Below are 115,343 nucleotides of genomic sequence, written 5' to 3'. Positions count from 1 at the left end.
TCTTTTAGTCGTCGTTGTTTTTACGGTTTTTTCTTTTGAATTTCTTCTTGTCACTTGTGCCGAAACCTGAGTTGTAAGAGCTAGCAAAAACAATGCTGGTAATATGTATGCTTTAATAAATGTTTTCATAATTTCTAAGATTTAAAATTATTGAACTTAAGGTTTTATTGTCTTTATATTAGACTCTATTTTGTTCTGATAGTTTAAAGGTATTTGCAATTAAAGACTTAAAAAAGTGAAATAGACGACGGGAATGATTTTACCTATAGACACCTTGATTTTATAGATTTGTTTTTCTTGTGTATTCTTTATTAGAACTTTTAAGACATAAAAAAAAGGCATACTTTTTAAAAAGTATACCTTCTTCTGCTATCAATCAATCTAGGGTATTATTTTAATAATGCTAGCAAACCTGTTAATTCATTTAGGTTTAGGCTAGAATTGTTGTCTGTATCTAATACATTAAAATTATCTGCAACAGTACCAATAGCTTCTGTTGAGCTAATTGCTTCGTCTTTATTAGTATCTAGTAAAGCAAAAAGACTCGTAATTTGTTGCACTGTAGAATTTGAACTTAACGAACTTAATAACGTTGCTGCATCTGCAACCGTTGATGTATTCACATTTTTAACACTATTACAGCTAAACATGGTAATAATTACGGTTAATGATAGTACTATTTTTTTCATATTTTAAGGATATCTATTTTTTGTTGAAGCAAAAGTAGTTTTAAATATTTCTACTATAAACGCAAATAGACCAATCACCTGTTTTTACCTTTAGAAAGACCAAATCTATAGACGAAATACAATAACCTTAATTATTTAAAGAATTGTTATTAATAAATTCAAGAAATTTAGGTTTATAATGCTCTGAGACAGTAATCCGTTGCTCGTTGATTATAATTTGACTACGCTCAATGACATCTATATTATTTAGGGCCACAATAAACGACCGATGTACACGCATGAATTGTGTCTCTGGTAGCTCTTCTTCTAAAGATTTTAAGCTCATAAGCGTTAAAATAGGTTTTGGGTTGTCCTTTAGCCAAATTTTGATATAATCTTTTAGACCTTCAAAATATAGCACATCAGCCAGCTTAATACGTAGTTGTTTGTATTCCGATTTTACAAACAAGAATTCTTTTTCTTCCGAAAGGATACTTTGTTTCTTTCCTTTTACCAATTCAAACCAAGTGTTTGCTTTATTGGCAGCTGCTAAAAACTCAGCATAATCAAAAGGCTTCAGTAAATAGTCTAAAGCTTCAACTTTAAAACCTTCTAAAGCATACTGATCAAAGGCTGTTGTAAAAATAACACGTGTTTCTTTAGGTAGCATTTTAGAGAACTCAATACCTGTAAGATCTGGCATTTGGATGTCTAAAAACAATAAGTCTACAGGATTGGTTTTAATATATTCCATAGCCTCAATAGCACTACTACATTTCTTTTTAAAGTCTAAGAATGGAGTTTTCTCAACATAACTTTCTACTAAATTAAGCGCCATAGGCTCATCGTCTACAATAACACAAGATATTTTTAGATTGCTCATAGTCTCTAGTTGGTTTCAATTTCTAATTCTGCTTTAAAACGCTGTTTTGTGACTTGCGTTTTAAAACTGTATTTATTTGGATACAATAGCTCTAATCGTTTTTCAATATTATGAAGTCCGATGCCTGAACCACTTTTGTCTTCTGTCTTTTTTGGAAGATTATCGTTTTCTATGACAAATAAAACTTTATTGTTATCACAACTCATATTAATATCAATAATGCTTTCTTTACTTGCCGAAACACCGTGTTTAAATGCATTTTCAATTAACGAAATAAATAGTAGTGGTGCAACTTTAACGCCTGTTTCTTGATTTGGGAAATTATAATTTACAATAGTTTTTTCAGACACGCGCAACTTCATTAAATCGATATACTTTTTCATAAAATCGATTTCCTTTGATAATGGTATTGCTTCTACATTTGTTTCATACAACATGTAACGCATCAATTTACTTAAACTGTGAATTGACGTTTTGGCTTGCTCTGGCGAAATATCTACTAATGCATAGATATTATTGAGCGAGTTGAAAAAGAAATGCGGTTGTAATTGGTAATGCAGATGTTGCAGTTCTGACTTTAACTTAATGTTAGCAGCTTCCTTTCGCTCTGCTTCTGTTTTTACCCATCGTTTTGTTGTTTTTAAAGCAATTGAAAATAACAGTGGTGCCATATAAGATAAGACTTGTATGTAAATTGCTATTTTAAATGGAGGTCTTGTTCTATCCGTGTTTTCAATACGTTTTTTTAAGATATCTTGAAAAAAATTGTCTTCAATATATTCTTTTAAAAACAAGAAAAAGATGATCATTGCTGTATTAACACCAATAAATAGGAACATTTTTTTAGTAAACAAAAAGCGATCTACTATTACAAAATAATTGAAGTAGAAGATAATTGCTGAAAAGAATAAGGGAATCCAAAAATGCGCTTTAACTCTATCTAACTCTTGTTCTTGACCATAAGACAGCAAGTACGGCAAGCAAAATAGTGTTAGCCACACTAGCAAATGTAAAAAGATTGTTATGTTTTTATTTTTATGCATTTTGTTTATTCTTTTATCCTATTCTACTCTACATTTCTCACCAAACGAATATAATTATAATAACGTTCTCCACCTTCACTTGCTGGTCCGTTTTCGTGCTTTGTATCAAATCTAACAGCTCCAGCACCATGAAAATCTAAGCCTTCATTGTTCACGGCTCTCCCAAACGCCACATACCATGCGTAGTAATAGGGTTTACCTTTTTGAAATCTAGCCGATGTACTTGTCCAATAATACGGATAATCCTTATCACCATTTTCATTAGTGATTTCAGAAGTCTTAAAAATAGAATCAATAGCAGGTCCGTCTTGTTTTGCATCTTCAGCATCTGGAGCAAAATCATAATTAACAATACCTTGAAGCTCTTTTACGTTAGGCAAACGCCAATCTGAATAACCAGCCAAAGTTGCATGTTCTGCATAGTACAGTGCATTTTTCCAGTCTAAACCTTGTTCACTATCGTTTTTAGACCACATTAAACCTGATGCTTTATCCGTTATGGTTTCGTCACCATTATCTTGAAAATCATTAACTCCATAAACCTGACCGCGAACTGCACGCACATGTTTTAACATCGGATTGCCCATTGGTCTTTCTCCTACTCCAGCAGGAGGAGGTCGTTGTCCTTCTTCGTCACCTTCTGGTCTTTCTTGTCCTTGTGAATTTTGACTACCTGGAGGTGGTCCTTTTCTGTCTTTTAGGTCTTTAGGTTCTTCTCCAGCATAGGCTTTAATATGTCCTGTGGCATGATTTACACCAAAAGCAGCTGCGTATTGACCTTCTTCTGTATGACCAAGGTATTTATTGCTTGTCCAATACTGTTCACTTTTATCCACATGGGTATTATTTACAAGTGAAAAATAAGTGGTATCGATATAAGGCCAACCTTTGTTAAAATCACTAATAGAATATAATTCTTTAGCTGTTGGCATTCTCCAATCGTCGTAACCACCAAGCTCTAAGTTTTCACAATAGGCTTTAGCGTCTTTCCTATCAAAACCTTCTGCTGTAGGGATTTCTTGCCACATTAAGCCTGTATTTAAATCTGTAGTGATGCCATCTTCATTTTTTTGAAACGCCATTTTTTTACCTTTTAAATAGTTGGCATCTTGACCATACAATGAATCGCTTGGTTTTAAATTTGAAACCACATTTCCATCTTCATCGTATAAATTTACTTGACCTGTTGCTATTTGTACGTAATTGTTTTGCTTATTGCTAACTGCTTTAGCGTTCTTGTTTTCTTTTTTACATGCTTGCAATGTAAAGACAAGCAGTATTGCTACTGATGCTATTAAAATCGAATTATTTTTAAATGTTTTCATAATTACTGTTTTTATATTCAGATAACCTTAAATGTTCTTATTACTCGTAACGTAAAGCTGTAATTGGATCTAAAGCCGATGCTTTTCTTGCTGGATACCACCCAAAAAAGATACCGGTTACTGCACATACCGCAAAAGAAATAACGATAGAATATAGTGCAACACTTGTAGGCCAATTTAAGAATTTCTCAATAAAAACGGTGGCTCCTAATCCTAAGATGACTCCAAGTACACCTCCTGTTATACTTATTAAAATAGCTTCAATTAAAAATTGCATTAAAATATCAGCTCCTTTGGCACCAACTGCCATACGCAAACCAATCTCTTTAGTACGTTCTTTTACCGAAACATACATAATGTTCATAATACCAATACCTCCAATCAATAATGAAATACTTGCTACAGCCACTAATAGAATCGTTAACATTTCACTGGTTGAACTAAACGTTGAAATTAATTCTTCCATAGATCGCACATGAAAATCATCGTCTTCGGTATCCATTAGTTTATGTTGCTCACGTAAAATTTGGGACACTTCTAAAACAGCATTTGGAGCTTCTTCTTCACTAACTGCAGATGCCATAATCTGATTTAAATGTGTAATAGCTAAAATACGTTTCTGCACTGTGGTGTATGGAGCGATAACAACATCGTCTTGATCTTGTCCAAAGGTGTTTTCTCCTTTTTCTTCTAATACTCCAATCACTTTGAATGGAATATTGTTGAAACGAATCATTTGTCCGACCGGTTCTTCACCATCAGGAAATACATTATCTACAACGGTTTGACCAATTAAAGCCACTTTTGCGGCCGTTTGGACTTCGGCATCGGTAAACATACTTCCGCTTTGTAAATCGACCACTTTAATATTTAAGTACTCCGGATTTACGCCGTAGATAGAAGACGGCCAGTTGTTAGATCCGTTGATAACTTGACCTTTACCTTCTACTACTGGTGTACTATAACTTAATAATGTTGCTTGTTTTTTAATGGCTTTATAATCACTTAATGTAAGTGACTCCATAACACTAGCTTCTTGTCTTACGCCTCCTCGCGTATCTGCTCCTGCTTTAACAGTAATCATATTAGAACCCATTGCTGAAATGGTAGTACGAATACTTTCTTTAGACCCTTCGCCTATAGCCAACATAGCGATAACCGATGCCACACCAATGATGATACCTAACATGGTTAACAACGTTCTTGTTTTATTAAGAACGATGGCTTTAGTTGCGATTTTAAATAAATTTAATAGTCTCATCTGTTTATATTTATTAATTTTTTAAGGTCAAATGGAATGCCACAATTACATGTAAGTACCTATTGGAATTTTGATATGGCATTTCATAATTAATCATCTTGTTTAGGTAATTTGGCTAATTCGTTTGCTGCAGATTGCACATTATGATTGTTATAATCTTGCATTACTTCTCCATCTTTTAATACAATAGTTCTGCTGCTAAATGTTGCAATATCAGGTTCGTGCGTTACAAACGTGATGGTAATACCTTGCTTGTTTAATTCTTGAAATAAGGACATAATCTCGTACGAGGTACGTGTATCTAAGTTTCCTGTGGCTTCATCTGCTAATATCATCACTGGATTATTCACTAAAGATCTCGCAATGGCTACACGCTGTTGTTGTCCACCAGAAAGCTGTGACGGTGTATGATGCAAACGTTCACCTAAACCTACTTTTTCTAAGGCTTCAATAGCACGTTTTCTACGTTCTTCTGTAGATACTTTACTATTGTATAACAAGGGTAATTCTACATTTTCAATAGCGGATGTTCTTGCTAACAAATTATAGGATTGAAAAATGAACCCAATCTTTTCGTTTCTGATGGTTGCTAATTCATTTCTGCTGAGGTCTTTTACACGTACACCATCAATTTCATAAGTTCCAGAAGTGGGTTGGTCTAAGCACCCTAAGATGTTGAGCATGGTACTTTTACCCGATCCACTCGATCCCATGATGGTCACAAATTCTCCTTCTTTAATATCAAACGAAATACCTCTTAGCGCATGTACCGTTTCGGTGCCCATGGTAAACTCTCGTTTTAAATCTTCAATTTTTATGATTGCTTTGCTCATGATTCTTTATTTTTTCTTACCTCCTGGACGTTGTGGCATAAAAGGACTTTCGCTTTTAGCTGCCGTACTCGCTTCTGATTTTGCTACCTCTTTTAAACTGTAAACGAGTTGATCACCTTTAGATATTCCGCTAACGATCTGTACATTTACACCATCACTAGCTCCAAGAGTTACAGTTTTCGGTGTTATGGCTCCATTGCTTTCTAATACCCAAAGTGTCGTTTCTTCTTTAGATTGTTGACTAGTACTGCCCTCTAACTGGTGTTGTTGATTATATGCAGCTAGTATTTCTCTTTCAGGTTTAAAATTGATGGCTTTGGCTTCTGCCGTTAATACATCACTTAATTCTAAAGTGTAAATAGAGATGGTTGCTGTTAATCCTGGTTTTAGTTTTAAGTCTGGATTATGTGCCTTAATGACAACGGTATATGTTACAACATTTGAAGTAACCGTTGGATCTAAACGCACTTGTGTTACTTCACCTTCAAAGGTCTCTCCTAGGTAGGCATCTACTGTAAATTCTACACGTTGTCCTTCTATTACTTGCCCGATATCAGCTTCATCCACATCTGCTTCCACTTGCATTTCTTTTAAGTCTTGTGCAATGGTAAATAAGGTTGGTGTGCTTAAACTTGCTGCTACGGTTTGCCCTTCGTCAATGGCTCTAGACAATACCACACCATCTATAGGCGAGTAAATATTAGCATATTCTAAATTTGTTCTGGCCTGTTGCAAATCAGAATAACGCTGTGTTACTGTTCCTTTCGCGGTTTGATAATTATAGTTGGCATCATCAAAATCGGATTTACTAATCACCTGATTGTCAAACAATGTTTTTTGTCTGTCGTAAATCGTTTTCATGTAGTTTCTTTGGCTTATGGCATTATCATAAGCTGCTTGTGCTTGAGTTTTAGCGGCATTAAGATTGGTTTTATCCAATTCTGCAATGAGCTGTCCTTCGGTAACCACACTGTTATAGTCTACATATATTTTTTCTACAACACCAGATACTTGTGTCCCAACTTCCACTTGTGTAATTGGTTCAATGGTTCCGGTTGCAGTAACCATTGTGGTGACGTCTGCTTTTTTTGCCACTATTGTTTTAGCTTCGATAACCATAGCATCGTCACCCTTTAAGAAAGTGTAGCTTGCAAAGGCAATTACTAGAACTGCAATACTGGTTATGATTATAGTTTTCTTATTTTTTTTCATGATGATTTTTATTAAAGTTTAATAGTGTTTCCTTGATAAAATTGTAATAATTGATGATATAGAATGCTTAAATATTTAGCTTGTAAATAGTTTTGTTGCGCATTGGTAAATGTGTTTTGACTTATCACTAAATCAGTAGTGCTTAAACCTCCTAATTCGTATTTCTTTTGTGCTAGTTTATAGGATTGTTCTGCCGCTGTTTGAGATGCTTCTGCTGCGATAAGCTGTTCTTGTGCAGACACTGCATTTTGATAAGCGGTTTCTACTTTTTTATACACTTCTTTTTCTGTCAGTTGCTGATTGATTTGTGCTTTTTCAATATTAATCTGTGCCGATTGTACTGCTGCTTTTGTTTGGTTTCTGTTAAAAATTGGAATGTTTAAAGACAGTCCGACACGTTGATTAAAATTCACATTAAACTGATCTGAGAAGTTATTATCATTGACACTTGTGTATCCAGATCCCAAACTACTCACTAGCGATAAACTTGGTAAGTACGCTCCTTTAGCAATGTCTAAATCTTTTTCACTGACCTCTACTCCTATCTTACTCGCATTAACTTCAGGTAGAATACCTAATGCCTTATTGTATATCGCTATTTTATCGAGTTCTAGTGTAATATAGTCTACATCGTTACTTAATGTTTCAATTTCTATATCTTGAGTAGGGTTTAACTCTAGTAATTGTTTTAACGCTATAATGTATTGTTGATAGGTATTTTTAGCTGTAATAATCGCATATTTATTGGTGGCTGCTTGACTCTGCGCTTCTGTGTAATCGCTTAAAGCAATTGTCCCAGCATCTAATCTTGCTTTAGCTCGCTCTACTTCTTTTTCTGAAGCACTTAAATTGTTTTCTGCTATTGTAATGCCTTCTTTAGCGTATAAAATTTGCAAATAGTTTTCTAGAATACTTACTATGATATTATTTTTAGTTTCTTCTTCTAAAAAGACACTTTGATTCAGTAATAATTCGTTTTGAGCAATTTGATTATTAATCTGATTCCCTTGAAACAAGGTTACAGAACTATTAAGACTCACATTAGTACTGTAAATTTGATCCGTAACATAATCGCTTGTAATTGGATCAATAGAATTCCCATTAGAAAATGTTTCAGAGGCTGTACCGTAGAGGTTTGGTAATCTAGATGATTTTGCCTTACTGAATTCTACAGCCGCTTGATCGTAATTTAAGGCTGCATCTTTTATGGTGATATTGTTTTCTAACGCATACTGAAGACAGTCTTCTAAAGTCCAAAGTTTAGATGTTTCAGCATTGCTCTCTTGTGATAAGATCACTTGAGTAGTTAGTAGCGTTATGATTATAAAAAAACGTTTCATTTTTGAGTGTATTTAATTTTACACTACAAAGATGAAACGCTATCCTATCTTAATATAACGCAATAGACGTTTGCCCTAATTCACTATATGAATTGTGGTATTCTATCGATGAGAAATTATTGATACTTTCGTTTTTGAAACCATAAATCGGATAATGAAATATTAAGACTAATGGTATTCACATATTCTTCAATAAGAATGCTATCTGTGGTTCCTTTTTTACTGAGCATATATGATACATTTAATTTAGAACGTTTACCCACTGGCAAACCTAAACCAAAAGTTGCAGCATAAGTATCTATATTGGTATCATCTACTTTTAGATAACCAGAGTTATAATTTAAGCCCATTCTATAATCTATACGTTTCCAGTATTTTTTACTCGAAGGATTAATAGTATAAGAGGCACCTAAACCATAAATATCTTGATCGGTATAACTTCCAATAGCATCAGATTGGTTTGTGGTAGACCAAAAGCTTTTATTATAATCTGCTGTTAAGAGTAGATTTTTAATCTTTGTGCTGTAGCCAAAACCCAGTTTTAAGGGTAAATAAAAATTATCGATTCTTTCGTCTTCGGTTTCTTCAAGTATAGAATACGCACCATTTGAATATTTACCAATTACAACGTCTTTTGTGCCCTTTAAAACGGTAGGAAAATCTACTGTAAATCCAAAGTTATGCTTCTCTAGTAATTTGTACTGTAAACCCAAACCAAGTTGTGCTCCACTATAGTAATTTTCTTCAGTAACATCGAGGTAACTGTTTGTAGTAAGTATAGATTCACTCTCCTTAATAGTTCCGAATAAATGTGATGCTTTTACACCAACATTTAGGTTGTTATTAATTTTTCTGCCATAGTCTAATCTCAGTTCATTTAATCCACCAGAACCTTGAATATTAGTTGTGAATTGCTCATTACTACCTTCAATATTACTTTGTAACCCTACCAATTCATAGCCAACGCTAGTTGCAGGCTTTAGGGTTAGTACAATACCATATTTTCCATCTATATTAAACCCAAAAGACACATTAGTAAAGTTATATACTGATTTGTTTTCACTTAAATCACCTCCAGATAAATTAGCAAACTCACCAGTACCTCCAAAGTCTAGAATAAATTCATCTGAATTTAATGTCGCAAACGACGCTGGATTGTACAGATTTATACCATAATTTCCATCTAAAGCAATCCCTGTTTTTCCAAGTCCACTATTTCTACCTGTTCCAGAATTGCTTTCTACTCCTAGACCAAAAAGTGAATACGGAGATCCTGTTAAATTATTAGATTGCGAATGTCCAAATAGCCCTAATAACGTGGCGGAAACCATAATGTATTTCAATTTATTCATATATAGCATAGGTTATTATTAGTTTGGTTTTATAATTAGAGCGCTCACTGTCGTTAAAAATTATTTTATTTATTGTTGAATTATAATCACTTGAAATTAAAATAAGGGCATCTTCAGTATCCGTAGTCTCATTTAATTTTTGATCTACAAAATCAATAACAGGAATGGTATATATTTTATCATTAAATTCTGCATCTTCACTGGTCAATAAGCCTGTAACAACATCTGTAGTATTAGTAATCTGACTCGCTAAATCATTATTTTGATCTATAGTGTAGAGTAATAATTCTTCGCTTAATGGCTGAATATCAGAATGTGAAGCCGTATTTGGCTCTATATAAAGTATGGCGTCTAAAATGGTGCCTTCAGTACTTATATCATAGATGTTTTTTAGTGTAGGAAATTCAATTTTTGTCACGTAGCCAATACCTGCTTGGTTATAACTAATGCCATCACTTGCGGAAGAACTTAAATTATACTCTTGATCTGTAATGACCTCTAATGGCAAACCAGTGACATCAGATTTTATATTATTGTAATAGCTACTTATGGATATATCATAAGTGTATTCTTCACTTTCTAATTCATCTGGAATGGTATAAAAAAATCGAAGATATGTGTCTTCACTAGCTGTAGAAAAGCCAATAATAGATCCATTATCATCAGTACCTGGCTGAATGGTTAATCCTTTTAATTTTTGATATAAAGACTCTTCATCTGTAATATTATTGTCTCTAATGTCATTAAATAATTCTTCTCCAAATGTGTAAGGTAGCTTTACAAAAAGGGAATCTTTATTAGGTGAAGGCACATAAGAATGACTCATCAATGGTGTTGTTTCATAAGCTGTCTCTGTGGTATTATAGAAATACGTATCATCAGTACTCATTTTGTTGGTTAACTTATGGATGTTAAGCGTTGCAACTTGTGTGGTGTCATTGTAATAATAAGTGTCATAGCCAAGAACTAAACCTACACTATCCAAAACAGCCTCGTTATCTAAATCATAATAATATGTATTTAGCTGCATATAAGCTGAAGAATTCACAATGCCCATATCATCATCTGCGTACTTTCCTATTAACAACCTACTGCTGTCTGATGTAGTTATAGAATCAAACTTCATGGTAGAAAATTGAACTGAAAAAGTATCTATTGATAAGACTCTAATATTAGTACTGGTGAAGTCTTCACCAGCGATAAGACTCTCTTCTGTAGTGTCTGTAGAACAAGAAATGGAAACCATTAAAATAACAATTGCCGAAAATAATTTTAGATAGGATTTAAACATTTGATTTATAGAATTTCCACAAATCAACTACCCATTTAACCTAATAAAAAGTAAAATATACCTAGACCTGCTATTTATCTACAAATAGGACAATTTATGCTATAAGAATGGTATGTAGTTTTTATAGACTAAAACACCGTGTTGGTCTACAAAAAAAGTATGTAGGTCTATTTCATAATTATAGTAAAAGTTTGAGGTAGTATGTTCGTACTCGATGAGTAAAAAAACAATACAATATTTAGCCTTTAGCCTAGCCTCTTTTGTGTCTTATGGACAAAAGATGTTTTCTACAACAGATGTAAAAGATTTGGTGGCACTAGAATATGAGATATATCCTGGAATAAGTGATGTTCAATTTAATAATAAAGCCGTAAACATAGATTTCACCTCTATATTGGACCAATCAGCTATTGGTTTTGGTGTCAATTACACCAATAGAAGTCTAGATTTTGATGACTATGAGACCTATTATAATTTCAGTGGATTTGAAGAATTACACCATCTAGAAGTTTTTGCAACCTATAAAAAAGCATTAATAAACAATTGGAACTTAGATTTAACCTTCGCTCCATATTTGTCTTCCACATTAAACGATAATATAACAAGTGAAGATTTTATATTAAGCTATTCGGTAAATTTTATAAAAAGTTGGGATAAAGAAGGTCTAAAGTCGCATATAAAATTAGGTGCTGGTTATGGTTCATTATTTGGGAAACCTAGCTTTTACCCTTTGATCTCGTACTCTAGTAACGTTAATGAAAAATTGAGATACGAAATAGGTTTTCCGCTTTCTGGAGCCTTCTATAAAATTAATACACAAAGCACTATCGATTTTACTGCACAGCCAGAATCTATTTATGCGCATAATACATCTGCACTTGATCTATATAGTGATAACCTATTGTATGATTCAAAATTAGAGTTTAAAGCACTAAAAGTATCGCTTGGTTATAAGTTTCAATTTGATAGTAATTGGTCATCCTATTTTAACGTCGGTTATTTAATGGCAAGCGAATTGAGTTTAGAACACAACGACCATACCATTTATGATTTTGATTCTAATGGATCTCTATCACTAAATATCGGAATTAGTTTAAACATAAATAATAAGTAAAATGAGAAAAATGAATAACAAATCAACCTTAAAACTGCTGTGTTTTAGTGCCATTCTTTTGGTGTTTTATAATTGTAATAATGACGACGACGATGATGACATCTTAGGTAACTGGGTAAAGAAATCTAGTTTTAATGAAGAAGCTCGTAGTGGATCCTCAGCTTTTACTATTGGTAATATTGGATATATGGGAACTGGTTATGATGGTGACGATTATTACAAAGATTTTTGGAGCTATAACATGGATACCAACTCTTGGCAACAATTATCAGATTTACCAGGAGTTGCAAGAAGTTCTGCCGTGACTTTTGTTATAAATAACGAAGGTTATATGGGTACAGGTTACAATGGAGATACTAACGACGAACTATCTGATTTTTACAAGTACAATGCGTCTACCAATAGTTGGACACAAATTGCAGATTTTGGTGGTTCAGCAAGATACGGAACCGTTGGTTTTGGTTCTGATGCAGCTGGTTACGTAGGTACAGGTTATGATGGTAGTGATAAAAAAGATTTCTGGAAATACGATCCAACTTCTGATTCTTGGAGTGAAATTTATGGCTTTGGAGGTGACAAAAGAAAAGATGGCGTCACATTTACAATTGGTTCTGATGTTTATTTAGGAACAGGTATCAGTAACGGTGTTTATGAAGAAGATTTTTGGGTATTTAACTTAGACACTGAAACTTGGACAGAACTAGAAGATATTGACACAGATGATGATGATTACGTAAAAAGATCTAATGCAGTCGCATTTACAATAAACGGCAAAGGCTACATTGTTTGTGGTGATTATGGCGGAAGTACAAATACCGTATATGAATACACTCCTTTGAGTGAAGAATGGGTAGAACGTACAGAATTTGAACTTTATGCTAGAAGAGATGCTATTGCTTTTGGTAATGGAGAGCGTGCTTTTGTAGCCTTAGGAAGAAATGGAACATTGTACTTGGATGACAATATGGAATTCTTCCCTACACAAGCTCAAGATGATGACGACAATTAAAATATTAAGATTTGTTTAGATTGATTGATTATTGATTGATGGGTTATTAATTTGAATAGACACCTAGTTAATAACCAACCCTAGAGTCAGGATATTATAGATATCCTTTATAATTCCTGGCTCTTTTTTAAAACAAAACATGATGAAAAAAAAAGATACTTACCTCTCAGTTTTTTTTATAATTGCTATGCTCACCATTCTATTTTTTTATGTTCAAAACATAAAAACGGAAGAGATTGAATTAGCTACAACGGAATATGCATTGCAGATTAAAGAAAAGGATAGTTTTTGGATTTACGAAATCTATACGAATGATGAATTATTTATTCGTCAAGAATATATTCCTGCAGTAAAAGGAAAACAGGTTTTCAAAACCAAAACAGATGCCGAAAAAATAGGAAAACTTGTGGTTAGCAAACTTTCACAAAACTTAGTCCCTGTAATTAGCCAAAAGGATCTTAATAGTCATCATATATATTTTGAAAAAATCTAATTTGCACCATTAAAAATTGAAATTTGATAAAGCAAATCTCTTATAAAGAACTCACAGTACATATTATAGTATGGATATGTATTAGTATATTTCCGTTACTTACTGCTTACATTGATTTAGGTAAAATCCCTACAGACTTATACTTTAGGCAGGCAATGCGTCCTATTCTATTTTATGCCAATTACCTTGTTTTTGTTCCATACTTTTTATTGAGACGAAAATTATTTTTATACATCGTAATTTCTATTGCTTTTTTAGTGCTCTATAATTATGTCAGTGAAGAGTTAGTTGCAAACACTGTAGTTAATGAATTTAGGAGAATACATAGACCTTTGAATATGCCAGCAGGTCCTTTTGGAATACGACATGCTATTCCTATTGTGTTTTCTTTAACTGTATTTCTATTAGGTGGTATATTTAGTTTAGTCGTTGACTTTTACAAAAGAGATCGAGAGTCTAAAATAATGGAAAATGAGCAAAAAGAAATTAAACTACAATTTTTAAGAAATCAACTCAATCCTCACTTTTTATTCAATTCCTTAAATAGTATTTATTCTTTGGTAAGAAGCAAATCTAATGATGCTCCAGAAGCTGTAATTACATTATCAGAATTGATGCGATACATGCTTTACGAAGCTGGCACAGAACAAGTACCTTTAGAAAAGGAAATCAATTACATAAAAAACTACATCGCTTTACAACGTTTAAGACTAAAAAATTCTGAGGCTGTTAAACTTAACATAAAAGGTGAAACAAGAAACTTAAAAATATATCCTTTATTACTAATTTCCTTTATTGAAAATGCGTTTAAGTACGGAACAGACTATCAAGGAAATACCCACATTGATATAAAAATTGAAGTTCTAGACCACAAATTGATTCTTAAAGTAGAAAATATCATTGGCTTATATAGACGAGACGAAAAAAATTCGGGAGTAGGTTTACCTAATATCAAAAACCAATTGATTCATTTATATAATAAGAATCATGATTTAATTATAGAAGAAGATAAATCTAACTATAAAGTTAATTTAACCATAAATTTAAAGGATAATGAAGTGCATAATAATTGATGATGAGCCTTTAGCAATTGACATTATAGAATCTTATTGCCAAGCCTTAACCAAAGTTGAAGTCATAAAGACATTTACAAACGCTATTGAAGCTTTAGATTTTATAAATAACAACCCAATAGATTTGGTGTTTTCAGACATTGAAATGCCAAATATTTCGGGAATTGAACTGATAAAATCATTAGAAGGAAAACAACCACATTTTATCTTTACAACGGCTTATCCAGAATATGCTTTAGAAGGTTTTGATTTAAATGCCATAGATTATTTAGTGAAGCCTATTCCTTTTCCACGCTTCTTAAAAGCTGTTAATCGTGTGAAAGAAATGATAAGATTAAGCTCTATTAATACATCCTTTAATGTTTCGTCTGCGGCAGGTGAATCCTCTCCTCATGAAGATGAGTTCATTTTTGTAAAATCTGAATATGAAAATTTAAAAATAGATATCAAAAAAATAAAGCACATTCAGGGATTAAAAGACTATTTAAAGATACATTCAGAAGACTCTAAACCCATTCTAACATTAATGAGCTTTAAAGAAATGCAGGCAAAATTACCAGAAAATACATTTGTGAGAGTGCATCGTTCTTTTGTCGTTAATGTTAATAAAATATCTTCCATTCAAAAAAATAGAATTATTATTAAAGACGAAAGAATACCCATAGGAGAAAGCTACAAATCCATGGTATATAGCAGATTAAACATATAGACTCACTCTTATTCTATTACCTATTTCTTAATTTCTTTCATCATTTCAACTTTTAGCTATTGAAATGTTAATCTCATTATGTACATATTGTTTTCTAGTTTGGAAATAGCATATTGTAAAGATATTTCACCTAATTATTATTCTAGTAAGATGGAGTAAATTAGTAAAAAGCGCATTTAAATTTTCTCAACTATTATAAAGCAACTCAGTTTAAAATTAGGCAAGAGAATCCTAATAAAAATGCCACTTTATTTGCTATACTTTTTTGTATAATGAGTATCTTTGTTAGACTAGATATTTCTATATAAATCATAGCTTTCCATCTCTTAAAATGAAAAACTACAAACCCAAAAATAGACTAACTCCAAAAGCTTACATCGATGGTATATTAGATGGTGATAGAGTGATTCTTTCTAGAGCTATTACTATTATTGAAAGCAATTTAGAGAGTGATAAAATATTAGCTAAAGAAATCGTTCAAGAAATATTGCCCAATTCAGGTAATTCCATTCGTATTGGTATTACAGGAGTTCCTGGAGTCGGCAAAAGTACGTTTATAGAAGTCTTTGGGTTGCATTTAGTAAAAAAAGGGCATAAAGTCGCCATTTTATCCATAGACCCAACAAGTCAGCGCTCAAGAGGAAGTATTTTAGGTGATAAAACGAGAATGGAAGAGTTAGCTGTTTTACAAGAAGCATACATTAGACCTTCGGCCTCTGGAGATACTTTAGGAGGTGTTTCTAATAAAACAGGTGAAACCATGTTGCTTTGTGAAGCTGCAGGTTACGATGTTATTTTAATTGAAACTGTTGGTGTCGGGCAATCTGAAACTGCTGTACATGGAATGACAGATTTCTTTTTATTATTAATGCTTGCTGGTGCTGGAGATGAATTACAAGGTATTAAAAAAGGCATCATGGAAATGGCAGATATGGTTGTCATTAATAAAGCTGATGGTGATAATATTACCATGAGTAAATTAGCCAAAAGACAATACCAAAATGCCTTGCATATTTTTCCTGCAGCTGAGTCTGGTTGGAGTCCTGTGGTAAGCACAGCTTCAGCTATAAAGAATATTGGTATAGCTAAGGTTTGGGACGAGATTTTGAAATTTAAAACATTAGTAGATAACAATGGTTATTTCATAAAAAACAGAAAACATCAACAAATAAAATGGATGTATAATAATATCAATGAAGAATTAAAACAGCTATTTTATAATTCAAAGGATATTAAAAAGGAACTTTCTATTTTAGAAAAGGATGTTATTGCTTCTGAAATATCACCCGTTAAAGCAGCACAGCAAATTATAGAAAAGTTCAAAAAATCGTTTTAACCAAACACCGTTCAAAATGAAATTTGAAAATTATTTTGACCAACAGTTTGAATTACGATATTTTGAAATGAATAAATTAGGTTTAGCTACACCTACAATTATGCTAGGCTTATTAGAAGAAACAGCTGCCGACCATTGCTACTCAATTGACCATAGTCTATTTGATCTTTTAAAAATGAATGTTGGTTGGGTTTTAGTTTCTGGCGTTTTGCAAATGGACCGCTATCCTAGTTATAAAGAGAAAATTACCATTAGAACGTGGCTATCAAACTACTCCTCTATTAAAGGCTACAGAGAAAATATTATTTTTGATGAAAACCAAAATATAATAGGTAGAGCTAAAGGCTTATGGGTATTCTTCGATATAGAAAAAAGAAGACCAATTCCTATTTTTAATACCATTAAAGAACAATGGTCCTTTTTCAATACTGCTTCAATCAATCATGATATTAAGAAAAAGATTAATGCGATAGATTCTGCTGATTATATTAAACAATTTAGAGTTAACCGATTTGATACAGACATGAATAAACATGTCAATAATATTAGATATTTACAATGGGTTATAGAATCTATACCAGAAGATATTGTAGATCATTATTATTTACAAACCATAGACGGTCGTTTTATTTCTGAAGCCCAATATGGAGATACCGTTTTGTCATTAACAAAAGAATTATCATCTACACATACTTTTGGGCATACCATAAAAGTTGAAAACAGCAATAAGATATGCGCAACAGCACACACACATTGGAAAAAATATTAAACAGTATTAGTTAAAATATAAAAAAGCCCAAACATTATAATGCTCAGGCTTTTTCTGCTATTAATCAGAACTTATTCTTGTTCTAAATATTTTTCCATAATAGTAATGGCTGCTTCTGAAATTACAGTTCCAGGACCAAAAATAGCGACTACTTTTCTTTCTAATAAGTAATCATAATCTTGTGCCGGAATAACTCCACCTGCAAAAACCATAATATCTGGTCGGCCTAATTTCTCTAATTCACCAATTAACTGAGGAATTAACGTTTTGTGTCCAGCCGCTAAACTTGATGCACCAACAAAGTGTACATCATTTTCTATAGCTTGTTTGGCTACTTCTTCTGGTGTTTGAAACAAACCTCCCATATCAACATCAAAACCTAAATCAGCAAAACTAGACGCTACAACTTTTGCGCCTCTATCATGCCCATCCTGACCCATTTTTGCAACCATAACTCTTGGACGACGTCCTTCAATTTCTGCAAATTTATCAGTCATTTTTAACGCTTTTGCAAACGTACTATCGTTATCAACTTCTTTTCCGTACACTCCACTTATTAATTTAGTATCCGCTTTATGTCTTCCAAAATGAACTTCTAAAGCATCTGAAATTTCACCTAATGTAGCAAAATTTTCAGCCGCTTCAACAGCTAATTCCAATAAATTACCTTCACCTCCACCAGCACAATTTTCTAAGGCTTTTAAATTAGCAGCAACCAATTCTGAATTACGCTCAGCCTTCATTTTATTTAAACGCGCTATTTGAGAATCTCTAACAACGGTATTATCAACTTCTAAAATTTCAATATTTGATTTTTCAGTTGTTTTAAACTTGTTCACGCCAACAAGAATATCTTGACCAGAATCTAAACGTGCTTGTTTACGAGCAGAAGCCTCTTCAATACGTAATTTAGGAACTCCTGTTTCAATAGCTTTTGCCATACCACCAAGTTCTTCAACTTCTTCAATTAACTTCCAAGCTTTCTTAGCGATTTCTTGTGTTAAATATTCCACATAATAAGAACCAGCCCAAGGATCAACAGATTTTGTCATCTGTGTTTCATCTTGGATAAAGATTTGTGTATTACGAGCAATACGCGCAGAGAAATCTGTTGGTAAAGCAATAGCTTCATCCAACGCATTCGTATGTAAAGATTGTGTACCACCTAAAGTGGCTGCCATAGCTTCTATACAAGTTCTGGCAACATTATTAAAAGGATCTTGCTCACTTAAACTCCAACCAGAGGTTTGACTATGCGTACGCAATGCCATAGATTTTGGATTTGTTGGGTTAAATGATTTTATGATTTTTGCCCAAAGCATACGCGCAGCACGCATTTTAGCAATTTCCATAAAGTGATTCATTCCTACTGCCCAGAAAAACGATAAACGCGGTGCGAATTCATCAATTTTTAAACCAGATTTTAATCCGGTTCTAATGTATTCCATACCATCGGCTAACGTGTATGCTAATTCAATATCAGCCGTTGCACCAGCTTCTTGCATGTGGTAACCGCTAATAGAAATGGAATTAAACTTCGGCATATTTTTAGTGGTATAATCAAAAATATCACCAATAATTTTCATAGAAGGTAATGGTGGATAAATGTACGTATTACGCACCATAAATTCTTTTAGAATATCATTCTGAATAGTTCCAGAAAGTTGATCTAAAGCCACACCTTGTTTTTTTGCAGCAGCAATATAAAAGGCCATAATTGGTAATACCGCTCCATTCATAGTCATAGAAACCGACATTTTATCTAATGGAATTTGATCGAACAAAATTTCCATATCTAAAATAGAATCTATCGCTACACCTGCTTTACCAACATCTCCCGTTACACGTGGATGATCGGAATCATAACCTCTATGCGTAGCCAAATCGAATGCTACTGACAGCCCTTTTTGTCCTGCTGCTAAATTTCTTCTGTAAAAAGCATTTGATTCTTCTGCTGTTGAAAAACCTGCATATTGTCTAATAGTCCATGGACGCATCGCATACATGGCGCTGTAAGGTCCTCTTAAAAAGGGAGGAACACCTGCAGAGAAACTTAAATGTTCTGCAGTTGCAATATCGTCTTTTGTAAAATGTTTTTTAACAGGAATTCCCTCAGGAGTATTCCAAACATCTTTATTCTCTTTAATTGCAGCAGTATGTTTTACAGCTGAATTTAATTTTATATCTGAAAAATCTGGTTGCATAGTTCTTAAGATTTTAAGTTGTTTTGGACTTTTTTCTGAATAGCTGAAAGTGTCACAAGAACATCTGATCTCATATTTACAACACCGTCTAAACCAGCTTCAGTTAATTCATCCATATTTTTTGGAGCACCTGCCAACAATAATACTTTATCAGTATTGAGAGCTCTAAATGTTTTTATAAAGTCCACAGCTGTTTCATCGTAATCTTCATCAGAACTACAAATGACAACCACATGAGAATCTGATTTCGCACTTTCTTTAGCGGCTAATTCTGCACTTTTAAAGCTTTCTTCTTGGTGAACATCAAAACCACTGACGCCAATAAAGTCATAAGCAAAAGCTGCTCTAGCTTTACGCATCGTTAAATTTCCGTAACTTACTAATTGTACTATTGGACGCACATTAGTATCTGCTACTAATTCTTCAGTAAATCGTCGCATTGCTTCAATTTCTAAAGATGCTCTTCTTGGTGTTAATACTTTTGAATTAGAAGCACCACCTACAGAAAGTAGACTAGCATCAACAGTTTCCATTAAGTTAGGATACTTATTAATACCTACCATTGGAGTTCTACGTTGACTTATTAATTTTAGTTTTTGCAAACGAATTTCAGCAATTTGTTGTTGAATTGTTTCGTTTTCAAATGCTTTATAAAATCCTCCTGCCGCTTCAATAGCTTTGAACAACTCTAAAGCTTTTTCTGCAATCTTAGAACTAACTTCTTCAATATAATAAGAACCATCCACCGGATTAGACACTTTACCAAAATAAGATTCTTCTCTTAAAATGGTTGTAATGTTACCTGCAATTCGGCTTGAAAAATCTGAAGCACTTTTAAATTCTTTATCGTAAGGATCAATTAAAACACCGTCAACATTACCTAATATGGCAGACATAGCTTCTGTGGTACAACGCAACAAATTGGTTTCTGCATCTGTAATTGATTTACTCCAAATAGAGGTTTTAGCTGTAATGGTATTAGAAAATTCTGAGACTCCATATTTAGCAGCAACTTCAGCTAATAAATTATTAAATGCTCTAAACTTTCCTATTTCAACAAAATACTCTAATCCAATAGCTAGAAGAAAGTTTAAGTTGTTAAATATATCTTGAACGGCAACACCTTTTGCCTTTAGTTTTTCAGTTAAAAACACTAATGAATTTAATGTGTAAGCAATTTCTTGTACTTGATTAGCACCTGAATCTAGATACTCAGTCCCTGAAATGGTGAGAGCTTTAAAATTAGGAAAATCAGCAGTTAACGATACTAATTCTGCAGCAATCTCAATTTGACTGTCATCAAAAGAACCTGTTGTAACATAGTTAGAAATAATACCTGTATTAATATAGCCTTTAAGATCTTTTCCTTTAGCAAAGGCTACCAAATCTTTAGTAAATGCTGTGGCATTATTATAGACATCAAAAGAAACTGTAATTTGGTTTAAATCGATACCTTTTAAAAGCTCTGCAACTGGCACTGTATCTATTAATTGAAAAATGATACCATTAATACCTTCTTCAATCGCTTTTTTTGCAAGATCATTTCCAGTTTCTCCACAACACACAGAAACCTTACGGTAATTCACTAAACCTTGAGAATTTTCACCTGTATTCTTAAGCTGTGTAATTTTACTTTCACTATTGTAACAAGGCTGTATATTGATACCGCTGAGGTTTTTCCAAACTAATTTTTTATCAAAGTCAGCGCCTTTTAAATCGGCTGTCACTCTTTCCATCCACTGCTCAGTTGAAACTGGTGGAAATTCTGAAAAAAGTGGTTTGTTTTTATTATTCATAATAATTACTATTATTCAAATTTATTTTATCATTAAACTACTTCCAAATCTTTCAAAAATAGCTTTATCTAATTCTTCTCTACTATCAGGATGTGCAATATCTCTTAACGATTGTGCGCGTTCTTTTAAGCTTCTACCAAACAATTCAGCAATACCATATTCAGTCGCTACATATCTGGCATGTGCTCTAGTAGTAACTACACCTGCTCCTGGTTTTAGCGAAGGTACAATTTTAGACACTCCTTTCAAAGTTGTAGATGTAATGGCAATGATAGGCTTACCTCCTTTTGATAAAGCTGCACCACGCATAAAGTCCATTTGACCACCAACACCAGAAAACATTCTTGTACCTATAGAATCTGCACAAACCTGACCTGTAAAATCAATTTCTATAGCAGAATTGATAGCAGTTACTTTAGGATTTTGACGAATAATAGACGTGTCATTGACATAAGCAATATCATTCATTTCAATTTCTGGATTATCATCCATAAAATCATACAAACGACGTGTTCCCATAGCAAAACCAGAAATAATTTTATAAGGATTTACTTTTTTCTGAGAACCATTAACAATTCCTTTTTCTACTAAATCTACAATACCTTCAGAGAACATTTCTGTATGCACTCCTAAGTTTTTATGATTTGTTAGATATGTTAAAACGGCATTAGGAATACCTCCAATACCCATTTGAAGCGTTGCTCCATCTTCTATAATCCCAGCGATATTTTTACCAATGGCTTGTTCTTGTGCAGAAGGTGCTACAAATTTCATTTCATGAATATCTTCATCTACTAAAACACAAGCATGAAATTTATTTAAATGCACCAATGCATCGCCAAAAGTACGTGGCATCTTAGGATTGATCTGAGCTATAATTTTTTTACCTCTTTCAATACCAGAAATTACAATATCTACAGAAACACCTAAGGAACAGAAACCGTGCTTATCTGGTGGTGATACATTAACTAAAACCACATCTAAATCCATATACCCTTCACGGAACAAACTAGGAATATCACTTAAGAAAATAGGAATATAATCCACAGTATTACCTACCATTTTTCTAACATTTCCTCCTATAAAGAAAGCTTTGGTATGAAAGCTCTCCCGTAGATCGGGATTTGTATAACCACTTTCACCTTCGGTGTGTAAATGAACTATTTCAACATTTCTTAATTCTGGAGCTCTTGCCACCATAGCTCTCACTAATGTTTGTGGTGTAGCAGAACCACCTTGAATTAATACGCGATCTCCTGATTCTATTAGTTTAACAGCATCATTGGCTGTCATTATATTTGGTATTTTCATAATGTAAAATTTAGTGTTTTATATCTTTCAACTAATGGTTAAAATGTTATCCTAAGAAACTTAAAATAATACCTGCAGCAATTGCAGAACCAATAACACCAGAAACATTAGGTGCCATGGCATGCATTAATAAAAAGTTAGATGGGTCTGATTTTAAACCTTCGTGGTGTACTACTCTTGCGCTATCTGGAACTGCTGAAACTCCTGCGGCTCCAATTAATGGATTTATTTTATTATCGCCTTTTAAGAATAGATTCATAAATTTAGCAAATAACAATCCTCCACAAGTTGCAATCACAAATGAGATGGCACCAAGACCAAATATTAACATAGAATCTTTAGTGATAAAGATATCGGCTTGAGTTGATGCACCAACAGTAACACCTAATAAAATAGTTACTATGTCAATTAATTTAGTTCTTGCTGTATCTGCTAAACGTTCTGTTCTTCCAGATTCTTTTAATAAGTTTCCAAAGAATAACATCCCTAATAATGGTAACGCACTTGGCGAAATAAATAAGGTTAAGATTAAAGCCACTACAGGGAAAATCATTTTTTCTTTCTGAGTTACCGCTCTTGGTGGTTTCATTTTAATCTTTCTGTCTTTCTTAGATATTAATAAACGCATTAATGGTGGTTGAATAACAGGTACTAATGCCATATAAGAATATGCTGCAATAGCAATTGGTCCAATTAAGTTTTTAACGGTGGTACCATCTTCAAGTATGTTGATACCATTTGCTAATTTAGAGGATAAGAATATGGCTGTTGGCCCATCTGCTCCACCTATAATACCAATAGCTCCAGCTTCTGGTAAGTTAAATCCTAAATACAGAGCTCCCAAAAATGTAGCGAACACTCCAATTTGTGCTGCACCTCCTAAAAGCATTAATTTTGGATTTGCTATTAGCGATGAAAAATCGGTCATAGCTCCAATACCTAAGAAAATAAGCGGTGGATAAACCCCTTTTACAACTCCAAAATAGAGATAGTTTAATACCGATCCTGTTTCATAAATACCCGTTTGATTTCCAGCTACAAAAGGAATATTTCCTAAAATAACACCTGTACCAATTGGGATTAGTAATAAAGGTTCGTAATCGTATTTAATACCTAGATATATAAAAACGATACCTATGATTATCATAATAACATTTCCAGAAGAGGAATTTGCAAATCCTGTGTAACTGTAAAACGTTTTTATGCCATCAACGGCTTTATCGATAATACTCTCTTCTTCTGCAACATCAACTTGTGCTGTTGATACAGAAGAATTAGTAGTGGCTATATTTGCGCCTAAACCAAGTACTGGTCTAATAAAAACAAGCAATGAGATGGCACTAAATATTATAATTAGTTTCTTCATTTTAAAATTTTAAATAATGATTAATTTTCTTTATTGAATCACATCAATTTGGATATTATTATTCTAGTTCTATCAATAAAGCATCTTGCAACACTTGTTGTCCTACTGCAACTTGAATAGATGCAACAACTCCAGATTTTTCTGCGATGATATTATTTTCCATTTTCATCGCTTCAAGAACTAATAATAAATCGTTTTCCTTTATAGTATCTCCAACCTTTACGTTAAGAGATAATATGGTACCTGGTATAGGTGCTACAATTTTAGTTTTTGTAGATTTAGGTGTGACTTGTAAAGGTGCAGCTGGTTGTTTTGAAGCCGAACGAACTAACGTCGGTGTTTTCGTTTTTTTAATGTCTTTTTGCATTATAACTTCATAGGAAGTTCCATTGACCTCTAAATTGATCACATTGTCATCATGTGATTTTATATTAACGGTATACCCGTTTTCGTTGACTTTGAATTTATAACTTTTCATGTCTCTTTATTTATTGTTTTTTATGGTCACATGCTGTTCGCTATTAATCATTTCCTTGCGTGATGACATTTTGAACAAGCCTGTTTTCATATTTTATAATCTATTTTGAATTCCGTATATCTTAGAACTCCAAGGTGAATATGTTTTTTTGACCTGCTTAATGGTTAAAATGCCACTTTCTATATCATGCTGTTCACTTAAGTACATATGAACCGAAGCACCAATTACAGCAGAAATTTCTCCTGTAAAACCACTATCTGTTTTCACCTTAATTTCGCTTATTTTTTTGTCTTTACCTTTTGTAATAATTTTATAGACATAAAGCATAATTGGTAATCCGTAGTTAAAGAAAAGCGCAAGTATCACCAAAGCACTAAAAACAATTAATAATCCGGTGATAAGTATAACGTATCCTTCACTAATAGGATCTGTATATAATAGTATCTGTGTCATTATAATGGAATGTTTGAGTGTTTTTTTGGTGGATTTACATCCTTTTTATTTTGAAGCAATTCTAATGCTCTAATGATTCTGAAACGTGTATTTCTCGGTTCAATTACATCATCAATAAATCCATATTTTGCTGCTTGGTAAGGATTCGCAAAACGCTCTGTATATTCATCTTCTTTTTTATCGATGTATTCTTGTTTTTCATCAGCATCTTCAATTTTTCTAATATTAGATCCTTCTAAAACTTCAACAGCTCCCTTCGCTCCCATTACTGCTATTTCTGCCGTTGGCCATGCATAGTTTAAATCTCCTCTTAATTGTTTACAGCTCATTACATCATGCGCTCCACCATAAGATTTACGTAGTGTAATTGTTACTTTAGGCACTGTAGCTTCGCCATAAGCAAATAATAATTTAGCACCATGTAAAATGATTCCACCGTATTCTTGACCAGTTCCTGGTAAGAAACCTGGGACATCAACAAGTGTTACAATTGGAATATTGAAGGCATCACAAAAACGAACAAATCTTGCCGCTTTTCTAGAAGCATCAATATCTAAAACACCTGCATAAAACTTAGGCTGATTAGCTACAATACCAATAGGTCGTCCATTGAATCTGGCAAAACCTACGCAAATATTTCTAGCATAGTTTCTATGTACTTCTGTAAACTCACCATTATCTGCAAGAATTGAAATAACATCAACAATATCATAAGGTTGATTTGGATTTTCTGGAATAATCTCATTTAATGCATCCTCTAATCTGTCGATAGGATCATTACATGGAAGTATTGGTGCTTCTTCTAAATTATTAGAAGGCATATAACTTAATATCTTACGAATCAACAATAAGTTTTCTTCATCATTTTCAGCTAAAAAGTGAGATACACCAGAACGTGTTGAGTGTATTTTAGCACCACCTAGTTGTTCTGCTGTTACAATTTCACCTGTTACAGATTTCACAACCTTAGGACCAGTAACAAACATGTAACTTGTTTCTTCGGTCATTATCGTAAAGTCTGTTAATGCTGGTGAATATACTGCACCACCTGCACAAGGTCCTAAAATGGAAGAGATTTGAGGAATAACACCTGAAGCCATAATGTTACGTTGAAAAATCTCTGCATAACCTGCTAAAGATCTTACACCTTCTTGAATACGTGCTCCACCTGAATCATTTAATCCTATTAACGGAACACCAATCTTCATTGCCATATCCATTACCTTACAAATTTTTAAGGCGTAAGTCTCAGATAATGAGCCTCCAAAAACCGTAAAATCTTGTGCAAATAAATAGACGACTCTTCCGTCAATTGTTCCGTGACCTGTAACAACACCATCTGATAGGTATATTTGTTTGTCTAATCCAAACGATTTTGTTCTATGCGTTACGAACATGTCAAATTCTTCAAAACTATCGTCGTCTAAAAGAATATCGATACGCTCACGAGCTGTTAATTTACCTTTAGCATGTTGAGAATCTATACGTTTTTCTCCTCCTCCCAACTTCGCTTTTGCTCTTTTTTCTATGAGCTCATTAATTTTATCTTGATTTGCCATAATTTTCTTTACTTATCTATTATATGATATCAATTTATTTTGGTTTTGAACAGAGTTCTGTAAGTACACCTAAGGTTGATTTTGGATGTAAGAATCCAATTTCTAAACCTTCAGCTCCTTTTCTTGATGTTTTATCAATTAAAGTAACACCTCGTTCTTCTGCTGTTTTTAAAGCTTCTGTAGTGTTATCTACTGCAAATGCTATATGATGTATGCCTTGTCCTTTTTTTGCGATAAATTTTCCTATTGGTCCATCTGGCGAGGTACTTTCTAATAATTCAATTTTTGTGTTACCTACCAAAAAAAAGGCTGTCTTCACTTTTTGATCGACAACCTCCTCTATAGAATAGCATTTCATCCCTAATACCTGTTCATAGTATTTAATGGCTTCATCTAAATTTTCTACTGCAATTCCTAAATGCTCTATGTGTGATATATTCATAATTAAGTTGATTAATTTTCTACAAATTTAGTTTAGGACTGTTTTTTATTTTATGATAGAAATCATATTCTGAGAGACTATATTTACTCACTTTCTCTATATCGCTAGGTGTAAAGCTTGCTGTTTACCGAAATCAGTAGCGTACAAGAGATTCGAGATTTAATAAGCATATTGACAACCGAAAGACGATTTATGAACTCTTCATTTTTGAGGTATATAAATTATGAATATATCAAAATATACACCTCTATTTTGATAATTACAAAATCAAAACAGATTCATTTTATCGTAGTAACATTATTTTATCTCAAAAAATCATTGGCAAGTAAAATATACCTTAATACACTGAAAGTATTTATGAATTATGCTACAGAAACTAGGACTGTAAATCCAAAGGGTATTAAAGAATGATTTATTTTAGAGGTATTATAATTTGTTTTTAAACATAGACCCTAGAAAAAAGAAAAGCCTTATGATTAAATCATAAAGCCTCACTAAAATTGCTATTAATTAGGGTATTTGGGTTTAGCAATCAATATTTTCAGTCATTAATGTTTCTATGTCGTTTTGATTGAGTTTAGGATTAGCTCCTTCCCTACTCGCCACAATAGCTCCAACAGCACATGCAAAATCGATAGCGGTTTGTGGAGCTTCTCCTTTAAGTAACTTATCCGTTAAAGCGGCTAAAAAAGAATCACCAGAGCCTACAGTATCTACAACATTAACTTTATACCCTTTATTATAATAAAAGGTGTCATTATAAAACAGCATAGCTCCTTTTGAACCTAATGTTACACAAATTGATTTTGTATTAGTCTGCTGAGCTATAAATTTAATACCATCTTTTATAGATTCTGTTTCAAAATTCATAGCCTTAACTATATCCATAATTTCATCATCATTAAACTTAATAAAATCCGCAGACTCCATTAAGTGATTTAAAACTTCCTTGGTGTAATATGGAGCTCTAAGATTAACGTCAAAAATCTTATAAGGAGCAATTTCTAAAAGGGAATAAAGCGTCTGTTTAGTATTATGATCTCTTGCACTCAAACTTCCATATATAAAAACATCTGAAGCTAAAGTAACAGCCTTAGCGTTTTTTGTCAATTGAATACGATCCCAAGCTCTTGGGTAATTTATAGTGTAAGATGCTGAACCTTCTTCATTTAATATAACGGCGACTTCACCTGTTTTTAATTCAGAATCCATTTGAATATTATCAACAGCAACTCCATTTTCTTTTATGAAAGTAAAAATACCTTCTCCATCTGAATCTTCACCTATTCTAGTGATAATAGATACATTATTCTCTAATGATTGCAACCGTAAAGCTACATTTAAAGGTGCTCCTCCAATCTTTTTTCGGTTAGGAAATACATCCCATAATACTTCTCCAAAGCAAACTATGTTTTTCATTTAAATTTCATTTAAAACATTACTATTGATATCCTTTACCGATTTTTCAATGCCATTGTGGACAATATTTTGATATGCATTGGTGTACGCATCAACAAACATTTTATCGTTTTTAAGTTTTCCAAAAATAGATTCTATTTCTAAGAACGCTTCTGGATTCTTTCTTGATGCAATGGCTTTTTCGTTTAAAACCGTTTCCATAGCATCTTTAATAATAAGTTGGGTTCCAAATTCGTTAACACCAACGCTATAAATTGCAAAAGCAGCGATTATAAAAGCCGCATGATCTATGGATCCTTTATTTACCAATTGCGTATAAATGGTAGGTAAAATAAATATTGGAATTTTAGCAGAACTCTGAGAACAGATTCTATCAATTTGGTCTTTAATATAAGTATTACCAAACCTTTGTATTAATGAAAATTTATAGTTTTTTAAATTGACACCTTCTAAATCTCCTAAGGTTGGTGTGACTTCATTACCCATATAAATCCTTAAAAACGAACTAATATCGCCATTGCTTGCAGCTTCATCTATAGTAGAATAACCATATAATGCGCCAAGAATACCTAGTACAGAATGTCCTGCATTTAGTAAACTTAATTTCATTTTTTCATACGGAACGACATCTTCTACAAACTGTACACCAACAGTTTCCCAAGCTGGTCTTCCTGCAATGAAATCATCTTCAATAACCCATTGTTTAAAAGGTTCACAAACTACAGGCCAAGCATCATCTATACCAGATGTTTCTTTTAATATTTCGATATCTAATGGTGATGTTGATGGTGTAATTCTATCTACCATAGCATTTGGAAAAGACACGTTTGCGTCTATCCATGTTATCAATTCTGGCTCAGCAACTTGCACATAGCTTAAAAGCATCTTTTTAGCAAAATGACCATTGCCTTGAATATTATCGCAAGATTGAATAGTACAACCTTTTAAACCACGTACTTTTCTAAGTTTTAAAGCTTGCGTTAAATAACCGAAAATTGTTTTTGGTTCATGCGGATTTTCTAAATCGTGTTGAATTAATGGATTCTTAAAATTAAAAGTTCCAGTAGCTTCATCATAATTATAACCACCTTCTGTAATGGTTAAGGATATAATTTTAACTTCTGAACTTGCCATTTTTTCAATCACCTTTAAAGGATTCTCAGGCGCATAGAGACACTCGACAATAGAACCTATTACACGTTTTGTTAGTGTACCATCTAATTCTTTAACCATTAAAGTATATAAGCCATCTTGTTCTTTTAAAGTATTATATATTTTAGTGTCAAAATCTAATAAAGCCACTCCACAAATTCCCCAATCTGTAACCGAAGAATCGTGTAACAATTGGTCTGTATAAAGTGCTTCATGAGCTCTGTGAAATCCACCGATACCAATATGTACAATACCCGTTTTGAGTTGGCTTCTATCGTAAGTTGGACAAGAAATTATTTTAGAAATTTCTCCTAAACTCTTTTGATTAAGTTTGATGTTATGTTCCATGATATTTAGGTGTTTTTTATTTTTCCACGCTGAAGTGCCCAATAGGCTGTTACAAAATATATTACGGTACAGATAAATGCATATTTATAAAACACCTCTCGATTTTGTGTATACATATCCGCATCTTCACTGCCAAATAAAACAATACAGGCTAAGACTACTGTAATGAGTAGAACAAGTAAAGAAATGCCTCTTAATATTTTAGTAAATAATGTTGTGTCTTTTATGATAATTTGCTCTCCTTCTGCTTTTTGCTCTTGAAATTTTGAGATGTTGATGTTGCGCAATCTTTCTTTTTCTTCAGCTTCCGGATACTTGCTTTTAGCACCATAGCGTCCTGCTAAAAATGTATAAACGACGATTGTGAATATCCAAGTGGGTATAAACAGATAAAAGAAAGACATGACGTTTAATGCGTTCAACCCAAACCCAAATACAAGACCTAGTGCCCATGAAACAATTGCAGGAGTACTAACAGTTAATTGGCGATAGTGTAACCAATAACGTGTGTAACCAATTCGAGGAAATATTTGATGCTCTGTAAACACAATGGCTCCAACCGGTACAACTAATAAACCAGCATAAGTAAGTAAAGGTAGTATTTGAGAAAATACAAACGGAAAACAGGCCACAATCATAGTGACTAAACCAACTGCTATGGTCGTTTTTTTACGCGAATGATTTTTAAATATCGCTTGTGCCGCCAAACCAGCTCTATAAAGATTAGCAACTGCGGTCGTCCAGCCTGCAACAATTACAATAACAAAGCCTGACCATCCTAAGGCGTAATATGCGACATCACCAGGATCTAGTTCTACTATAGATTTTCCGATGATAACAGCCGCTCCTGCACCCATAATTCCTGCAGAAATCCAAGCGACATAATGACCAAACATCATGCCTGTACTCGTTGTTAGTCCGTATATTTTCTTTTTTGAGAAACGGAATAATGCCATATCTATAAGTCCAAAATGTGTGATGGTATTAGCAGCCCACGCAAAACCAATAACTTCTGTTAAACCGATACCTGCTTCTCCATCACTGTTTACTCCTGTCCAGATAGATTGGTCACCTAAGCTTATAAAATCTGCCCATCCATTTGGTAATGGTTTTCCCATTACTTCTAAAGATAAGGCCGGTAACAACACAAAAGCACCACAAGTAAACATCACAAATAACCACGGCGCACAAATACCAGCAAATTCTGAAACGGCTTTAAAACCATAAATAGCTATAGATACGACAACTGTTCCAACAATTAATACGATGAGTACAAACCACGAATTGGTGGGATACCAGTTTAATTGTGGTGGAATATTAAACGCAAACCTAACAGCTGTAGCAGATACCGTAATCATGGCAGCAGATATTACTGTGAAGATAATGACATTAGCCCAATTGTAAAGTTTGGTCATTGAATCTCCTGCAATCTTATTGAGATAAGTGTATAAGCTTAATCGCGTATCTACAGCAATAGGAGATGTAATGAACGTCCAACTTAAAACAGCCAAGATATTACCAATTAATAACCCTAATAGAATATCTTTAGTTGTAGCTCCTAGTGCAACAAAAGTAGCACCAATAACAAACTCAGTTGCCGCAACATGCTCAGCGGCATAAATACCTGCAAAATGCGTCCAATTATGTAATTTATGTTTCGCAATTGGTAATTGTTCGTCCTCTAAGTTTTCGAATTGCTGAAAGTCATTGGTTGCGTCCATAATTTATAAATTGAAATTAGCCTTGTTTAAATATTTTATTCTGACGTACATACCAATGTGTTTGTCGTTAGGTTATGTTCTGAATTAAGATTTACGCAATTGTAATTCTATGGTTTTAACAATTTTAATACTGATTCATTTACAAACGTCATATTTACGTTTATTATTCAAATGTATAAAATAATATTTGAATATCTCCTAATCAACGGAATAAAAATATAATATATTATCTTGATACTATGGTATATTGATATCTGAATACCTTGTCTACAAGGATTTTATTAAATCGATATTTAATGTAATAATGACGTTTATTCGTTTAAATTATTTACTTTTATCACATAATTTGATATTATGGAGCCTAATAAAATTCTTAATTTATCTGTGGATTGTGTGGTTTTTGGATACGACACCAATACCAAATCTTTAAATGTGCTTCTTATAAAACGGTATTTAGAATCTGAAACCACCAAAGACGTCTTAGTTAATGATTATGTACTTACGGGATACCACGTTTATGAAGATGAAACGTTAGATGAATCAGCAACACGCGTATTAAAAGAATTAACAGGATTAACCAATCAGTATAAAAAACAATTTAAGGCCTTTGGAAATCCAGATCGTTTATCAAATAAAAAAGATCTTATTTGGGTTCAAAATCAAGAGTTTAACCTTAGAACGATTACTATAGCGTATTACTTCTTGTTAAAAACAGAAGATGTTGATGTTGATAATAATAAGTATGAAGCCAAATGGTTTCCAGTTAGAGAATTACCAGAATTAGGATTCGATCACCAACAGATTATTGAAGAAGCTCACGAAGATTTAAAAACAAAATGCTTAGTAGAGCCTATTATATTTGAGTTACTTCCAGATAAATTCACGATTAATGACGTACAAGATCTCTATGAATCCATTTTAGGAATAGAGATTGATAACCGTAATTTCAGAAGAAAACTGATTAATAAAAAGTACATCATTCCTTTAGACGAGAAACAAGTTGGTGTGTCTAAAAAACCAGCACAATTATATATGTTTAGTAAAGACATTTATAAAAAAATGTATCATAAAAATTACTTGATTAATATTTAATTCGAAAAACACAGCTTAAAGTTTAGTTTAAAAAAATAACACAATTTTAAGTTTTAGTATTTAAAAACCTTTTAGTTTTGCCCACTTAATTATCAAGAATCTCAATAAGAGATAGCAACCTGCAGTAACGAGCAAGGTGCTAAATAAGATAAGCCAAATACTTTGGAAAAAACGTTACAGCCATTCCCACGTATTTGCTTGTTGTCTACTTTTTGTGATTCTGACAAAAAACAGATTCATGTCGTCAATAAAACCGATTACCCCAAGTTTTAAAGCCTTACTTCCATTTTTTGTATTCATCATTACGTTTTTAAGTGTTGGAATTATTCAAAATGACTTTTACGCCTTACCTGCTCCTATTGCTGTTATTGCAGGAATTCTGGTGGCATTTCTCATGTTTAAACAGTCCATAAATTCTAAAATCAGTACTCTTTTAGAAGGTTGTGGAGATCCTAAAATACTCACCATGTGTTTAATTTATTTACTGGCTGGTGCATTTGCGGCCGTCACAAAAGCCACGGGAAGTGTAGATACGATTGTTCATTTAGGATTAGACCTCATTGATAGCCAATACATTTATTTTGGTGTCTTTATCATCGCTGCTTTTTTATCCGTTTCAACGGGAACCTCAGTTGGTGCTATTGTAGCTTTGGCACCTATAGTGATTGGATTTGCGGACACTGGTAATTTCTCTTTGGGGATTTTATGCGGAGCCTTATTAGGTGGTTCTATGTTTGGTGACAATTTATCGGTAATATCGGATACGACTATCGCAGCTACCCAATCTTTAGACTGTAAAATGAGTGATAAATTTAAAGCCAACATTAAGATTGCCTTACCTGCAGCGCTTGTAACTATTGGAATTCTTATATATCAAGGCTTAAGTCTGCAAACGGATAGTACAGAAACCGTCGCCTATTCGTATTCTGTATTAAAGATTGCTCCCTATATTATAGTGATTGTTTTATCTATAATAGGTATTAACGTTTTTACAACTTTGATGTTAGGTGTTATTTCAGCGGGAATTCTAGGAGTGTTTTATGGTGATTTTTCTATCATTGAATTCACAAGAATCAGCTATACAGGATTTACCAACATGACAGAAATTTTCCTGCTATCTTTATTAACAGGTGGTTTAGCAGCTTTGGTAGCTTTCAATGGAGGTATCGAATTTATTTTAGACAAAATTAAAACACTGATTAGAAATCAGAAAACTGCGCAATTCGGCATTGCAGCTTTAGTTTCTACCATTAATACGGCTATTGCAAACAATACGGTTTCTATTATTATTTCAGGATCCATTGCTAAATCTATTAATGATGAATATGGCCTAGACAATAAACAAACGGCGTCAATCTTAGATGTGTTTGCCTGTATTACACAAGGACTTTTACCATATGGCGCGCAAGTGTTAATGATATTGAGTTTCGCGAATGGTAATATTACGTATGTGGATTTAGTATCTAATACATGGTATTTAGTGTTACTACTGTTGTCTACTACTCTATTTATTGGATTCAGAAGTCATCAGTCATCCTAATAGTAATGTAAACAAGGAAAAGGCATTAGCATAAACAAAAATCAAACTTCAGATTAGAATTTTATAACACTCATTTAAGGTCTAAACTTAAACCTTTGTTAAAAAAAGAATGAACGTTCATTTTTGCCGTATATTTGCATCAGAATTAAAACACAATGGCAAAACTTCAAAAAAGTATAGATAAACGTAATGCACTCGTTAAGGCAACCATAGAGTTGGTGAACAACAATGGGTTCCATGCCACTCCTATGAGCAAAATTGCTAAAATGGCTAATGTGTCTCCTGCAACGATTTACTTATATTTTGAAAACAAACAAGACTTAGTTAATCAAACGTATATAGATGTTAAGGCGGAATACACCAATTATGCTTTCGCCGATTTTAATCCTAACATGCCAATTGAAGAAGGCTTTGAAATGATATGGAAGCGCATCGCTGATTTTAAACTTAAGGAATGCGAACATGCTATGTTTTTAGCACAGTGCGATAATACTCCAATGATTGACGAAGAAAGCAGACAAGAAGGCATTAAGCACTTGCAACCCCTACTCGACCTTTGGGAACGTGGTAAAAAAGAAGGGGTTATTAAACCGCTTTCAGATTATATATTATATGCTTATGCCATCAACCCTTTGTCATTTTTAATGATGACTCAAAAACGAGGAGCATTTACCTTAAATAAAACACATTTAGAAGAAGCTTATCAATCGGCATGGAGCAGTATAAAAATGTGTAAATAGTATGAAAAAAATAGCAATCATATTAGGTGCATCTGGTTTAACTGGTGGTTTTGTACTTCAAAAATTAATTGAAGACGACCGTTACGATACCATTAAATTGTTTTCACGCTCAAAAATTGAAGGTTTACCAAATAAAGTCAAACAGTTTATTGGCGATCTATTAGAGCTCAACCAATTTAAAGATGACTTTATAGCAGACGAAGTGTATTGTTGCATTGGTACAACAGCGAAAAAGACACCAGACAAAACGCTTTATAAAAAAATAGATTTCGGAATTCCGGTTGCGGCTGCAAAGCTTTCAAAAGAAAATAATATCCCTACATTTTTAGTCGTCTCAGCAATGGGAGCGAATAATAATAGTACGGTGTTTTACAATAAGACGAAAGGAGAAATGGAACACAACATCTTAATGCAGCAGATTAAAAACACATTTGTTCTAAGACCATCTTTAATTGGTGGTGATAGACAAGAATCTAGACGATTAGAAAAAATAGGACTGGTGATTTTTAAAGTAATTCAGCCGTTATTCATCGGTAAATTAAAGAAATATAAAATAGTGAATGCCGAAACCATAGCGGAAGCTATGATATACTTAGCAAATACAAACCATTATGCTGATGTGATTATAACGTCAGATGACATTAACAAATTAGGAAACAACGCTTAAAAAAGAAATTACAGATATGGAATTATTAGATAAATTAAATTGGAGATATGCCGCTAAAGCAATGAATGGAAAAGTGGTACCAGAAGAAAAAATACAACGCATTTTAGAAGCAGCACGTTTAGCACCAACATCAAGTGGTTTACAACCTTTTGAGATTATGGTGATTACAAACCAAGAGGTGAAAGAAAAAATTAAACCTGTAGCATGGAACCAGTCGGTAATTACAGACTGCTCTCACCTACTCGTTTTCGCAGCTTGGGATACGTACACTGCAGATAGAATCAATTATATGTTCGATTTAACTAATGAGATTCGTGGATTTAAAAACGAAGGTTGGGAAAACTATCGCCAAATGCTACTAAGTTCTTATCCACAAAAAGATGCGGAAGAAAACTTTAATCATGCTGCAAGACAAGCCTATATCGCATTTGCTGAAGCCATAACGGCTGCGGCTTTTGAAGGCGTGGATTCTACTCCACTAGAAGGTTTTGATCCGGCTGCAGTAGATGAAATTTTAGGGCTTAGAGAAAAAGGAGTACGTAGTGCGGTATTATTACCTATTGGCTACAGAAAAGAAGATGAAGATTGGTTAGTAAATCTTGTTAAGGTGAGAAAACCTATGGAAGATTTAGTGACTGTAATAGACTAAAAAGTAAAGAATCATGACAAAGACAATTTTATTAAAAAACAGACCTGAAGGAAAACCTTCAATGTCAGATTTCGAATTTAAAACAGAGGAATCTGAAAACACAGTAAACCAAGGAGAATTACTATTAGAAACCAAATACGTTTCTGTAGATCCTTATTTACGAGGACGAATGAGTGATGCCAAATCATATGTACCACCATTCCAACTGAATAAACCAATTCAGTCTGGCGTAATTGCTAAAGTACTCGAATCTAAAAACGACAAGTTTAAGGCTGGAGATTTTGTTTCTGGCATGTTAAACTGGCAAACGATACAAATCTCTAACGGAGAAGGATTAACTAAAGTTGATCCGTCAAAAGCACCACTATCAGCTTATTTAGGGATTTTAGGCATGACAGGTTTAACAGCTTACACAGGATTAACCGAAATTGGAAAACCGAAAGCAAGAGAAACATTAGTAGTTTCTGGAGCAGCTGGAGCAGTTGGATCTGTCGTAGGACAAATTGGAAAAATCCTAGGATTGAAAGTGATTGGTATCGCTGGAACAGATGAAAAAATAGAGCTTTTAAAAAGCAAATTCGGTTTTGACGCTGGTATCAATTATAAAACCACAAAAGACATGAAAGCTGCCATCGCAGAAGCAGCACCAAATGGTGTAGATATCTATTTCGATAATGTTGGAGGTCCAATTTCAGATGCGGTTCTAGTGAATATTAATAGACTCGCACGAATCATTGTTTGTGGAGCTATTTCAGTTTACAATAATACAGAGGCACCAAAAAGCTTGAGCGTACAACCGTTCTTAGTAAAAAACAGTGCCTTAATGCAAGGGTTTATTGTGTCTAACTATACGGACAAATTCCCAGAAGCCATGAAACAATTATCAACATGGTTAGCAGAAGACAAACTAACCTATTCAGAAACGATTGTTAAAGGTTTTGATAACATTCCAAGTGCGTTTATCGATTTATTCGAAGGCAAAAACAAAGGGAAAATGGTAGTTGAATTATAAATAATATAAAAAAGAAAAAAGATGAATAATTTTGAATTTAAAAACCCTACCAAAATAATTTTTGGAAAGGACACGATAGAAAAACTAGAAAACGAAATACCTAAAGATGCCAAAGTATTATTGCTTTATGGAGGCGGAAGTATTAAGAAAAACGGTATTTACGATCAGGTAAAAACAGCCTTATCTAAAGTAGACGTTGTTGAATTTGGTGGAATTCCTGCAAATCCAGAATACGCTAAGTTAATGGAGGCTTTAAAAGTGATTAATGACGAAAACATTACGTACTTATTAGCCGTTGGTGGTGGATCTGTAATTGATGGCACCAAATTTTTATCAGCTGCAGCATTATATGAAGGTGATACACCTTGGGATATTTTAACCCAAAATATTAGAACCGAAAAAGGAATGCCTTTCGGAACCGTTTTAACCCTTCCTGCTACAGGATCTGAAATGAATTCTGGTGCTGTAATTACAAGAGCAGAAACTAAAGAGAAACGTACCATGGGTGGACCTGGTTTATTTCCTGAGTTCTCCATATTAGATCCTCAAGTGATAGCATCGATTCCAGAACGTCAATTAGCCAATGGATTAATGGATTCATTTACCCATGTTTTAGAACAATACATGACATATCCTATTGGTGCGTTGCTACAAGATCGTTTCGCTGAAAGCATTTTACAAACCATCATTGAGGTGGCACCGAAAGTATTGAAAGATCCTACAGATTATAAAGCAGCCTCTAACTTTATGTGGAGTTGTACTATGGCCTTAAACGGATTAATTCAAAAAGGTGTACCAAATGATTGGGCTGTTCATGCGATGGGACATGAGTTAACAGCGTTATTTGGTATCGATCATGCGCGTACTTTAGCCATAATCGCACCAAGCCATTACAAATTTAATTTTGAAGCAAAGAAAGAAAAACTAGCACAGTATGCAGAACGCGTTTGGAATATTACTGAAGGAAGCACAGATGATAAGGCTTATGCAGCTATTGAAAGAACAACAGCTTTTTTCCATGAATTAGGTATCGACACCAAATTATCAGATTATACAGACGATTACGAAGGTACAGCTGAAGAAATAGCAAAACGTTTTACTGATCGTGGTTGGAAAACATTAGGCGAGCACCAGACTTTATCTCCAGATAAGGTAGAGAAAATTGTAAAAATGGCGTACTAATTTTAAACGATATGTCAGTTCGAGTAGCCCGACTTTTCCGTCGGGATATATCGAGAACAGATTTCTCAACCCTCAAACTGACATTAGATTTTATATTAATGAAAACACTACAAACTATAGTAGTTATTCTAACTTTAATTACAGCGTTTAGTTGTAAAGAGCATACCGCTTCTGAAACCGTTTCAGAAGCACAAAAAGAATTAAAAACAGAAAAGAACATGAAGGTATTATTCGTATTAACATCTCACGATAAATTAGGAGATACAGGAAAGAAAACAGGATTTTGGGTGGAAGAATTCGCAAGTCCATATTACACCTTATTAGATAAAGGAGCGACCATTACATTGGCAACACCAAAAGGAGGTGCTGCTCCAATAGATCCAGCTAGTGATGGACCAGATGCAGCTACTGCAGCTACTGAGCGTTTTAATAAGGATACAGAAGCAAAAGATAAAATAGCAAACACTAAAAAATTATCGGATATCAACGCTGATGATTTTGATGCCGTATTTTATCCAGGAGGTCATGGACCATTATGGGATTTAGCAAACGACAACACCTCTATTGCTTTAATCGAAAAGTTCAATAACCAGAAAAAACCAATCGCTTTTGTATGTCATGCTCCTGCAGCTCTAAAAGATGTTAAAAATTCTGATGGCACAAGACTTGTTAAAGGTAAAAAAGTAACCGGATTTTCTAATTTAGAAGAAACACAAGTGGGTTTAACTGAGGTAGTACCAATCCTAGTAGAAGATATGCTTATCGAAAACGGTGCGTTTTATTCTAACGCAGACGCTTGGGCAGCTTATGCTATTCAAGATGGTAATCTTATTACAGGACAGAATCCAGCATCCTCAGAATTAGTAGCAGAAAAGTTATTAGAAGCATTAAAATAGTCAATTCCCCTAAATTGATTAATAGCGAGAAGCCTGTATAACATTATGTTTGCAGGCTTTTTTTATTTGTCTATAAAGACCTTAGAATTCCATTTATAAGTTCTAGTATTAAAGAACACACCATTTCTATACTATATTCATCACCTACGCAACTAAACATTTGTATTTTTGCGCCGCGTTTTAATAGAATGCTCAATTACCAAGAACAACAAAAATGATTATATCTAAACTACATTACATATCTCAAGGAAACACTCCCGAAGCGCATTTAGAAAACATTCAAAAGGCATGTACATCTGGCGCAGAATTAGTACAATTACATCTTACAGATGTTTCGGATGCTAAATATTTAGAGATCGCCAAAGCAGCTCGAGACATCACCTTTCATTTTCAAACACGATTAATCATCAATGGTAATTATAAAATAGCTAAAGACGTAAAAGCAGAAGGTGTACATTTAGAAAAATCAGACATCTGCCCTACTGTAGTCAGACCACATTTATACAGCTGGCAAATTATTGGTGGCACGGCAAACACTTTGCAAGATTGTGAAACATTAATAGCCAAAAATAGCGATTATATTATTTTAGAACCCTTTAGATTATCAGCTAATGATAGTTCAACTAAAGCTTTAGGTTTAAGTGGCTATACGGCTATAAGTAATGCTTTAATAACAGAAAAACCAATTATCGGTTTTGGTGATATCACTACAGATGATGTGACCGATATTTTAGAAACTGGTATTTCTGGGATTGCAGTTTCTGATGCCATCACTGAAAATTTTGACAGCATAAAACTATTCAATCAGTTACTAAAAGCATCTGCAACGGGTGAGATTCGTCACACGTTTGAGTAAATAAACCCTACTTCTTTCCTTCAATTAACTACTAAAATATATAGTCCAATATGTGGATGTATTTAGGCTTATTAGCCGCTCTTTTTTTAGGATTACACAACTTATGTAAAAAACATGCTGTACAAGGGAACGAAGTGTTTCCTGTCCTTTTAGGTACCGTTTCTAGTGGCTTTTTATTTGTTGCTGTATTTTATGGATTGTCTATCTTTTATCCAGATTATGCGTTGGAGCACGGTTATAATTTTCAAAAGATTTCGTGGCAAACTCATGGTTTTATCTTTATAAAATCAGCGATTATGGCGAGTTCTTGGATATTAGCTTACCAAGCCTTAAAGCATTTGCCGATTACTATTGTCACACCTATTCGTTCAGCAGGACCGTTTTTCACCTTTATTGGGGCGATTTTAATTTATCAAGAAAAACCCAGTCCCTTACAGTGGATAGGCTTTTTCCTTATCATTTTCTCAGTCATGCTTTACTCTAAAATAGGAAAGAAAGAAGGCATTAATTTTAAACGCAACAAATGGATCTTCGCTATCATTGGAGCGACGTTTCTAGGTGCTTCCAGTGGTTTATACGATAAATTCTTAATTCAAAACCTTAGCCTTAACCCACAAACCTTACAATTCTGGTTTTGCCTATACACCATATTGATTCTACTTGTTATACTAACGATCACATGGTTTCCTTATGCCGAAAAACGAAAAGCCTTTAAATTCCGCTGGTCCATTATAGCAGTTGGTATTTTATTGCAAGCCGCAGATTACTTCTATTTTAAAGCCTTGCAAGATCCTGATGCCTTAATTATGCTATTATCAGCCATTAAACGAAGTCAAATATTAATAGCCGTAGTCGTTGGTGGTTTAGTCTTTAAAGAGCAGAATAAACGCAAAAAGTTAGTCCCTCTAGCAGGAATTATGATTGGCGTCTTTCTAATTTTATATTCTAATTGAGGAGTTTGAATACAGAACATAGAATATAGAAGAGAGAATAGAGAAGTTAGAAGTAGCACAGTGACAAAGAAGCAAGGACGTCTGTTCGAATGTCCCGAGGTTTTCTTCGGGATGTATCAAGAATCTATAGAAAAACGACCAAAATCAAAATTTCACACTTTTTTCACAATCTCCACGCCGTTTTAAAAAGCATTTCCAATAACTTTAGAAAAAATAAAACATCATGAAACAAACGCTTTTATTTCTACTGCTATTAACACTTCACACCGTACATAGTCAAGAACAACAAGAAGCATATATCATACAAGCCGATAGTACTTGGGGAAAGGAAATCATAAAATTCCCAATAGAATGGGCACCAAAACTCACTTTAGAAGGTTACGAAGAATTAACCTTTGCACCAGAATGGTCTAAAGAAAATCACGACGACTTTTGGTCTATAATTATAACATGGAGGGTGAAAACAAACCAAGAAATTCCATTATACGAGTTAGAATACAACCTACTCCACTACTTCGATCATCTGATGAAACCGAATTATTGGGCACAAGAGTTTCCTTTGCCAAAAGCCGAATTTAAAGCACCAATAACAACCGAAAAAGGAATTGAATATGAAGCACAACTCACGTTCTTTGATGGTTTTCATACTGGTAAAGTCATAACCACTTACATTTTAGGACAGCAAATATTTAATCAAGCCACAGAAGAAACTATTATAATATTTAAAATATCGCCAAAACCATATACCGAAGCTATTTGGGAAAAATTAAACGCCCAGACTATAATTACCCGATTTAAAATGGATTAAGTATCTATCAAGAAAGAAAACAGTGAGCAAAGAATCAAGTCCTAAATTCCGACAACGTCGGAACCAACGATTTTCAGAAATAATGAGCTAAACACAAAGTTAATTTACAATATCAAGTATTGAAAATATAGTTCTAATAAAAACCTTATATCATTAATGCCTTAGCGAATGGCGCTTTAGCGATTTCCTAACAAATCGTTTTGATTTTTTGGTTCGTTTTGCATCAAGGCAAAATGAACATATAAAAAACATTTTATCAAACATTAGTTCTAGTGATTCCTATTTTTTTTATAGAATTACATAAAGCATAGCTATAACTAGCAAAACCATTAAGATTTTGTTCTTCTCAGTTAATACCCACAGTTTGTAATTTCTAAATTTGAATACATCTTAAAAAATAAAAGTTATGAAAAGCGAAGACAAAAAAGCACAATACAATTCAGATATTACAAAAGAAGATAAAAAGATTTTAGGAGACAAATCAGGAAACCTAAGACAAGACAATGGTGACGACGAACTCTTAAAAAATCGTACAACCGAACCCGATTTCGCTGCAAAAGACTTAGATATTCCTGGCAGTAAAAATTCAAAACCATTATCTAATAACAGAAAACCTGATGAAGAAAATCAACACTATAGCTTAGGAAGTGATCATAATGAAAACCTTGAGCTAGATATTGAAAATACAAAATAGTTTTCGAAACCTTAATTGGGTAGTCATCCTAAAAATCATAAACAATCAAAATCCATTGTAATAGCTAAATTCATTAATGCTATTTTGGGTTTTGATTTTTTTTGTTCAAATCATGTGGTTGCTGAAGTAGCAGAGTTAAAAGTTAAGAGTTAAGAGTTAAGAGTTAAGAGAAGTAAGAAAAAAAACAAACAGCAAGTAAATAATCAACTCCTCAATTCCGACAGCGTCGGAACCAACGATTTTCAGAAATAATGAGCTAAGAATAAAGTTAATTTACAATATCAAGTATTGAAAATACAGGTCTATAAAAACCTCAACTTATTAAAGTATTAGCGAATGGTGCTTGCAATTTCATAACAAATCGTTTTGACTTTTTGGTTCGTTTATTCGTATAAATCTATTGTTTATTTTGGAACTCATGATATGCTTTGCAGTTTGTGTCAAGACAAAATGAACACAGAAAAACAACAGATCAAATATCCCGATCTTCTCATCGAATTATTACAAGAACCACGATCAAAACTAAACACAAATCAGAATACAGGTTCTCGATACTAATTTCACTCATTCCAATCGTAAAATTCACTCGAACTGACGAAGCTCTTTAAAACAAACATTAGCTTAAAAGAACAAATAAAAAGGCATTGCAAAACAAAAGCTCTACAATGCCAATACTAATATCAAAACCAACCAAAATTACTCAGAAGCAAAAGGATAATCCGTATACCCCTTTTTACCAGGAGTATAAAACGTATCCTTATCCCATTCCGCTAATTCTAAATGCTTCTCAAAACGCTCCACTAAATCCGGATTCGATACAAAAGGCTTACCATAAGCCACTAAATCTGCATCACCATCAGCTAGCACCTTATTCCCTTTTTCCTGATCAAAATTAGTATTAATCATCAGTGTTCCATTGTACAACGGACGAAAATGCTTAGCAATATCAGTTACAGCAAACGGCACCTCAGAAACATCGGTAAACGGTTCTGACAAATGCACATAAGCCAAATTATAGTCATTCAGTTTTTTAATAATATATTCAAACGTCGGAATGGTCTCTTCATCTACCGTAATACCAAACAGCCCATGTAACGACGGATTAAAACGTACTCCAATTTTTTCTTGTGGAATCACGGTTTTCATAGCGTCTAAAACTTCAAAAAAGAAACGCGCTCTGTTTTCAATAGAGCCACCATACGCATCCGTTCTGGTGTTAGAACAGCCATTAAAAAACTGCTGAAACAAATACCCATTAGACGAATGCAACTCAATACCATCAAAGCCAGCTTCCACAGCATTAGCAGCCGCATTTTTAAAATCGTTAATGGTTCGTTTAATATCTCCAGCCGTCATCGCTTTTGGAGTAACGGTATCTTTAAAACCATTTGGAGTAAAAGACTGGGCATTCGGATTGATAGCAGACGCAGATACTGGCAACGCACCATCATGAAAATCGGGATGTGAAATACGACCAACATGCCATAACTGAATAAAAATAGTACCTCCTTTAGCGTGGACACGTTTGGTCACCGTTTTCCACCCATCCACTTGCGCTTTAGAGTGAATACCAGGAGTATTAATATAGCCCACAGCTTCCTTAGAAACCTGAGAACCTTCGGTAATAATTAAACCTGCCGAAGCACGCTGTTCATAATATAAACCTTGTAAATCGTCTGTAGCGACTTTTTCTTTGTTATCCGCACGACTACGCGTCATAGGTGCCATAACAACACGGTTTTTTAAAGTAATATTTTTATGATAGGGTGTTAATAAGGGTTGTGTATTCATGGTGATTTTTTCGTATTAATTTGAAGTATAAAGTTACGATTTTCAAACACCAATTTAGCGGATAGATAGCAATTAAGATAGATTTAACCTTTCATATAAATGACTTAACAGATCTCAAAGAATAATAGGAATACTATTGAAAGTAAGCCATAAAAAAGAACAATAAAGCAAACACACGCAACCCAACGTCAGTTCGAGTGTTCCAACTTTTTAGTCAAGATGTATATAGAACAGATATATTTCAAACAAAGTACTCCAAGATCAAAGAAAAGAAGTCTAAACCAAAGCAGAATATCAACACCCAAATTCCGACAGCGTCGGAAGCAACGATTTTCAGAAATAATGAGCTAAAAATAAAGTTAATTTATCCTATCAAGTATTGAAAATATTAGTTATATAAAAACCTCAAATTATTAATGTATTGGCGAATGGCGCTTCAGCGATTTCCTAACAAATCGTTTTGACTTTTTGGTTCGTTTTGTGTCAAGACAAAATGAACATATAGAATATTACACATTTTTTAAACCTCAGTTTTAGTATTCATTTTTTTTGCATTAATGTTCAGAAAACAAGACTACATACTAAAATTTAAACCCTACTTATCAATCCATAAACCACATTGTTATCAGTTTCTTCATCTTTAGAATAAGCCTTATACAAATAAGTGTCTTCATCCAATAATTCAATAATCTCAACAGTAATAATATCTCCTTCCTTAATTTTATCTTTGGCTAAAGACATTTTAACAGTTTCTAAAGTATAAATATGGTCATCGAGCCATTCTATATTATAAATTTGTTTACCACCATAACCACCTTTTTCTATTTGTTTTCTTTTGCGTCTTTTAATCTTTGTTTCACTATAAGCAGGACTTTCATATTTAAAAGTACCACGATGAAGGTCTTTACATTTTTCACGTTCAGCTTTCGGTAGCTCATAAGTTTTATACTTAGAGTTCACAAAATAATAAACCGATTGCCAACACTTATTCACCATATTCATTGGGTCGCGCAATACACCATTATTAAAATGCTCTAAACAACCTTGTTGCCAGCCATCGTGCTTATAAGTACTTTTCTCTTGGTTAATTTTAATATTATATTGTTTACCATTTTCATCTACACAATAATCTATAACAACAATTGCTACTCTTTCTACATCATCTACAAAGGTTTGGGAAGGTGCTGTTTGAAAAGCAAACAGACTAAGGATAATTACATATTTTAATAAATTCATTGATAGCTAGCTTTAGAATTTAAAGCTACGATAAAAACAATAAACGCCACAAATCAACAAAAACATTAAATAAATATTAAATAAACCACCTCGTCTTGGCATTTCAATCCATAATCAAGAACTTCGCAAAAAAACAACCCAATGACAATATTTGTAGACATGGACGATGTGTTAGCCGACACTTACGGTAAGCACATAGAATTATATAATAAAGAGCATCAACAAGACTTAAGTATCAACCAAATCACCTCAGGTGAAATATGGAATAACGTTCCAAAGATTCACCAGAAAAGCATAAAAGATCACGCCTTACAGCCAGGGTTTTTCAGAAACCTAAAACCGTTTAAAGATGCCATACAAGTTATGGAAGCCTTGTACAACAAACATGAAGTGTACATTGCAACGGCAGCCACACAGTTTCCTAATTCCTTATTAGAAAAAAGCGAATGGTTAGACGAGCACATGCCCTTTGTAACTTGGCAACATCGTATAATGTGCGGAGATAAGTTTATTTTAAACGGAGATTTATTAATAGACGACAGAACCTACAACTTAGAAAAATTTGAAGGAGATACTTTGCTTTACAATTCGCCTCATAACGTAAATGACACAGGCTACACAAGAGTATCTAACTGGTTAGACATAGCAGAGCGCTTGTTGTAAAAACGGATAATAGATATAAAAGTGCTTATTCGGGTCTCAACCAGAGATCCTTCAGCTCTCCTTCGGCTCTCCTTCGGCTCTCCTTCGGGTATGCTTCGGGTGAGCTATGGTAAATTCCTACAATTAGTAAAAAGATAATAAAGAGCACATCTTAAGTTATGCGCTTACATAGGTAATCCGTTTTGGTTGTATTGGCTACAGCATATCCCATAAGTGCAAATTTTCTAATGACAGTATGGAGCTAAAATAAACGCAATTATTGAGTTCTACAGACTATAACTATCAATTTTGTGTACCTGTAATAGCATCAATTTCAATTGTAAATATGATGGGAATATCGTTATCATTCACCTTACTAGAAAACTGGTTGATAAAGTCTAATCTGCTTTCATTCTTATTTCTCATAAGTTTCTGAACGCCTAAATACATATTGTGGAGTATTGATTTAGCTCCACTGCCTGTGTGTTCTTTAAAAGTGCCATGCACTAAAACCGATTTCCAGTCATTAATGGAGTTAATCGCAGAGACACATAAAGACACGTTATGGTTTTCTCGTAAAGCTTTTATTTTATGCATATTACTTAAATGACACGTAATATTATTTTCGTCTTCATTATAGAAATAGGTAATTGGTGCAATTGATGGTTCATTATGATTTAAATAGCCTAAATCACCAATATAATTAGTATGAAGTATTATGGCTTTTTCTGTAGTATTTAAGTTATTGATCATAATTTCTCTTATTTAGTTTTAAAAGTAATACAGTGTTAAGACCTTTGTACTGACTAAGGTCAACTCTCTTTAATAAGCCATTAACAACACTGTTTTTTTTGCTATAGCTGTAATATTTAAGGCTTTTAAAGCACCTATTCCACAACACATTTGTGCACTATAGAACAGGTGCTTATGCCTTGTTTGCAATCACTTACGTAATTAATACCCTAACAATTACTTGTTAAAATAGTTTTCTACAAAAGCAACTTTCTCATTATTTGTCATCTTATCTGCCGATTCTACTTTAATAGTAATATCCTTAAAATGTAAATCGGTATTTAAGTAATTATGCAGTTCTGTTTTTGCATGTGTTGGTCCAAATAAAAGCACCTTATTATATTTTAAAATAACAGCTGCAATGTCTTTGTAATAATCACCTTGCATTTGCTGCCTTTTGTTATGCATAAGGCTTTCACTTCTATTTAATGCATCTTCTTTTGTATCGAAAGTAAATTTGGATGCGATAACGTAACTATTCTTCTTAGAGGTTAAATCAATCAAATTTGCGGTTGAATGATCCATCCATATCCCTAATTTTTTTTGTGTATTCATTATATGAAATGTGTTTTAATGATTTTGTAATCGTCCGAAAATGGTTTCTAACGAAGCGCTGAGTTTATCTATGGCACCTGATACGGCAAGTTCAACGGTATTATCTTGACATGATACAGCTATAGGTTGTTTGCCTTCAATTCTAGCTTCAAGCAAACATCGCATATCCTTAACGCCTTCCTTATTTCCATTTTCATCCGAAAGATGAACCTCTACTCTTGTAATATGGTCTTCATAATTTGTTAGGGCTTCTGAGATCATGGCTGTAAAATAGTCCTGATTTTTCTCATTTCCACTTATTGATTTATCGGTATTAAATTGAATTTTCATAATGGTATTATTTAAATAATAATGGTTAAATTTTTAACTTCTACTTTGGTTTTCATCAATAGATTTTTTATCGATATTAAATTTCCTATTCTTAATATCGGTTCCACCTGTTGGATTCGTAGGATTTGTTTGAGTTACTTTTGTTTTAAATTTTCTGTTATCGCTCATTGTTCTATTTTACTGATTTTTAATTATTTATAAGGTAACCAATTGATTGCGAATGCACGATAAAACAAGGTTAAGTCTTTGTTAAAAGGTGCTCTAAAAACAATAGAGAGAACTATTAGAAAAACTAAATGATCGCCTAGAAAATAAGACCTCCAAATTCCAAATGAAGATAAAAATGGCTACCTTTAATTCGACAACTAACACACAACAAGATGACTAAGCCTTCCAACACCTATTCACGACGAGATTTCACCAAATTATCAGCGCTAGGTTTGGCAGCACTGCCACTACTCTCTTTTCAAAATGGATTACAAACAACAGGTTCTACGCCAGAAAAAGGACTCAACGTGCATCTGTTCTCAAAACACTTACAGTTTCTTAATTATAACAACATGTCTGATGTTGCAGCCGAATTAGGTTTTAACGGCTTAGACCTTACCGTTAGAAGAAAAGGGCACGTACTACCAGAAAACGTTGAACAAGACTTACCTATTGCTGTAGAAGCTATGAAAAGCCATGGACTTCAACCAAAACTAATGTCTACCAACGTATGGGATGTTAATGATATTAATAATGTTAACGTTTTAAAAACCGCAAGCCAATTAGGCTTTACACACTACCGAACCGATTGGTTAAAATATCCAGAAACCCAATCTATAGTAGAAAGTCAGAAACAGTTTGCCAAACAAGCTGAGCAACTAGAATTACTAAACAAGGACCTCAGACTTATTGGTGGTTATCAAAACCATTCGGGTAAACATGTTGGTGCTCCTGTTTGGGATTTACTACCCATTTTAGAAGCTACAAAAGGTCAATTTTTAGGTTGCCAATACGACATTAGACATGCAGTGGTTGAAGGAGGTGGCAGTTGGGAACTCGGTTTACAACGCATAAAACCGTTTATTAATTCTATTGTGATAAAAGATTTTAAATGGGGAATTAAAGACGGCAAATGGCAACCTATTAATGTACCACTTGGTGAAGGCATGGTCGATTTTAAACGTTATTTTTCGCTACTTAAAACTTATAAAATTAATGTACCTGTGTCATTGCATCTTGAATACGATTTAGGTGGTGCCGAAAAAGGCCGTTCCAAACTCACAATGGATAAAAAAGAAGTGTTTAATTATATGAAAAAAGATCTGCAGTTTATAAAAGATACATGGAAAAATGCTTAATACGAATAGATCTGTAATCAGCATAAAAAAATCCCGCAATTGCGGGATTCTCAACATAATCAATCAAATATATGAGCCTAAAACTTTAAATCATTCAAAAACGCATTAACGCTTTCTTTTGTTTCGCCAGTGCGTTTCTGAATTCTTCCTAAGACTTCATCTTCTTTACCTTCACGGTAATCCAAATCATCATCAGTAAGTTCTCCCCATTTTTGTTTCAATTTTCCTTTTGCAATATTCCAATTGCCTTTTGCTTTATCTTGCCATGGTTTAGACATAATTTCTATAGTTTTAAGTTATCAACGTAAACCGCTATGATTTACTACCATAAAGTTACTTGAAATCCTAAGGACTATTTAACGCTATTCATTAAGATATTAATGCAAACACGAATAAAAAGATATGTAATAAGTCTGCTGGTATTGCTTAAAATATTAGTGAAGAAATGAAGAATATGTATCTTTACATTTCAATAATTACATGCAAAACTTGTGGATCAAATTAAAGCTTATATAGAGCAAATTGCGACATTATCTGATGCGGATTGGGAATACTTTATGTCTAAATTAGAACGACGTGTTATTCCTAAAAAAACAATCTTTTTAAAACGTAACGATATTGAAAAACACATCTCTTTTATAGAGTCTGGTGTGGTACGTTTGTTTATTCCTAAAGATAATCCTGAAAAAGAAATTACATTTGGTTTTAGCTTTAAAGACCAATTTATCAGTGCTTACGATTCGTTTTTAACCCAACAGCCATCTGCATATGAGTTACAAGCATTAACAGAAACAACCATTTTAAGTATTAACTATAACGATCTACAAGACGTTTATAATACCACACAGATTGGAAATCTTATTGGTAGGCTAACAGCAGAACGTCTGTTTTTAATAAAGTCTAAGCGCGAACAAAACCTACTAAACCTCACAGCAGAAGAACGTTACATTAAGTTATTTAAAGAACGACCTGAAGTCTTAAAAGTCATTCCTTTAAAATATGTAAGCTCATATATTGGTGTAACACCACAAGCGTTAAGCCGAATTCGCAAACGATTGGTATAGTGTTTTATTGATTTAGGTTCATTGTTTGGTGCTTCTTATCAATTTATCTTTGTAAAAAAACATTATGACAATAGTTATTTTTGTAGTGGTACTTTGGTATGGAGGCTTATTCTTTCAGTCGTTCTTTTTGCATCGCTACGCAGCACACCAAGTGTTTACAATGTCCAAAACCATGGAACGTATCACCTTTATTTTAACATGGATTTTTCAAGGTTCTAGTTATTTAAGTGCTTATGGTTACGGAGTGATGCATCGTATGCATCATGCTTATACAGACACCGAAAAAGATCCGCATTCTCCATCTTATGATGCCAATCTTTTTGCTATGATGTGGAAAACAAAAACCATATATCAAGATATAAACAAACAACGTATTGCAGTAGATGAACGCTTTACCAAAAATGTCCCACAATGGAAAAGCTTCGATACTTTTGCAAGTTCTCGTATTTCTAGACTTTTATGGATTTCTAGCTATGTGTTGTTCTTTGCACTTTTTGTAACCGCTTGGTGGCAATGGCTATTACTGCCAATAACCTTTTTAATGGCACCTATTCATGGCGTGATTATTAATTGGTTTGGTCATATTTATGGCTATGTTAATTTTAAGATGAAAAACACGAGTAAAAACTTATTTCGTTTCGATTTTCTAATGATGGGCGAAGGCTACCATAACAACCACCATAAGTTTGCAAGCAGAGCTAATTTTGGTGTAAAATGGTATGAAATAGATATGACTTATGTAATTATAAAATTACTTAATGCCTTTGGTATTATTCGTTTAAAACCAATAAAGATAAAAGCATAGTTGATTGTATCTTGATTTCAAATTTTCACTAAAAGTCTGTATCTTGCTGGTTCTATAAAAGTTCTCACATACATATTGTAAATTGTGGGTACTAAAAGTACAAGTACCAAGCATGATGTATACTATTATTGATGTTGAAACTACAGGACAAAGCAATCGTATGACCGAAATTTCGGTGTTTAAATACGATGGTGAAACCGTAATTGATGAGTTTACATCATTGGTAAATCCTGAAACCTACATTCCACAGCACATCACAGCACTTACAGGTATTGATGATGATATGGTAGCTGATGCTCCACGTTTTGCAGATATAGCACAAGACATTCTTAATATTACAGAAGGTACCATATTTGTAGCCCACAACGTTAACTTTGATTACAAAGTGATTAGCGGAGAATTTGAACGTATTGGCATAGAGTTTACTAGAAAGAAACTATGTACAGTGCGTTTGTCTAGAAAACTATTACCAGGCCATCGTTCCTACAGTTTAGGAAAGTTATGTAATGCGCTTAATATAGATCTACAGAATAGACACAGAGCCAGAGGTGATGTACAAGCTACAGTCATTCTATTTGAGTTATTACTACAACAACCAGAAGCGACAGAAGTATTTAAAGAATTCTTAAACAAGAATTCTAAAGAAGCGACCTTACCTCCTAACCTACCTAAAGAAAGTTTTGAATCTTTACCAAATACTGCTGGTATCTATTATTTTAAGGACAAAAAAGGAACAGTCATTTATGTAGGTAAAGCCATAAACATTAAAAAAAGAGTCCTTAGTCATTTTTATAGCAAGACTAAAAAGGCACAAGATATGGTAAGAGAAACGCGCGATATCGATTTTGAAAACTCTGGAAGTGAATTAATAGCATTACTCATGGAAGATGCTGCTATAAAGCACCACTTTCCTGTGTATAATAAAGTCGCCAAGCGCACCATTCAATCCTTTGCCATTTTTTCTTATGAAGACCGAAATGGAATTCTACATTTAGCTAGTAATAAAGCACGACTGACACCAAATCCTATCCTTACGTTTTTTAATGTAAGAGATGTGCGTACGTACATGGAAAAGCTTTGTGCACAATACAACTTATGTCCAAAATATTGTCATTTACAAGAATCTGTCTCTGAGTGTTCGCATTACAGTATCACAAACTGTAAAGGGGTTTGTAGGAATGAAGAATCTACAGAAGCTTATAATAATAGAGTCTTAGAAGCCATACACGCTATGTCTAACCAAAAAGAAGATGTTATTATGAGAGAAAAAGGCAGGCACAGCAATGAGGAAGCCTTTGTAATGATAAAAGGTGGTGAATATTTGGGCTACGGATTTATTGATAAGGAAGAACAAATCAGCCATATTGATGATTTAAACGCTTTCCTCATTCCACAGAAAAACAGTATAGATATTCAGAAGATATTACGAACGCGTTTATTAGAGATCTAATTTTGAGTTTTAATCTTTATGTCTCTAAACACTAAACTATTTAAAAGCAGGCTCATTTGGCTTGATATAAACATCTAATTGTGGAAACGCAATAACGATATCATTTTCATCAAACTTCTTAACAATAATTCGTCTTATATCACTTTTCACTGATCCTATTCCAAAGGTATTCTTACTAAAAAACAACAATTGAAAGTCTAAAGAAGAACTTCCAAAACCCATGAGTCTTCCTTGCGTCAATTCTCGGTCATACACATCTGGATGTTCAAAAGCGCTTTCTTCTAAAATACGGATAACATCATCTACATTGCTACCATAAGCAACACCAACATCAATCCTAAAACGTGTTTTATCGTTTTGGTGACTCCAGTTTATAACTTTGCTCGTTGTAATTAGTGAATTTGGAATGATGATAGAAATATCATCAGTATTTAGACCTTTCGAAGTTCTTATACCAATGGTTTGGATTTTTACCACATTTCCATCAATTTCTAAGACATCATTGATTTTAATAGAACGCTCTGTGAGCAAAATAATACCAGATATAACATCATTAAAGGTTTGTTGTAAACCAAGACCAATACCAACTAATAAGGCAGCAGAACCTGCTAGTAAAAGTGTCACCTTTATACCCATGGTTTCTAATACCAGCCCAAAAGTGATAATCCATACAATATAGCGGATAATTTGATAGATGGCTTGAATATTCCCCTTTTCATGTTCATCAACTTCAGTACGTCTAAAAAGCATCCTTTTTATAACATACACAAGCAATCTTGTAATGATGATAATCAATAAGATCTTCACAATCATGCTAACTTTCAAGGAATAGTCTCCCACAGTGAAAATAACGTAATCCAAGATGTTTTGTAATGATTGCATAACCAAAATTATGGGGTAGTTTATGTAGTAAATATAAGATTAATTTAAACGCGTATTAATGATTATAATCAATAACAAGACGTTACTTTTATCTAGATAACAGTCACCCTAACCTTCTTCTTTTTAAGGCGTACATTATTTAATTTCTCAACCAAACTATCAGCAATAACTAGAGGAACAGCAACGAAAGCACAATCTGGCTTTAATTCTATAACTCCCAACTGATCTTGAGAAATGCCTCCTTGTTTAAAAAACAGACCTGCAATATCTCCTTTAGAAATTTTATCTTTTCTACCACCAGAAATAAATAACGTCGTCCAGAATGGTGGTTTTATATCTTTAGCCGCATTAACACGAATGGTTTGTGACTTCCCAACAAAATCTGGAAACACTTCGCGATCACCTTTAATTAAATATGCTGTGCCTTTAGAATTCACTCTTGCTGTTCTTCCATTTCTATGTGTATACTCTTGAATCGCTTCAGGAATTTCATAGTGAATAATATAACTCATCTCCGGAATATCAATACCACGAGCTGCCAAATCACTAGCCACAAGTACAGTTACAGAACCATTTCTTAATTTTATTAAAGCACGTTCGCGATCACGTTGTTCCATACCTCCATGAAAACAAGTATGTGAAATGTTCTTTTTATCTAGGAAACGACTTAAATCTTCAAGTCGTTCTTTTTTGTTACAAAATACAATACCAGGCTCATTACCCACATGGTGCAATAAATCAACTAAAGTATTGTGCTTATTTTCAGATGGAGAAACAACGGTCTTAACTTCTAATTTAGAGCTTGGTTTTTCGGTTAAGAAATTTAAGGTTTTGGCTCCTTCCATATTTAAATATTTAGGAATAGAAGCTCCTTGGGTCGCTGACGTTAGAATGCGTTTATTTACATTGGCTAAATAGCTCATAATAAATTTCATCTCACCACCTGCTCCAACTTCTATAGAAATATCAAACTCATCTATCACTAAAGTTTTTATGAACTTAGTTGTAAAACGAGCTTGTTCAAAATGATCTGCTAACCGTCCTGGAGTTCCAATTAATATAGCAGGTGTATGTTTTAATTCTATTTTATCTTTAGCGATAGAACGACCTCCATAAATGGCATTTGCTTTATAACCAGAACCCATATTTCGTATTACCGTTTCTATTTGTATGGCCAATTCCCTTGAAGGGACAACGATTAAAGCTTGTACTTCTTCAATTTCTGGATCTAAAGCCTCTAATAATGGTAATAAAAAGGCTAAGGTTTTTCCGGTGCCTGTAGGTGATAATAATATGGTTTTTTCGTTTTTTTCAATTGACTCAATAGCAGATGTTTGCATTGAATTTAGCGCATAGATGCTTAGTTTTTCTAGAATTTCTTGTTGCGCTTTAATGTTATTAGCCATTGCTATTTCTTGTTTATTTTAGAATTGTCTGATGTAGAACTTTCTGAATTATCGGACAAAGATAGGTATATCATTCTTGTGAATTAACAAAACAAAAGCAACACCTTAAAAGATGTTGCCTTCTTAACAAGCTATTAATAACGGTTAAGGTTATCTTGTAATCAATTTAGATTTATTTCCTTTTTTAAGTACTATTTTATAGGTGAATTTTGATGCCCCTTCTTTAGAATAGAAAATCTTACAATTGCTCTTATCAAATGACCATCCTGGATAGTCTTTAGCCAATTGACTTGTTAAGACATAAGGTATTCTCACATCCTCATAATACTCTTCTGAACTTATAATTACACCATTATGGTCATACACAGCTTTAATATAATTTTCGCTGGCTTCAAATACAACATCATATGTAATAGATTTCTTTTTGCTATATATAGACTCCTTAGAAATGTCGTAAGCAGCTGCTATCTTTTGTAATTTTTTAATACGTACAGCCAATTGCTTAGTTTCATTAGTATTACTCATTAAATATGATTCATTTTTAATTTTTGAAGTTTTAATAGTAATGTCGTTATCATTATCTGTTGCCATAGCTAAGTCATTCTGCGCAGAGATAAGGTTGGTTAAACCTAAAATACATAAACCAAGAAGAATTTTTTTCATGAGTGATACAATTTTATGGGTTATACTTATTATTTATGATGTTTTATATACAGGCTGTAATTAATAAGATATTAGGACATGACGAAGTTACTAGACATGATACTCCTAACCATAAATTTGAGATAGACTGCTAATGAACAAGCAATAGACAATTAATAGACAACGGAAGAAAAACAAATATAACCTACTATAAATAAGTGTTTTATATATTTTGAATAAAAAAGTCTAAATCGACATCTTCTGAAAGATTTAGTTTTTTTCTTAAGCGATAACGACTCGTATTAAGTGACGCTAAAGTTATATTTTGAAGTGTGGCAATACTACGACTTTCAATTTTTAAGCGAATTAATGAGCAAAGTCTAATTTCATTTTTACTCAAGTTTGGGTAACTGTGTGTGAGTTTACTATAAAAGGTATGACTTAATTTGTCTAAGCGTTCAAAGAAATCTTGCGTATCACTATCTACATTAATTTTATTAGCAATAGCCAGATCTAAGGTTTTTATTAAGGATTCGCGTTCTTCTGACGAAGTTTGCTTTATGGCCTCTAATTGCTCTGCTAATTCTTTTGCCCAATCTTGATCTTGGGTAAGTTTTATAGCAAAATCAGACAAATCACGTTCTTTAGATTTAATCTCTGAATTAAGCTGTTCAACCTTTAAAGCTGAATTTTCTAGCTTCTGTTCAGCTAACAATTGTTTATTTTTTGCATTGATAAGGTGTTGCCTTCTACTAATAATAAGTGTCATTAATAGAATAATGAAAATAGACGATAAAAGCCCAATAAACCAAAGTTTAGCGCGCTGATTTTTAATCATATTCTCTTTTTGAATGCGATCTATTTTAAAATTTAATTCAATTTTGTCTATCGTAATATCATTCAATTCTTCTTGCCATTTTTTATCAGCATGATTAGATATGGCCTGAAGACTATCCGAAAAACGCTCAATCGCTTTTACTGTAGTATAGGCTTCTAAAATATTGTTTTGAGCACTTAACAAACGCTCTTTGGCTCTTAAAAACTCTAATTTAGAACTAGACGTTATATTGTTATTCAATTCTTGAAGCTTTACAACGGTTTCTAACTCTTTAAAAACCCGTTGTGCTACGTCTAACTGACTTAATTGTGTATTGGTAGTTACTAATTGTGATCCTGCACTAATTAACCTAGGAATATCTTTAGCTAAGGTTTCTTCATTAATGGCTGTTTTGAAATACTCAAAATTTTGCTGATATAATGGCTGTGCCTTTTTATAATCTTGCTGGTCAATATAAATATCTGCAATATTATCGCGTATGCTACCATTTAAAGTATGCTTAGGGAATTTAGACTTCGTAAGCGCATAAGCACGTTCAAAGAAATACATCGCAGAATCGAGGTCTTTTTTAAACCAATAAAAAAAGAGGCCATAATTGTTTATTGAAGACGGATGGTAAATATAATTTAGGTTCTTAGTAAACGCCATATTTGTTTTATGCTGCATTGCTGCGTTATCTAACAAACCAAGCTTTGCATAACTCTCTGCAAGCATGCTTCGCGCATAACTTCGCATTTCCATATATTTATTGCGCTCAGCTATACCTAATTCACCTTCATGATCTTTATAGTAATTAAAAAAGTTGAGATAAGATTTAATAGACTCTTTAGGAAACCCTACTTCTCTAAACCAATTTCCTGAATGTAGATAACTGTCTAAAACAAATTTAACATGTCCTTCAATGTGATTTAATTTATCTAAACGCTTAAAGTGAAGTGATAAATACCTTTGCATTTGAACATCCGAAAATGATGCGCGTCGGTATGTTTTTATATCATCTTCTGGAAATACAGAAGACATAGAGTCACTAATCTGTTGGTATTCCTTAAAAGCTGATTCACTAGTAATTGCTGTGCTTTGAGACCACAACTGAGGTATGGCCATACTGCACAAAAACAATAGTGATGCGTAATACTTAAACATTAATTATCAATAGGTTAGGATACCCTAAATATACCTAATTTTTTAAAGTAACAATATAAACTAGAAGAAGACTTTAATAAAACGTAAGCCTTAAAAAAACCTTCAGAAGTTCAGTATTATGAAAAGTGACATTCCTACTTCAAACAAAAATTAACATTTAAAGCACTCTCAATAATATAAAAATACAACTATCCTTCTCTACGTAATACCGCTAAAGGAGAACTCTTTAATACCGTTCGTATATTACTCAAACCAATTGCCATTATCAAAAGTGTGATTCCTGGTAAAAACACCACAAATGGAATTATAGATGGTGCAAAAGGTTCTTTAAAAACAAATAAAGCTAAACATAGACTACTCACTAAGGCCAATAAAATACCTACGAGACTACCTAATAAACCTAGAAATAGATATTCTAAAGCAGAAATTTTTAATATCTGAGTGTTCTTTGCTCCAAGTGTTCTCAATAAAACACTTTCTTTAATCCTTTGGTACTTGCTTGTTCTTACTGAGCCAATGAGTACAATGATGCCTGTTAGAATACTAAAGAAAGCCATAAAATTGATAATCCAAGTGACTTTATCTAAAATATCTTCGACTATAGTAAAGACTTGGCGCAAATCAATAATAGACACATTTGGAAATTTAGCTACCAAATCTCGTTGTAAATCTGCAGAACGTTTTTCATCAGACACATTAGTTGCCATAACATTAAACTGTGGAGCTTCCTCTAAAACACCTTTAGGAAATACAATAGCAAAATTTGGTTTTAATTGTCTCCAATCTACTTTACGAATACTACCTATAGTGGTTTCCATAAGCACACCTTGTATATTAAATACAATAGCATCTCCAACTCCAACATTAATATCTAAAGCCAGATTATCTGAAAGAGAAATCACCACAGGATCACCAGCCTTTAATTCTGGTGTCCACTCTCCTTCTATTAATTCTTCTGAGCTCGTTATAGAATCACGATAGGTTGATCTAAACTCATGGTTTAAAACCCAACGTTTAATTTGTTTGGTAGTATCTTGTCGTAATTCATTAACCAATTGCCCTTTTATACTGTGCATGCGCATGGTTACTAAAGGAATATTATCTAGCACAGGTAAACCTTGAGCCTTTATCATTTCTTCTAATGCATCGCGTTGCCCTGTTTGCACGTCTAGAATAATCATATTAGCATTTTCAGTAGTATCAATTTCTGATTTTGTCAATAAAATATCCTTTGTAAAATATAACGTACTAATTAAAAACGTACCCAAACCTATTGCAACAACCAGTACAACCGTTTGATTATTAGGTCTAAATAAATTCAATAAACTTTGGCGTGCCGTAAAACTCCAACTTTTTGGAAAAAACCGTCTTATACTTCTTATCGATAATAATGCAACACCAGCCAATACTGCAAAAGTAATAAGTGAAGCGAGCACAAATACCAAAGCATATATTGCACTGTTAAGTAACCAAAATGAAAATAAAAACAGAAAAATTAAAATAGTAGAAAATACTATTAACCGAACTTTCATAGGTTCTTGTGCAGCCTGTTCATCTACACGCAATACTTCTAATGGTGAAACATACCACGTTCTAAGCAATGGTAATAACGCGAATAATACAGACATAAACAGCCCAAGAAAAACTCCAATAATTATAGGTTGTGCTGAAATATTTACGGTCACTGTAAAAGGAAGAAATTCTTGCAGAAGATAAGGGAATAATCCTTGAAGTCCAATTCCTATAAGTGCGCCAATTAAACCACCAACAATACCAATACCTGCAATCTGAACAAGAAAAATAAGAAAACTTTGACGTCTAGATGCTCCCATGCATTTTAAAACAGCAATAGCTCTTAATTTCTCTTTTATATAAATATGAACGGAACTCGCAATCCCAATACAACCTAGCAATAAGGCAATAAAAGCAGCTAAATTTAAAAACTTTCCAACATTATCGTAGCGTTGTCCTAAGCGTCTGCTTGTACTAGTGTGCGTATCTAAATCTGCATTCTCAGCTTCAAGCATTGGTTGTAACTTTTTTTCAAGCGTATCTAAATTTAAAGTGTCAGACGCTTTATAAAAGAATTGATATTCCTTACGGCTTCCAAACTGAAGCAGTTCCGTATTTTTAATAAAGCGATACGGAATTATGATTGGAGGTGCGACTGAAGATGATACTGCTGTACTGCCAGGAATCGCATTTAATGTGCCTGCAATTGGAAGAACTAATTCTCCAATTTTTATAGAATCACCTGGTTTTACATTAAATTGAAGTAGCAAAGTTGCATCAACTAAAGCTCCACCTGACTTTTGATAAGTATCTGCAGCCGAGGATGGTTCTGTATCTATAGTTCCGTAAAAAGGAAAGTCTCCATCAAGACCTCTAACTTTAACTAGTTTGGTGCCTCCATTTTTTGGAAAGGCAATCATAGATACAAAATTCACTTCAGAAGCATCTGGTTTTAGAGAATCAATAATGACCTTAGCTCGCTCTGTTGGCACTTGTCTAGTATCAATAATATAATCCGCTCCCATCAATGCTTTTGATTGGATGTAAATATTTTCCTTAAGGTTGGTACTAAATAATTGTATGGAAACTACAGCTGCAATACCTAAAATGATAGAAGCCATAAACAAAAGCAATCGCACTCTACTTGCCTTGGCATCTCTCCATGCCATTTTAAATAGCCATTTTGTTTTTTGATTCATAATAAGGATAAGAATGAAATTACAGCACTTGCGTACGTTGGTTGGTTAAAATTTGTCCGCCTTTAAGTCGTAATATTTGTTGTGTTCGGTTGGCTAAATCCAAATCATGAGAAATAATAACTAATGTAGTTCCTGCTTCTTTATTCAAATCAAACAATAACTTTATCACTTTTTCACCAGTTTCTTCATCTAGATTACCTGTGGGTTCATCTGCAAAAAGTATAGAAGGTGCATTAGCAAAAGCTCTAGCTAAAGCAACACGTTGTTGCTCGCCTCCAGAAAGCTGAGAAGGGTAATGATGATAACGATCTGCTAAGCCTACTTTTTCCAATAAGACTTTGCTTTTTTTAACAGCCTCTTTATCTCCTTGCAATTCTAAGGGTACACTTACATTTTCTAATGCGGTAAGCGTTGGTAGTAATTGAAAATTTTGAAATATAAAACCAACTTCCTTATTCCGTAGTTGAGCACGTTGGTCTTCGTTTAAAGTATTTAAATCTTGCCCACACAACTCAACACTACCAGCATTTGGTTCGTCTAAGCCTGCACATAAGCCTAATAATGTTGTTTTCCCACTTCCTGAAGGACCAACGATTGAAAAAGTTTGTCCTTTTTCTACATCGAAAGAAATGTTATGTAAAACCGTTAATTGTTTGTTACCACTAGAATATGTCTTTTCTAGCCCAGTAATCTTTAATATCTTTGGCATATTAATTTTTAATTTAAATGACAACTTATGTCGAAGGCTCAAAATAATCATTTGCATTTAATTTCACCAATCTCAACCATGCCTAAACTCTTAAAGTTTTGTTATTTTATTTTTACCCTTTTATTATTTAGTTGCGGTAATGATAAAGCTGAAAAAACAGTAGAAACAAAACAGGTGAAAGAAGCAACAAACGACACCGAACAAAATGATGTCATTACAAATGATACAAAAACGATTTTATGTTTTGGTGATAGTATCACGGCTGGCATGGGATTGGAAGATAGTAATGATGCATATCCTGCCGTTTTACAACAAAAAATAGATGCCTTAGGCCTAAATTATACTGTAATTAACTCAGGTTTAAGCGGTGAAACGACATCTGGAGGAAAAAATCGTATTAATTGGATTTTAAACCAAAAAGTTGATATTTTCTTGTTAGAATTAGGTGCTAACGATGGTTTGCGAGGTGTGCCTTTATCAGAAACACGTGCAAACTTACAAACCATTATTGATGTGGTTCAAAAGAAAAGTCCAAAAACAACAATTATACTGGCTGGTATGGAATTGCCACCTAACATGGGACAAGATTATACCAATGAATTCAGACAAATTTTTGCAGACTTAGCAGAAAAAAATAAACTAGCCTTTATTCCTTTTATTTTAAAAGACGTTGGTGGTGTTGCTGACTTAAATCAAGATGATGGCATTCACCCTACTGTTGAAGGTCATAAAATAGTCGCAGACACTGTTTGGGATGTTTTAAAACCTATAATTACTAAGTAAAAAGGATTAAATTAATGTTTCTTTTTCTTCTTTTTAGAATCTTCTGAGGCTGCCTTGCCCAATGTAGTTTCTGCCACTTGATGTGCTAATATTTTTTCTATTAATTCTTCTTTTGTTAGATGATGAAAAATAGTACGTACATCTCTTCTTAGTGTTTCAGAAATCGTACGATTGGGTTTCGTTTTAAATATTTTTTTCGCCCACAATAACGTATTATTCTCTTCTATACTTTGAGCATCTGCTTTTTTAATTTCGTGGAAAGTGATTCCTAATTCATTTTCAAAATCAGCAATATCTATAACTTCTTCTTGCTGCAAAACAGTTAACGATAAACCTTTTGCTCCTGCTCTAGCTGTTCTTCCACTTCTATGCACATAAGCATCATAAGTGTCTGGTAAGTGATAATTAACCACAAATGCGACATCTTTTACATCAATACCACGAGCGGCTAAATCTGTAGCAATTAAAATAGAGATATGTCCTTCTCTAAATTGTCCCATTATACGATCTCTAATCCCTTGAGACAAACTACCATGTAACGCACCAGAAGAAAATTTATTGATGGCTAAATTCTTAGCTAATTTATTTACAGCGGCTTTTGTTTTACAAAAAATAATACCTCGTTGTCCTTCTTTACTATTTAAAAAATGAAGTAAAACGTCTAATTTCTCTATAGGTTCTACTACTACATATTGATGATCTATACCTTGGTGTCCAACGGTAGCCATATCTGCTTCAACCTGAACCACGTGTTTAGACATGTAATTCTGAACCAATTGTTTTATAGCTCCAGATAAGGTTGCAGTAAACAAAAATGTACGTCTAGCTTTTGGAATACCTTTTATAATAAGGTCTAAATCCGTTTTTAAAGCACTGACCATTTCGTCAGCTTCATCTAAAACCAAGAATTTTAAATGTTTTAGACTTACAGTACCTCGATTTATTAAATCTACCAAACGTCCTGGTGTGGCTACTATAATATGTGTAGTTTCTGTTAAACGTTCTATTTGTGGCTTTATCGGAATACCTCCAAACGTTGCCGCAATAGAAATCATAGGACTTTGCTTGGCAAACGACGTTAAGTTAGCGCAAATTTGTTGTCCTAGTTCGCGGGTTGGAGCTAAGATTACTGCTTGCACGTTAGTGTCTTCCGTATCTATTAACTGTAATAACGGCAATCCGAATGCTGCCGTTTTCCCTGTTCCGGTTTTAGCTATTGCAACAACATCTTCTTTTTGTTGAAGAATTATTGGAATGGCCTTTTCTTGAATATCTGTAGGTACAGTAATATTTAATTCGGCTAAACTCTGTTGAATAGATTTATTAATTCCTAAATCGGAAAAATGCTTGGACATAAAAAATAATTTTTGCAAAGGTAAGAATACTGTTGTTGGGAAAGAGGTAAAATAGTTATCATTACTACAAAGCCAAACATCTAAACATAAAAAAACCATCAGTTAAGATGGTTAAGTAAATTGTAATTCTAATTTTTTACAGCTTTTACATTTGTAGCTATTGGACCTTTATCGCTTTTCTCAACGTTAAATGTCACTTTATTTTTTTCTTTAATTTTACCTACTACGTTTGTGGTGTGCACAAAAATCTCTTCGTTAGTATCATTTATAATTATAAATCCAAATCCTTTTTTAGCATTGAAAAATTTAACGGTCCCTTCTTTTGTACCACTTACTTTATCAGAGTTGAACAATCTTTTTATAAAGTCTAAAATCATTAGTATTGTTTTAAATAGTTTGCGACAAAATTAACGTTTTGTTTTTACCCAAACAAACGTAGGCGCTTTCTATTGCTTATATATGTATTAAATAGATTTTTTATCACTTTGTTTGTCTATAAATGAAAACTTACATCTTACGATTTTTAAAGTCTAATTCTACTTGCTCAATGACCCAATTGGTTATCTTACTAGCAATGATACCTCTAAAAGCAGCTATAATTGGTTTTAACCACCAACTCTTAACTCGTCCTTTTAGTTCTGCCTTTAAAATAGCATTAACCCTTTTCTTTATTGGCTTTTTTAATTCTCGGAAAGCTTTACCATTAAACTTAGGGAAGTCCTCAACCTCATATTTAGTTGGATTGGAATCTCCTTCAATTTTACTGATGTCTGGTATAATTGGCATATAAATTTTCTCGCTACCATCTTTTTGTTTCACGTTCCGTTTAAATTCGGCAATGGCCGCATCACTAACACCATAAAACAAATTATTAGGATTGTCTTTGTCACATTCTAAAAATAAAATTCCTCGTAAAAAATTACGTGCGTTATCTCTCCCTAGAAAAAAATCATGCTGTCTAAATTTAATATCAAGAAAACCTCCAAAACCTTCTAAAGCTCCTGTTGCTAAAGGTGGATGCTCTCTAATTTCCATTTTTCCAGATTTCAACTTTCTTGGAAAAGACATTAGTTTAAACAAACCAACACCATAAGTATCTGTTTGTTTGTAACGTGCTTGACTAAGAATTGTTGGTACAATAGCTCCAAGAATCCCAACAATACTAGAGACTTTATGGTTTACGTCATCCGTTACTTTAGCATCGAAAAAATTAGGAAACGGATCTATATGCACTGTTCCAAACTTTGGGTTGTCTAAATTTGGTTCTCCGTGTTTTTTAACGAGATGTCGCAATACTTCATCAAATGGTTCATTATTTATAGTACCTCCATCAATAGCTGTAAACTGAAAATTTGATGTTTGTTCTGCATCTATGAGTATATCTAAATCTTTAATTAATGATTTACGAACCTTTAAACTATTATTTAAATAGCTTGTTGTAAACTCGTTATCAAAATAACGGGATTTTAATCCTATAGGAAATGCTCCAGTGGCTTTTGTTACTTTAATTAAAAATTGGCGTGAGTCTAAATTATGTGGATGAAACGGTAAATATTGATTTTTATCTTTTGTATCGTCAAAGTTTAATTTAAAATGTGCCAATACATCATGGCTACTTACACGATGTGATGGCGTTTCATCTAAAAATTTAGATTTAATTCTACTCATTTTCACCTTATAGTCTAACGGTCTAAGGCTTGTTAGAGTAATAAGCAATCTTAAATCTTTAGATATATATTTCGGAAAGTTATCTAAACCAGCCTCTTTTGGCAACTCATTAAATACACGCTCTGCAATAGCATCGATTGGTGTGGAATTTAAAAGAGAAGGAGCACCAACTTCTGGATTGATATCTGAAATATCTAACATTTTTTCAAATGTACCTTTTCCACTAGCCTTTTCTGAATATAGATTTTCATCATCGTCTAAAAACACCCAACTATCATAAAGGATATTGCCTGTTTTTACATTTGATACTTTCTTAACTGGTTTCCAATTACCAGCGTAAAGTGCAAGTGTCGCAATCATACCAACCATGCCTCCTGCAGAGGCGCCTCCAATGGCATCAATAATGACATTGTGAGTAGGAATATTACTGTCTGAATTATTTAATTGTTGCTGTTTTGCATTTTCCCATTCAGATAATGCTTCTAATAAATAATCCATAAAACCAGCTGTATAAGCACCTGCAGAAACAGCTCCTGCCATGGATAGTCCTAAATGAAATGTCTGTTTACTCATTATAATCTGGTATTTTGAAGTCAAGAATTTATTAGAACGATGAAATTACATTATTCTTTTTTCAAAATAAATAAAATAAGATTACAATCTTAATTCAGTTTAGAATTTTAATGCACAAAAAAACGTCCTAAATAGTCATTTAGAACGTTATATATTTTAACTAATTTTAATTATGATTTGGCTATAACAACATCTTTTTTTAATGTAATATTTCGCTCAGCGACAAAAATACCATCTTCAGATTTTAATTTAAGTATTCTAGTTGGATCACCTTTTTTAGCCATACGCTTACGACATGTTTTAGTAAGTAATGGATCTTCATCAAATAAAAATGTTTCAATAACGTATGCTTCTTTAGTAGCTTCTTTTATTATAGGATATACTTGTTGTAATTGATTAAATCGTCTATCTCCTCCCGGAACAAATGTATATAGAGTATAACGTCCGTTTGCATCTGTTTTTACCCAACTTCTATGATAAACATAGCGCTTGTCATTGGTTTCTCTTAAATCGAAATCACCATTCTCGTCTGGTTGTTCAACATAAAGAATCACATCTTTTGCAGGAGTAACACCATCATTTTCGTATATAGTTCCTGTAATTTTAAGTTTATTGATTTTAGTCTCGTAATCTGGAATAGTATCTGAACTCATTAAATTAAGTTCTGTAGAATCATAAATTGGAAGTTGTTTAATTGAATCTTGAGCAGATACCAAACAGCTTGCTCCTAAAAAGCAAATAAAACTAAATAAATAAATTGAATTTTTCATGAGAATATTAATTAACAACACCTCTAAATTGGTACTTATTAATAACAACACCATAAAAATCTCACCAATGCTATTTTTTCACGATAAACCGAAAAAAATAACTAAAAATTCCGACGTAATACGCTCATTTTTATCAAGCCATCAATTTATAAACTGTATTTATATCTCATATTTTTACTTAATAACTCTTGAAATAACCACATAATAAAACGCTATTTAATAAAAATAAATACTCTGAAAGAATGTAAAAAATTGATGTTTGATTTTGACTGAATAAATAGTCCATACAATTATAGAATTAACACTTAAGTTCAACAGAAATTATGAGTATTTTCCAAAAATAAGTGATTATAAAGTGAATATTAAGGAGAAAAACACACAATGTATTTCATCGGTGAAATATGTATTTTATCAAGCAAACACGCAGTTTAACGTAAAAATCTGCATTTAATATATAAAAAAGTTTTCGTAAAAATGTAAAAATATAGTTGTTTTATTTAATAAAATGTATAGATTTGTTGCACTAAGATTAATTAAAAAGTGTAAATATGAATACCAAATCTACCTTATTTTGTGCCTTTTTTTTCCTAATGATAAGCATGGGTTTTGCTCAAAAAAAGAAAGAATCTCAAAGTATTATTAGTGGCAAAGTAAACATCTCAAAATATCATAGTCGTGAAGACTTAAAAAAGATGTCGAAGGGAGACTTATTAGTTTTATATATAGAACGAATTGAAGTGATTGTAAATATTCTTCCAAATATTGCATTTGCAACAAAGCCTGGAGTAACTATGGAATCTTTAGGTATACCTGAGACAAAAGATAATATAAAGGCTTTAGAAGATAATATTGATGCTTCTACATCCTATTTTGATAGTACAATAGAGTTTCAAAAATCAATTCTGCCTTATTCTGATACTAAAGATTTAATAGCAGCTATTTTATTTTACGAATCAACTCTTAAAGCATTACATACCTATGACGACTTTAAAAAAGATTAGTTAGTTTTTTAATTATTATGTGTTTGTAAAAACCTTGACATTGAGAATATGTCAAGGTTTTTTTATGCTGTAAACTGAAACAATCAAAAAGGTTATATTTATTTTTTTTTTACATATTTCACTGATTAACTAACGTTTTTTGTAGGTAAATGCACCAAATTTACACTAATGTATGTATTTCATCGATATTATTTGTGTTTCATGGATTTTAATCATATGTTTGGGCTAAATAATTAATAGCCCTTAATCTAATTATAGAATTTACCTACTATGAAAAATTTTACTCTAACCGCACTGCTCTTTTTTTTAGTGATTAGCAACATAAATGCCCAACAAGAAAAAGGCATTACTGGCTACAATAATTGGCTAGACTCATGGACGGATTTTCAGCCTAATAAAGAAAACTACGAAGAGCCAACACAAATCTTAACAGGTAACATAACAGAAAACACTACTTTAACCAAAAGGAACACTTATCTTCTTCTAGGAGATGTTTATGTTACTGATAGTACAACACTAACTATAGAAGCAGGAACAGTAATTCTTGGTGACTTTAATACTAAAGGATCATTAACAATCAGTAATGGATCTAAAATATTTGCTGAAGGAAAACCAACAGATCCAATTATTTTTACTTCAAGTAGAACTGATAAAAAACCAGGAGATTGGGGAGGCCTTTTTATTTTAGGAGATGCACCTATCAATACTTTTGGCAAAGTCGCTTCACTTAATTACGGATTAAACCCATCGTCAACAGAAAGTATTAGTTATGGTGGAGATAACTCTAACGGAAATTCTGGTACTTTAAAGTATGTAAGAATTGAGTATGCTGGTAAAAACACAAAAGAATTTGGAAACTTCAGCGGACTTACTCTTGCTGGTATAGGACTTCAAACTAACGTAAACAACGTAATGGTGAGTTACTGCCAAGGAAACTCATTTAATGTTTTGGGTGGTGAAGTTGAATTAATTCAAACAGTATCTTATAGATCTAATAAAAATGATTATGAATTTAATTATGGAGCACAATGTCACATTATTAATTCATTAGCAATTAGATCACCTTATATTTCTAGTCCAGACGGATCACGTTGTATGTCAATTAAATCTTATGACATAAAAGAAAAAGCGGATACTTCTAAAAAGGAAACATATGTTAATGCAGAGAACCTTACTCTTGTTAATGTTAGTAAAGATTTAAAATCAGATATTAATGTTGGTTTGGTACAAGAAGCGATTTACATAGGACCAGATGTAAAGTTCACAATTAATAAAAGTGTAATTTCTGGATTTAAACCTGCTGTAATCTTTGATGGACGTATTGATATAAACAGTGAAAATTTACAAAAGATAAAATTTACAAGATTATATTTTAATAACTGTAAAGGTAATATTTACAGAAAAGACTATTCTAATAATGATGACTTAGAAAGTTGGTATGGCAGCAGAGCTTTTGACAATGTGTACTCAAAAGGTCCAGACTCAGAAACTTTTATCGACTCTAATAATAGTAAATATCCAGATTTTAGATTAAGAATTAACAAAATAATTGCTTCTAATGATTTATATGACGATGATGATGATTAGACTATAATCTTAAAACGATCGTCAACCTTAAACTCAAACCCCAAACAGCTTATAGACTAAAACTACAACCCCTAAACCTAATGCTTAAACCTACCTACCTATCACAAATAATATTTGCAGTATGCCTTGTTGCCATTTCCATGTCAGAACGTGCCAATGCGCAAATAGTTATTGGTACGCCAAATTTAGGATTTAGTCAGGCTTGTGCAAGCGCATCATTTAACACTTATACTACTACGTTTATTTTTTCACCAGAATCTGCTTTAGATTCTTCTAACCAGTTTAGCATTGAAATGTCTGATGCGGATGGTGATTTTACTAATGCAACTACAATATATACATCAGCAGCAGGATCAGTTACAGTTTCACCAGCAACATTAGAATTCTCAATACCAAACACAACAGCTGGAGAAAATTATAAAATTCGAATTAAAAGTAGTGCTCCTATAGCAACAAGTTCTAAGTCGGTAGCATTTGCTGCTTATTATAAAATTCAGGATTCACCATTTACTATTAATAATTTAGTTTCTACTGGTGCCTTTTGTACAGGTGGTAGCTACTTATTAACTATAGATAATCCTGGCAACGGAACTAATGATTCTCCATTACAATATCCTAACCTTACATATAAGTGGTATAAAGAAACAAGTCCAACAACCTCAGCATATGTAGCAGATGGACCAACGTTATCTGTAAACACAAATGGTACTTATTTTGTAAAAACCAATTACGGAAGTTGTACTTCAGATTCATTCTCTAATCGTGTTACTATCAGTGAAGCCATTTCTGGTGAAGCCAATGCTACTATAGCCTCAAGCTTAGGTAATCCATTTTGTCCTGAACAAGGTTATACCACTTTAAGTACTATAGGAGGTAATAGCTACCAATGGTTTAAAAACGGAAACATTATTCCAGATGCTACAAGTCAAATGTATCAAACTAATGAATCAGCAACTTTTTCAGTACAAGTAGATTTAGGAGATTGTTCTGCTTCTGGTAGTATAGAATTAGTAAGCGAGTTATTTGAAAGTTCAATTGATGTGCCAGAATATAATGAGATTTTGTCAGGTGAATCATTATTTGTTAATGTAACCTCAACAGCTCAAAACCCAAATTATAATTGGTATTTAAACAATACTATAATTTCAGGTGCAACTGAATCTTCGTTTGAAGCGACAGAATTTGGTGACTATAGTGTCATCATCTCAGAAACTACTGGTTGCGAAGCTTCAATAGAATATTTGTTTACCGTAGAAGAAGCATTAGATCTTTTTCCTGATGTAGAAAAAATACCGAACCTTATTAGTCCTAATGGAGATCTAATTAATGATACATGGATTATTCCACCAGCTTATGTAAGTGGCACAAATACTGAAGTGATTATTATGACTAATCGTGGTGAAGTAGTATTAAAGACTAATGATTATCAAAACAATTGGCCAGAAACCGATCTCAACTTAACCAGCATAAATCAGGTGTATTATTACATCATAACCACAGAAGATAATAAAATTAAAAAAGGTTCAATAACCGTAGTAAAATAATATGAAAGCACGTTTTTTACTTTTTATATTATGTATCTGTTTTACACAGACATTCTACTCTCAAGAAGATGACGGAGTGGTTTCGCTTGCAATACCAACTCGTAATTCTCTAACCTTTAATAAATATACTTTAAACCCAACATTCAGTTTTGTAAGAGAACAAACAAAATATGTAAGCATCTATAACAAAAGAGAATGGGTGTCTTTTGATAACGCACCACTCACCTATTTGGCAAGTTACTCTGGTCGTTTTGGAGAAAATATTGGTGCAGGATTAGGATTGTTTCAACAAAATTATGGAGTACTTACCACCTTTGGTGGTATTTTGAATTTTGCATACAATGCAAGATTAGGTCAAGATAGTAACCTAACTTTTGGTATCAATATTGGTGCTTATAAAAGTGGTGTAAATACAGGTAATGTTGTTACAAATTTTGAAGATCCATCCTTACAAAATGTTCCAGAAAATTTCTTACTATCTATTAATCCTAGCATTAACTACGGAACAGAATTTTTAGATTTCGGATTGTCATTTAAAAATTTAGCTTTATATAATTTTGAATCTTCTCTCTTAGTTGAAGATAATCCACAACAAAGCATTCAAGCTCATTTTATGTACACAGGGTACATGAGTAGCAGAGGATTTTTTGACAATAGTAAATTTACGGCTTTATTACGATCAGATTTTCAGAAAGATGAAACCATCATTTCTGGTGTTGCTATGGTTACAGTACCTAAGGGTATTTGGGCACAAGCAGGTTACAACACACTTTATGGAGCTTCAGCTGGTGTAGGTATTAACATCACAAAGCAAATTGCTCTAGAGTATAATTATGAAAAAGCCTTTGGAGACTTAAACAATTTTGGATCTTCACATGAAATCACATTAGCTTACAGATTCATAAATAATAATTATTATGATTATAGCCGAGAAGACGAGGTAAGTAGTATTCTTTCTAGTGGAAACAAAAGACGTCGCGTTTCAAAAACGTCTAAATCAAGAGTGGCAAATAATAAAACCTCTAATACATCTAAACGTAAAACTAATACACAAGCTAACACATTAACTGAGCAAAATGCAAAATTACAAACAGAAACTGAGTCTCAAGCTAAAGCATTAGCAGAACAGAAAAAGACTGCACAAGATAATGAAGCTCAAACTAAGTTAATTGAAGAACAACAAGCAAAAGAATTAGCTGAAGTACAGGCTGAGCTTGATAAAATTGAAGCAGATAAAAAAGCGGCTGAAAGAGCAGAAACAAGAGCAAAACTATTAGCCGAGCAAAAAGCTAAAGCAGAAGCTGATGCACAAGCAAAACTATTAGCAGAACAAAAAGCCAAAGCTGAAGCTGATGCACAAGCAAAACTATTAGCAGAACAAAAAACTGAAGCTGATGCACAAGCAAAACTATTAGCAGAACAAAAGGCCAAAGCCGAAGCTGATGCACAAGCAAAATTATTAGCAGAACAAAAGGCCAAAGCAGAAGCTGATGCACAAGCGAAACTATTAGCAGAACAAAAAGCTGAAGCTGATGCACAAGCAAAATTATTAGCAGAACAAAAAGCCAAAGCAGAAGCTGATGCACAAGCGAAACTATTAGCAGAACAAAAAGCTGAAGCTGATGCACAAGCAAAATTATTAGCAGAACAAAAAGCCAAAGCAGAAGCTGATGCACAAGCGAAACTATTAGCAGAACAAAAAGCTGAAGCTGATGCACAAGCAAAATTATTAGCAGAACAAAAAGCTAAAGCTGAAGCACAAGCAAAACTATTAGCAGAGGAAAATAACAACGATGATATTATTTCAAACCCTACGGATGAGTTAGCTAAGTCTATGCAAACTATTGCAAACTCAACTGAAGACTCTAAAGCTGTACAAAACGAATTACTAAAACAATTCGATGATATTGTTGCCATTAAGGATCAAGATCTAAAAGATTTAAAAGAAGAAAATGATTTAAGCGATCAAGGTATTACAGTACAACCAAAACCATTTAAAAGTGTTACTGCAGAAAACAATGCACTTAACGCAATTAAGGTTGATTTAGAAAACATTATAAAATCAAGAAGCGAAAAAATTGATGATTTAAATAAACTTTATGAAGATCGTATTGCAAACAGTACCTACGGATTAGATGAAGTTGCATTATTTTATAAAAAGGAAATTAAACGATTAAAAGCCGAACAATTAAAAGCTAATGAAGTAAATGCACAATTAAACACAAAGCTTGATGCTATTAGAATAGCAACGGAAGTTGAAAAAAGAAGACGTATTAAACGTGCTGCTTTTAATAATGAAGAAGATAGATATAGTCAAGACAGAGCCATGCTTAATAATATAAAGCAAACTACAGTATTAAGCGATGAACCTTTAAAAGAAACCGATTTTGACTTTGGGGAACCTTTAGGAAATAACATTAAAATTTTAAAAAATATAGATAATGTTGATAGCGGTTATTACCTAATCATTGCAGTGCATAGTGATACAAAAAGAAGAAATGAATTTTTAACTAATGTGGTTGCCTCTGGCAGAACGGATGTTGATTTCTTCCACGATGTTGCAACAAGTAAATATTATATATTCTATGATAAATTCGAGGATATCGGAAATGCTAATAAAGCCTTAGAATCTAAAGGAAATAGACCATACAATGGAAAAATGTCAATAGTAAAAATTGAAAATTAATAAGTGTTAAGCCAGCCTTTACTTTCTTCTCTGCCCTGAGGAAAAAAGTGAAGACATAAATTAAAATATCATGAAAAAACCTACTTTTTCTAGAATAGCCCAAATTGTCCTATTCCTAATAATCGGACAGCAAATGTTTGCTCAGAACCTTGTGCCATTTTCGCCAAGATACGATCAAGCCATAAAAGGAGACATCCTTCTAATAGGAAACAGTAATGTGGGATTACATGTTTCTAACCCATACAATGGAAATTCTACCAATGATGGAGTAAATGCCGCAGTTTATGTAGATATAGATGGCGACTCTAGTACATTTAACTCCAGTAGTGCAGACTTAGATGTACCAAGTGACGATAGCTGTTATGTTATCGTTTATGCTGGTTTATATTGGAGTGCTGTAGTTGATGGAGACGAGCCAATTTCTGATATCAAATTTAAAGTACCAGGAGGTGCCTATGAAGATATAACAGGAACCGAGATCTACTATCAAAATGCTACTAACAATAATCAATCAAATACATATGCCTATTATCATGATGTAACAGATATGCTTACCGCTTTACCAGATCCGGAAGGCACATATTCTGTTGCTAATATTTCAACTTTAGTAGGTCCAAAACCAAATTCAGAAGGTCTTTCAGCTGGTTGGTCTTTATTTGTAGTTTATGAAGATCCACTTTTGCCAAGTAAGTACATTACTTCTTTTGATGGGTTTACAAAAATTACAAGTTCTATTAATGAGACTTTTCCTGTAAGTGGCTTTAACACTATACCAACAGGTCCTGTACGTGCAAAATTTGCTTTTAGTACAATTGAAGGTGATAGAGGTTATTCTGGTGATTATTTAAGACTTAATGGAAGTACAATTAGTGTAACAAATAATGCTGGTACAACAATACGTCCTGGTAATAACTTTTTTAATAGTTCTGTTTCAGATATTAATCCTGTAACAAACACCTCAGAATTATTTACCAACAGAACACCAAACAGTTCTAATACTTTAGGTTTTGATGCTGGTATCATTAATATTCCAAATCCAGGGAATTCACTTATTGCTAATAATGCAACCTCAGCTAATATTAGTTTAGGTAGTAACTTAGATATCTACTATTACTATTTTAGTGCTTTTGCTATTGAGATTATTGCTCCTAATATTGTACTAACAAAAATTGTTGAAGACGATTTAGGAAATGATATTGGAGGAGAACTTGTAGGCTTAGGATCCTCTTTAAATTATGTGATTGGTTTTCAAAATACAGGAAATGACGATGCTACTAACTTTACGATTAGAGATGTTCTTCCTATCAATATTATATACAATCATCCAACAGACTTAGTCTTACCAACTGGTGTAACAGTTGTTAGTTATAATCCAACAACAAGAGAACTAGTTTTAAGTATTGATGATTCTTTGGTTGAAGAGAATGATCCTGTATACGAAATACGTATTGAAGTACAAGTGGTTGACGATTGTGGTCAGCTAGAAGATGCGTGTTCTAATATTATAAACAATCAAGCTTTTGCTACGTATCAAGGAACTATCAATCCAGATTTTACCATCACGGATGACCCAAGTTTAAGTACCAATACAGGTTGTTTAATTACACCTCAGGCCACAAACTTTTTGGCAGACCTTGACTGTTCTTTTGAATACAGTGAAATTCTTTGTGGAGATAGTTTAGTATTAACAGCTGCTGATGGTTATGATTCTTATGCATGGTCTACTAGCCCAACTGGAACTCCTGTTATTGGAAACTCACAAACAATAACCGTTACTGAAACAGGAACATATTATTCATACAACACAGCAATTGCACCCTGTCAATCTATTGTACAACAATTTAATGTGCAGCTTTTTGGTGCTAACACTACAAACCCTGTGATACCATACGCAGATGAAGTGGTTGTGTGTCCTAATGATGGTAAATTATTACCAAATATATTTTTGTGTGGTGCAGATGATTCAAGAGTCATACAAACTAATATTTCAGATTCTACTTCTATAATTTGGGAAGTACTTGATGAAACAAGTTGTGATGCTGTTTCAGATTCAGATTGTGCCAATGAAAATACAGATTGTGTATGGAATGCTATTCCAAGTGAATCTGGATTTTTAGTAGATACAGCCGGACAATACCGTATAACAATTAATTATCCAGGTGGTTGTTTTGTTCAGTTTTACTTTAATGTTTATGAAAACGTATTAAACCCAACAGTTGAAGCTACCGATATTATCTGTAACACAAATGGGAGTATTACTGTGAATAATGTGCCATCAGGTTACGAATACAGTATAGATGGAACAAACTTTCAATCTAGTAATGTATTTTCTGTGGATACAGCTGGTACGTATACAATCTATGTGAGACAAGTAGGTATATCTACCAATCCTTGTGTATTTACAGTTCCTAGTGTTCAAATTAGAGATCGTGAGTTTACCGGTTCTGCTACTGTAACGCAACCACTTTGTCATGACGATAAAGGAAGTATTCATTTATCGGCTAATGATGTAGATCCTCAATATTTATTTTCAATATCTCAGGGAGCAACTGTGGTAAATAGTGTTGGTCCAATTATGGACAATAATTATACGTTTCAAAATTTAAATCCTGGAACATATACTGCCACAATTGAATCTGAAAATGGTTGTACGTTTACTGAAGACATCACAATTGTTGAACCACCTTTATTAACAGCAACCATAGCTCTAACAAGTCCTCTAAACTGTACCGATGGAGAGCTTACAGTTTACCCGGTTGGAGGAACACCACCTTACTATTACTTCGTAAATGGCGCGACTGATTTTCAGTCTGTACCTCAAATTGTAGTCACTTCTGCAGGACTCTATACTGTTTTAGTTACCGATTCTAATAACTGTAGTACAGAAGTAACAATAGATGTTGATGCCATTTCTCAGCCAGATTTCACAGTAGATGTAACAGATATTGCATGTGCTGATGCTGACAATTCTGGAGCATTAACAGTTAATGTAACTAATGCTAATGGAAATAGTATAGCTTATAGTATTGACGGAGGAGGTACTTTTGTTAATTCAAATGTATTTACAGGATTAGCTGTAGGAAATTATGATGTTGTATTACAATACACTTCTGGCACTGATGTTTGTGAAACAACTCCACAAACGATTGCTATAAATTCAGCAGCTGCTATAGTAGGAACTGCGACATTATCTGCACCATATACTTGTATCTCAGATGGAACTATAACTGTAACAGGAGTAACCGGAGGAAGTTCACCATATTCTTACAGTATTGATGGTGTAACTTTTCAGAACAGTAACAGTTTTAATAATTTATCAGCAGGAACATATACTGTCATTGTAAAAGATGCTAGCGGATGTTCTTCTGCAATGAATCAAATAACAGTTGAAGCGTTAAATCCTCCAACGGATTTAATGTTTGATAATTCACCTGTAACTTGTCCTTCAAATGCAGCAACAGTTACAATTACTGGAACAACTGGTGGTATAGGAACATTAGAATATCAAATTACAGCACCTGCTTCGGCAACAACGACTTATCAAACCTCTACTGACTTTTCAGGTTTAGAACCTGGAACTTACACATTTCAAGTAAAAGATGAAAATGATTGTGTTTATAGTGAATCTTATACCATTGACCCTATACCTACTCCAACTTTAGCTGTTGTTTTAACGGAAGACTTGGATTGTACAGCTTCACCAGATGCGGTAATTACAGGAACTATTACTGGTCCTGCACCATATACACATGCGGTATCAATTAACGGAGGCGCTTTCACGTCTTTAGGTGCAACCGGAACACCATTCACTTATTCAACTGGAACGGCAGGAACATACCAACTTCAAATTACAGATGCAAACGGTTGTACTGCAGAATCATCAATAATTACAGTGAACCCATTATCATTACCTGCTTTGAGTTTAGTTGTTCAAACTCAACCTATTTTGTGTAATGGAGATACTAATGGAGCTATTGAGGTTACAATTGATACTTCAGTAGGCACACCTCCTTTTGTTATTAATGTGAATAATGATACTACTGGAACAGATTTTGGGACACAAACATCTAGTCTGCCAGCAGGTACATATACTGTTACAGTTACAGATTCAAAATCTTGTACTGCAACCGAAACCGTAATCATTAACCAACCAGATGCTATCATTGTAGATTATGACGCTGTGGATATTACATGTGATATTGGAGGAGTTTCTCAAGGTTCTGTTATTATCAACTCAGTTGTTGGAGGAACATCACCTTATAACTATTTTGTAACAGGAACAAATGGGTATTCAAATTCTGAACTTAATAATATAGGTTCAACATCTGTAAGCTTTGATGTTGTTGATTTTGGATTATACCAAATTAACGTAGTTGATGCAAATGGTTGTTCTGTATTAGTTCAAGATGTATTGGTTGCTTCACCTCCAACAGATTTAAATATTGATATTACTGCTACAGTTGATTGTTCTACAGGTGGAGAAGCCGAAGTAAGTATAGGCTCAACTTTAACTAGTGCTGGACCATTTTTCTTTAGTATTTATGAAGGTCCAAGTACAGTATATCCTGCAGGTACATGGTTAGCAGAAGATTCTCTAGGAAGTGAGTCTGCTACATTTACTGGTCTAATACCTGGAGTACTTTATACATTTATTGTGTATGACCAATCTACAAACTGTAGTTATTATGAGCCTGCAACTGTGCCAATTCCTACAAGTTCTACATTAACAGCAACAGCGGTTAGTGCTAATAACATTACTTGTACTGGTAGTGCAGATGGTAATGTATCATTTACAGTTAACAGTATTTATGCTAATGCTGTAGATGTTAATTATGAAATTTTTGATTCTTTAAGTTTAACTTCAACTGGTATATCAAATTCTGGTACTGTGCCAGCAAATGGTTCAATAACTGTAACAGATTTAGGACCATTAGCTTTTGGAAACTATTTTGTTTCTATTAGCGAAACCTCTGGCTCTAATGCTGGTTGTGGTATTGTAACAGTTCCATTTAATATTACTGAATCTGCATTTCTTTTAGAATTAGCTGTTTCAATAGATAACAATGCAAATTGTGAAGCCAATTCTGGTGTTATAAGTGCTATAGGTTCAAACGGAACACCTCCTTATCAATATCAAATAACAACCTCTGCTTCTGCTCCTCTTGCTACTGATACTGCTTGGGATACTTCAAGTACATTTAATATGGATGCAGGAAGTTATTATGTTCATGTTATTGATGCTTATAATTGTATTGTTACTAGTCCTGTTCAAGTTTTAGACATGGATCCAACACCTGCTATTTCAGCAACTATAAACAATCAATGTACGGTTGTAGAAGGTGAATTTGAAATAGACGTGACACTAGATATGGTTGGAATACCACCTTACAGTGTGAGTATTAATGGAGGTGCGTTTCAAACTCAAACCTTTCCTTTTTCAATTTCAAACTTATATTCTGGTACACATACTGTAGCTATAAAAGATATCAATGGTTGTGGTAACACCGTTTCTTTAAATGTTGTAGCTCCTATTGCTTTAACTCCAGAAATTACAGCATTACCATCTTGTAATAATGATGATGGTGAAATTACCATTACAGGTTCTGGTGGATCTGGATCGTATGCTTACAGCATTCTTCCAAACCCAGCTTCTATTAGTATTACAGGAAATGTTTTTTCTGGTGTACCATCTGGAAGTTATACCATAACTATCACAGATACAGTAACCTCTTGTACTGAAGACGTTTCAATTTCAGTTTCTGAAGCTGTATCTCCTGTATTTACATTAACTCCAAATGAAATTACTTGTTTTGGTGACAACTCAGGATCATTTGATATCAATATTGAAAATTATTCTGGAGCGTATACTTATGAAGTATTTAATAGCTCAGGAACATCTGTTACAGGAATTGTAAATGCTAACACCTCTACTAATCCTGAAACAGTAACTGGTATGGAAGCAGGAACATTTACTGTAGAAATTACAGAAACTGATATTCCATTCTGTTCGGCAATCACAAATGTTACTATTGTATCACCATTAGAAGCTATGACACTTAGTGTTTCGGAAACTTCAAACGTAACTTGTAATGACAATGAAGGTACAATTACATCTGTTGCAACAGGTGGTTGGGGAGATTATCAATATGAATTAACAGGTGATGCTACAGTTGCCTATTCTTCTAACGGATCATTTACAGGTCTTTCAGCTGGCGACTATACTGTTAACGTTATGGATGCAGGAGGTTGTATCGTTTCGGAAACGATCACTTTAGAAACACCAACACCTATCAATGCTACCTTTACTCCAAATACAACTGTTTTATCTTGTTTTGGAGATCAAGATGCAAGCATTACTATTACTAATGTTACTGGTGGACAAGGCACAAATTACACGTATACTTTAAATACTCTTCTACCAACACCAAGTGTTTCTGGTCCTCAAACCTCTAATGTATTTGAAAACTTAGGTCCTGGTACTTATTTTGTAAGAATTACGGATGGTTTTGATTGTGAGTTTTCTTCTGTTAACATTGTTATTACTGAGCCAACTCCTATTGAAGCGAGCCTAGTAAGAACAACAACACAAACTTGTTTAACAGAATCTACATTAACTCTAAGTGCTACAGGTGGTACTGGTATATATTCTTATAGTGAAAATGCCTCATTTACACCAATTTTAGGAACTTTCTCAACCTCAACAACGTTTAATGTTTCAGATGGTACTTATTCTTATTTTGTAAGAGACGCTAACGGTTGTGTTACCAATATTTCTAATGAAATTACTGTAGATCCATTACCAACTTTAGAGGTAACCTTACAATCCTCTAACCCAACTATTAATTGTGCTGGAGACAACAACGGATCAATTTTAGCAACTGCTATAGGTGGCTTAGGTAATTACACTTACACGTTACAAGATAATTTAGGAAATCCTGTAACAGCGACTCAAACGACACCTGGATATTTCACAGAACTCTTTGCCGGAAACTATGTAGTGTATGTAGAAAGTGGAGATTGTGAAGCCACATCTGCACCAATTAGTATTACAGAACCAGATGCTCCGATTGATGCCACTATTATTGTAAACAATGTAAGTTGTGCAGGGAATAATAACGGAATGGTTGAAATTACAGCTACGGGAGGTACTGGAACTATTAGATATGCTATCTCACCACAACTCAATCAGTTTTTTGAGACAAATACGTTTGAAAATTTATCTCCAGGAAATTACGAAATCATTGTTCAAGATGAATTAGGATGTTATTTAACATTTAACTTCGAAATCTCTGAACCAGATCCTGTGATATTAAGTATCGTGGCAGATTCTTTCTTCCCTGAAGTTTGTACAGGAAATGCTGATGGAGAATTTAGTATCGCTATTTCTGGAGGAACATTGCCATATAGTGTAAGTTTAGACGATTACGAAGGAGTCTATACAACAGGAAATGCTACACAAACCGAATTTGATTTTACAGATTTAGTTGGTGGAGACCATATTGTGTTTGTTAGAGATGCTGAAGGTTGCGAATCTGAGTGGAATATTACATTCCCAGAATCAGTTAGCATTTTACCAGAGATTTTAATTGAAAACATTTGTGAAAATAATACACAAGGAAATGCGGTTACGGTTACAGTTGATGCTTCTATTGAAGATCTTTCTCAATTAGATTACTCATTAAATGGTGGAACTTATCAAGAAAGTAACATCTTTTATAATGTACCTGTAGGGACAGATCATATTATAGAAGTTAGACATACTAATGGCTGTATTCAATCTACAGAATTCTTCGATATTGAAGCAACTGATCCAATTACCTTAACCTTAACAGAAGGAGAGCTTAACGAATTTATAGCGACGGCTTCAGGTGGTGAAGGTGGATATCAATTTACAATGAACGACGAAGATTATGGTGATACAAATTCTTATATCATTTTTGAATCAGGTCTGTATACTGTAACCGTAACTGATAGCTCTGGTTGCTATGCTACAGCACAAATAGAATTAGAGTTTGAGGATATTTGTATTCCAAACTGGTTTACGCCAAACGGAGATGGTTCTTACGATACTTGGTCTCCTGGTTGTACAGAAAATTATCCGAACCTAACCTACGATATTTTTGATCGCTACGGACGAAAAGTAGCCCAATATCATGTTGGTGAAGTTTGGGACGGTAAATATAATGGCAAAGAATTACCGATGGGAGATTATTGGTTTGTTGTTAAAACAAATGACTCGTCACATGATAAAGAATTTGTTGGACATTTTACACTATACAGATAATAGCAAGAACACAAAAAGATAACATTATGAAAAAAATCACACTATATATTCTTTTTTTGGTCCTTGCACAGAGTTATGGACAAGAATTAAACTTACCTGTATTTACACAATACTTAGCAGATAATGATTTTGTTATATCACCTACTTATGCAGGAATTGGAGATAATCTAAAAATTAGAGCCAACGGATTAACGCAATGGGTTGGGATAAAAAACGCACCTGATAATCAATCCGTTTATGGTGATTTTAGAATAGGAAATCGTTCTGGTGTTGGAATATCAGCTTACAATGATAGAAATGGAAATACAATTCAAAAAGGGGTTAAATTTTCGTTTGCGCATCACTTAACTTTAGATTATAAATCTAAGCAATATCTATCTTTTGGATTATCTTATAACATTAATAACTTTAGAGTAGCTATTGAAGACTTTAATACCACTTATGAAATTCCAATATTAGATCCTGCGATTACAAACGACAGAGGTCTTTCAAATAACAACTTTGATGCTGGTATTTTATACAGATGGAAAGCATTCTATTTGAGTTTGAATGCTAATAACATCATGAAAAAAGATATTGATAAATATGAAGGAGTAGAACCAATTCAATTATTAAATTATCAATTATATACAGGTCTGGTTATAAAAAGTAAGCAAAATAAAGATGTGGAATTTGAGCCATCTTTATTTTTTCAAATGTTTGATAGTGATAAACGTTCTAGCACAGACGTAAATTTTAAGTACAGGAAGTTTAACAGAAAAGGTGATTATTATTTTGTTGGAGCATCTTACCGTTTTCTTAATGATCAGTTTTTTAAACCTTTAAATGTTGGTCCGATGGCTGGAATTACATTTAACAAGTGGTTTTTTGCATATTCTTATCAACTCACCATAAACGATTTATCTGGCTATAATTCTGGTACACACATGGTAACTATAGGAATAGATTTTTTACAAGGTGTAAGCAATTGTGCTTGTACAAGAGGAACGAGTCAGAGTTATTATAGATAATATTTAGGATTTTTATTGCTAGTCTATTTCTAACTTATATCCTACTCCGTGCACATTAGTTAATTTTACGGAGGTATCTGATTTCAGTTTCTTTCGTAGTTTCGAGATATATGTATCTAAGCTTCTACCGACAAAAACGCCATTATCTTCCCATACACGTTTGGTAAGTTCATCACGTTTAATAATTTGATTTGGGTGTGCTACAAAAAGGGCTAATAATTCGCATTCTTTTTTAGACAAAGCGATCTCTTTTTCTTCCTTAACGAGTTTATTTTGTTCTGGATAAAAGTAATAACTGCCTATTTTTTCGCTGACTCCATTTTCTGATTTCAACCTTTTATCTTTTGTTTTATTAAAAAATAAATACCCAATACCTAATAGTCCAAGAAAAATAATAGTAAAAGAAATCAATTGATGGTTTTCAAAACTTAATGGTCTATTTGTAAATTGTATCTCTATCAAGTAACAAGCGTTTGGTAAATGTCTGCCAGAACAAGGAATAATTGTTCTTTCCTTATTATCAGTAATTTGATAGCTATAAGCAACTTCTAAATCATTACATTGTAAAACCTCTACCCTATACTGTTCTGGTAACTGTGCAGATTTAAAACTTTTTTGAATTATAGACACCAAAGTACTTGGCTCAAAAGCTAAAGGATTACTAAAAGATATTTGAAACGTATTTGAGTTTAATTCCAAAACCGGCAATATTAGAGATGTAGAATCTTGATTAGATAACAACAATTGATTACCAACATCTCGCAATGCTATTTTAGTACGCTTAGAAAAATCTTCGTGCTCTACAGAAGAACAAGAAGATAACAAAACAATTACTAAGCAAATAAATATTTTTTCTATTGAGTAAAAGAGAATACGCTTCATATATATTAATGTAAATAACATACAATTCTGTGACAATTTAGAAGAGTTGACAGTTATTTTACATTTTTTTGACACTTTTTGAAATTTTTGATCTCTTACTTTATTCTATTTATAATCAAAAAACGCGCCCAATTAATGTATTAAATAGAAGCTATTAAAAATCTAAAATACAGTCACTTAACACAATATTTAAAAAATTAAAACTATCTATTATTTTTGCTTTAAATAGAATCACTTATGTATATGTTAACAGACAATATAATTGTCTTATTAATTCTTTATTATTCTAAATTTTAAATGTTAGAGTTTTAGAATAATTGATACGTTTAACGTATAAAATTGTAGTTCATCAAATAAGTGACTAAAGGTTGTGACTTCACTGAAATATTTGACTCTAAAAATCAGTAAACTTATATAAACTTGAATCGTATTTTTTAATTGTAAATTCAATGTTTTAAAGGGTTTAAGAAAGCATAATTTGTTAAAATTCACCAATTCAAAGGATTTATATTCAATTAGTCGATTATAAAATTTATTTGGTATTGAAATGGCTAATTTTAACCGCTCCGTATGAATAAACTGAAATTAATATCACTCATTAAAATATGTGCTTTTACCGTTTTTATCGGTAGAGCATATCAGTTGTATTTTTTTGGTGGTCCATATAGAGCTATTCTATGGGATGAGAGTTTATTAACTCCTATTGTCGAAGGTCTTTTTAATTATACATGGTATGACTACGCAACAAGCACAACAGTAGATAGTTGGATAGAAAGATTCACAAAACTTAATAGTTTAATATTCTTAATAGCCGCTTTGTTCAGTTTGTTTTGGGACAAAATAAAATGGATAAAACCAAAACGTTTTATAATGGGATTAGGTCTTTTTCTATTAATCCTTCTTGGAATATGTATGGTAAAAGATAGAAACTATGATTTTCTGCAACTTTTTGAAATGAGCATTCAATTATCGGCACCATTTCTGTTATGGAAAAATATTAGAATAGATTCAAATAATAAAAAATTAATCAATGGTTTAAAGATTGCCATAGGCCTCACCTTTATTCCTCATGGTTTATTAGCTATGGGATTTCCGTATCGTCCTGGTCATTTTATAGATATGACAATTATAATTCTTGGTGTTAATGAAACTCAAGCCACACAATTTTTATTTGTTGTTGGCTTTTTAGATGTTTTATGTGCGCTTTTATTATTTGTTCCTAAGTTATCTAAATATGCATTATGGTATATGATAATTTGGGGCTTTGCCACAGCTTTTGCCAGAATAGTATCTGGTTTTAATATAGATTTTATATCAAGTTCAATTCATGGTTCTGCCTATCTAACAGTTTACAGATTGGCACATGGAATTATCCCCTTAATAGTTCTTTTGCTAGAAATGAACAAAACAACCCCTAAAATACGCGTAGCATGACATATAAATTACATTTAACCTATCTACTACTCTTATTGAGTATTTCTTTAGGTTTTGCTAATAATGATAAATATCGTATTATGATAATGGATGATCCATCTACTACGATTACCATTGGTTGGAATCAGATATCAGGCACTTCACCAGTTGTTTATTATGATACAATGGATCATGGTACAGACCATACATTATACACTAATACTAAAACCGTTGATAGAACAGAATCTTTCAAAGGCATGGATAATCGCTTTGTAAGACTTACTGGCTTAACTCCAAACACCAACTATTATTTTGTTATAAATGATAGCAATAGTACGAGTCAACGTTTTTGGTTTAGAACAGCACCGAACGATCTTAGTCGTTTATCTTTTATTGCAGGTGGAGACTCTAGAAACAATAGAACACCTAGACAAGCTGCCAATCTTTTAGTTTCTAAATTAAAACCGCATGGTATATTCTTTGCAGGAGACATGACGGATACTAATGGATCTGGGGAATGGCAAGATTGGTTTGATGATTGGCAATTAACTATAGCAAGTGATGGAAGAATGTTCCCAATTATACCTGCTAGAGGAAATCACGAAACAGATTCTGAAACTATTTACAAATTATTTGACACACCTAATGCTGATTCTTATTATTCTGTAACATTTGGTAATGATTTAATAAAAGCTTACACCTTAAATTCCGAAATTTCAGTTTTAGGTGATCAAAAAACATGGTTAGAAAATGACCTATCTACAGCTTCTCCTAACTTGAAATGGAAAATGGCTCAGTATCATAAACCAATGCGTCCACACGTATCATGGAAAGCTGAAAACAATAATCAATATGATGCTTGGGCTCAACTTTTCTATGATGAAGGTGTCCGTTTAGTCGTTGATTGCGATTCTCATACTGCTAAAACAACTTGGCCTGTAAAACCTTCAGCTTATTCTGGAAATGACGAAGGTTTTGTTATAGAACAAATTAACGGTACTGTTTACACAGGCGAAGGCTGTTGGGGAGCACCATTAAGAGCAGCAAATGACGTTAAAACATGGACAAGAAACTCTGGATCATTTAACCAGTTTAAGCTCGTATTTGTAGATGCCCTTAAAATAGAATTAAGAACAATCGACGTAAGTAATGCGAGTTCGGTTGGATCAGTTTCTAACACAGATCCATTTACACTACCAGCAAACTTAAATGTTTTTTCACCTTCAACAGGTGCCGTTGTAACAATATCTAATACACCAGATGTTAATTGCCCACCAAGAGGTGTTGCCTGTGATGATAATGATCCAACCACAGTAAATGACGAAGAAGACGGTAACTGTAATTGTCTAGGAGTTGATGAATTATCTACAACTAACGAAACTTATTCAATTATAGCTTCTGGAGATGATGCAGAAGAGTTTATTTCAACTGGAGCTGTAAGCTATACTAGTGGCGATTTAGAATTTGTGACCGATACTGATAATGCAACTAATTATGACCAAATTATTGGTCTTAGGTTTAATAATATTAGTATTCCTAAAGGAGCAACAATTCATCGAGCATATATTCAATTTCAAGCTGATGAGGTAAGTTCTGACGTGACAAATTTAACTTTCCATGGGGAATTAGCAGATGATAGTAATGGCTTTAACTCAAGTTCTTACAATATTTCATCAAGATCACTAACCTCTAATTCAGAAGCTTGGAGTAACGTTGAAGCATGGGATTATATTGGGCAAAACGGATATAAACAACGTTCACCTTATCTTCAATCTATTATTAATGAAATTATAACCCAACCAGGCTGGGAAGTAGGAAATGCAGTAACTTTTATTGTTTCAGGTTCAGGTAGACGTGTCGCAGAATCTAGAAATGGATCTGTAAATAACTCTCCTAAATTGGTTGTCTTTTATAATGCAAATTGTCCAATTACAAATGTAACTGTTGGTACTCAAACTATATGTAATGATATTGATGATACGTATTCTCAAGACTTGATTGTAGAATATGTTTCTCCACCTGCATCAGGTTCTTTAATGGTAAATGGACAATCATTCCCTATTGGTACAAGTCCACAAACTGTAACCCTTACGGGTTTAGCCGCAGATGGATTAGATGTAGATATATCTGCTCATTTTACAGCTGAAGCATGTGATTACACTGTAGAGAGAGCTTTCGATGCGCCTAGTCAATGTAGTTTAGAAGGTCTTCCTGATAATAGTCCTGATGATAATTCAAACTTAGCATTACTACCAGAAGCTATATTGTATGGCTCTTCAACTAATGGTAGAGGAGTGCCTGGAGATATATTATATGATCCAGTTACAGATAATTATAAAACAGTTACTGCATACAACGAATATGGAGTTAGTTTTGGTGAGAATTTAGGAAAGCCTACTGCAGATGAAGGTTTTAAATGGCAAGTAAATTGGCCAAATGTAAAATACATGAATTATGTAACATTTGGAGGTTCTTATTCTAACCAAGATCAAGCAGATTCTATGTGGATTATAAGTTATAGAAAAGATGGAGTTTGGACGACACTTGCTCAAGGTCAAGGTGGCTGGATAGATGACGGAATTTTTGAATGGGGAGGACCAACTTTTGATCCTATAGAAGCAGATGCTTTAAGAGTCCAAGTTTATAGTGACGGCACTAACGACTTAGTAAGCATTCATTTAAGAGGAAGAGGAGGTGTTGCTAATAGTAACAACGACAGTGCAACAACAACTAAAGCCACATTAATTCAATATTTATCACCTGGCAATAGTTGTGGTGTAACCATACCTGCTAACTCAATTTTATATTGCAACGGCTCTTGGATTAATACAGATAATCCAAATGACACAACTGGAACTAAAAATACGATTATCGCTGATGGTACTTACACCATAACTGCAGATCAAGATGTTGAAGTTAATGACTTAGAAATTTTAAGTGGAGCATCTGTTATTGTTGAAGAAGGAGCGAGCTTAACTGTTAATGGAAATTTAGTTAATAATGGTGATCTAATTTTAGAATCTATTTCTACTAAATATTCTAGTTTAATTGTTGAAGGGACAAGTACCGGAAATGTTTCTTATAAACGTCACATAAATGCTTATAGCAATGGTGCTACCGGTAACGACTTAGTGTCATCACCATTCTCAGGTCAAAATTTTGGGGATTTTGCGTCTGTAAACCCTAATATTTATGAGAATCCAAACAATGCTACACAAAAACTATTTGGACCATTCAGTGAGCCAACAGGATCTTATCAAATCTATTCTACAACAACCAATGCGGCTACGACTTTAGACAAAGGTGTTGGTTATAGAGCTGCAAGAGATGCTGCTGAAGATGGTGTTAGCGGAACCACCATTACATTTACGGGTAATGTAGAAACAGGTAGTTTCACAATACCAATAACAGAATCTTCTGGATCTTATAACGGTTGGAATTTAATAGGAAACCCATACCCTTCCTATATGGATTTCACAACTTTCTTTAACCTTAATAAAACACAGTTAGACTTAGGTGCTTATCAAGCAATATATGGATTTGATGGAAATGCGACTAACGGATGGACTATCTTAAATAATCTAAGTACAGGACAACTAATTGCGCCAGGACAAGGATTCTTTGTTAAAGTAAAATCAGGAGGTGGAACAATATCTTTTACACCAGCAATGCGAGTAAAAGGAGCAACAGATGATTTTATATTAGGAAGAAGTTCTAATAATGGTTCTACAGAAGGCTACATTAATCTTCAAATCAACAATACAATTTTAGAAGCCTATAGCACAGCTATTTATTTTAACGAAAATGCAACTTCAGGTTTAGATCCAGGTTATGATGCTGCTATGTTTCAAGGCAATGTACCAGAATTCTCAGTCTACTCTAATTTAGTAGAAAGTAATTCAGAATCATTTATGGCGATTCAAGCTTTAGGAAGTCAAACCATCAATAATACTATAATAGCACTTGGTGTAAATGCGTTGCAAGGGGAAGAAGTCACTGTTTCTATTTCAGAATCTACACTTCCTAATGCTACTAAAGTATATTTAGAAGATAGATTTACCAATACGTTTACCTTATTATCTAACCAAAATTATACGTTTACAGCACCAAGCGATATTTCTGGAATTGGCCGTTTTTATTTAAGATTTGAATTGGAAACACTTGGTTTAATTAAAGAAGATTTAGCTGGTTTAAGTATTTACAAAAAACCTAATGAAAAATCAATAATTATTGAAGGGCAGTTACAAACAGAAACTAGCTATGAATTGTACGATCTTAACGGAAGAGTGCTTATAAATAACGATTTAGATAGTAGTACTAGAATAAACTCTATAGATGTTTCACAATTATCATCAGGAATTTATATCATTAAGTTAATATCTGATACCAATGAAAAACGTACTCAAAAATTAATAATTAATTAAAATTATTTTTCGAAAACGATTTGTAAGATATAAATTGTAAATTCTATCCTATTCTATATGACTAATAAAAAAACCACAGGTTTAGACCTCGTGGTTTTTTTTATTAATTCATCTATTAAACTTAAACCTATAATACTTCTAAAAAGAAATCCATAAGCTCTTCTTTTAAATCATAATGTAGTTTTATATAAGTGCGCATATCCTCTTTAAGCGTACGTTGTTCATTTTGAAGACGTCCATCTATATTTTCATTAAAATCAGCATTATTAATATTAGCTATTTTATTTCTACATCTGTGCATTAGTTTAGAAATGGCATCTTTTTCTATCAATATTCGATTCTGAAATACTTCTAGTTTTTTCTTAGAAATATCACCTTCTACACGAGGCACAATCTCTTCTAGTTTCTCTTGAAACGTATCCATTTCATTAAAGTGAAATCTTAATTCGCGTTTCCAAGTGTCTATATTAAATTTTAAATCGCTTAAATACATTACTTTACTTTGCATAACGGTGGTGTTTATGTGGTTACTAATTCTTGTTCTTTTATTAATTGTTTTTGTATATGACTTGGCACTGCACTATAACTATCAAAACTTGAAGAATAAGTTGCTCTACCTTGAGTTAATGAGCGTAGTTGACTTGAAAAATCTGTCAATTCTACAGAAGGAATTGCACATTTTAATATTTGATAATGTGCTTCATTTTCTATACCTTGAATAATAGCTCGTCTGCTCTGTAACTCTGTCATTACATTACCAATCATTTCATCAGGCACTCGCAATTGCATTTGCTCAATAGGCTCTAATAATTTAGGATTAGCATTTAAAAAGGCTTCTTTGAATGCATAAGATCCTGCTATTTTAAACGAAATATCATTAGAATCTACAGCATGCATTTTTCCGTCATAAACCATAACTCTTATATCTCTAATATAAGAATCAGTTAATGGACCAGATTCCATAACGTCTAAAATGCCTTTCATTATTGAAGGTAAATAACGTTGATCTATAACACCGCCAACGATACAATTATAGAATACTAGTTTTCCATCCCATGGTAAATCAACAACCTCTTTACCTCTTAACGAGAACCCTTCTGGTTCTGGCATACCTTCATAATATGGTTCTATTTTTAGATGCACTTGACCAAATTGTCCTGAGCCTCCACTCTGCTTTTTATGTCTATAATTTGCTGTTGCACTTCGTTGAATAGTTTCTCGATATGAAATTTTTGGTGCTTCAAAACGCGCTTTTACATCATAAATATGCTCTAATATCCATTCTATAGTTGAGAGATGTAATTCTCCTTGTGTACCTATTAAGGTTTGGTGTGTTTCACTATTGTAGCTTAGATCTATAGTTAAATCTTGGCTACTCATACGTTTTAGTGCGTCACTTAACTTCTCTTCTTCCGTGTTACTTTCTGCAAAAACCGCTTTTACTAATCTAGGTTGAGGAAATTTAATAGGTTTTATGGTCCCTGATTTTGGGTTAGAAGCTAAAGTGTCATTTGTTTCTGTAAACTTTAGTTTTGTAGTAGCACCTATATCACCAACAGTTAATTTTTGTACAGCATGTTTTTGCTTTCCATCCATTATATAAAGTTGGTTTAGTGTCTCAATTTCACCAGTTCTCGTATTATAAAGCTTATCATTAAACTTAACTTCACCTGACATTACTTTAAAAAAAGTAATTTGTCCCAAATTAGGTTGATGTACATTCTTAAATACAAAAAGTGACGTATCTGCATTCATTTCTGGTTTTATTATTTTACCTTCAATAGTTTGTTCTGGGTTTAAATCAGCAGCTGCTGGTGCAACGTTATCTATAAAGCCCATTAAACGCCCTGTTCCCATATCTTTTAAGGCTGAAACACAAAATACAGGAAACATATCATGGTTTAACATTCCTAATTTTATGCCTTGTCTTAGCTCATCTTCATTTAGTGTTCCTTTTTCAAAATAAAGCTCCATAAGTGCTTCATCATTCTCAGCTGCTTTTTCCACAAGCTCATTATGTAATTTTTTGGCATAGTCTTGTTGATCTTTAGGAATAGCTAATTTCTCTGGCTTACCACCTTCTGGTCCAAATTTGTAACATTTCATTTTAAGCACATCAATAATACATTGCGCACCATCTATTTTTATAGGATATTGAATTAATACCGCATTATTTCCTACTAATTCCTTGAGACTATTAAAACTCATTTCAAAATTAGCTTTTTCACTATCAATTTTATTGATTACAAAAAGTGTTGGTTTGTGATACTTATCTACATAATTCCAAATGATTTCTGTTCCAATATCTGCTCCATGTTTTGCATTAATCACTGTAACAATAGTATCTGCTACTCGAATAGAAGACATTATTTCTCCTATAAAATCATCTAATCCTGGAGTATCTAGAATATTAATTTTATAATTACGCCATTCAGTATGCAAAGGGGTTGAAAAAACAGAAGCACCGCGTTGGTGCTCAAATTCATGGTAATCCGATATTGTATTTTGCTGTTCTACGGTACCTCTCCTGTTTATTAGGCCTGCTTCAAACAGCATGGTCTCAGACAAGGTGGTTTTGCCAGCACGATGGGTACCAACAAACGCCACATTCTTAATGTGTTTATTATCAAATACTTTCATAAGCTATGTGATTTAGAATGATTAGGTTTCCTTAAATTTTATACCTTTAAAGATACTTTTACTTCAAAAGAAAAAATATGACATAAGTTAGGTTTTGAATATTTTTAAAGAGTACTTAGCATAGAATTACAACCACTTGGATAAAACATTAGATTTTCAGGATTTATTTGAAGGTTTTCAGAGCACACCATATCTCTGGAAAGGATCTACTGTATATCACCTTAAACAGTATTCCCCTGAACCTACATTGAATCAATTTCCTATAGAAAATGAATCAAAAAAATTGCGTTTAGGTAAATGGGTTGAAAATTTTGTAGCTTACCAATTAAAGCATCAAAATGGTATTAAACTTCTTGAAGAAAATTTACAAATCAAAGATAATAAGATTACAATAGGCGAGTTAGACCTCTTGTTTTTACAGAATGAGAAACCGATTCACTTAGAAATTGTTTATAAATTTTACTTATACGACTCTAAACAAAATGATGTTAATTCGCTAAATAATTGGGTAGGACCTAACCGAAGTGACGCGTTAGTTTATAAACTTAAAAAACTAAAAGAAAAACAGTTACCACTACTCTATCATCCTAAAACAAAAGATGTTTTAGAGCATTACCCATTTCATATTAATGCCATAATTCAAAATGTTTGTTTTAAAGCACAATTATTTTTGCCTTATAAAAATCAAAATATTAATGTAGCACCATTAAATTCTGATTGTGTTGTAGGTTGGTATTTAAACGCCAAAAATATTGATGAACTAAAGGACTTTCAATTTTATATTCCCAAAAAATTAGAATGGCTTTCTTTGCCAAAAACCTCTGTTAATTGGTTAGAATTTGAAGATGCTAAAAGTGACATTGAAACATATATTAAAGATCAGCGCTCACCCTTATGCTGGATTAAAAGGAACAATGAACTTCAAAAATGTTTTATAACTTGGTGGTAATGGAACATAGCTATTATAAAATATATAAACCTTACGGCTACTTAAGTCAGTTTGTAAATCATCAGAACAAAAGACGAAATAAAAAACTTTTAAATGAGCTTTATGATTTTACAGATAATGTTATGGCTGTAGGTAGATTAGATGAAAAATCTGAGGGTTTATTACTATTAACAACCAATGGAAAGTTTAGTAATTACATTACAAGTTCTAAAATTGAAAAAGAATATCACGTAATGGTAGATGGGAACGTTACAGGTGAAGCTATTATAGAACTACAAAATGGCATTGAAATATCCGTAGACGGAAAACCGTACAAATCGAAACCATGTAAAGCCGAAATCTTAAAAGACACGTCTCATATCATAGACCGTTTTGTTAGACATGAAAAGCATGGTCCAACATCGTGGCTATCTATTACGTTAACAGAAGGAAAATTTAGACAAGTCCGTAAAATGACCGCAAAAGCTGGCTTCCCAACTTTGAGATTAGTGAGAGTACGGATTGGTAATTATAAATTAGATACTATGACTCCTGCTTCTGTTTTAGAGATACAACCCATAAATGAATTATACCCTTAGAAAAGACTACTCGGTTATGCTATCTTAAATAAACGATTAAGACTTTTTAGCATGTTTTGCTCTGTAATATCAAAATCATCATCTACAAAAAACAATGCTTTTATATCTTCCATAAGCAAGTCTACATCTTCTTTAGTATATTGATGTTGCTCAAGGCTAATCATAATTTTTTTAAGACCTTGATAATCATTATCAGCATCAAATTCTTCATGAATTTCCTGAAATGTTTGCTTATCTACTTTAGAAATGATTAACTCACGTTCTTTTGCGGATTCTTTAAAATCTGCATTTGCTGCGAAAAGTAAAATGTAAGCGACAAGTTCGTCTTTTGTCCAATCTATTGTTTTCATGAGTAGTATTGTATAGTTTTATTTTATTGTTACAAGCTGCTTGCAATTAATCATTTCCATTGGGAATTAATGCATTAAACTTGCTCGTTTATTATTTATTCAGTTAAGCTTCCATATTCTGTCCATGAGCCATCATAGACTATTAAGTTCTTATAATTACAAAGTGTAGCTGCTAAAGCTAAAATACAAGCCGTAATACCAGAACCACAACTAAAAACTAAAGTTCTATTACCTACTTCCAATTTACTAAAGATTATTGAAAGCTCTTCAATTGGTTTAAAAGTATTTCCTTTAAACAAGTCCGTGTAAGGTAAGCTTTCTGAATTAGGAATAGTACCTCTTCGCAAACCTTCTCTAGGTTCATCAACTAAACATTTAAATCTCGCCTCTGAGCGTGCATCTAATATTAACGTGTTTTGGTTGGTTGAAAGTTGCTTCACACCTTCAAAATTCGTCATTAATTTTGAATTATAGTGGACTTCAATGTTACCTTTAGTATAAGTTTCGTTTTTATATTTTTCAACAGGAAAATTATTGAGTTTCCATTCTGGTAATCCACCATCTAAAACGGCTACATTTTTAAATCCAAAAACTCTAAATAACCACCAAACTCTAGCGCTTGAGTAAACTCCTTTATCATCATAAACCACAATGCAAGAATCATTGTTTATTCCTAAGATTCGAGCCTGAGTTTCAAATTGTTCTTTTGAAGGTAATGTGCTTGGAAAAGGTGCAGAAACATCACTAAACTTTTTCTTAATATCGAAAAATCTAGCGTTCGGTAATCTTTCGGAAGTTGTGTCAATCACTTTATTAATTGTAGCATCCAAAACTATTAAATTTGATGCCTCAAGGTTTGTGTTTAACCAGTCTACTGAAACTAACGGCTTGATGTCTTTAATTATCATAATACCACAATTATGAATCTAGATCAAAAGTTTCTGTCGGATTATCATGTTCTTGATATTCCAACATATTTTCACCATCTGCTATAATAGAACATACGGTAGCATCACCTGTAACATTAACAACAGTTCTAAACATGTCTAAAATTCTATCAACCGGAAATATAATGGCAATCCAAGCCGGATTTAATCCTACAGAACTCAATACAATAATTAACATTACCAAACCTGCACTTGGCACAGCAGCCGAGCCAATAGATGCTAAAGTTGCCGTTAACACTACAGTTATTTGCTGTCCTAAAGTTAAATCAATCATATGCATTTGAGCCAAAAATATAACCGCAATAGCTTGGTACATACTTGTACCATCCATATTAACAGTTGCTCCAATAGGTAGCACAAAACTGCTAATTTTTTTATCTACGCCTAAGTTTTCTTCAACACATTCCATAGTAACAGGTAATGTAGCCGCACTACTCGATGTTGAAAATGCTAAGGTCTGCGCAGGACTCATCGATTTAAAAAAACCTTTATAAGGTATTTGCTTTACAAATACTTTTAAAATTAAAGGGTAAATAACAAATATCATTAACAATAAGCCTAACAGCACTGTAAGCGAATACCAACTTAAGCCTTTAAAAATTTCAACTACTTTACCAATATCATCTCCAGCCATTTTACTTACAACTCCTGCCAATAAAGCAAAAACGAAGAATGGTGCACCTTGCATAACAATATCTACCATCTTAAGAAAGACCTCATTAACTCCATTGACTAAATTTAAGACTGGTTGCGCTGACTTTGATGGTACAAACAACAAACACACTCCAAAGAAAATGGCAAAAAATATAATTTGAAGCATTAACCCGTTATTAGAAAGTGAATGAAAAAAGTTACTAGGTACAATATCTACCAAAGGCTGCAATGGTGTCGTTTCTTTACGATTTTTAACGGTTTCCATTTTATCTGCCACAGCAGCTTGCTTTAATTCACTTTTAGATAATTCTGAAATCTCTTGAGCACGTTCAAAAAATTCTGGATCTTGTAGGTAATTAATACCATCTTTTATTTTATGCCCTTCGCTATCTGCCCAAATTTCGTAGCTTATACGGTTATCGATTCTGCTTTGCTCATCAATAAGTTCACCTGGTTTAATTACATTTACTAAAAGCAATCCTAAGGAAATCGCCATTATTGTAGTTAGTAGATAAATCCCTAAAGTTTTACCACCCATTCTTCCAAGGCTTTTGGGATCACCAATATTAGCGACACCACTAATTATTGAAAATAACACTAGCGGAACTGCAATAAGTTTTAATAAATTGATAAAAATAGTCCCAAATGGATCGATCCAATTGATGGTAAATTGACTCCAACCCATGGTGCTCGATATTAAAGCCCATATGATTCCTAGAACCATTCCTATTATAATCTTCCAGTGTAAAGCTAGTTTTTTCATTTATGCTGAATTTATTTAAGTAATCTTTTCCCCTGAAAACGGGAATTTTTTATTTATTAAACTTAATTTTTATAACTTAAAATTATCTAAAACATACTGAAAATCTATATTTTCTTTATTTATAACTATAATTCCGAATGATTTCAAATTATGACTTACAAGGTAATTTGTCAAATATGTTTTAGTACTTTCATCTTGATGATATGTTTGAGAAAATTTCACCTTCACTACTTCAGCTAATCCGTAGTTTAAAAATTCACCTTCAAGTCTTTTATACTCTATACCTTTTAATTCAGCGTCAGCAAATATATTACCATCAACCATTTCTATGTAGAGTTCTAATGCTTCCTTTGACATTTTAATGTAATCTGCCCCATGAAAAATTATAACGTTAGTTATATCATCATTATCAACAAAAATTTCAGCATTAGATCCAAATTTTCTATATCGATCCATACTCTTCAACTCGAATTCAGTAAATTTATTTCTATAGATTGATTTTTCTAATATATCACTGAAATAGTCAGAACTTATTTTATCATAATTATTAGGAATTTTCATTTTGAGATTAAGCAATTCAATACGTTGCAATTTTGCATTTGAACTTTCAGTGGACTCAGAATTCTTCTTAGAGTTACAATTCAAAAAAGTAACAAATACAAAAAACAAAAATATCCTTCTCAAATTAATTATCATTTATTAGTCTCCTGTCTCCTTAACAACATATAGTCAGCAATTACCAAAGCTGCCATAGCTTCTACGATAGGTACTGCTCTCGGTACTACACAAGGATCATGTCTGCCTTTTCCTTGCATTTCTACAATTTCACCAGCACTATTTAAAGCGTCTTGTTTTTGAATTACGGTTGCTACTGGTTTAAACGCTACTCTAAAATAAATGTCCATTCCGTTAGAAATTCCACCTTGTATGCCTCCAGACAAGTTAGTTTTTGTTGTTCCATCTTTATTAAACAAATCGTTATGCTCGCTTCCTTTCATTTTTGCACCACAAAATCCACTACCATATTCAAAGCCTTTTACAGCATTTATGGACAGCATCGCTTTGCCTAATTCGGCATGTAACTTATCAAAAACAGGCTCTCCAAGTCCTACAGGTACATTCTTTATCACACACGTTATTGTGCCACCAATAGTATCCCCTTGTTTTTTGATTTCTTCTACTTTAGCAATCATTTTTTCCGCTGTAGCTTCATCAGGACAGCGAATAATATTAGATTCTGTTTTACTAAAATCTAAATCTTGATAAGGTTTATCTATAAAAATATCACCTACTGAAGAGGTAAATGCATTAATTTCAATTGACGCTAGCATTTGTTTTGCAATAGCACCTGCAACAACCCTAGAAGCAGTTTCGCGAGCAGAACTGCGTCCTCCTCCTCTATAATCCCTTACACCATATTTTTTTTCGTAAGTGTAATCTGCATGACTAGGACGATACACATCTTTAATATGTGAGTAGTCTTTTGATTTCTGATTGGTATTATGAATCACAAAACCAATTGGTGTTCCGGTAGTTACACCTTCAAAAATGCCTGAATAAAATTCTACAGAATCTGGCTCTTTACGTTGGGTTACAATTTTAGATTGACCTGGTTTTCTTCGATTCAATTCATCTTGAATAGCGTCAAAATCGAGTGTTAATCCAGAAGGACAACCATCAATTATACCTCCAATTGCTTTTCCGTGCGATTCACCATATGTGGTAAGTTTAAATAATTTCCCGATTGTATTTCCTGCCATTACAATTTATTTTACGCTAATGTAATTGTATTATTATAAAAATGGAAATACCACACTGTATTTCCTCTGTTGTCAACTAAATATTTATGCTTTTATGTTATTAATCTTTAGGTAATATAATAATAACAATTAACTCATAATTAGTTAATTATAGGTTAACCCAAATCTTAAAAAGATTAAAGTTCTTTGTCATAATAATTTTAATATCGTGAAAATAAAACGAAAGGTTGAAATTGCGGTTATATCTGATGTGCATCTTGGCACATATGGCTGTCACGCTAAGCAACTATTAACATATCTAAATAGTATTGAGCCTAAAAAACTGATTTTAAATGGTGACATTGTAGATATTTGGCAATTCAAAAAGCGATACTTTCCTAAATCTCATCTCTCTGTTATAAAAAAGATTATGGATTTTGCAGCTAATGGTACTGAAGTCATTTATATTACTGGCAACCATGACGAAATGTTACGAAAATTTGCAGATACCGAAATTGGAAACATTTCTATAGTGAATAAACTAGTTTTAGAGTTAGACGGAAAACGTGCTTGGTTTTTCCATGGTGACGTTTTTGATATTTCTATACAAAATGCCAAATGGCTCGCTAAACTTGGTGGTTATGGCTACGATTTTCTTATACTTATCAATCGAGTGATGAATTGGTGTTCCGATAAATTAGGAAAAGAGCGTTATTCCTTATCTCAAAAGATAAAAAACAGTGTAAAAGGTGCCGTAAAATATATCAATGATTTTGAAAAAGTAGCGACAGATTTGGCTATTGAAAATGGATATGATTATGTGATTTGTGGTCATATTCACCAACCTAAAATGTTACAAGTAGGAAACAAACGCGGTAAAACAATGTATTTGAATTCTGGTGATTGGGTTGAAAACTTTACCGCTTTAGAATATCAATTTAAACGCTGGAAAATCTACAACTACAACAAAGATAAATTATCCGCTTTTTATGCTGATGAAGATATAAAAGACATGAACATGAATGATTTAATAGCTGCAATTACTATAGTTGAGCAACCTAAATCTAAAAAGAAGAAAAAAAATAAATTAAAGTAAAGCCTCCTTTAAAATAGAGATAGGATGCTTAGCCACTCTGCCAGTTCCGTCTTTTATTTGATGTCTGCAACTTGTTCCGTTAGCAGAAATACAAGTCGCTTTTGAAGCTTTTCTTACCGCAGGAAATAACGTTTGCTCGCCTATTTGCATACTGACTTCATAATGTTCTTTTTCGTAACCAAAACTTCCTGCCATTCCGCAACAACCACTCGGGATAATGGTTACTTTGTAGTTTTCTGGTAAGTTTAAAACATCAAAACTCGACTTTTGATTCGCTAATGCCTTTTGATGGCAATGACCATGAAATTTAATGATCTTTTCTTCTTTGGTAAATTGTTCTGATGTTATGTTTCCTAATCCGATTTCTTGCTCAATAAATTCTTCAATAATAAAGGTGTTTTTTGCAATAGATTTTGCAGATTCTTTGTCATCAGCCAATTTAATATATTCATCTTTAAAAGTTAAAATAGCCGAAGGTTCAATACCAATTAATGGTGTGTTTTCTGATACTAAGTTTTTAAATTTTAAAACATTATTATTCGCCATTTTTTTCGCCTCTGCAACCAAGCCTTTTGAGAGCATTGCTCTACCTGATTCTGCATGAGAAATGATAGAAACTTTATAATTTAAACGACTTAAAAGTTCAATAGCATCAATACCAATTTCTGTATCTAAATGATTTGTGAATTCGTCGTTAAACAGATACACTTCTTTTATGTGATTTTTTTTAACTAACTCGTTTTTAAATAACTTAAACTCTTTATCTAAACTTTTAATCGAAATTAAAGGAATACTTCTTTCTTTAGCAATGCCTCCAATAGATTTTATAATTGAACTTGTAAAACCATTAGAAAACATAAAATTTGTAAGCCTTGGTACACGACTCGCAAAATCATTAATTTTATTGTTATAAGCAAATAATTTTGTTCTAAAAGGCACACCATTTGCTTTTTGATATTGGTACTGAAATTCAGCTTTTAAACTCGCTACATTTACACTACTTGGACATTCGCTTGCGCAAGCTTTACAACTTAAACATAAATCGAAAACTTGCTTTAATTCTTCGTGGTTAAACTTGTTTGCTTTTTCAGAATGCGTTAAGAATTCTCTTAGTGCATTTGCTCTCGCTCTAGTGGTATCTTTTTCGTTTCTGGTAGCTCTAAAACTAGGACACATAGTACCACCAAATTCGGGTAATTTTCTGCAATCACCAGAACCATTACATTTTTCTGCTTCGCGTAAAATACCTTGCGAACTCGAAAAATCTAATAATGTTTCAATTTCTGGTTCTTTTCTGTCCACTTCATAGCGTAGATTTTTATCCATAGGATAAGCATCAACTATTTTATGAGGATTAAAGATGTTTTCAGAATCAAAAGCCGATTTAATTCGTTTTAAAATTTGATAATTAGCTTCACCAATCATTAACGGAATAAACTCTGCCCTCACTATACCATCACCATGTTCTCCAGACATGGAACCGTTATACTTCTTTACTAATTTTGCAACATCAGTCGTTATCTTTCTAAATAAAACAACATCTTCAGTTTGCTTTAAATCTAGGATTGGTCGTAAATGCAACTCGCCTGCGCCAGCATGCGCATAGTAAACCGCATTTTGATGATATGCAGCCATCAATGCCGTGAATTCAGATATATAATTCTCTAAATCTTCAATTGCAACAGCAGTGTCTTCAATACAAGCGACTGCTTTTTTATCGCCAATAATATTTCCTAAAAGTCCTAATCCTGCTTTTCTTAACTCTACAGCTTTATTGATATCATCACCTTTTAAAACAGGGCTAGCATAACTTAAATTCAGGCCTTTAACAGTTTTTAAAAATGCATCTATTTGTGTTTGAAGCTCATTATCTGAATCTGCTTTAAGCTCACACATTAAAATTGCAGTCGGATTTCCCTCTATAAACGCTCTGTTTTCTTGCTGTGTTTTATTGTGTTTTGTGAGATTCAGAATGGTATCATCCATCATTTCACAGGTATGCAAATTGTGCTGCATCACTTGCGACACGGATTTTAAACAGGTTTCAATACTTTCAAAATGAAGCGCAACCATTGCGCTTTTAATTGGTGGCAAATCATCTAATTGTAATGTGATTTCGGTTGTAAACGCTAAAGTACCTTCACTTCCTGCTAACAATTGACACATATTAAAATCAGAATCAGAATCTGTAAAAACAGAAGATTTAATCAGCTCATCAATAGCATAACCTGTGTTTCTTCGGTGAATGCTAGGTTTAGGGAAATTCGCTTTTATTTCTTGCTGTACAGTTTTTGGCTCTAATTCTTTAAAAATAGTGTTATAAATATCACCTTCAAGCGTTTGTAATTTTGTTTTTTTATGAAATTCAACAGAGGTTAAACTTGAAAATTCAACTTCACTTCCATCGCTTAAAATAGTTTTCAGATTTAAAACCTTATCACGAGTAACACCATATTGAATAGAAGTGGTTCCAGATGAATTATTGCCAACCATTCCGCCAATCATACAGCGATTAGACGTTGATGTATTGGGACCAAAAAATAAGCCAAATGGTTTAAGATAATTATTCAACTCATCACGTACAACTCCTGGCTGAACGGTTACCGTTTTCTTAGATTCATTAATATCTAAAATTCTTGTAAAGTGTTTTGAGACATCAACTACAATACCTTCTCCAACACATTGTCCAGCTAAAGATGTACCAGCAGTTCTTGGTATTAAAGACGTCTTATGGTTTTTAGCAAAATCTATTAATAGTTTAATATCTGCTTTGCTTTTTGGTAAAGCAACGGCCAAGGGTAATTTTCTATAGACAGACGCATCTGTAGCATATAGTTTGCGCATTAAATCATTAAAATGTAACTCGCCATCTAGTTTAGATTTAAGGCTTTCAAGTGTCTTAAGATTTACATTTTGCATAAGCGTTAATAATCGATTGAATCGAGTTATAATTATATCTTAAAATTAAAGCTAATCACTCAATTTACTCATAATTTTGACGTTATAACGAAAAGCAATTTTAAGATTGCTAAAACTAAGAATTTAAACTTAAAATTAATATGAAGAAATTATTTTTATTAGGGATATCACTTTTTGCATTTACAACTGTCACTATGGCTCAAGACATTTCAAAAAATGCCATCGGTTTAAGACTTGGAGATAGTGACGGCTTTGGCACAGAAGTTTCTTACCAACGTGCTTTAGGTGACAACAATAGATTAGAAGTAGATTTGGGATGGAGAAGTCGAGATAAATACAGCGGCTTTAAATTAGCTGGGCTTTACCAATGGGTTTGGAACATTGAAGGTGGATTTAATTGGTATGCAGGTGCTGGAGGTGGATTTGGCTCTTACAGTTTTGACAATTACAATAACAACAATAAAGATTATAATGAAACCTTTGCTTTTATTGCAGGAGATATTGGTATAGAATACAGTTTTGATTTCCCTTTATTGCTATCCTTAGATTTTAGGCCAGAGCTTGGATTTGGAGATAAGGATTATGACAACAACAATCTTGATCTCGATATTGCATTAGGTGTAAGATATCAATTTTAAAATTTTTATAAATTATATATCAAAACCACCTTTAATGAGGTGGTTTTTTTATTATTTTTAATTCACATGAAACAACTTGCAATTATAGGCATGGGACCACGAGGTCTATACGCTTTAGAGCAGCTTCTCAATGCGCTTAGCAACGCCAATAAAATCATTGGTATATATGTTTTTGATGCAACTAGGAGTCCAGGCACCGGAAATGTTTGGGATAAATCGCAACCCGATTCCAATTGGATTAATATTACGGAACGTGCTTTAGTTGGTATTGAAAGACGACCTAAAATTAAATATAGTAATCAGACAATTGAATCTTTTCCGTCCTATCATGATTGGTGTCAATTTTCTCAAAACAGTGATGAACCTGATACTTTTCCGGCACGAAACAAACTCGGAAATTATCTTAATGCACGATACAAATCAATAGAGATTGCTTTAAAGGAATTAGAAACTTATAAGTTTAAGAAAGCGGAAGTAAAAAACATTAATCTAAAAAACGAAAAACTAGAGATCATAACCAATAAAGGTTCTTTGCAATGTGATGATATACTTTTAACTATTGGGCACCAATCCACAACACTTTCTGACCAATTACAAAAATGGCAATGGCATGTAGCATCGCATAATTCTTTAACGCTTTTTGAAAATGCTTACCCAATTACGCAACTTAAGTCTATTAGAAATAATACGAATATCAATATTGGCATTAGAGGTTTTGGCCTAGCTATGATTGATGTAATGCGTTATCTTACCATTAATGATTTTGGAAATTTTAAAGTGATAAATAATGACACTTTTGAAACCATTTATTATAAGAGCAAGTCTCAAGATTTAAAACTAATTCCGTTTTCATTAGACGGCTTACCATTAGTTCCGAAGCCTCTAAACGAAAGTACTGATTCGTGGTACCAACCTACGAAAGAAGAATTAGATAGTTTTAAATCTGAAATCGAAGCCGTTTCACACCAAACCACTGAAACAGATACCATTGATTTTTTAACGCATCCTATTGCTAAAATTATATCGCGTGTCTATTTAGACTTAAAATCGAACGGTATTTTGCATGATTTAAGTTCTTCTGAATTAGAGGCCATAATCTTAAATTGGTTAAATGATGACCATTATAACCATCCATTAATTCAAGATTCTAATAATTCAACGTATCAACTGATTCAGAATTATATTGAAATGGCTTTAGGCACCATTCCTGTTTCTCTCGATTATTGCATCGGACAAGTTTGGCGTCATTGTCAGCCGACCTTATACAAAGCTTTTTCGCATTCTAATGTGAATAATGACATTATAGAAAAAGTGATTGCCTTAGACGAACGCAGTAAACGTTATTCTTACGGACCACCGATTGAAAGTATGCAGCAAGTTTTAGCTTTGGTTGATGCAGATATATTGATATTGGACTTTATCACTGATCCTGATATAGAGTTGACAGCGGAAGGCTGGACTTTAAAAAACTCTAATAATAAAACCATCACCTGTTCTGTAATGATTAATAGTGTTTTAGATTCCCCAAAATTACTTGAAGTCAACACTCCTTTAATTAAAGATTTACTTCAAAATGATTTAATACAACCTATCCATTCAAAATTAGGCATCGAAACAACTGCTGATAGTTATGTCATTACACCAGAAGCTAAAGACGATGCGCCTATTGCTGTTTTAGGTCGTTTGGCCAAAGGTAGCGTGATTGGTGTGGATGCTATTTTAGAATGTTTTGGACCACGTATTGAAGATTGGGCAAAAGCTTACGTGAAGCGTCTAAACGCTAATTAGGTTGCTTTTCACTTAAATACTTCCAATACCGTTTTGGCACGTGTCTAATATGAAGTTTCATGTTTTTTCGAGAGGCAATATTGGTGGCTTTAAAATAATCTTGCCATAGCTTTTGAAATTCAAATTCTTGAGTGGCAAAAAATGCATTGTCGGTTTTAGTAAAGTTGAAATTCTCAGGAAAATCCATATTTATAAGTTCAACTGTTTTCAAATCATAGAATAATCCATAACCACGTTTTATATCATAAATCACCCATTTTTGATCGGCATAACGTCTCTTAAAATGCTTTTCAATTAAAGGCAACACATTAAAATCGGGTTCTATACTTGCGAAATAGATGTCATCTTTAGTTAACCGAAAACGTACAAAAGCTTCCATACGATGCTTTTCTCGTCCTACAGATTTTGCTATTTGTGCAATTTTTAAAATGGAAGGATGTGAATAATCTTTATCTACTTTCTTTTGTTGCGAAAGCGCATACTGTATATAATCTAAAAGTAAGTCCTCTACTCCTACCTCTTCACTTAAAAAAGCATAATAGAGTTGGTAACTTCCGTTAGATGACAACTTCGATTTGATACCTTTCCACACACGATTCGCCTTAACTTCATCAGTATGAATTGATTCATTTTCCGAAAACAAACCTTGCTGCACCGTAAATTCATTTTGAATGGTTACCGTTTTTAATTTATGTTCAAATACATAAAAAATAGTGGATAGAAAACCATCAAAAGTGCCGTCGTATATGAGGTTTTTAGCTTGCATCTATCCGAATAAGCTTAATTGATTACTCAACATTTTCTGATACTTACTCGTTGAATTTTGAAGGATTAAGCCTTTGATCTTTTCTGAAGTTAAATCCCGTTTTTCAAACTGATTGCTATCACAGACCATAAAGTATTGTGCTCTATTTAACGCCACTCCTATTTTTTTAAGATGTTCCCAATTCAATTTTCTAAAGCGTCTGGCATTTATAATTTTAAACACCGATTTCATTCCTAAACCAGGAATTCTGGCTAACATACGCTGGTCCGCTGTATTCACATCAACAGGAAATTCATGAAGATTCCGTAATGCCCAACTCAATTTAGGATCTACATCTAAATCTAAATTTTGATGTTGTTCGTTTAAAATTTCACTGACATCAAAACCATAAAAACGCATGAGCCAATCGGTTTGATACAATCTATTTTCACGAAGCATTGGTACAGCACTGCCAATTTGTGGTAAACGATCATCATAACTAATAGGTACATAACCTGAATAATACACACGTTTTAAATTATAGCTTTTGTAAAAGTGATTTGAGGTTTGCATAATCTGAAAATCATTCTCACCACTAGCTCCAATAATCATTTGTGTGCTCTGACCAGCAGGCGCAAATTTTGGTGTGCTTTTAATGATTTTCTTTTCGGCATTATATTGAATGATTTCATTTTTCACCTTCACCATCGGTTTTATAAAATCTTCACGCTTTTTGTCTGGCGCTAATTTTTTGAGTCCGGCTTCGGTCGGAATTTCAATATTCACACTTAACCGATCTGCGTAGAGTCCGGCTTCACGCATCAATTCATCCGACGCTCCAGGAATAGATTTTAGATGAATATAGCCGTTAAAATTTTCTTCAAGTCTTAATTTCTTTGCAACAGCCACCAAACGTTCCATGGTATAATCCGCACTTTTAAAAATACCTGAACTGAGAAAAAGCCCTTCAATATAATTTCTGCGGTAAAAATTAATGGTTAAATCCACCACTTCTTGCACTTTAAAAGCGGCACGTTTTACATCATTACTTTTTCGGGTAACGCAATAAGCACAATCAAAAATGCAATGGTTAGTTAATAGAATTTTTAATAAAGATACACAGCGACCATCTTCCGTATAGGAATGACAAATTCCCATGCCTGTAGCATCTCCTAATCCTTTATTGGTGTTAGCGCGTTTACTTCCGCTAGACGAACACGATACGTCATACTTTGCAGCATCTGCTAGTATTTTTAATTTTTCTTGGGTACGTTGAAAAGACAAATATTTTCCTCCTAAATCTTAAGTTAAAATCTTAACCACAAAAATACTACATATAGTAGCTTATGATTGCTTCCATTTGTAGTAATCTAAAAATTAATGCTTATTTCAAAATGTTAATTATTAGGAATTCAAATGGGTTAATATTTTGATGATATCATGTAAACAACAACAGATTTAAGCCTTAATTTTCTAACATATGAAACATTTCATAATCATCATTATTCTAAGCCTAAACCACACTATGAGTGCACAGCACAAGATACCAGAAGATATAAAGACAACTGTTAATAAAGCTTTAGCATATTATCCGCAGTTGAAGGACACCAAAATAGAATTTCGGTTTAAGAAAAACATTAAGAAATCGACTATGCAAGCCAGACCAACATTTGGCAGTTTCCTTAAGAGTAGAAAAAATCGACATTATGTGATTCTTATTAGTGAAAAATTCAAGATTGCAGATAAGGAATTTTTAACACGACATATTCCAGATGCTATTTTTATTGGGTGGATTGGTCATGAATTAGGTCATATTATGGATTATCAAAATCGAAGCAAGCTCAACCTCATTTGGTTTGGACTAAAGTATTTGTTTTCGCAGAATCATATTGTTGAAGCCGAACGTGCCGCAGATTCATTTGCTGTTGCACATGGTATGGAAGATTACATTTTAAAAACCAAAGATTTTATATTGAATAATGCAGATATCACCCAATCGTATAAAGATCGGATTCAAAAGTATTATTTATCGCCTGAAGAGATTATAGAATTGGTAGAACATCGTGATGCAGAAAAAGACATTGATTAATAATTAATCACAGCAATTTAAAATGGTAAAAACAAAAAAGCTATTATAAAAATAATAGCTTTTTTTTATGTTTAATTCAGTTGAAATCTTCTAAGACTCTTTAATAAACGCTTCCCAGTCCGCAAACTTTTCTTCTCCCATAACGCGTTCCATTTTTACTTGACCTCCTTTTTTCTTATTCCATTCACTCCAATCATGAAAACGTTCTGGAGCAATCACTTTTACCTTCACACCTTTTAGCGCTTTACTTCTAGCCACTTTGTAATTCTTATTGGCGGATTTTAAACTTTCGTCTAAGGCCTCTGCAATAGTCGAATTATCAACTCCTTTTACGTCCGAACCTAAATACCAATAGTGATAAAATTCATCATCGTCGCCACGTTTGGCACAGATGGTGTATTCAGGAATTGTAGTATCGAATTGCTCCTCTAATTCGCGCATGGCTGCATCCATTTTGTTCACTGATAATTGCGAACCTACTGTATTTAAAAAGAATTTTGTACGTCCTGTAATTTTAATTTCGGCACGTTCAATGTTCGTGAATTCAATGGTATCACCAATAAGATATCTCCACGCTCCGCTAACGGTACTAATGATTAAAACGTAATCTTGATTCAATTCAACTTGATCTAAAGTTAAAGCTGGTGCTTCATCTGTTAACGAACCATCTTCGTTGATATATTCGGGTTTAAAAGGCACAAATTCAAAATAAATGCCATTATCAGTGTTCAGTTGCATGGCATCCGTTTCTGGACGCACTTGGGTTGCTATGTACCCTTCGGACGCTAAATAGGTATCGATAACTGTGATTGGTTTTCCTAATAAGGCATTAAAACTTTTCTCATATGGACCAAAAGCAACTCCTCCAGAGGTATAGACTTGTAGGTTGGGCCAAATTTCATGAATATTATTCAAGTTATGGTAGTTTATCACTTTTTGAAGCATCAACTCTATCCACGATGGAATTCCACTTAACGCACCAATATCCCAATCTTTAGCACGTTCTGCAATACGCTGCACACGTTCGTCCCAATCTTCAATTTGCGATATTTCTTCACCAGGTTTGTAATAACCTCTAAACCAAGACGGAATATTACTCGCACTAATGCCACTAATTTCACCTTCGAGGTGATCGTTGTTTTCCTCCAAATCAGTAGAACTACCGAGCATCATAATTTCCTTTTCGAAAAAATCTGCAGGTAAATCAAAATTCTTTAAGGCAAACACCTGTTTAATTCCTGCATTTCTTATGGCATCAATCATGGCATCTGTTACCGGAATGCGTTTACTTGTTTTTCCTGTGGTACCAGAACTCAATGCAAAATAAGATGGCTTTCCTGGCCATGTGATGTTACTTTCGCCTTCGTGATACTTGTGCCACCATTTTTTGTTTATTTTATTGTAATCAAAATACGGCACATGCTTCGCAAAGCTTTGCTGTAAATTAGAAGTTTCAAGAATGCTTTCAAAATCATAAAACTTTCCGAATTGGGTACTCTTAGCTGTTTCAAGTAATTCTTTGAGCACTTGTTCTTGAGCTTCTTCATGAATAACTTCAGACGTAAACGTATCCTTCAGTTCAATCACTCCTTTTATAATGTTTCCTAGTATGGCCATTTTTTAATTTCAATTATTGATTCTATAATTATGCTGCAATTTTTCTACAAGCTTCAGCACATGCTCTACACGATTTAGCACATTCTTTACAATGTTCGTGTTTGTGTTCTTCACAATGATCTGCACAATACTCACAAATTTCGGCACATAATAAGGCATATTGCTTAACGTATGCACTATCTGAAGTCATCATTTTAAGTAAAGCATCACAGGCATCAATACATTGTATACAACATTTTGGGCAATCGTTCCTGCTTTCTTTTCCTGCCATTTCGGTTAGGCATATTCTACAATCCACTATACATTTCTGACAGGCTTCAATCGCATTTCTATAAGTCGCTTTCATATTAATTGTATTTAGAATTAATTTCTACTAATATCCAATATTGCTTCCAAAACGATTACTGCGATTCGGAAAAGAATTAACCCATTTAGTAAAAATGCTTTCAGAGTAATTTAAACTTGAAATGAGTTAAAACATCATTATAATTAGTGACATATTGAGGCTAATAAAATTCTAAAATATTAAGGATATGAATGATTGGTTTAAATTTTCTACAGACGGACTTTTGGCGATAATACTTACTGCTATTGGTATTTATATGGCCTTAGTCATTTTAACACGCATTAGTGGCAAACGCAGTTTTTCGAAAATGTCTAGTTTCGATTTTGCCATGACGGTTTCTATTGGTTCCATATTAGCAACAGTTATTGTTTCGAAATCTGTTTCGCTTCAATATGGTATTATTGGTTTAGTGCTTATTTATAGTTTACAAATGGTCGTTGCTGCTGCAAGACATTATAAACCTATTAGAAATTTAGTCGATAATAAACCCACCTTATTAATGCAAAACGGCAAACTTATTAAAGACAATTTAAAGAAATGTAAAGTGACCGAATCTGATGTAAAGGCCAAATTGCGTGAAGCGAATGTGATTCAACTATCGGAAGTTAAAGCGGTTGTATTTGAATCAACTGGTGATATTTCCGTATTACACGGAGCTGATGATAAAGCTATTGACGATTGGATTATGGATTTTTAAAATTTACGATATAATTTCGACCTTAAAACTTGAGACTGATTTATTTGAAAAATCCTCAATTTCCTTAGCATTAAATTATGAAATTCTTCGTAAAATTTATGTAGTTTTGCACATCTAAAATTAAAACAATTCACAATGAAAGATACTGCTTTATCCTCTACTCACGAAGCACTTGGTGCTAAAATGGTTCCTTTTGCTGGCTATAATATGCCTGTACAATATGAAGGTGTAAATATAGAACATGAAACAGTAAGAAAAGCTGTTGGTGTGTTTGATGTCTCTCATATGGGTGAATTTTTAATTGAAGGTCCACATGCTTTAGAATTGATTCAAAAAGTATCGAGTAATGATGCGTCTAAATTAGAAGTTGGAAAAGCACAATACAGCTGTTTACCAAATGATGATGGTGGTGTTGTAGATGATTTAATCATATACAAATTAAAAGAAGAAACGTATTTATTAGTCGTTAATGCTAGTAATATTGAAAAAGATTGGAACTGGATATCGTCTAAAAATGATGTAGGTGCTGAGATGCGCGATTTAAGCGAAGATTATTCGTTATTAGCGATTCAAGGTCCAAAGGCTGTTGAAGCGATGCAATCTTTAACGAGTCATGATTTATCTGCCATAAAATTCTACAATTTTGTAGTTGGTGATTTTGCAGGTGTTGAAAATGTGATCATTTCTGCTACAGGTTATACTGGAAGTGGTGGCTTTGAGATTTACTGTAAAAATTCAGAAGTGAAACAAGTTTGGGACAAAGTTTTTGAAGCTGGAGCTGATTTTGGCATTAAACCAATAGGTTTAGCAGCAAGAGATACGTTGCGTTTGGAAATGGGTTACTGCTTATATGGTAATGATATTGACGATACCACATCGCCAATTGAAGCTGGTTTAGGTTGGGTTTGTAAATTTAACAAAGACTTTACCAATAGCGACGCTTTAAAGGCTGAAAAAGAACACACTCCAGAACGTAAATTAGTGGCCTTTAAATTAGATGAACGTGGTATTCCGCGTCATGGTTACGATATTGTAGATAGCAGCGGAAAAACGATTGGTGTTGTTACTTCTGGTACTATGAGTCCTAGTTTAGGCATTGGTATTGGTATGGGTTATGTACCGACTGTATTTTCTAAAGTGGATAGTAAAATATTTATTCAAGTGCGTAAAAAAGCCATTCCTGCAACGGTTGTAAAGGCTCCTTTTTACAAGGGCTAAATTTTTAAGTGTGTAGTTTGATTAATGACGAAGAAACATTTAGATCCTCAAAAACACCGTATATTAATACTTGGAGCAAGCGGTTATATTGGCAATGCCATTTATAAGGAATTAGGACCCTATTTTAAAACTTATGGAACGTATCGTACTCCCAAAAAAGTGCACGATGCTAATCAACAATTCTTTCATTATAATTTAGAGGAAGATGATGTCTATGAGATTTTAGAAGTCACTAAACCTACAATAATTATTTCTGCACTTCGTGGTGATTTTAACGCTCAAGTAATTTCGCATCAACACATTGCTGAATATGTAGTGGCTACAGGCTGTAAATTTATCTTTTTGTCTTCGGCTAATGTTTTTGATGCTTATAGTAAATTTCCGAGTTACGAATTAGACAAAACCTTAAGTCATAGTGTTTATGGTCACTTCAAAATAAAAATCGAAAACATGTTGTTACGCTTGCCTAAAAAGCAAGTTGTTATTATTAGATTACCTATGGTATTTGGTGCAAATTCACCTAGAATACAAGAAATGAAAACATTTATATCGGAAAATGAATCGGTTGAAGTTTTCCCAAATTTAATCATGAATGTGATGCTCGATAAAAAACTCACGCAACAAATTCATTATATCATTAACCGCAATAAACAAGGGATTTTTCATTTAGGCAGTTCAGATTTAGTACATCATGATGAATTTATATCCAATGTTTTAGCCATTATTACAGAAAAAAAAGTGGTTTTAAAAAATGTATTTACAACAAATGACGATAGGTATTTAGCTGTGCTTGGTAAGTATAGTAAATTACCTAAACATCTTCATATTACTAGTGAGGAAGTCTTAGAAGAACTCTCTAAGTAAGTGCTAAAAACATTAGTCATTTTAAAACAATAATACTTCAAATTTTATTAATTTTAAGCTATCAAAAATATATTATGAAATTAGACGATAACACCATAGAAAAAAAATTATCTCAGCTTCCGGAATGGGAGTATTACGATAATGCCATTCATACTGAATATGAATTTGAGAATTTTAAAGATTGCTTTAGTGCTATGAGCCGAATTGCTTTTGAGTGTGAAGCTTTAAATCACCATCCTAATTGGAGTAATATTTATAATGTTCTTAAAATATCACTTTCTACGCATGATGCTGATGGAGTTACTGATAAAGATTTTCAGCTAGCACAAGCAATAGAGACTATTGTGGAAGAGGAAGATTAGTTTTTTTACCAATATTATATTGATAATTAAGTTTAATCTTTTTTCGGCATTTTTAATATTTTCTTAAATTTGCTTGTACCTAACTTTAGGCATGTAAAATACTTAACAATTTATAACTTTTTTTACTATGGGAAGAGCTTTCGAATTTAGAAAAGCAAGAAAAATGAAACGTTGGTCTGCCATGAGCAAAGCCTTTACGCGTATTGGTAAAGACATTGTAATGGCTGTAAAAGAAGGTGGTCCTGATCCTGATAGTAACTCACGTCTTAGAGCTGTTATACAGAATGCAAAAGCTGTAAATATGCCTAAGGATAACGTGGAACGCGCCATTAAAAAAGCGAGCGAAAAAGATCAAGGTGATTATAAAGAAGTGCTTTTTGAAGGTTATGCGCAACACGGTATTGCAGTACTTATTGAAACAGCAACGGATAATAATACGCGTACGGTAGCTAATGTAAGATCTTATTTTAATAAAACAGACGGTAGTTTAGGCACTTCTGGCTCTGTAGTTTTTATGTTTGACCATACGTGTAACTTTAAAATTGAAGATAAAGATTTTGATTTGGAAGAATTAGAGTTAGAACTGATTGATTTCGGTGTAGATGAAATTTTTGAAGATATTGATGAGGATGAAGAAGGTAATGAGAAAAAGAGCATTATGATTTATGCGCCTTTCGAAAGTTTTGGTAGCATTCAATCTTATTTAGAAGCCAATGATATTGAAATTATTTCTTCTGGTTTTGAACGTATTCCGCAAGTGACAAAAAAAATTACCGCAGAACAAGCTGAGGATGTTGAAAAGCTTTTAGAAAAGTTAGAAGAAGATGATGATGTACAGAACGTATATCACACTATGGAAGAAAGTGCTGAATAACAATTTAAATCTTTACAATTACGAGAGGGCTTCTGCCCTCTTTTTTGTTTCATATATAGCTACAATTTGTAGCTTCTTTATTTATACCCCAAATAAGTCATGATTTTAATGTAATTTACATGTAAGGAACAACAATGTAAACGATTAATATCATGAGAGTTATATTATCTAAATTGCATCATAATAATGATAATCAAATTGCAATTGGTTTTGATGATAAAGAAATAACAAAAGCAATTGTTAAGGCAATTGAAGGAATTAAGTGGTCACAGACCCACGAGACGTATTACGTTCTATATTCAAAAAATACTATACATACGTTATTCAATTATTTTAGAAGCAAAAGCTATTTTGTCGATTATAGTCAGTTTAAAAAACCTATTCGAAACACATATCAACCTGTAAAAAAAATTAAACCGAGTCTTAACATGGCAGAGATGTTTAAGGTTCTTCCCATAACATATAAGGAGTTATTAAAGGATTATGCCGGATTTCTTAGAGGCAAGCGTTTAAGTGAAAGTACGGTTCGTTCCTATGGTTATTTTGTATTGCGGTTTATGAATTTCTATAAACCAAAAGCCATAAAAGCCATTAAGAAGAAAGATATCGATTACTTTTTTGAAATTGTATTTGCAGGTGAGAATTTTAATATTAGTAGTCATAGGCAATGTGTTAGTGCTTTAAAATATTTTATTGAATATTGTGATTTACCTTCATTGGAACCCGATGACTTAAAGCGTCCAAAAAAAAGTAAAAAACTGCCAATAGTGTTATCAAAGGAGGAAATTATTGATCTTATACAGGTGACTAAAAATCTAAAGCATAGAGCTATTATTGGACTTTTATATTCTTGTGGCTTAAGGATTGGAGAATTATTAGATTTAAAAATCAGTGCTTTAGACTTTGACAGGAATTTATTGCGAGTAAATGAAGGTAAAGGAAGAAAAGACCGCAGTGTTGTAATGAGCGAAGTTTTAAAACCTTTAATATTTAATTATTTAAACACCTACAAGCCAAACATTTTTATCATTGAAGGGCGTGACGGAGTGCCATATTCTGCAACTAGCGTACGTCAGTTTTTAAAGAAAAGTTGCGGGTATGCTGGTATAAAAAAGCAAGTGACACCTCATGTATTACGCCATAGTTATGCTACACATTTAATGGAAAACGGAGTGGATTTACGTCATATACAATTGTTATTAGGTCATGCTAAGCCAGAGACGACTATGATTTACACACATGTTGCTCATAGAGATTTAATGCAAATTAGTAGTCCTTTAGATACTATAATTCAGTCAATAACAAAATCTCATAAAAACAATACAGAAGTTTTGTTATCCCGTAATTATAATATATAAACGGTTATATTTGTTTTTATATAACCAGTTGGCAAACATTTGACGCAACCTTTCGAGAGAAACTGCATCTATTAATTATAAATTGAATTATAATGAAAAAGAAACTGATATTACTACTTTCTGTATTTGCCATGATAAGTTGTGAAGTATCGTCTGTGGACGTATCTGACGAAAACTATGTATTTGATGGAAGAGGCGGAATAAAATGTAAAGTTGACGGAAAATTAATCAAGCCAAAAGTAAGTTTTAGTGGAACTGGACTAGCAGCAGATGTTGAATTTATTTCTTGGAACAACGAAGAATATTTAAGTGTGGATTTTTTGAATGGTGGTGAATCACCTGATTTTATTTCTCAATCAGTTAGAATGAAAATTATTGATGTAGTTCCTGAGTCTGTTCAAGTAGGAGATATTTACATACTTGATAACGAACAAAATTCAAACTATGGAAAATATAGTTATGGAGGAATAGACTTCAATTACTCTACGAACGACCAAAACATTGGAGAATTGGAAATTGTTTTTCACGATTTAGAAAACAGAATATTAGGCGGAACTTTTGAATATGACGCAATTGATGAAAACGGTGTAATTGTAGAAATAAGAGATGGAGAATTTGATATGAAATATTAAAAAAACGATTTGCCAACAAAGTACTGTGGTAAAAAACAAGTAAAAATGTATTAATTTTTCACTAAAGTACTTTTATAATTTCCATCATATATTAATCCTGATTTAGCTA

The 115,343-nt window shown here is 33.1% G+C and carries 98 protein-coding genes and 1 riboswitch (1 of these 99 running past the window's edge); of the genes, 46 read left to right on the top strand and 52 right to left on the bottom strand.

What is annotated here, in order from left to right; all coding sequences use genetic code 11:
• From DFQ10_RS06235 to DFQ10_RS06185, 11 genes are all read right to left on the bottom strand, one after another.
• Window positions 1-129: the start of a DUF6515 family protein gene (locus DFQ10_RS06235; protein ID WP_115816546.1), read on the bottom strand. 477 nt of this gene lie to the left of the window's left edge; only the first 129 of its 606 coding nucleotides appear in the window; the start codon lies at window positions 127-129; the stop codon falls past the left edge of the window.
• Window positions 130-389: 260 nt separating this feature from the next.
• Window positions 390-689 carry a hypothetical protein gene (locus tag DFQ10_RS06230; protein WP_115816545.1) on the bottom strand — a complete coding sequence of 100 codons (300 nt, stop codon included), beginning with the start codon at window positions 687-689 and terminating at the stop codon, window positions 390-392.
• A 127-nt stretch (window positions 690-816) separates the two neighbouring features.
• Window positions 817-1,551, bottom strand: coding sequence for a LytR/AlgR family response regulator transcription factor (locus DFQ10_RS06225; RefSeq protein WP_115816544.1), 735 nt, complete (start codon window positions 1,549-1,551; stop codon window positions 817-819).
• A 5-nt stretch (window positions 1,552-1,556) separates the two neighbouring features.
• Complete coding sequence (locus DFQ10_RS06220; RefSeq protein ID WP_245940631.1) at window positions 1,557-2,531, bottom strand: sensor histidine kinase; 975 nt, start codon at window positions 2,529-2,531, stop codon at window positions 1,557-1,559.
• An 86-nt stretch (window positions 2,532-2,617) separates the two neighbouring features.
• Window positions 2,618-3,919 carry an Lcl C-terminal domain-containing protein gene (locus DFQ10_RS06215; protein WP_115816542.1) on the bottom strand — a complete coding sequence of 434 codons (1,302 nt, stop codon included), beginning with the start codon at window positions 3,917-3,919 and terminating at the stop codon, window positions 2,618-2,620.
• Window positions 3,920-3,959: 40 nt separating this feature from the next.
• Window positions 3,960-5,180 (bottom strand): ABC transporter permease, encoded by a 1,221-nt coding sequence (locus tag DFQ10_RS06210; RefSeq protein WP_115816541.1) that lies wholly within the window; start codon window positions 5,178-5,180, stop codon window positions 3,960-3,962.
• Window positions 5,181-5,269: 89 nt separating this feature from the next.
• The gene (locus DFQ10_RS06205; RefSeq protein WP_115816540.1) at window positions 5,270-6,013 is read right to left on the bottom strand and encodes an ABC transporter ATP-binding protein; all 744 of its coding nucleotides are present in this window, start codon (window positions 6,011-6,013) and stop codon (window positions 5,270-5,272) included.
• Between the two features lie 6 nt (window positions 6,014-6,019).
• Entirely contained in the window at window positions 6,020-7,225 is a 1,206-nt protein-coding gene (locus DFQ10_RS06200; protein ID WP_115816539.1) for an efflux RND transporter periplasmic adaptor subunit, read from the bottom strand.
• A gap of 11 nt (window positions 7,226-7,236) precedes the next feature.
• Window positions 7,237-8,565: a TolC family protein gene (locus tag DFQ10_RS06195; protein WP_115816538.1), complete on the bottom strand. Its 1,329-nt coding sequence runs from the start codon at window positions 8,563-8,565 to the stop codon at window positions 7,237-7,239.
• Window positions 8,566-8,681: 116 nt separating this feature from the next.
• A complete protein-coding gene (locus DFQ10_RS06190) occupies window positions 8,682-9,917 on the bottom strand; it encodes a PorV/PorQ family protein (RefSeq protein ID WP_115816537.1) in 1,236 nt (411 codons plus the stop codon).
• Window positions 9,910-11,208: a DUF4270 family protein gene (locus DFQ10_RS06185; RefSeq protein WP_115816536.1), complete on the bottom strand. Its 1,299-nt coding sequence runs from the start codon at window positions 11,206-11,208 to the stop codon at window positions 9,910-9,912. The genes DFQ10_RS06190 and DFQ10_RS06185 overlap by 8 nt, the downstream gene beginning before the upstream one ends.
• Before the next feature lie 214 nt (window positions 11,209-11,422).
• Here DFQ10_RS06185 and DFQ10_RS06180 point away from each other — a divergent pair, with 214 nt between their 5' ends.
• From DFQ10_RS06180 to DFQ10_RS06150, 7 genes are all read left to right on the top strand, one after another.
• Window positions 11,423-12,322: a hypothetical protein gene (locus DFQ10_RS06180; RefSeq protein ID WP_115816535.1), complete on the top strand. Its 900-nt coding sequence runs from the start codon at window positions 11,423-11,425 to the stop codon at window positions 12,320-12,322.
• Window positions 12,323-12,332: 10 nt separating this feature from the next.
• Complete coding sequence (locus DFQ10_RS06175; protein ID WP_181897592.1) at window positions 12,333-13,331, top strand: Kelch repeat-containing protein; 999 nt, start codon at window positions 12,333-12,335, stop codon at window positions 13,329-13,331.
• Between the two features lie 139 nt (window positions 13,332-13,470).
• Window positions 13,471-13,824, top strand: coding sequence for a DUF4907 domain-containing protein (locus tag DFQ10_RS06170; RefSeq protein WP_115816533.1), 354 nt, complete (start codon window positions 13,471-13,473; stop codon window positions 13,822-13,824).
• A gap of 23 nt (window positions 13,825-13,847) precedes the next feature.
• Window positions 13,848-14,897 carry a sensor histidine kinase gene (locus DFQ10_RS06165; protein ID WP_115816532.1) on the top strand — a complete coding sequence of 350 codons (1,050 nt, stop codon included), beginning with the start codon at window positions 13,848-13,850 and terminating at the stop codon, window positions 14,895-14,897.
• The gene (locus DFQ10_RS06160) at window positions 14,878-15,606 is read left to right on the top strand and encodes a LytR/AlgR family response regulator transcription factor (protein ID WP_115816531.1); all 729 of its coding nucleotides are present in this window, start codon (window positions 14,878-14,880) and stop codon (window positions 15,604-15,606) included. Before DFQ10_RS06165 ends, DFQ10_RS06160 begins: the two co-directional genes overlap by 20 nt.
• Before the next feature lie 331 nt (window positions 15,607-15,937).
• Entirely contained in the window at window positions 15,938-16,942 is a 1,005-nt protein-coding gene (gene meaB / locus DFQ10_RS06155) for a methylmalonyl Co-A mutase-associated GTPase MeaB (RefSeq protein ID WP_115816530.1), read from the top strand.
• Between the two features lie 16 nt (window positions 16,943-16,958).
• Window positions 16,959-17,711, top strand: coding sequence for an acyl-[acyl-carrier-protein] thioesterase (locus tag DFQ10_RS06150; protein ID WP_115816529.1), 753 nt, complete (start codon window positions 16,959-16,961; stop codon window positions 17,709-17,711).
• Between the two features lie 71 nt (window positions 17,712-17,782).
• Here the strand turns inward: DFQ10_RS06150 and scpA are convergent, their stop codons facing one another.
• From scpA to DFQ10_RS06095, 11 genes are all read right to left on the bottom strand, one after another.
• Window positions 17,783-19,915 carry a methylmalonyl-CoA mutase gene (scpA, locus tag DFQ10_RS06145; RefSeq protein WP_115816528.1) on the bottom strand — a complete coding sequence of 711 codons (2,133 nt, stop codon included), beginning with the start codon at window positions 19,913-19,915 and terminating at the stop codon, window positions 17,783-17,785.
• Window positions 19,916-19,920: 5 nt separating this feature from the next.
• Entirely contained in the window at window positions 19,921-21,711 is a 1,791-nt protein-coding gene (locus tag DFQ10_RS06140; protein ID WP_115816527.1) for a methylmalonyl-CoA mutase family protein, read from the bottom strand.
• A gap of 21 nt (window positions 21,712-21,732) precedes the next feature.
• On the bottom strand, window positions 21,733-23,022 hold the full coding sequence (locus tag DFQ10_RS06135; RefSeq protein WP_115816526.1) for an acetyl-CoA hydrolase/transferase family protein: 1,290 nt from the start codon (window positions 23,020-23,022) through the stop codon (window positions 21,733-21,735).
• A 46-nt stretch (window positions 23,023-23,068) separates the two neighbouring features.
• Window positions 23,069-24,388, bottom strand: a complete 1,320-nt coding sequence (locus DFQ10_RS06130) for a sodium ion-translocating decarboxylase subunit beta (RefSeq protein ID WP_115816525.1) — start codon at window positions 24,386-24,388, stop codon at window positions 23,069-23,071.
• Between the two features lie 58 nt (window positions 24,389-24,446).
• Window positions 24,447-24,866, bottom strand: a complete 420-nt coding sequence (locus DFQ10_RS06125; RefSeq protein ID WP_115816524.1) for a biotin/lipoyl-containing protein — start codon at window positions 24,864-24,866, stop codon at window positions 24,447-24,449.
• 93 nt (window positions 24,867-24,959) lie between these two features.
• Window positions 24,960-25,319 (bottom strand): OadG family protein, encoded by a 360-nt coding sequence (locus DFQ10_RS06120; RefSeq protein WP_115816523.1) that lies wholly within the window; start codon window positions 25,317-25,319, stop codon window positions 24,960-24,962.
• A complete protein-coding gene (locus tag DFQ10_RS06115) occupies window positions 25,319-26,878 on the bottom strand; it encodes an acyl-CoA carboxylase subunit beta (RefSeq protein ID WP_115816522.1) in 1,560 nt (519 codons plus the stop codon). Before DFQ10_RS06115 ends, DFQ10_RS06120 begins: the two co-directional genes overlap by 1 nt.
• Before the next feature lie 34 nt (window positions 26,879-26,912).
• Window positions 26,913-27,320, bottom strand: coding sequence for a methylmalonyl-CoA epimerase (mce, locus tag DFQ10_RS06110; protein ID WP_115816521.1), 408 nt, complete (start codon window positions 27,318-27,320; stop codon window positions 26,913-26,915).
• Between the two features lie 525 nt (window positions 27,321-27,845).
• Entirely contained in the window at window positions 27,846-28,739 is an 894-nt protein-coding gene (locus DFQ10_RS06105; RefSeq protein ID WP_115816520.1) for a carbohydrate kinase family protein, read from the bottom strand.
• On the bottom strand, window positions 28,740-30,239 hold the full coding sequence (locus tag DFQ10_RS06100) for a mannitol dehydrogenase family protein (protein ID WP_115816519.1): 1,500 nt from the start codon (window positions 30,237-30,239) through the stop codon (window positions 28,740-28,742).
• 5 nt (window positions 30,240-30,244) lie between these two features.
• Entirely contained in the window at window positions 30,245-31,960 is a 1,716-nt protein-coding gene (locus DFQ10_RS06095) for a purine-cytosine permease family protein (RefSeq protein WP_115816518.1), read from the bottom strand.
• Between the two features lie 354 nt (window positions 31,961-32,314).
• On the opposite strand from DFQ10_RS06095, the gene DFQ10_RS06090 reads away from it, so the two are divergent.
• The 12 genes from DFQ10_RS06090 (at window position 32,315) to DFQ10_RS06035 (ending at window position 43,049) form a co-directional block, all read left to right on the top strand.
• Complete coding sequence (locus tag DFQ10_RS06090) at window positions 32,315-33,052, top strand: NUDIX hydrolase (protein ID WP_115816517.1); 738 nt, start codon at window positions 32,315-32,317, stop codon at window positions 33,050-33,052.
• 84 nt (window positions 33,053-33,136) lie between these two features.
• Window positions 33,137-33,234, top strand: a riboswitch (SAM-I-IV-variant riboswitch).
• Between the two features lie 56 nt (window positions 33,235-33,290).
• Window positions 33,291-34,592, top strand: coding sequence for a Na+/H+ antiporter NhaC family protein (locus tag DFQ10_RS06085; protein ID WP_115816516.1), 1,302 nt, complete (start codon window positions 33,291-33,293; stop codon window positions 34,590-34,592).
• 155 nt (window positions 34,593-34,747) lie between these two features.
• Window positions 34,748-35,332 (top strand): TetR/AcrR family transcriptional regulator, encoded by a 585-nt coding sequence (locus DFQ10_RS06080; protein ID WP_115816515.1) that lies wholly within the window; start codon window positions 34,748-34,750, stop codon window positions 35,330-35,332.
• Window position 35,333: 1 nt separating this feature from the next.
• Window positions 35,334-35,999, top strand: coding sequence for a Rossmann-fold NAD(P)-binding domain-containing protein (locus tag DFQ10_RS06075; protein ID WP_115816514.1), 666 nt, complete (start codon window positions 35,334-35,336; stop codon window positions 35,997-35,999).
• Window positions 36,000-36,015: 16 nt separating this feature from the next.
• Entirely contained in the window at window positions 36,016-36,648 is a 633-nt protein-coding gene (locus tag DFQ10_RS06070) for a nitroreductase family protein (protein ID WP_115816513.1), read from the top strand.
• A gap of 13 nt (window positions 36,649-36,661) precedes the next feature.
• The gene (locus DFQ10_RS06065; RefSeq protein WP_115816512.1) at window positions 36,662-37,660 is read left to right on the top strand and encodes an NADP-dependent oxidoreductase; all 999 of its coding nucleotides are present in this window, start codon (window positions 36,662-36,664) and stop codon (window positions 37,658-37,660) included.
• A 21-nt stretch (window positions 37,661-37,681) separates the two neighbouring features.
• Entirely contained in the window at window positions 37,682-38,842 is a 1,161-nt protein-coding gene (locus DFQ10_RS06060; protein WP_115816511.1) for an iron-containing alcohol dehydrogenase, read from the top strand.
• 98 nt (window positions 38,843-38,940) lie between these two features.
• Window positions 38,941-39,738 carry a type 1 glutamine amidotransferase domain-containing protein gene (locus DFQ10_RS06055; protein ID WP_181897591.1) on the top strand — a complete coding sequence of 266 codons (798 nt, stop codon included), beginning with the start codon at window positions 38,941-38,943 and terminating at the stop codon, window positions 39,736-39,738.
• A gap of 214 nt (window positions 39,739-39,952) precedes the next feature.
• Window positions 39,953-40,594, top strand: coding sequence for a thiamine phosphate synthase (locus DFQ10_RS06050; RefSeq protein WP_115816510.1), 642 nt, complete (start codon window positions 39,953-39,955; stop codon window positions 40,592-40,594).
• A 50-nt stretch (window positions 40,595-40,644) separates the two neighbouring features.
• Complete coding sequence (locus DFQ10_RS06045; protein WP_115816509.1) at window positions 40,645-41,547, top strand: EamA family transporter; 903 nt, start codon at window positions 40,645-40,647, stop codon at window positions 41,545-41,547.
• A gap of 223 nt (window positions 41,548-41,770) precedes the next feature.
• A complete protein-coding gene (locus DFQ10_RS06040; protein WP_115816508.1) occupies window positions 41,771-42,355 on the top strand; it encodes a hypothetical protein in 585 nt (194 codons plus the stop codon).
• A gap of 406 nt (window positions 42,356-42,761) precedes the next feature.
• Window positions 42,762-43,049, top strand: coding sequence for a hypothetical protein (locus DFQ10_RS06035; protein WP_115816507.1), 288 nt, complete (start codon window positions 42,762-42,764; stop codon window positions 43,047-43,049).
• Window positions 43,050-43,745: 696 nt separating this feature from the next.
• Here DFQ10_RS06035 and DFQ10_RS06030 read toward each other — a convergent pair.
• Together DFQ10_RS06030 and DFQ10_RS06025 are read right to left on the bottom strand one after the other, a co-directional pair.
• Window positions 43,746-44,840: an alkene reductase gene (locus tag DFQ10_RS06030; protein ID WP_115816506.1), complete on the bottom strand. Its 1,095-nt coding sequence runs from the start codon at window positions 44,838-44,840 to the stop codon at window positions 43,746-43,748.
• Between the two features lie 588 nt (window positions 44,841-45,428).
• Entirely contained in the window at window positions 45,429-46,076 is a 648-nt protein-coding gene (locus DFQ10_RS06025) for a hypothetical protein (protein WP_115816505.1), read from the bottom strand.
• A gap of 141 nt (window positions 46,077-46,217) precedes the next feature.
• Between DFQ10_RS06025 and DFQ10_RS06020 the strand changes: the two genes are divergently transcribed.
• A complete protein-coding gene (locus DFQ10_RS06020; RefSeq protein WP_115816504.1) occupies window positions 46,218-46,739 on the top strand; it encodes a 5' nucleotidase, NT5C type in 522 nt (173 codons plus the stop codon).
• A 282-nt stretch (window positions 46,740-47,021) separates the two neighbouring features.
• On the opposite strand, the gene DFQ10_RS06015 is transcribed toward DFQ10_RS06020, so the two are convergent.
• The 4 genes from DFQ10_RS06015 to DFQ10_RS18750 form a co-directional block, all read right to left on the bottom strand.
• On the bottom strand, window positions 47,022-47,471 hold the full coding sequence (locus DFQ10_RS06015; protein ID WP_115816503.1) for a pyridoxamine 5'-phosphate oxidase family protein: 450 nt from the start codon (window positions 47,469-47,471) through the stop codon (window positions 47,022-47,024).
• Between the two features lie 216 nt (window positions 47,472-47,687).
• Window positions 47,688-48,065, bottom strand: a complete 378-nt coding sequence (locus DFQ10_RS06010) for a hypothetical protein (protein ID WP_115816502.1) — start codon at window positions 48,063-48,065, stop codon at window positions 47,688-47,690.
• Between the two features lie 15 nt (window positions 48,066-48,080).
• Window positions 48,081-48,395 (bottom strand): HPF/RaiA family ribosome-associated protein, encoded by a 315-nt coding sequence (locus DFQ10_RS06005; RefSeq protein ID WP_115816501.1) that lies wholly within the window; start codon window positions 48,393-48,395, stop codon window positions 48,081-48,083.
• A gap of 33 nt (window positions 48,396-48,428) precedes the next feature.
• Window positions 48,429-48,563: a hypothetical protein gene (locus DFQ10_RS18750; RefSeq protein ID WP_262510799.1), complete on the bottom strand. Its 135-nt coding sequence runs from the start codon at window positions 48,561-48,563 to the stop codon at window positions 48,429-48,431.
• 212 nt (window positions 48,564-48,775) lie between these two features.
• On the opposite strand from DFQ10_RS18750, the gene DFQ10_RS06000 reads away from it, so the two are divergent.
• Window positions 48,776-49,741: a sugar phosphate isomerase/epimerase family protein gene (locus DFQ10_RS06000; RefSeq protein WP_115816500.1), complete on the top strand. Its 966-nt coding sequence runs from the start codon at window positions 48,776-48,778 to the stop codon at window positions 49,739-49,741.
• Between the two features lie 77 nt (window positions 49,742-49,818).
• On the opposite strand, the gene DFQ10_RS05995 is transcribed toward DFQ10_RS06000, so the two are convergent.
• Complete coding sequence (locus tag DFQ10_RS05995; protein WP_115816499.1) at window positions 49,819-50,019, bottom strand: CsbD family protein; 201 nt, start codon at window positions 50,017-50,019, stop codon at window positions 49,819-49,821.
• Between the two features lie 213 nt (window positions 50,020-50,232).
• Between DFQ10_RS05995 and DFQ10_RS05990 the strand changes: the two genes are divergently transcribed.
• The 3 genes from DFQ10_RS05990 to DFQ10_RS05980 all read left to right on the top strand — a co-directional run bounded on the left by DFQ10_RS05990 (window position 50,233) and on the right by DFQ10_RS05980 (window position 53,060).
• On the top strand, window positions 50,233-50,805 hold the full coding sequence (locus DFQ10_RS05990) for a Crp/Fnr family transcriptional regulator (protein WP_115816498.1): 573 nt from the start codon (window positions 50,233-50,235) through the stop codon (window positions 50,803-50,805).
• 64 nt (window positions 50,806-50,869) lie between these two features.
• A complete protein-coding gene (locus DFQ10_RS05985) occupies window positions 50,870-51,610 on the top strand; it encodes an acyl-CoA desaturase (protein ID WP_115816497.1) in 741 nt (246 codons plus the stop codon).
• A 112-nt stretch (window positions 51,611-51,722) separates the two neighbouring features.
• Window positions 51,723-53,060 carry an exonuclease domain-containing protein gene (locus DFQ10_RS05980; RefSeq protein WP_115816496.1) on the top strand — a complete coding sequence of 446 codons (1,338 nt, stop codon included), beginning with the start codon at window positions 51,723-51,725 and terminating at the stop codon, window positions 53,058-53,060.
• A gap of 36 nt (window positions 53,061-53,096) precedes the next feature.
• Here DFQ10_RS05980 and DFQ10_RS05975 read toward each other — a convergent pair whose 3' ends face one another.
• The 6 genes from DFQ10_RS05975 to DFQ10_RS05950 all read right to left on the bottom strand — a co-directional run bounded on the left by DFQ10_RS05975 (window position 53,097) and on the right by DFQ10_RS05950 (window position 61,391).
• Window positions 53,097-53,942, bottom strand: coding sequence for a mechanosensitive ion channel family protein (locus tag DFQ10_RS05975; RefSeq protein ID WP_115816495.1), 846 nt, complete (start codon window positions 53,940-53,942; stop codon window positions 53,097-53,099).
• A 92-nt stretch (window positions 53,943-54,034) separates the two neighbouring features.
• Complete coding sequence (locus tag DFQ10_RS05970; protein WP_115816494.1) at window positions 54,035-55,348, bottom strand: DEAD/DEAH box helicase; 1,314 nt, start codon at window positions 55,346-55,348, stop codon at window positions 54,035-54,037.
• A 150-nt stretch (window positions 55,349-55,498) separates the two neighbouring features.
• Window positions 55,499-56,011: a hypothetical protein gene (locus DFQ10_RS05965; protein ID WP_115816493.1), complete on the bottom strand. Its 513-nt coding sequence runs from the start codon at window positions 56,009-56,011 to the stop codon at window positions 55,499-55,501.
• A gap of 202 nt (window positions 56,012-56,213) precedes the next feature.
• Window positions 56,214-57,971, bottom strand: a complete 1,758-nt coding sequence (locus tag DFQ10_RS05960) for a helix-turn-helix transcriptional regulator (RefSeq protein ID WP_147299184.1) — start codon at window positions 57,969-57,971, stop codon at window positions 56,214-56,216.
• A 188-nt stretch (window positions 57,972-58,159) separates the two neighbouring features.
• A complete protein-coding gene (locus tag DFQ10_RS05955) occupies window positions 58,160-60,652 on the bottom strand; it encodes an ABC transporter permease (protein ID WP_115816920.1) in 2,493 nt (830 codons plus the stop codon).
• 49 nt (window positions 60,653-60,701) lie between these two features.
• On the bottom strand, window positions 60,702-61,391 hold the full coding sequence (locus tag DFQ10_RS05950) for an ABC transporter ATP-binding protein (RefSeq protein ID WP_115816491.1): 690 nt from the start codon (window positions 61,389-61,391) through the stop codon (window positions 60,702-60,704).
• Between the two features lie 27 nt (window positions 61,392-61,418).
• On the opposite strand from DFQ10_RS05950, the gene DFQ10_RS05945 reads away from it, so the two are divergent.
• The gene (locus DFQ10_RS05945; RefSeq protein ID WP_115816490.1) at window positions 61,419-62,174 is read left to right on the top strand and encodes an arylesterase; all 756 of its coding nucleotides are present in this window, start codon (window positions 61,419-61,421) and stop codon (window positions 62,172-62,174) included.
• An 11-nt stretch (window positions 62,175-62,185) separates the two neighbouring features.
• On the opposite strand, the gene DFQ10_RS05940 is transcribed toward DFQ10_RS05945, so the two are convergent.
• The 4 genes from DFQ10_RS05940 to DFQ10_RS05925 all read right to left on the bottom strand — a co-directional run bounded on the left by DFQ10_RS05940 (window position 62,186) and on the right by DFQ10_RS05925 (window position 66,540).
• Window positions 62,186-63,529, bottom strand: a complete 1,344-nt coding sequence (locus tag DFQ10_RS05940) for a DEAD/DEAH box helicase (RefSeq protein ID WP_115816919.1) — start codon at window positions 63,527-63,529, stop codon at window positions 62,186-62,188.
• Between the two features lie 128 nt (window positions 63,530-63,657).
• Window positions 63,658-63,906 carry a cold-shock protein gene (locus tag DFQ10_RS05935; protein ID WP_115816489.1) on the bottom strand — a complete coding sequence of 83 codons (249 nt, stop codon included), beginning with the start codon at window positions 63,904-63,906 and terminating at the stop codon, window positions 63,658-63,660.
• Window positions 63,907-64,036: 130 nt separating this feature from the next.
• On the bottom strand, window positions 64,037-65,770 hold the full coding sequence (locus tag DFQ10_RS05930; RefSeq protein WP_115816488.1) for a patatin-like phospholipase family protein: 1,734 nt from the start codon (window positions 65,768-65,770) through the stop codon (window positions 64,037-64,039).
• A 170-nt stretch (window positions 65,771-65,940) separates the two neighbouring features.
• A complete protein-coding gene (locus DFQ10_RS05925; protein WP_115816918.1) occupies window positions 65,941-66,540 on the bottom strand; it encodes a peptidase associated/transthyretin-like domain-containing protein in 600 nt (199 codons plus the stop codon).
• Window positions 66,541-67,088: 548 nt separating this feature from the next.
• On the opposite strand from DFQ10_RS05925, the gene DFQ10_RS05920 reads away from it, so the two are divergent.
• The 6 genes from DFQ10_RS05920 (at window position 67,089) to DFQ10_RS05895 (ending at window position 82,652) form a co-directional block, all read left to right on the top strand.
• Complete coding sequence (locus tag DFQ10_RS05920; protein WP_115816487.1) at window positions 67,089-67,541, top strand: hypothetical protein; 453 nt, start codon at window positions 67,089-67,091, stop codon at window positions 67,539-67,541.
• A gap of 270 nt (window positions 67,542-67,811) precedes the next feature.
• Entirely contained in the window at window positions 67,812-69,128 is a 1,317-nt protein-coding gene (locus DFQ10_RS05915; RefSeq protein ID WP_115816486.1) for a hypothetical protein, read from the top strand.
• Between the two features lie 80 nt (window positions 69,129-69,208).
• Window positions 69,209-70,672 (top strand): T9SS type B sorting domain-containing protein, encoded by a 1,464-nt coding sequence (locus tag DFQ10_RS05910; RefSeq protein WP_115816485.1) that lies wholly within the window; start codon window positions 69,209-69,211, stop codon window positions 70,670-70,672.
• 1 nt (window position 70,673) lies between these two features.
• Window positions 70,674-73,358 carry a PorP/SprF family type IX secretion system membrane protein gene (locus tag DFQ10_RS05905; protein WP_115816484.1) on the top strand — a complete coding sequence of 895 codons (2,685 nt, stop codon included), beginning with the start codon at window positions 70,674-70,676 and terminating at the stop codon, window positions 73,356-73,358.
• A 70-nt stretch (window positions 73,359-73,428) separates the two neighbouring features.
• Window positions 73,429-81,642, top strand: coding sequence for a T9SS type B sorting domain-containing protein (locus tag DFQ10_RS05900; RefSeq protein WP_115816483.1), 8,214 nt, complete (start codon window positions 73,429-73,431; stop codon window positions 81,640-81,642).
• Window positions 81,643-81,668: 26 nt separating this feature from the next.
• Complete coding sequence (locus DFQ10_RS05895; protein WP_115816482.1) at window positions 81,669-82,652, top strand: PorP/SprF family type IX secretion system membrane protein; 984 nt, start codon at window positions 81,669-81,671, stop codon at window positions 82,650-82,652.
• Between the two features lie 18 nt (window positions 82,653-82,670).
• Here DFQ10_RS05895 and DFQ10_RS05890 read toward each other — a convergent pair whose 3' ends face one another.
• Window positions 82,671-83,534 carry a winged helix-turn-helix domain-containing protein gene (locus tag DFQ10_RS05890; protein WP_245940629.1) on the bottom strand — a complete coding sequence of 288 codons (864 nt, stop codon included), beginning with the start codon at window positions 83,532-83,534 and terminating at the stop codon, window positions 82,671-82,673.
• Between the two features lie 570 nt (window positions 83,535-84,104).
• On the opposite strand from DFQ10_RS05890, the gene DFQ10_RS05885 reads away from it, so the two are divergent.
• Window positions 84,105-84,968, top strand: a complete 864-nt coding sequence (locus DFQ10_RS05885) for a hypothetical protein (protein WP_115816481.1) — start codon at window positions 84,105-84,107, stop codon at window positions 84,966-84,968.
• Window positions 84,965-89,371, top strand: a complete 4,407-nt coding sequence (locus DFQ10_RS05880) for a fibronectin type III domain-containing protein (protein WP_115816480.1) — start codon at window positions 84,965-84,967, stop codon at window positions 89,369-89,371. The genes DFQ10_RS05885 and DFQ10_RS05880 overlap by 4 nt, the downstream gene beginning before the upstream one ends.
• 127 nt (window positions 89,372-89,498) lie before the next feature.
• Here the strand turns inward: DFQ10_RS05880 and DFQ10_RS05875 are convergent, their stop codons facing one another.
• Both DFQ10_RS05875 and DFQ10_RS05870 read right to left on the bottom strand, forming a co-directional pair.
• Window positions 89,499-89,879 (bottom strand): hypothetical protein, encoded by a 381-nt coding sequence (locus DFQ10_RS05875; RefSeq protein WP_115816479.1) that lies wholly within the window; start codon window positions 89,877-89,879, stop codon window positions 89,499-89,501.
• Window positions 89,880-89,890: 11 nt separating this feature from the next.
• Window positions 89,891-92,011 carry an elongation factor G gene (locus DFQ10_RS05870; protein WP_115816478.1) on the bottom strand — a complete coding sequence of 707 codons (2,121 nt, stop codon included), beginning with the start codon at window positions 92,009-92,011 and terminating at the stop codon, window positions 89,891-89,893.
• Window positions 92,012-92,147: 136 nt separating this feature from the next.
• Here DFQ10_RS05870 and DFQ10_RS05865 point away from each other — a divergent pair, with 136 nt between their 5' ends.
• Together DFQ10_RS05865 and DFQ10_RS05860 are read left to right on the top strand one after the other, a co-directional pair.
• The gene (locus DFQ10_RS05865) at window positions 92,148-92,960 is read left to right on the top strand and encodes a DUF1853 family protein (protein ID WP_115816477.1); all 813 of its coding nucleotides are present in this window, start codon (window positions 92,148-92,150) and stop codon (window positions 92,958-92,960) included.
• Window positions 92,960-93,538: a pseudouridine synthase gene (locus DFQ10_RS05860; RefSeq protein WP_115816476.1), complete on the top strand. Its 579-nt coding sequence runs from the start codon at window positions 92,960-92,962 to the stop codon at window positions 93,536-93,538. Before DFQ10_RS05865 ends, DFQ10_RS05860 begins: the two co-directional genes overlap by 1 nt.
• Window positions 93,539-93,552: 14 nt before the next feature.
• Here the strand turns inward: DFQ10_RS05860 and DFQ10_RS05855 are convergent, their stop codons facing one another.
• The 5 genes from DFQ10_RS05855 to aroC all read right to left on the bottom strand — a co-directional run bounded on the left by DFQ10_RS05855 (window position 93,553) and on the right by aroC (window position 98,012).
• Window positions 93,553-93,888 carry a hypothetical protein gene (locus DFQ10_RS05855; RefSeq protein ID WP_115816475.1) on the bottom strand — a complete coding sequence of 112 codons (336 nt, stop codon included), beginning with the start codon at window positions 93,886-93,888 and terminating at the stop codon, window positions 93,553-93,555.
• A 95-nt stretch (window positions 93,889-93,983) separates the two neighbouring features.
• Window positions 93,984-94,796 carry a sulfurtransferase gene (locus tag DFQ10_RS05850; protein ID WP_115816474.1) on the bottom strand — a complete coding sequence of 271 codons (813 nt, stop codon included), beginning with the start codon at window positions 94,794-94,796 and terminating at the stop codon, window positions 93,984-93,986.
• A 10-nt stretch (window positions 94,797-94,806) separates the two neighbouring features.
• On the bottom strand, window positions 94,807-96,252 hold the full coding sequence (locus DFQ10_RS05845) for a dicarboxylate/amino acid:cation symporter (protein WP_115816473.1): 1,446 nt from the start codon (window positions 96,250-96,252) through the stop codon (window positions 94,807-94,809).
• Between the two features lie 69 nt (window positions 96,253-96,321).
• Window positions 96,322-96,897: a hypothetical protein gene (locus DFQ10_RS05840; RefSeq protein ID WP_147299183.1), complete on the bottom strand. Its 576-nt coding sequence runs from the start codon at window positions 96,895-96,897 to the stop codon at window positions 96,322-96,324.
• 47 nt (window positions 96,898-96,944) lie between these two features.
• Window positions 96,945-98,012, bottom strand: coding sequence for a chorismate synthase (aroC, locus tag DFQ10_RS05835; protein ID WP_115816471.1), 1,068 nt, complete (start codon window positions 98,010-98,012; stop codon window positions 96,945-96,947).
• A gap of 208 nt (window positions 98,013-98,220) precedes the next feature.
• Between aroC and DFQ10_RS05830 the strand changes: the two genes are divergently transcribed.
• On the top strand, window positions 98,221-99,087 hold the full coding sequence (locus tag DFQ10_RS05830) for a UDP-2,3-diacylglucosamine diphosphatase (RefSeq protein ID WP_115816470.1): 867 nt from the start codon (window positions 98,221-98,223) through the stop codon (window positions 99,085-99,087).
• Here DFQ10_RS05830 and DFQ10_RS05825 read toward each other — a convergent pair.
• Window positions 99,079-102,006, bottom strand: coding sequence for an FAD-binding and (Fe-S)-binding domain-containing protein (locus DFQ10_RS05825; RefSeq protein WP_115816469.1), 2,928 nt, complete (start codon window positions 102,004-102,006; stop codon window positions 99,079-99,081). The genes DFQ10_RS05830 and DFQ10_RS05825 overlap by 9 nt on opposite strands.
• Before the next feature lie 140 nt (window positions 102,007-102,146).
• Here DFQ10_RS05825 and DFQ10_RS05820 point away from each other — a divergent pair, with 140 nt between their 5' ends.
• Complete coding sequence (locus DFQ10_RS05820) at window positions 102,147-102,644, top strand: hypothetical protein (RefSeq protein WP_115816468.1); 498 nt, start codon at window positions 102,147-102,149, stop codon at window positions 102,642-102,644.
• Between the two features lie 66 nt (window positions 102,645-102,710).
• The gene (locus DFQ10_RS05815; protein WP_115816467.1) at window positions 102,711-104,432 is read left to right on the top strand and encodes an FAD/NAD(P)-binding protein; all 1,722 of its coding nucleotides are present in this window, start codon (window positions 102,711-102,713) and stop codon (window positions 104,430-104,432) included.
• Here the strand turns inward: DFQ10_RS05815 and DFQ10_RS05810 are convergent.
• The gene (locus DFQ10_RS05810) at window positions 104,425-105,198 is read right to left on the bottom strand and encodes a TIGR03915 family putative DNA repair protein (RefSeq protein ID WP_115816466.1); all 774 of its coding nucleotides are present in this window, start codon (window positions 105,196-105,198) and stop codon (window positions 104,425-104,427) included. The genes DFQ10_RS05815 and DFQ10_RS05810 overlap by 8 nt on opposite strands.
• Window positions 105,199-106,461 (bottom strand): putative DNA modification/repair radical SAM protein, encoded by a 1,263-nt coding sequence (locus DFQ10_RS05805; RefSeq protein WP_092467936.1) that lies wholly within the window; start codon window positions 106,459-106,461, stop codon window positions 105,199-105,201.
• A gap of 196 nt (window positions 106,462-106,657) precedes the next feature.
• Here DFQ10_RS05805 and DFQ10_RS05800 point away from each other — a divergent pair, with 196 nt between their 5' ends.
• Window positions 106,658-107,266: a hypothetical protein gene (locus DFQ10_RS05800; protein ID WP_245940627.1), complete on the top strand. Its 609-nt coding sequence runs from the start codon at window positions 106,658-106,660 to the stop codon at window positions 107,264-107,266.
• A 90-nt stretch (window positions 107,267-107,356) separates the two neighbouring features.
• Here the strand turns inward: DFQ10_RS05800 and DFQ10_RS05795 are convergent, their stop codons facing one another.
• Together DFQ10_RS05795 and DFQ10_RS05790 are read right to left on the bottom strand one after the other, a co-directional pair.
• Window positions 107,357-108,883 (bottom strand): GH3 family domain-containing protein, encoded by a 1,527-nt coding sequence (locus DFQ10_RS05795; protein WP_115816464.1) that lies wholly within the window; start codon window positions 108,881-108,883, stop codon window positions 107,357-107,359.
• A 28-nt stretch (window positions 108,884-108,911) separates the two neighbouring features.
• Window positions 108,912-109,229 carry a four-helix bundle copper-binding protein gene (locus tag DFQ10_RS05790; RefSeq protein ID WP_115816463.1) on the bottom strand — a complete coding sequence of 106 codons (318 nt, stop codon included), beginning with the start codon at window positions 109,227-109,229 and terminating at the stop codon, window positions 108,912-108,914.
• A 187-nt stretch (window positions 109,230-109,416) separates the two neighbouring features.
• Here DFQ10_RS05790 and DFQ10_RS05785 point away from each other — a divergent pair, with 187 nt between their 5' ends.
• The 7 genes from DFQ10_RS05785 (at window position 109,417) to DFQ10_RS05755 (ending at window position 115,234) form a co-directional block, all read left to right on the top strand.
• A complete protein-coding gene (locus tag DFQ10_RS05785) occupies window positions 109,417-109,926 on the top strand; it encodes a DUF421 domain-containing protein (RefSeq protein WP_115816462.1) in 510 nt (169 codons plus the stop codon).
• A gap of 135 nt (window positions 109,927-110,061) precedes the next feature.
• Complete coding sequence (gene gcvT, locus DFQ10_RS05780; RefSeq protein ID WP_115816461.1) at window positions 110,062-111,144, top strand: glycine cleavage system aminomethyltransferase GcvT; 1,083 nt, start codon at window positions 110,062-110,064, stop codon at window positions 111,142-111,144.
• A gap of 24 nt (window positions 111,145-111,168) precedes the next feature.
• Window positions 111,169-112,008 (top strand): sugar nucleotide-binding protein, encoded by an 840-nt coding sequence (locus tag DFQ10_RS05775; RefSeq protein WP_115816460.1) that lies wholly within the window; start codon window positions 111,169-111,171, stop codon window positions 112,006-112,008.
• Between the two features lie 74 nt (window positions 112,009-112,082).
• Entirely contained in the window at window positions 112,083-112,370 is a 288-nt protein-coding gene (locus DFQ10_RS05770) for a 4a-hydroxytetrahydrobiopterin dehydratase (protein ID WP_394347241.1), read from the top strand.
• A 127-nt stretch (window positions 112,371-112,497) separates the two neighbouring features.
• Entirely contained in the window at window positions 112,498-113,244 is a 747-nt protein-coding gene (locus DFQ10_RS05765) for a YebC/PmpR family DNA-binding transcriptional regulator (protein WP_115816458.1), read from the top strand.
• Window positions 113,245-113,396: 152 nt separating this feature from the next.
• Window positions 113,397-114,602: a tyrosine-type recombinase/integrase gene (locus DFQ10_RS05760; protein WP_115816457.1), complete on the top strand. Its 1,206-nt coding sequence runs from the start codon at window positions 113,397-113,399 to the stop codon at window positions 114,600-114,602.
• A 92-nt stretch (window positions 114,603-114,694) separates the two neighbouring features.
• The gene (locus DFQ10_RS05755; protein WP_147299182.1) at window positions 114,695-115,234 is read left to right on the top strand and encodes a hypothetical protein; all 540 of its coding nucleotides are present in this window, start codon (window positions 114,695-114,697) and stop codon (window positions 115,232-115,234) included.
• The last annotated feature ends 109 nt before the right edge of the window (window positions 115,235-115,343 follow it).

The sequence above is a fragment of the Winogradskyella eximia genome (assembly GCF_003386165.1).
Classification (GTDB): Bacteria; Bacteroidota; Bacteroidia; order Flavobacteriales; family Flavobacteriaceae; genus Winogradskyella; species Winogradskyella eximia.
This window is presented reverse-complemented; position numbering and strand designations above follow the sequence as displayed.

Bases quoted from the DNA above. Each gene is read 5' to 3' on its own strand.
- DFQ10_RS05770 (WP_394347241.1), top strand. From the start codon at position 112,083: ATGAAATTAGACGATAACACCATAGAAAAAAAATTATCTCAGCTTCCG.
- DFQ10_RS06205 (WP_115816540.1), bottom strand. From the start codon at position 6,013: ATGAGCAAAGCAATCATAAAAATTGAAGATTTAAAACGAGAGTTTACC.
- DFQ10_RS05855 (WP_115816475.1), bottom strand. From the start codon at position 93,888: ATGAAAACAATAGATTGGACAAAAGACGAACTTGTCGCTTACATTTTA.
- DFQ10_RS05820 (WP_115816468.1), top strand. From the start codon at position 102,147: ATGAAGAAATTATTTTTATTAGGGATATCACTTTTTGCATTTACAACT.
- DFQ10_RS06090 (WP_115816517.1), top strand. From the start codon at position 32,315: ATGGAGCCTAATAAAATTCTTAATTTATCTGTGGATTGTGTGGTTTTT.
- DFQ10_RS06210 (WP_115816541.1), bottom strand. From the start codon at position 5,180: ATGAGACTATTAAATTTATTTAAAATCGCAACTAAAGCCATCGTTCTT.
- DFQ10_RS05870 (WP_115816478.1), bottom strand. From the start codon at position 92,011: ATGAAAGTATTTGATAATAAACACATTAAGAATGTGGCGTTTGTTGGT.
- DFQ10_RS06120 (WP_115816523.1), bottom strand. From the start codon at position 25,319: ATGACACAGATACTATTATATACAGATCCTATTAGTGAAGGATACGTT.
- DFQ10_RS06190 (WP_115816537.1), bottom strand. From the start codon at position 9,917: ATGAATAAATTGAAATACATTATGGTTTCCGCCACGTTATTAGGGCTA.
- DFQ10_RS06115 (WP_115816522.1), bottom strand. From the start codon at position 26,878: ATGGCAAATCAAGATAAAATTAATGAGCTCATAGAAAAAAGAGCAAAA.
- DFQ10_RS05925 (WP_115816918.1), bottom strand. From the start codon at position 66,540: ATGAAAAATTCAATTTATTTATTTAGTTTTATTTGCTTTTTAGGAGCA.
- DFQ10_RS06070 (WP_115816513.1), top strand. From the start codon at position 36,016: ATGGAATTATTAGATAAATTAAATTGGAGATATGCCGCTAAAGCAATG.
- DFQ10_RS05930 (WP_115816488.1), bottom strand. From the start codon at position 65,770: ATGAGTAAACAGACATTTCATTTAGGACTATCCATGGCAGGAGCTGTT.
- DFQ10_RS06055 (WP_181897591.1), top strand. From the start codon at position 38,941: ATGAAAACACTACAAACTATAGTAGTTATTCTAACTTTAATTACAGCG.
- DFQ10_RS05945 (WP_115816490.1), top strand. From the start codon at position 61,419: ATGTCGAAGGCTCAAAATAATCATTTGCATTTAATTTCACCAATCTCA.
- DFQ10_RS05995 (WP_115816499.1), bottom strand. From the start codon at position 50,019: ATGTCTAAACCATGGCAAGATAAAGCAAAAGGCAATTGGAATATTGCA.
- DFQ10_RS05875 (WP_115816479.1), bottom strand. From the start codon at position 89,879: ATGCAAAGTAAAGTAATGTATTTAAGCGATTTAAAATTTAATATAGAC.
- DFQ10_RS05975 (WP_115816495.1), bottom strand. From the start codon at position 53,942: ATGCAATCATTACAAAACATCTTGGATTACGTTATTTTCACTGTGGGA.
- DFQ10_RS05790 (WP_115816463.1), bottom strand. From the start codon at position 109,229: ATGAAAGCGACTTATAGAAATGCGATTGAAGCCTGTCAGAAATGTATA.
- DFQ10_RS05810 (WP_115816466.1), bottom strand. From the start codon at position 105,198: ATGCAAGCTAAAAACCTCATATACGACGGCACTTTTGATGGTTTTCTA.
- DFQ10_RS05920 (WP_115816487.1), top strand. From the start codon at position 67,089: ATGAATACCAAATCTACCTTATTTTGTGCCTTTTTTTTCCTAATGATA.
- DFQ10_RS06095 (WP_115816518.1), bottom strand. From the start codon at position 31,960: ATGGACGCAACCAATGACTTTCAGCAATTCGAAAACTTAGAGGACGAA.
- DFQ10_RS05980 (WP_115816496.1), top strand. From the start codon at position 51,723: ATGATGTATACTATTATTGATGTTGAAACTACAGGACAAAGCAATCGT.
- DFQ10_RS06050 (WP_115816510.1), top strand. From the start codon at position 39,953: ATGATTATATCTAAACTACATTACATATCTCAAGGAAACACTCCCGAA.
- DFQ10_RS06040 (WP_115816508.1), top strand. From the start codon at position 41,771: ATGAAACAAACGCTTTTATTTCTACTGCTATTAACACTTCACACCGTA.
- DFQ10_RS05970 (WP_115816494.1), bottom strand. From the start codon at position 55,348: ATGGCTAATAACATTAAAGCGCAACAAGAAATTCTAGAAAAACTAAGC.
- DFQ10_RS05915 (WP_115816486.1), top strand. From the start codon at position 67,812: ATGAAAAATTTTACTCTAACCGCACTGCTCTTTTTTTTAGTGATTAGC.
- DFQ10_RS06185 (WP_115816536.1), bottom strand. From the start codon at position 11,208: ATGTTTAAATCCTATCTAAAATTATTTTCGGCAATTGTTATTTTAATG.
- DFQ10_RS05905 (WP_115816484.1), top strand. From the start codon at position 70,674: ATGAAAGCACGTTTTTTACTTTTTATATTATGTATCTGTTTTACACAG.
- DFQ10_RS05815 (WP_115816467.1), top strand. From the start codon at position 102,711: ATGAAACAACTTGCAATTATAGGCATGGGACCACGAGGTCTATACGCT.
- scpA (WP_115816528.1), bottom strand. From the start codon at position 19,915: ATGCAACCAGATTTTTCAGATATAAAATTAAATTCAGCTGTAAAACAT.
- DFQ10_RS06020 (WP_115816504.1), top strand. From the start codon at position 46,218: ATGACAATATTTGTAGACATGGACGATGTGTTAGCCGACACTTACGGT.
- DFQ10_RS06075 (WP_115816514.1), top strand. From the start codon at position 35,334: ATGAAAAAAATAGCAATCATATTAGGTGCATCTGGTTTAACTGGTGGT.
- DFQ10_RS05950 (WP_115816491.1), bottom strand. From the start codon at position 61,391: ATGCCAAAGATATTAAAGATTACTGGGCTAGAAAAGACATATTCTAGT.
- DFQ10_RS05785 (WP_115816462.1), top strand. From the start codon at position 109,417: ATGAATGATTGGTTTAAATTTTCTACAGACGGACTTTTGGCGATAATA.
- DFQ10_RS05775 (WP_115816460.1), top strand. From the start codon at position 111,169: ATGACGAAGAAACATTTAGATCCTCAAAAACACCGTATATTAATACTT.
- DFQ10_RS06060 (WP_115816511.1), top strand. From the start codon at position 37,682: ATGAATAATTTTGAATTTAAAAACCCTACCAAAATAATTTTTGGAAAG.
- DFQ10_RS06130 (WP_115816525.1), bottom strand. From the start codon at position 24,388: ATGAAGAAACTAATTATAATATTTAGTGCCATCTCATTGCTTGTTTTT.
- DFQ10_RS05965 (WP_115816493.1), bottom strand. From the start codon at position 56,011: ATGAAAAAAATTCTTCTTGGTTTATGTATTTTAGGTTTAACCAACCTT.
- DFQ10_RS06225 (WP_115816544.1), bottom strand. From the start codon at position 1,551: ATGAGCAATCTAAAAATATCTTGTGTTATTGTAGACGATGAGCCTATG.
- DFQ10_RS06230 (WP_115816545.1), bottom strand. From the start codon at position 689: ATGAAAAAAATAGTACTATCATTAACCGTAATTATTACCATGTTTAGC.
- DFQ10_RS06015 (WP_115816503.1), bottom strand. From the start codon at position 47,471: ATGATCAATAACTTAAATACTACAGAAAAAGCCATAATACTTCATACT.
- DFQ10_RS05885 (WP_115816481.1), top strand. From the start codon at position 84,105: ATGAATAAACTGAAATTAATATCACTCATTAAAATATGTGCTTTTACC.
- DFQ10_RS06170 (WP_115816533.1), top strand. From the start codon at position 13,471: ATGATGAAAAAAAAAGATACTTACCTCTCAGTTTTTTTTATAATTGCT.
- meaB (WP_115816530.1), top strand. From the start codon at position 15,938: ATGAAAAACTACAAACCCAAAAATAGACTAACTCCAAAAGCTTACATC.
- DFQ10_RS05795 (WP_115816464.1), bottom strand. From the start codon at position 108,883: ATGGCCATACTAGGAAACATTATAAAAGGAGTGATTGAACTGAAGGAT.
- DFQ10_RS06100 (WP_115816519.1), bottom strand. From the start codon at position 30,239: ATGGAACATAACATCAAACTTAATCAAAAGAGTTTAGGAGAAATTTCT.
- DFQ10_RS06125 (WP_115816524.1), bottom strand. From the start codon at position 24,866: ATGAAAAGTTATAAATTCAAAGTCAACGAAAACGGGTATACCGTTAAT.
- DFQ10_RS05755 (WP_147299182.1), top strand. From the start codon at position 114,695: ATGAAAAAGAAACTGATATTACTACTTTCTGTATTTGCCATGATAAGT.
- DFQ10_RS05760 (WP_115816457.1), top strand. From the start codon at position 113,397: ATGAGAGTTATATTATCTAAATTGCATCATAATAATGATAATCAAATT.
- DFQ10_RS06135 (WP_115816526.1), bottom strand. From the start codon at position 23,022: ATGAAAATACCAAATATAATGACAGCCAATGATGCTGTTAAACTAATA.
- DFQ10_RS06175 (WP_181897592.1), top strand. From the start codon at position 12,333: ATGAATAACAAATCAACCTTAAAACTGCTGTGTTTTAGTGCCATTCTT.
- DFQ10_RS06030 (WP_115816506.1), bottom strand. From the start codon at position 44,840: ATGAATACACAACCCTTATTAACACCCTATCATAAAAATATTACTTTA.
- DFQ10_RS06160 (WP_115816531.1), top strand. From the start codon at position 14,878: ATGAAGTGCATAATAATTGATGATGAGCCTTTAGCAATTGACATTATA.
- DFQ10_RS05860 (WP_115816476.1), top strand. From the start codon at position 92,960: ATGGAACATAGCTATTATAAAATATATAAACCTTACGGCTACTTAAGT.
- DFQ10_RS05955 (WP_115816920.1), bottom strand. From the start codon at position 60,652: ATGGCATGGAGAGATGCCAAGGCAAGTAGAGTGCGATTGCTTTTGTTT.
- DFQ10_RS05910 (WP_115816485.1), top strand. From the start codon at position 69,209: ATGCTTAAACCTACCTACCTATCACAAATAATATTTGCAGTATGCCTT.
- DFQ10_RS06180 (WP_115816535.1), top strand. From the start codon at position 11,423: ATGAGTAAAAAAACAATACAATATTTAGCCTTTAGCCTAGCCTCTTTT.
- DFQ10_RS05900 (WP_115816483.1), top strand. From the start codon at position 73,429: ATGAAAAAACCTACTTTTTCTAGAATAGCCCAAATTGTCCTATTCCTA.
- DFQ10_RS05935 (WP_115816489.1), bottom strand. From the start codon at position 63,906: ATGATTTTAGACTTTATAAAAAGATTGTTCAACTCTGATAAAGTAAGT.
- DFQ10_RS06080 (WP_115816515.1), top strand. From the start codon at position 34,748: ATGGCAAAACTTCAAAAAAGTATAGATAAACGTAATGCACTCGTTAAG.
- DFQ10_RS06085 (WP_115816516.1), top strand. From the start codon at position 33,291: ATGTCGTCAATAAAACCGATTACCCCAAGTTTTAAAGCCTTACTTCCA.
- DFQ10_RS06200 (WP_115816539.1), bottom strand. From the start codon at position 7,225: ATGAAAAAAAATAAGAAAACTATAATCATAACCAGTATTGCAGTTCTA.
- DFQ10_RS06000 (WP_115816500.1), top strand. From the start codon at position 48,776: ATGACTAAGCCTTCCAACACCTATTCACGACGAGATTTCACCAAATTA.
- DFQ10_RS06065 (WP_115816512.1), top strand. From the start codon at position 36,662: ATGACAAAGACAATTTTATTAAAAAACAGACCTGAAGGAAAACCTTCA.
- DFQ10_RS05895 (WP_115816482.1), top strand. From the start codon at position 81,669: ATGAAAAAAATCACACTATATATTCTTTTTTTGGTCCTTGCACAGAGT.
- DFQ10_RS05985 (WP_115816497.1), top strand. From the start codon at position 50,870: ATGACAATAGTTATTTTTGTAGTGGTACTTTGGTATGGAGGCTTATTC.
- DFQ10_RS18750 (WP_262510799.1), bottom strand. From the start codon at position 48,563: ATGAGCGATAACAGAAAATTTAAAACAAAAGTAACTCAAACAAATCCT.
- DFQ10_RS06215 (WP_115816542.1), bottom strand. From the start codon at position 3,919: ATGAAAACATTTAAAAATAATTCGATTTTAATAGCATCAGTAGCAATA.
- DFQ10_RS06045 (WP_115816509.1), top strand. From the start codon at position 40,645: ATGTGGATGTATTTAGGCTTATTAGCCGCTCTTTTTTTAGGATTACAC.
- DFQ10_RS06035 (WP_115816507.1), top strand. From the start codon at position 42,762: ATGAAAAGCGAAGACAAAAAAGCACAATACAATTCAGATATTACAAAA.
- DFQ10_RS05825 (WP_115816469.1), bottom strand. From the start codon at position 102,006: ATGCAAAATGTAAATCTTAAGACACTTGAAAGCCTTAAATCTAAACTA.
- DFQ10_RS06005 (WP_115816501.1), bottom strand. From the start codon at position 48,395: ATGAAAATTCAATTTAATACCGATAAATCAATAAGTGGAAATGAGAAA.
- DFQ10_RS05880 (WP_115816480.1), top strand. From the start codon at position 84,965: ATGACATATAAATTACATTTAACCTATCTACTACTCTTATTGAGTATT.
- DFQ10_RS05845 (WP_115816473.1), bottom strand. From the start codon at position 96,252: ATGAAAAAACTAGCTTTACACTGGAAGATTATAATAGGAATGGTTCTA.
- DFQ10_RS06140 (WP_115816527.1), bottom strand. From the start codon at position 21,711: ATGAATAATAAAAACAAACCACTTTTTTCAGAATTTCCACCAGTTTCA.
- aroC (WP_115816471.1), bottom strand. From the start codon at position 98,012: ATGGCAGGAAATACAATCGGGAAATTATTTAAACTTACCACATATGGT.
- DFQ10_RS05765 (WP_115816458.1), top strand. From the start codon at position 112,498: ATGGGAAGAGCTTTCGAATTTAGAAAAGCAAGAAAAATGAAACGTTGG.
- DFQ10_RS05960 (WP_147299184.1), bottom strand. From the start codon at position 57,971: ATGTTTAAGTATTACGCATCACTATTGTTTTTGTGCAGTATGGCCATA.
- DFQ10_RS06025 (WP_115816505.1), bottom strand. From the start codon at position 46,076: ATGAATTTATTAAAATATGTAATTATCCTTAGTCTGTTTGCTTTTCAA.
- DFQ10_RS05940 (WP_115816919.1), bottom strand. From the start codon at position 63,529: ATGTCCAAGCATTTTTCCGATTTAGGAATTAATAAATCTATTCAACAG.
- DFQ10_RS05800 (WP_245940627.1), top strand. From the start codon at position 106,658: ATGAAACATTTCATAATCATCATTATTCTAAGCCTAAACCACACTATG.
- DFQ10_RS06150 (WP_115816529.1), top strand. From the start codon at position 16,959: ATGAAATTTGAAAATTATTTTGACCAACAGTTTGAATTACGATATTTT.
- DFQ10_RS06105 (WP_115816520.1), bottom strand. From the start codon at position 28,739: ATGAAAAACATAGTTTGCTTTGGAGAAGTATTATGGGATGTATTTCCT.
- DFQ10_RS05850 (WP_115816474.1), bottom strand. From the start codon at position 94,796: ATGATAATTAAAGACATCAAGCCGTTAGTTTCAGTAGACTGGTTAAAC.
- gcvT (WP_115816461.1), top strand. From the start codon at position 110,062: ATGAAAGATACTGCTTTATCCTCTACTCACGAAGCACTTGGTGCTAAA.
- DFQ10_RS06195 (WP_115816538.1), bottom strand. From the start codon at position 8,565: ATGAAACGTTTTTTTATAATCATAACGCTACTAACTACTCAAGTGATC.
- DFQ10_RS05890 (WP_245940629.1), bottom strand. From the start codon at position 83,534: ATGAAGCGTATTCTCTTTTACTCAATAGAAAAAATATTTATTTGCTTA.
- DFQ10_RS06010 (WP_115816502.1), bottom strand. From the start codon at position 48,065: ATGAATACACAAAAAAAATTAGGGATATGGATGGATCATTCAACCGCA.
- mce (WP_115816521.1), bottom strand. From the start codon at position 27,320: ATGAATATATCACACATAGAGCATTTAGGAATTGCAGTAGAAAATTTA.